This window comes from Streptomyces sp. MAR4 CNX-425, from assembly GCF_048656465.1.
Classification (GTDB): domain Bacteria; phylum Actinomycetota; class Actinomycetes; order Streptomycetales; family Streptomycetaceae; genus Streptomyces.
On sequence record NZ_JBMDLF010000011.1, the window covers coordinates 113,655 to 223,852 of the forward strand.

The 110,198-nt window shown below is 73.8% G+C and carries 106 protein-coding genes (2 of these 106 cut by a window edge); 55 read left to right on the forward strand and 51 right to left on the reverse strand.

Annotated features, from left to right (window positions below):
• Positions 1–712, reverse strand: the 5' portion of a protein-coding gene (locus tag ACHZ99_RS27215; RefSeq protein WP_420307403.1) for a BMP family lipoprotein. Its footprint begins 311 nt before the window's first position; the window shows 712 of its 1,023 coding nt (coding positions 1–712); the start codon lies at positions 710–712; its stop codon lies beyond the left edge, outside the window.
• 100 nt (positions 713–812) lie between these two features.
• Positions 813–2,189 (reverse strand): MFS transporter, encoded by a 1,377-nt coding sequence (locus tag ACHZ99_RS27220; protein WP_420307404.1) that lies wholly within the window; start codon positions 2,187–2,189, stop codon positions 813–815.
• 93 nt (positions 2,190–2,282) lie between these two features.
• On the opposite strand from ACHZ99_RS27220, the gene ACHZ99_RS27225 reads away from it, so the two are divergent.
• Positions 2,283–3,239, forward strand: coding sequence for a LysR family transcriptional regulator (locus ACHZ99_RS27225; protein WP_420307405.1), 957 nt, complete (start codon positions 2,283–2,285; stop codon positions 3,237–3,239).
• 125 nt (positions 3,240–3,364) lie between these two features.
• Here ACHZ99_RS27225 and ACHZ99_RS27230 read toward each other — a convergent pair whose 3' ends face one another.
• A complete protein-coding gene (locus ACHZ99_RS27230) occupies positions 3,365–4,105 on the reverse strand; it encodes an alpha/beta hydrolase (protein WP_420307406.1) in 741 nt (246 codons plus the stop codon).
• Between the two features lie 218 nt (positions 4,106–4,323).
• On the opposite strand from ACHZ99_RS27230, the gene ACHZ99_RS27235 reads away from it, so the two are divergent.
• Together ACHZ99_RS27235 and ACHZ99_RS27240 are read left to right on the forward strand one after the other, a co-directional pair.
• Complete coding sequence (locus tag ACHZ99_RS27235) at positions 4,324–5,466, forward strand: adenosine deaminase (protein ID WP_420307407.1); 1,143 nt, start codon at positions 4,324–4,326, stop codon at positions 5,464–5,466.
• 180 nt (positions 5,467–5,646) lie between these two features.
• Complete coding sequence (locus ACHZ99_RS27240) at positions 5,647–5,913, forward strand: hypothetical protein (protein WP_420307408.1); 267 nt, start codon at positions 5,647–5,649, stop codon at positions 5,911–5,913.
• 80 nt (positions 5,914–5,993) lie between these two features.
• Here the strand turns inward: ACHZ99_RS27240 and ACHZ99_RS27245 are convergent, their stop codons facing one another.
• From ACHZ99_RS27245 to ACHZ99_RS27270, 6 genes are all read right to left on the reverse strand, one after another.
• Complete coding sequence (locus ACHZ99_RS27245) at positions 5,994–6,197, reverse strand: PspC domain-containing protein (RefSeq protein WP_420307409.1); 204 nt, start codon at positions 6,195–6,197, stop codon at positions 5,994–5,996.
• A 91-nt stretch (positions 6,198–6,288) separates the two neighbouring features.
• On the reverse strand, positions 6,289–6,945 hold the full coding sequence (locus tag ACHZ99_RS27250) for a VanZ family protein (protein ID WP_420307410.1): 657 nt from the start codon (positions 6,943–6,945) through the stop codon (positions 6,289–6,291).
• Between the two features lie 78 nt (positions 6,946–7,023).
• Positions 7,024–7,941: a DUF6891 domain-containing protein gene (locus tag ACHZ99_RS27255; protein ID WP_420307411.1), complete on the reverse strand. Its 918-nt coding sequence runs from the start codon at positions 7,939–7,941 to the stop codon at positions 7,024–7,026.
• A gap of 124 nt (positions 7,942–8,065) precedes the next feature.
• Complete coding sequence (locus tag ACHZ99_RS27260; protein ID WP_420307412.1) at positions 8,066–8,668, reverse strand: hypothetical protein; 603 nt, start codon at positions 8,666–8,668, stop codon at positions 8,066–8,068.
• A complete protein-coding gene (locus ACHZ99_RS27265; protein ID WP_420307413.1) occupies positions 8,665–10,215 on the reverse strand; it encodes an ATP-binding protein in 1,551 nt (516 codons plus the stop codon). Before ACHZ99_RS27265 ends, ACHZ99_RS27260 begins: the two co-directional genes overlap by 4 nt.
• Positions 10,212–10,889: a response regulator gene (locus ACHZ99_RS27270; protein ID WP_027756226.1), complete on the reverse strand. Its 678-nt coding sequence runs from the start codon at positions 10,887–10,889 to the stop codon at positions 10,212–10,214. Before ACHZ99_RS27270 ends, ACHZ99_RS27265 begins: the two co-directional genes overlap by 4 nt.
• Before the next feature lie 246 nt (positions 10,890–11,135).
• On the opposite strand from ACHZ99_RS27270, the gene ACHZ99_RS27275 reads away from it, so the two are divergent.
• Complete coding sequence (locus tag ACHZ99_RS27275) at positions 11,136–11,984, forward strand: SigE family RNA polymerase sigma factor (RefSeq protein WP_420307414.1); 849 nt, start codon at positions 11,136–11,138, stop codon at positions 11,982–11,984.
• 344 nt (positions 11,985–12,328) lie between these two features.
• Here the strand turns inward: ACHZ99_RS27275 and ACHZ99_RS27280 are convergent, their stop codons facing one another.
• The 3 genes from ACHZ99_RS27280 to deoC are packed head-to-tail and all read right to left on the reverse strand — an operon-like array spanning position 12,329 to position 15,642.
• Complete coding sequence (locus tag ACHZ99_RS27280) at positions 12,329–13,234, reverse strand: aldehyde dehydrogenase family protein (RefSeq protein WP_420307415.1); 906 nt, start codon at positions 13,232–13,234, stop codon at positions 12,329–12,331.
• On the reverse strand, positions 13,231–14,664 hold the full coding sequence (locus ACHZ99_RS27285) for an aldehyde dehydrogenase family protein (RefSeq protein WP_420307416.1): 1,434 nt from the start codon (positions 14,662–14,664) through the stop codon (positions 13,231–13,233). Before ACHZ99_RS27285 ends, ACHZ99_RS27280 begins: the two co-directional genes overlap by 4 nt.
• Positions 14,665–14,670: 6 nt before the next feature.
• Positions 14,671–15,642 (reverse strand): deoxyribose-phosphate aldolase, encoded by a 972-nt coding sequence (gene deoC, locus ACHZ99_RS27290; RefSeq protein WP_420307554.1) that lies wholly within the window; start codon positions 15,640–15,642, stop codon positions 14,671–14,673.
• 129 nt (positions 15,643–15,771) lie between these two features.
• Between deoC and ACHZ99_RS27295 the strand changes: the two genes are divergently transcribed.
• Complete coding sequence (locus ACHZ99_RS27295) at positions 15,772–16,452, forward strand: PH domain-containing protein (RefSeq protein WP_420307417.1); 681 nt, start codon at positions 15,772–15,774, stop codon at positions 16,450–16,452.
• Between the two features lie 98 nt (positions 16,453–16,550).
• Entirely contained in the window at positions 16,551–16,703 is a 153-nt protein-coding gene (locus ACHZ99_RS27300) for a hypothetical protein (protein ID WP_420307418.1), read from the forward strand.
• Between the two features lie 20 nt (positions 16,704–16,723).
• Here ACHZ99_RS27300 and ACHZ99_RS27305 read toward each other — a convergent pair whose 3' ends face one another.
• The 4 genes from ACHZ99_RS27305 to ACHZ99_RS27320 form a co-directional block, all read right to left on the reverse strand.
• Positions 16,724–17,923, reverse strand: a complete 1,200-nt coding sequence (locus ACHZ99_RS27305) for an NlpC/P60 family protein (RefSeq protein ID WP_420307419.1) — start codon at positions 17,921–17,923, stop codon at positions 16,724–16,726.
• 170 nt (positions 17,924–18,093) lie between these two features.
• Positions 18,094–18,951 carry a TolB family protein gene (locus ACHZ99_RS27310; protein WP_420307420.1) on the reverse strand — a complete coding sequence of 286 codons (858 nt, stop codon included), beginning with the start codon at positions 18,949–18,951 and terminating at the stop codon, positions 18,094–18,096.
• A 355-nt stretch (positions 18,952–19,306) separates the two neighbouring features.
• Positions 19,307–20,956 (reverse strand): phospho-sugar mutase, encoded by a 1,650-nt coding sequence (locus ACHZ99_RS27315; RefSeq protein WP_420307555.1) that lies wholly within the window; start codon positions 20,954–20,956, stop codon positions 19,307–19,309.
• Positions 20,957–21,153: 197 nt separating this feature from the next.
• Complete coding sequence (locus tag ACHZ99_RS27320) at positions 21,154–21,960, reverse strand: purine-nucleoside phosphorylase (RefSeq protein WP_420307421.1); 807 nt, start codon at positions 21,958–21,960, stop codon at positions 21,154–21,156.
• A 176-nt stretch (positions 21,961–22,136) separates the two neighbouring features.
• Here ACHZ99_RS27320 and ACHZ99_RS27325 point away from each other — a divergent pair, with 176 nt between their 5' ends.
• On the forward strand, positions 22,137–23,588 hold the full coding sequence (locus tag ACHZ99_RS27325; protein ID WP_420307422.1) for an NAD(P)H-quinone dehydrogenase: 1,452 nt from the start codon (positions 22,137–22,139) through the stop codon (positions 23,586–23,588).
• Positions 23,589–23,767: 179 nt separating this feature from the next.
• Positions 23,768–24,706 carry a DeoR/GlpR family DNA-binding transcription regulator gene (locus ACHZ99_RS27330; RefSeq protein WP_420307556.1) on the forward strand — a complete coding sequence of 313 codons (939 nt, stop codon included), beginning with the start codon at positions 23,768–23,770 and terminating at the stop codon, positions 24,704–24,706.
• A gap of 601 nt (positions 24,707–25,307) precedes the next feature.
• On the opposite strand, the gene ACHZ99_RS27335 is transcribed toward ACHZ99_RS27330, so the two are convergent.
• On the reverse strand, positions 25,308–25,889 hold the full coding sequence (locus ACHZ99_RS27335) for a TetR/AcrR family transcriptional regulator (protein ID WP_420307423.1): 582 nt from the start codon (positions 25,887–25,889) through the stop codon (positions 25,308–25,310).
• A gap of 117 nt (positions 25,890–26,006) precedes the next feature.
• Between ACHZ99_RS27335 and ACHZ99_RS27340 the strand changes: the two genes are divergently transcribed.
• On the forward strand, positions 26,007–27,434 hold the full coding sequence (locus tag ACHZ99_RS27340; RefSeq protein WP_420307424.1) for an MFS transporter: 1,428 nt from the start codon (positions 26,007–26,009) through the stop codon (positions 27,432–27,434).
• 48 nt (positions 27,435–27,482) lie between these two features.
• Here ACHZ99_RS27340 and ACHZ99_RS27345 read toward each other — a convergent pair whose 3' ends face one another.
• Positions 27,483–29,240: an acetyl/propionyl/methylcrotonyl-CoA carboxylase subunit alpha gene (locus ACHZ99_RS27345; RefSeq protein ID WP_420307425.1), complete on the reverse strand. Its 1,758-nt coding sequence runs from the start codon at positions 29,238–29,240 to the stop codon at positions 27,483–27,485.
• Positions 29,241–29,636: 396 nt separating this feature from the next.
• Here ACHZ99_RS27345 and ACHZ99_RS27350 point away from each other — a divergent pair, with 396 nt between their 5' ends.
• Positions 29,637–30,095 carry a hypothetical protein gene (locus ACHZ99_RS27350; RefSeq protein WP_420307426.1) on the forward strand — a complete coding sequence of 153 codons (459 nt, stop codon included), beginning with the start codon at positions 29,637–29,639 and terminating at the stop codon, positions 30,093–30,095.
• Positions 30,096–30,137: 42 nt separating this feature from the next.
• On the opposite strand, the gene ACHZ99_RS27355 is transcribed toward ACHZ99_RS27350, so the two are convergent.
• Both ACHZ99_RS27355 and ACHZ99_RS27360 read right to left on the reverse strand, forming a co-directional pair.
• Complete coding sequence (locus ACHZ99_RS27355) at positions 30,138–30,833, reverse strand: NAD(P)H-dependent oxidoreductase (protein WP_420307427.1); 696 nt, start codon at positions 30,831–30,833, stop codon at positions 30,138–30,140.
• Positions 30,830–31,891: an LLM class flavin-dependent oxidoreductase gene (locus ACHZ99_RS27360; protein ID WP_420307428.1), complete on the reverse strand. Its 1,062-nt coding sequence runs from the start codon at positions 31,889–31,891 to the stop codon at positions 30,830–30,832. The genes ACHZ99_RS27355 and ACHZ99_RS27360 overlap by 4 nt, the downstream gene beginning before the upstream one ends.
• A gap of 300 nt (positions 31,892–32,191) precedes the next feature.
• On the opposite strand from ACHZ99_RS27360, the gene ACHZ99_RS27365 reads away from it, so the two are divergent.
• Complete coding sequence (locus ACHZ99_RS27365) at positions 32,192–33,091, forward strand: enoyl-CoA hydratase (protein ID WP_420307429.1); 900 nt, start codon at positions 32,192–32,194, stop codon at positions 33,089–33,091.
• Positions 33,092–33,141: 50 nt separating this feature from the next.
• The gene (locus ACHZ99_RS27370) at positions 33,142–33,612 is read left to right on the forward strand and encodes a MarR family winged helix-turn-helix transcriptional regulator (protein ID WP_420307430.1); all 471 of its coding nucleotides are present in this window, start codon (positions 33,142–33,144) and stop codon (positions 33,610–33,612) included.
• A gap of 42 nt (positions 33,613–33,654) precedes the next feature.
• Here ACHZ99_RS27370 and ACHZ99_RS27375 read toward each other — a convergent pair whose 3' ends face one another.
• The 4 genes from ACHZ99_RS27375 to ACHZ99_RS27390 all read right to left on the reverse strand — a co-directional run bounded on the left by ACHZ99_RS27375 (position 33,655) and on the right by ACHZ99_RS27390 (position 36,523).
• Positions 33,655–34,293: a Maf family protein gene (locus ACHZ99_RS27375; protein WP_420307431.1), complete on the reverse strand. Its 639-nt coding sequence runs from the start codon at positions 34,291–34,293 to the stop codon at positions 33,655–33,657.
• A 55-nt stretch (positions 34,294–34,348) separates the two neighbouring features.
• On the reverse strand, positions 34,349–34,495 hold the full coding sequence (gene mmpB / locus ACHZ99_RS27380) for a morphogenic membrane protein MmpB (protein WP_420307432.1): 147 nt from the start codon (positions 34,493–34,495) through the stop codon (positions 34,349–34,351).
• Between the two features lie 182 nt (positions 34,496–34,677).
• Positions 34,678–34,890 carry an acyl-CoA carboxylase epsilon subunit gene (locus tag ACHZ99_RS27385; protein WP_420307433.1) on the reverse strand — a complete coding sequence of 71 codons (213 nt, stop codon included), beginning with the start codon at positions 34,888–34,890 and terminating at the stop codon, positions 34,678–34,680.
• A gap of 25 nt (positions 34,891–34,915) precedes the next feature.
• A complete protein-coding gene (locus ACHZ99_RS27390; RefSeq protein WP_420307434.1) occupies positions 34,916–36,523 on the reverse strand; it encodes an acyl-CoA carboxylase subunit beta in 1,608 nt (535 codons plus the stop codon).
• 213 nt (positions 36,524–36,736) lie between these two features.
• Between ACHZ99_RS27390 and ACHZ99_RS27395 the strand changes: the two genes are divergently transcribed.
• The 4 genes from ACHZ99_RS27395 (at position 36,737) to ACHZ99_RS27410 (ending at position 41,670) form a co-directional block, all read left to right on the forward strand.
• Positions 36,737–37,603 carry a biotin--[acetyl-CoA-carboxylase] ligase gene (locus ACHZ99_RS27395; protein ID WP_420307435.1) on the forward strand — a complete coding sequence of 289 codons (867 nt, stop codon included), beginning with the start codon at positions 36,737–36,739 and terminating at the stop codon, positions 37,601–37,603.
• A gap of 147 nt (positions 37,604–37,750) precedes the next feature.
• Complete coding sequence (locus ACHZ99_RS27400; RefSeq protein ID WP_420307436.1) at positions 37,751–38,878, forward strand: adenylate/guanylate cyclase domain-containing protein; 1,128 nt, start codon at positions 37,751–37,753, stop codon at positions 38,876–38,878.
• Positions 38,879–39,095: 217 nt separating this feature from the next.
• Positions 39,096–40,355, forward strand: a complete 1,260-nt coding sequence (locus tag ACHZ99_RS27405; RefSeq protein WP_420307557.1) for an MFS transporter — start codon at positions 39,096–39,098, stop codon at positions 40,353–40,355.
• A gap of 499 nt (positions 40,356–40,854) precedes the next feature.
• Positions 40,855–41,670, forward strand: coding sequence for a transposase family protein (locus ACHZ99_RS27410; protein ID WP_420307437.1), 816 nt, complete (start codon positions 40,855–40,857; stop codon positions 41,668–41,670).
• 144 nt (positions 41,671–41,814) lie between these two features.
• Here the strand turns inward: ACHZ99_RS27410 and ACHZ99_RS27415 are convergent, their stop codons facing one another.
• Positions 41,815–42,030, reverse strand: coding sequence for a DUF397 domain-containing protein (locus ACHZ99_RS27415; protein ID WP_420307438.1), 216 nt, complete (start codon positions 42,028–42,030; stop codon positions 41,815–41,817).
• A complete protein-coding gene (locus ACHZ99_RS27420) occupies positions 42,020–42,862 on the reverse strand; it encodes a helix-turn-helix domain-containing protein (RefSeq protein ID WP_420307439.1) in 843 nt (280 codons plus the stop codon). The genes ACHZ99_RS27415 and ACHZ99_RS27420 overlap by 11 nt, the downstream gene beginning before the upstream one ends.
• Before the next feature lie 121 nt (positions 42,863–42,983).
• Between ACHZ99_RS27420 and ACHZ99_RS27425 the strand changes: the two genes are divergently transcribed.
• From ACHZ99_RS27425 to ACHZ99_RS27440, 4 genes are all read left to right on the forward strand, one after another.
• A complete protein-coding gene (locus ACHZ99_RS27425; protein ID WP_420307440.1) occupies positions 42,984–43,205 on the forward strand; it encodes a hypothetical protein in 222 nt (73 codons plus the stop codon).
• On the forward strand, positions 43,202–43,666 hold the full coding sequence (locus tag ACHZ99_RS27430) for an ATP-binding protein (protein WP_420307441.1): 465 nt from the start codon (positions 43,202–43,204) through the stop codon (positions 43,664–43,666). Before ACHZ99_RS27425 ends, ACHZ99_RS27430 begins: the two co-directional genes overlap by 4 nt.
• A 207-nt stretch (positions 43,667–43,873) precedes the next feature.
• A complete protein-coding gene (locus tag ACHZ99_RS27435) occupies positions 43,874–44,497 on the forward strand; it encodes a hypothetical protein (protein WP_420307442.1) in 624 nt (207 codons plus the stop codon).
• A 286-nt stretch (positions 44,498–44,783) separates the two neighbouring features.
• Positions 44,784–45,446, forward strand: a complete 663-nt coding sequence (locus ACHZ99_RS27440) for a Uma2 family endonuclease (protein WP_420307443.1) — start codon at positions 44,784–44,786, stop codon at positions 45,444–45,446.
• A gap of 37 nt (positions 45,447–45,483) precedes the next feature.
• On the opposite strand, the gene ACHZ99_RS27445 is transcribed toward ACHZ99_RS27440, so the two are convergent.
• Entirely contained in the window at positions 45,484–46,584 is a 1,101-nt protein-coding gene (locus ACHZ99_RS27445; protein ID WP_420307444.1) for a diguanylate cyclase domain-containing protein, read from the reverse strand.
• Positions 46,585–46,677: 93 nt separating this feature from the next.
• Positions 46,678–47,457, reverse strand: a complete 780-nt coding sequence (locus tag ACHZ99_RS27450) for an enoyl-CoA hydratase/isomerase family protein (RefSeq protein WP_420307445.1) — start codon at positions 47,455–47,457, stop codon at positions 46,678–46,680.
• 199 nt (positions 47,458–47,656) lie between these two features.
• Between ACHZ99_RS27450 and hutH the strand changes: the two genes are divergently transcribed.
• The 4 genes from hutH (at position 47,657) to ACHZ99_RS27470 (ending at position 53,038) form a co-directional block, all read left to right on the forward strand.
• A complete protein-coding gene (hutH, locus tag ACHZ99_RS27455; RefSeq protein ID WP_420307558.1) occupies positions 47,657–49,222 on the forward strand; it encodes a histidine ammonia-lyase in 1,566 nt (521 codons plus the stop codon).
• 177 nt (positions 49,223–49,399) lie between these two features.
• The gene (locus ACHZ99_RS27460; protein ID WP_420307446.1) at positions 49,400–50,677 is read left to right on the forward strand and encodes a L,D-transpeptidase; all 1,278 of its coding nucleotides are present in this window, start codon (positions 49,400–49,402) and stop codon (positions 50,675–50,677) included.
• A 174-nt stretch (positions 50,678–50,851) separates the two neighbouring features.
• A complete protein-coding gene (locus ACHZ99_RS27465; protein WP_420307447.1) occupies positions 50,852–52,306 on the forward strand; it encodes an ABC transporter permease in 1,455 nt (484 codons plus the stop codon).
• A 48-nt stretch (positions 52,307–52,354) separates the two neighbouring features.
• Positions 52,355–53,038, forward strand: coding sequence for an ABC transporter ATP-binding protein (locus tag ACHZ99_RS27470; RefSeq protein WP_420307448.1), 684 nt, complete (start codon positions 52,355–52,357; stop codon positions 53,036–53,038).
• Between the two features lie 142 nt (positions 53,039–53,180).
• Here ACHZ99_RS27470 and ACHZ99_RS27475 read toward each other — a convergent pair whose 3' ends face one another.
• On the reverse strand, positions 53,181–53,864 hold the full coding sequence (locus tag ACHZ99_RS27475) for a hypothetical protein (RefSeq protein ID WP_420307449.1): 684 nt from the start codon (positions 53,862–53,864) through the stop codon (positions 53,181–53,183).
• Positions 53,865–54,068: 204 nt separating this feature from the next.
• On the opposite strand from ACHZ99_RS27475, the gene ACHZ99_RS27480 reads away from it, so the two are divergent.
• Positions 54,069–54,968, forward strand: a complete 900-nt coding sequence (locus ACHZ99_RS27480; RefSeq protein ID WP_420307450.1) for a TIGR03560 family F420-dependent LLM class oxidoreductase — start codon at positions 54,069–54,071, stop codon at positions 54,966–54,968.
• A 30-nt stretch (positions 54,969–54,998) separates the two neighbouring features.
• Here the strand turns inward: ACHZ99_RS27480 and ACHZ99_RS27485 are convergent, their stop codons facing one another.
• On the reverse strand, positions 54,999–55,754 hold the full coding sequence (locus ACHZ99_RS27485; RefSeq protein WP_420307451.1) for a methyltransferase domain-containing protein: 756 nt from the start codon (positions 55,752–55,754) through the stop codon (positions 54,999–55,001).
• A gap of 114 nt (positions 55,755–55,868) precedes the next feature.
• Here ACHZ99_RS27485 and ACHZ99_RS27490 point away from each other — a divergent pair, with 114 nt between their 5' ends.
• From ACHZ99_RS27490 to ACHZ99_RS27500, 3 genes are all read left to right on the forward strand, one after another.
• Positions 55,869–56,825, forward strand: coding sequence for a GlxA family transcriptional regulator (locus ACHZ99_RS27490; protein WP_420307452.1), 957 nt, complete (start codon positions 55,869–55,871; stop codon positions 56,823–56,825).
• A 168-nt stretch (positions 56,826–56,993) separates the two neighbouring features.
• Positions 56,994–57,992: a type I glyceraldehyde-3-phosphate dehydrogenase gene (gap, locus tag ACHZ99_RS27495; RefSeq protein WP_420307453.1), complete on the forward strand. Its 999-nt coding sequence runs from the start codon at positions 56,994–56,996 to the stop codon at positions 57,990–57,992.
• Positions 57,993–58,050: 58 nt separating this feature from the next.
• Positions 58,051–58,914: an alpha/beta fold hydrolase gene (locus ACHZ99_RS27500; RefSeq protein WP_420307454.1), complete on the forward strand. Its 864-nt coding sequence runs from the start codon at positions 58,051–58,053 to the stop codon at positions 58,912–58,914.
• A 23-nt stretch (positions 58,915–58,937) separates the two neighbouring features.
• Here ACHZ99_RS27500 and msrA read toward each other — a convergent pair whose 3' ends face one another.
• Both msrA and ACHZ99_RS27510 read right to left on the reverse strand, forming a co-directional pair.
• Complete coding sequence (gene msrA, locus ACHZ99_RS27505; protein WP_420307455.1) at positions 58,938–59,609, reverse strand: peptide-methionine (S)-S-oxide reductase MsrA; 672 nt, start codon at positions 59,607–59,609, stop codon at positions 58,938–58,940.
• An 88-nt stretch (positions 59,610–59,697) separates the two neighbouring features.
• Complete coding sequence (locus tag ACHZ99_RS27510; protein ID WP_420307456.1) at positions 59,698–60,789, reverse strand: hypothetical protein; 1,092 nt, start codon at positions 60,787–60,789, stop codon at positions 59,698–59,700.
• A gap of 132 nt (positions 60,790–60,921) precedes the next feature.
• On the opposite strand from ACHZ99_RS27510, the gene ACHZ99_RS27515 reads away from it, so the two are divergent.
• Positions 60,922–62,067 (forward strand): cystathionine gamma-synthase, encoded by a 1,146-nt coding sequence (locus ACHZ99_RS27515; protein ID WP_420307457.1) that lies wholly within the window; start codon positions 60,922–60,924, stop codon positions 62,065–62,067.
• A gap of 33 nt (positions 62,068–62,100) precedes the next feature.
• Here the strand turns inward: ACHZ99_RS27515 and ACHZ99_RS27520 are convergent, their stop codons facing one another.
• From ACHZ99_RS27520 to ACHZ99_RS27530, 3 genes are all read right to left on the reverse strand, one after another.
• Positions 62,101–62,355: a hypothetical protein gene (locus ACHZ99_RS27520; RefSeq protein WP_420307458.1), complete on the reverse strand. Its 255-nt coding sequence runs from the start codon at positions 62,353–62,355 to the stop codon at positions 62,101–62,103.
• Positions 62,352–62,831 (reverse strand): sigma factor-like helix-turn-helix DNA-binding protein, encoded by a 480-nt coding sequence (locus tag ACHZ99_RS27525; RefSeq protein WP_420307459.1) that lies wholly within the window; start codon positions 62,829–62,831, stop codon positions 62,352–62,354. The genes ACHZ99_RS27520 and ACHZ99_RS27525 overlap by 4 nt, the downstream gene beginning before the upstream one ends.
• A gap of 80 nt (positions 62,832–62,911) precedes the next feature.
• Positions 62,912–63,451 (reverse strand): MarR family winged helix-turn-helix transcriptional regulator, encoded by a 540-nt coding sequence (locus tag ACHZ99_RS27530; protein WP_420307460.1) that lies wholly within the window; start codon positions 63,449–63,451, stop codon positions 62,912–62,914.
• 212 nt (positions 63,452–63,663) lie between these two features.
• Here ACHZ99_RS27530 and ilvA point away from each other — a divergent pair, with 212 nt between their 5' ends.
• From ilvA to ACHZ99_RS27545, 3 genes are all read left to right on the forward strand, one after another.
• The gene (gene ilvA, locus ACHZ99_RS27535) at positions 63,664–64,887 is read left to right on the forward strand and encodes a threonine ammonia-lyase (RefSeq protein WP_420307461.1); all 1,224 of its coding nucleotides are present in this window, start codon (positions 63,664–63,666) and stop codon (positions 64,885–64,887) included.
• Positions 64,888–65,098: 211 nt separating this feature from the next.
• Positions 65,099–66,121: an ATP-binding cassette domain-containing protein gene (locus ACHZ99_RS27540; protein WP_420307462.1), complete on the forward strand. Its 1,023-nt coding sequence runs from the start codon at positions 65,099–65,101 to the stop codon at positions 66,119–66,121.
• On the forward strand, positions 66,118–66,975 hold the full coding sequence (locus tag ACHZ99_RS27545; protein WP_420307463.1) for an ABC transporter permease: 858 nt from the start codon (positions 66,118–66,120) through the stop codon (positions 66,973–66,975). The genes ACHZ99_RS27540 and ACHZ99_RS27545 overlap by 4 nt, the downstream gene beginning before the upstream one ends.
• A 117-nt stretch (positions 66,976–67,092) precedes the next feature.
• Here the strand turns inward: ACHZ99_RS27545 and greA are convergent, their stop codons facing one another.
• Entirely contained in the window at positions 67,093–67,590 is a 498-nt protein-coding gene (greA, locus tag ACHZ99_RS27550) for a transcription elongation factor GreA (RefSeq protein ID WP_420307464.1), read from the reverse strand.
• A 146-nt stretch (positions 67,591–67,736) separates the two neighbouring features.
• Positions 67,737–68,147 (reverse strand): DUF4307 domain-containing protein, encoded by a 411-nt coding sequence (locus ACHZ99_RS27555; protein ID WP_420307465.1) that lies wholly within the window; start codon positions 68,145–68,147, stop codon positions 67,737–67,739.
• A 113-nt stretch (positions 68,148–68,260) separates the two neighbouring features.
• On the opposite strand from ACHZ99_RS27555, the gene mca reads away from it, so the two are divergent.
• On the forward strand, positions 68,261–69,133 hold the full coding sequence (mca, locus tag ACHZ99_RS27560; RefSeq protein WP_420307466.1) for a mycothiol conjugate amidase Mca: 873 nt from the start codon (positions 68,261–68,263) through the stop codon (positions 69,131–69,133).
• Between the two features lie 4 nt (positions 69,134–69,137).
• Positions 69,138–69,563 carry a hypothetical protein gene (locus ACHZ99_RS27565; protein WP_420307467.1) on the forward strand — a complete coding sequence of 142 codons (426 nt, stop codon included), beginning with the start codon at positions 69,138–69,140 and terminating at the stop codon, positions 69,561–69,563.
• 94 nt (positions 69,564–69,657) lie between these two features.
• Here ACHZ99_RS27565 and ACHZ99_RS27570 read toward each other — a convergent pair whose 3' ends face one another.
• Together ACHZ99_RS27570 and ACHZ99_RS27575 are read right to left on the reverse strand one after the other, a co-directional pair.
• A complete protein-coding gene (locus ACHZ99_RS27570; RefSeq protein WP_420307468.1) occupies positions 69,658–72,999 on the reverse strand; it encodes a tetratricopeptide repeat protein in 3,342 nt (1,113 codons plus the stop codon).
• A 234-nt stretch (positions 73,000–73,233) separates the two neighbouring features.
• Positions 73,234–75,051 carry a phosphoenolpyruvate carboxykinase (GTP) gene (locus ACHZ99_RS27575; protein WP_420307469.1) on the reverse strand — a complete coding sequence of 606 codons (1,818 nt, stop codon included), beginning with the start codon at positions 75,049–75,051 and terminating at the stop codon, positions 73,234–73,236.
• A gap of 254 nt (positions 75,052–75,305) precedes the next feature.
• Between ACHZ99_RS27575 and trhA the strand changes: the two genes are divergently transcribed.
• The 4 genes from trhA (at position 75,306) to ACHZ99_RS27595 (ending at position 78,833) form a co-directional block, all read left to right on the forward strand.
• A complete protein-coding gene (gene trhA, locus ACHZ99_RS27580) occupies positions 75,306–75,995 on the forward strand; it encodes a PAQR family membrane homeostasis protein TrhA (protein ID WP_420307470.1) in 690 nt (229 codons plus the stop codon).
• Between the two features lie 112 nt (positions 75,996–76,107).
• Entirely contained in the window at positions 76,108–76,419 is a 312-nt protein-coding gene (locus ACHZ99_RS27585) for a hypothetical protein (protein ID WP_420307471.1), read from the forward strand.
• Between the two features lie 186 nt (positions 76,420–76,605).
• The gene (locus ACHZ99_RS27590) at positions 76,606–78,177 is read left to right on the forward strand and encodes an MFS transporter (RefSeq protein WP_420307472.1); all 1,572 of its coding nucleotides are present in this window, start codon (positions 76,606–76,608) and stop codon (positions 78,175–78,177) included.
• 5 nt (positions 78,178–78,182) lie between these two features.
• The gene (locus tag ACHZ99_RS27595; protein WP_420307473.1) at positions 78,183–78,833 is read left to right on the forward strand and encodes a TetR/AcrR family transcriptional regulator; all 651 of its coding nucleotides are present in this window, start codon (positions 78,183–78,185) and stop codon (positions 78,831–78,833) included.
• Between the two features lie 23 nt (positions 78,834–78,856).
• Here ACHZ99_RS27595 and ACHZ99_RS27600 read toward each other — a convergent pair whose 3' ends face one another.
• Positions 78,857–80,947 carry a thioredoxin domain-containing protein gene (locus tag ACHZ99_RS27600; RefSeq protein ID WP_420307474.1) on the reverse strand — a complete coding sequence of 697 codons (2,091 nt, stop codon included), beginning with the start codon at positions 80,945–80,947 and terminating at the stop codon, positions 78,857–78,859.
• Between the two features lie 121 nt (positions 80,948–81,068).
• Here ACHZ99_RS27600 and ACHZ99_RS27605 point away from each other — a divergent pair, with 121 nt between their 5' ends.
• The gene (locus ACHZ99_RS27605; RefSeq protein ID WP_420307475.1) at positions 81,069–81,635 is read left to right on the forward strand and encodes a Uma2 family endonuclease; all 567 of its coding nucleotides are present in this window, start codon (positions 81,069–81,071) and stop codon (positions 81,633–81,635) included.
• Positions 81,636–81,716: 81 nt separating this feature from the next.
• On the opposite strand, the gene ACHZ99_RS27610 is transcribed toward ACHZ99_RS27605, so the two are convergent.
• The gene (locus ACHZ99_RS27610) at positions 81,717–82,553 is read right to left on the reverse strand and encodes a helix-turn-helix domain-containing protein (protein ID WP_420307476.1); all 837 of its coding nucleotides are present in this window, start codon (positions 82,551–82,553) and stop codon (positions 81,717–81,719) included.
• Positions 82,554–82,744: 191 nt separating this feature from the next.
• Here ACHZ99_RS27610 and ACHZ99_RS27615 point away from each other — a divergent pair, with 191 nt between their 5' ends.
• Positions 82,745–83,959, forward strand: coding sequence for a CynX/NimT family MFS transporter (locus tag ACHZ99_RS27615; protein WP_420307477.1), 1,215 nt, complete (start codon positions 82,745–82,747; stop codon positions 83,957–83,959).
• Positions 83,960–84,096: 137 nt separating this feature from the next.
• Here ACHZ99_RS27615 and ACHZ99_RS27620 read toward each other — a convergent pair whose 3' ends face one another.
• From ACHZ99_RS27620 to ptsP, 4 genes are all read right to left on the reverse strand, one after another.
• Entirely contained in the window at positions 84,097–85,602 is a 1,506-nt protein-coding gene (locus ACHZ99_RS27620; protein WP_420307478.1) for an MFS transporter, read from the reverse strand.
• A gap of 75 nt (positions 85,603–85,677) precedes the next feature.
• The gene (locus ACHZ99_RS27625; RefSeq protein WP_420307479.1) at positions 85,678–86,193 is read right to left on the reverse strand and encodes a carboxymuconolactone decarboxylase family protein; all 516 of its coding nucleotides are present in this window, start codon (positions 86,191–86,193) and stop codon (positions 85,678–85,680) included.
• Between the two features lie 196 nt (positions 86,194–86,389).
• Positions 86,390–87,286, reverse strand: coding sequence for a sigma-70 family RNA polymerase sigma factor (locus tag ACHZ99_RS27630; protein WP_420307480.1), 897 nt, complete (start codon positions 87,284–87,286; stop codon positions 86,390–86,392).
• A 50-nt stretch (positions 87,287–87,336) separates the two neighbouring features.
• On the reverse strand, positions 87,337–89,043 hold the full coding sequence (ptsP, locus tag ACHZ99_RS27635; protein ID WP_420307481.1) for a phosphoenolpyruvate--protein phosphotransferase: 1,707 nt from the start codon (positions 89,041–89,043) through the stop codon (positions 87,337–87,339).
• Between the two features lie 82 nt (positions 89,044–89,125).
• Here ptsP and ACHZ99_RS27640 point away from each other — a divergent pair, with 82 nt between their 5' ends.
• From ACHZ99_RS27640 to ACHZ99_RS27675, 8 genes are read left to right on the forward strand one after another with little or no spacing between them, the layout of a single operon-like run.
• Positions 89,126–89,536, forward strand: coding sequence for a PTS sugar transporter subunit IIA (locus tag ACHZ99_RS27640; protein WP_420307482.1), 411 nt, complete (start codon positions 89,126–89,128; stop codon positions 89,534–89,536).
• Positions 89,533–90,285: a PTS sugar transporter subunit IIC gene (locus ACHZ99_RS27645; protein ID WP_420307483.1), complete on the forward strand. Its 753-nt coding sequence runs from the start codon at positions 89,533–89,535 to the stop codon at positions 90,283–90,285. Before ACHZ99_RS27640 ends, ACHZ99_RS27645 begins: the two co-directional genes overlap by 4 nt.
• A gap of 12 nt (positions 90,286–90,297) precedes the next feature.
• Positions 90,298–91,209: a PTS system mannose/fructose/sorbose family transporter subunit IID gene (locus ACHZ99_RS27650; RefSeq protein WP_420307484.1), complete on the forward strand. Its 912-nt coding sequence runs from the start codon at positions 90,298–90,300 to the stop codon at positions 91,207–91,209.
• Between the two features lie 55 nt (positions 91,210–91,264).
• Complete coding sequence (gene nagA / locus ACHZ99_RS27655; protein ID WP_420307485.1) at positions 91,265–92,458, forward strand: N-acetylglucosamine-6-phosphate deacetylase; 1,194 nt, start codon at positions 91,265–91,267, stop codon at positions 92,456–92,458.
• Positions 92,455–92,928: a PTS system mannose/fructose/N-acetylgalactosamine-transporter subunit IIB gene (locus tag ACHZ99_RS27660; protein WP_420307486.1), complete on the forward strand. Its 474-nt coding sequence runs from the start codon at positions 92,455–92,457 to the stop codon at positions 92,926–92,928. The genes nagA and ACHZ99_RS27660 overlap by 4 nt, the downstream gene beginning before the upstream one ends.
• A gap of 37 nt (positions 92,929–92,965) precedes the next feature.
• Positions 92,966–93,643 (forward strand): GntR family transcriptional regulator, encoded by a 678-nt coding sequence (locus tag ACHZ99_RS27665; protein WP_420307487.1) that lies wholly within the window; start codon positions 92,966–92,968, stop codon positions 93,641–93,643.
• Positions 93,640–94,437 (forward strand): sulfite exporter TauE/SafE family protein, encoded by a 798-nt coding sequence (locus ACHZ99_RS27670; RefSeq protein ID WP_420307488.1) that lies wholly within the window; start codon positions 93,640–93,642, stop codon positions 94,435–94,437. Before ACHZ99_RS27665 ends, ACHZ99_RS27670 begins: the two co-directional genes overlap by 4 nt.
• A gap of 53 nt (positions 94,438–94,490) precedes the next feature.
• Positions 94,491–94,757 (forward strand): HPr family phosphocarrier protein, encoded by a 267-nt coding sequence (locus tag ACHZ99_RS27675; protein WP_420307489.1) that lies wholly within the window; start codon positions 94,491–94,493, stop codon positions 94,755–94,757.
• Positions 94,758–94,804: 47 nt separating this feature from the next.
• Here the strand turns inward: ACHZ99_RS27675 and ACHZ99_RS27680 are convergent, their stop codons facing one another.
• A complete protein-coding gene (locus tag ACHZ99_RS27680; RefSeq protein WP_420307490.1) occupies positions 94,805–96,016 on the reverse strand; it encodes a pyridoxal phosphate-dependent aminotransferase in 1,212 nt (403 codons plus the stop codon).
• A gap of 108 nt (positions 96,017–96,124) precedes the next feature.
• Here ACHZ99_RS27680 and ACHZ99_RS27685 point away from each other — a divergent pair, with 108 nt between their 5' ends.
• On the forward strand, positions 96,125–98,236 hold the full coding sequence (locus ACHZ99_RS27685; protein ID WP_420307491.1) for a P-loop NTPase fold protein: 2,112 nt from the start codon (positions 96,125–96,127) through the stop codon (positions 98,234–98,236).
• On the opposite strand, the gene ACHZ99_RS27690 is transcribed toward ACHZ99_RS27685, so the two are convergent.
• On the reverse strand, positions 98,169–99,752 hold the full coding sequence (locus tag ACHZ99_RS27690; RefSeq protein ID WP_420307492.1) for an N-acyl-D-amino-acid deacylase family protein: 1,584 nt from the start codon (positions 99,750–99,752) through the stop codon (positions 98,169–98,171). The genes ACHZ99_RS27685 and ACHZ99_RS27690 overlap by 68 nt on opposite strands.
• Positions 99,753–99,774: 22 nt before the next feature.
• Positions 99,775–101,061 carry an alanine racemase gene (locus tag ACHZ99_RS27695; RefSeq protein ID WP_420307493.1) on the reverse strand — a complete coding sequence of 429 codons (1,287 nt, stop codon included), beginning with the start codon at positions 101,059–101,061 and terminating at the stop codon, positions 99,775–99,777.
• Between the two features lie 194 nt (positions 101,062–101,255).
• On the opposite strand from ACHZ99_RS27695, the gene ACHZ99_RS27700 reads away from it, so the two are divergent.
• Positions 101,256–102,005 carry an IclR family transcriptional regulator gene (locus tag ACHZ99_RS27700; RefSeq protein WP_420307494.1) on the forward strand — a complete coding sequence of 250 codons (750 nt, stop codon included), beginning with the start codon at positions 101,256–101,258 and terminating at the stop codon, positions 102,003–102,005.
• A complete protein-coding gene (locus tag ACHZ99_RS27705; RefSeq protein WP_420307495.1) occupies positions 102,002–102,415 on the forward strand; it encodes a RidA family protein in 414 nt (137 codons plus the stop codon). Before ACHZ99_RS27700 ends, ACHZ99_RS27705 begins: the two co-directional genes overlap by 4 nt.
• Positions 102,416–102,420: 5 nt before the next feature.
• Here the strand turns inward: ACHZ99_RS27705 and ACHZ99_RS27710 are convergent, their stop codons facing one another.
• Entirely contained in the window at positions 102,421–103,395 is a 975-nt protein-coding gene (locus ACHZ99_RS27710) for a GlxA family transcriptional regulator (RefSeq protein ID WP_420307496.1), read from the reverse strand.
• 93 nt (positions 103,396–103,488) lie between these two features.
• On the opposite strand from ACHZ99_RS27710, the gene ACHZ99_RS27715 reads away from it, so the two are divergent.
• Positions 103,489–103,692, forward strand: coding sequence for a hypothetical protein (locus ACHZ99_RS27715; RefSeq protein WP_420307497.1), 204 nt, complete (start codon positions 103,489–103,491; stop codon positions 103,690–103,692).
• A gap of 99 nt (positions 103,693–103,791) precedes the next feature.
• Here ACHZ99_RS27715 and ACHZ99_RS27720 read toward each other — a convergent pair whose 3' ends face one another.
• Positions 103,792–105,141, reverse strand: coding sequence for a M14 family metallopeptidase (locus tag ACHZ99_RS27720; RefSeq protein WP_420307498.1), 1,350 nt, complete (start codon positions 105,139–105,141; stop codon positions 103,792–103,794).
• Between the two features lie 186 nt (positions 105,142–105,327).
• Here ACHZ99_RS27720 and ACHZ99_RS27725 point away from each other — a divergent pair, with 186 nt between their 5' ends.
• Positions 105,328–106,647 (forward strand): Nramp family divalent metal transporter, encoded by a 1,320-nt coding sequence (locus ACHZ99_RS27725; protein WP_420307499.1) that lies wholly within the window; start codon positions 105,328–105,330, stop codon positions 106,645–106,647.
• Positions 106,648–106,757: 110 nt separating this feature from the next.
• Here ACHZ99_RS27725 and ACHZ99_RS27730 read toward each other — a convergent pair whose 3' ends face one another.
• Positions 106,758–108,476 carry a chitinase gene (locus ACHZ99_RS27730; protein WP_420307500.1) on the reverse strand — a complete coding sequence of 573 codons (1,719 nt, stop codon included), beginning with the start codon at positions 108,474–108,476 and terminating at the stop codon, positions 106,758–106,760.
• 348 nt (positions 108,477–108,824) lie between these two features.
• On the opposite strand from ACHZ99_RS27730, the gene ACHZ99_RS27735 reads away from it, so the two are divergent.
• Together ACHZ99_RS27735 and cpaB are read left to right on the forward strand one after the other, a co-directional pair.
• The gene (locus tag ACHZ99_RS27735; protein ID WP_420307559.1) at positions 108,825–109,748 is read left to right on the forward strand and encodes a hypothetical protein; all 924 of its coding nucleotides are present in this window, start codon (positions 108,825–108,827) and stop codon (positions 109,746–109,748) included.
• A 10-nt stretch (positions 109,749–109,758) separates the two neighbouring features.
• Positions 109,759–110,198: the 5' portion of a Flp pilus assembly protein CpaB gene (cpaB, locus tag ACHZ99_RS27740; protein WP_420307501.1), read on the forward strand. It continues 274 nt past the right edge of the window; 440 of the gene's 714 nt are visible here — the first part of the coding sequence; the start codon lies at positions 109,759–109,761; its stop codon lies off the right edge, out of view.

The following is a 110,198-nucleotide window of genomic DNA, read 5'->3' on the forward strand; positions in this document are numbered from 1 at the left end:
CGATCGAGCCGGTGCCCGACAGGCCCGCGGCGCTGTAGATGACGTCGGTGCCCTTGTCGAGCATGCCCTCGGCGATGCCCTTGGCGCGCAGCGGGTCCTGGAAGCCCTTGATGTCGCTCTCGTACAGGTACTTCACGTCGATCTTGAGATCCGGGTTGGTGTCCTGGACGCCCTGGACGAAGCCCGCCTCGAACTTCTTGATGAGGTTGTTGTGCACGCCGCCGATGAAGCCGACCTTGTCGGTCTTGGTCTTCAGCGCGGCGGCCACGCCGGCGAGGTACGAGCCCTCGTGCTCGGCGAAGGTGACGCCGGCGACGTTCTTCGCCTGCGACGCCTCGTCTATCACGGCGAAGGTGGTGTCCGGGAAGTCCTTGGCGACCTTGTTGACCGACTTGCCGTACGCGAAGCCGACCCCGATGACCGGGTCGTAGCCCGCCTCGGCGAGGGAGGTGAGCCGCTGCTCGCGGTCGGCCTCGGTCTCGCCCTCGCGGGCGGTCAGCTCCTTGCCGCCGAGGTCGAACTCCTTCCTGGCCTTGTCGTACCCGCGGGCGGCCGACTCGTTGAAGGAGGCGTCGCTGCGGCCGCCGACGTCGAAGGCCAGGCCGACGCCCTTGTCGCTGCTGCCGCTGTCTTCGCTGCTGCACGCAGCACTCGTGAAGGCGAGGGCCGCGGTTGCCACGCCCGCGGCGGCGATCTTGGTTACCCGGCGCAAGAGGACTTCCCCTTCGGTCTTGCGAAGCGCCTCTTTCCGGCGCTGCTTCCGGGGCATCGTAACGCGCGTAGACCAAGCTGAACCTCCGGCAACGAGTCCGTTACCGGATCGTCTCCGCGGCGGTTTCTCCCGCGCCGCGCCCGGCGCCGGTGCGTAGCGGCTGACCTGTGGGTTCGTGGGGTACGGGAGGTACCGGACGGCCCGCGGCGGCCGGGGCGCGGCCCGGTGCCCGGGGCGGGTCGCCGGGCTGGGCGGGGTCCCCCGTACGGGCCGCCGCGGCGGCCAGCCGGGTGGCGTGAAAGGTGATGCCCGTGACGCCGGTGAGGGCGGTGAGGCCGAGGGCGACCACCCCGTGCCAGCCGACCGCGTGGAAGGCGACCGCGCCCGCGGTGGCGCCCGCGCTGTTCCCGACGTAGTACGCCACCTGGTACAGCGCCGTCGCCTGCGCCTTGCCGGTCGTCGCCGCGTGGCTGACGGAGGCGGAGGCGACCGCGTGCCCCGCGAAGAAGCCCGCGGTCAGCAGCACCAGCCCGGCCAGGACGGCGGCCAGCGAGTCGCTCAGCGTCAGCAGCAGCCCGGCGGCGGTGGTGCCGGCGGCGGCGTACAGGGTGCCGCGGCGGCCGAGGCGGGCGACGAGGCGGCCGGCGGCGGCGGAGGAGCCGGTGCCGACGAGGTAGATGACGAAGACCGAGCCGATGAGGCCCGCGGAGAGGCCGAACGGCTCGCCGGCCAGCCGGTAGCCGATCATCGTGTAGACCGAGCCGAAGACCGCCATGAACAGCAGCCCGATCGCGTACAGCCGGCGCATCAGCCCGTCGGCGAGATGGCCGCGCACGGTCCGCGCCACCGCCCGCGGCGCCAGCGGCGCGGCGGTGAAGTGCCGGGCGCGCGGTAGCAGTACGCGGAACGCGACCGCGCAGAGCAGCGACAGCACGGCGACGGTGCCCAGCGCCGCGCGCCAGCCCCACGCCTCCGCCGTCCAGCCGGTGAGGATGCGGCCGGCCATGCCGCCGACGCTGTTGCCCGCGACGAAGAGCCCCACGGCGCCGATCACCGCCCGGCCCCGTACCTCCTCGCCGATGAACGCGATCGCCGACGCCGGAATCCCCGCGATCGCCGCGCCCTGCGCCGTCCGCAGCGCGATGAGCGAACCCAGGTCGGGCGCGAAGGGCATGGCCAGCCCCAGCAGCACGGCCGCGGCCAGCGCCCACGTCATCGTCCGCTGCCGCCCGAAGCGTTCGGAGACCGCGCTGAGCGGCAGCACGGCGAGCGCGAGGGCGGCGGTGGTGGCGGAGACGGTCCAGCTGGCGGCGCCGGGGCTGACGCCGAGGTCGGCGGAGAGGGCGGGCAGCAGGGCCTGGGTGGCGAAGAGGAGGGTGAAGGTGGCGACACCGGCGGCGAACAGGGCCAGGAGCACGCGGCGGTAGCCGGGCTCGCCGGGTGCGTGTTTCGGGAGGGCGCTCACCTGGGCGGGCATGCGTCGAACGTACGGCCGGGTTCGTTCATGCGTCCAATGCGGAAAGCGGCGATAATCGATGCCGTGGTGCATGAGCAGAGGTCACGAGGGTCGATGTCACGGTCCCGTCATCCGGAAGACATCCCGGCGGGGGTCGCGGAGGAGCCGGGCGCGTGGGGCGCGGTGCTCGCGCCCCGGCTCGCGCAGTTCGCGGCCGTCGCCCGCGAAGAGCACGTCACCCGCGCCGCGCGGGCACTCGGCGTCCCGCAGCCGACGCTGAGCCGGGCGATGGTACGGCTCGAAGCCGACCTCGGCGTCGCGCTGTTCGCCCGCCGCGGGCGCGCCCTGTCGCTGACGACGGCGGGCCGCGACCTCCTCGCGTACGCCGAACGCGCGCTGGCGGAGGTGGGCCGGGGCGCGGAGGCCGTACGCGCCGACGCGCACCCGGAGACGGGGAAGGTGGCCTTCGGCTTCCTGCACACGCTCGGCTCCGAGACCGTGCCGGGGCTGCTGCGGGAGTTCCGCAGGGACCACCCGCGGGTGCGCTTCGCGCTGGTGCAGAACTACGGCGAGTGGATGCTGCAACGGCTGCGGGCGGGCGAACTTGACCTGTGCCTGACCTCGCCGGTGCCGGACGCACCGGACCTGGTGGCGCGGCGGCTGGCCGAGCAGCCCATCCGGCTGGTCGTCCCGGACGACCACCGGCTCGCGGGGCGCCGCCGGATCCGGCTCGCGGAGGTGGCGGAGGAGCCGTTCGTCACGCTGGAGCCGGGCTACGGGATGCGGCGGATGACCGAGGAACTGTGCGCGGCGGCGGGGTTCGCGCCGCGGATCGCGTTCGAGGGGGAGGAGGCGGAGACGATCCGCGGGCTGGTGGCGGCGGGACTGGGGGTGGCGCTGCTGCCGCCGCCGGCGGTGCCGCGGCCGGGGGTGGTGGAGCTGCACGTGACGGCGCCGCGGGCGGTGCGGGAGATCGGGGTGGCGTGGGTGGCCGGCCGGCAGGAGACGCCCCCGGTGGCGGCGTTCCGGCGGTTTCTGCTGGGGCGGCGGGGGGAGCTGCTGGCGGGGTGAAGGGTAGGCCGCCCCTCCGACAGCACACCTGCCCGCGCCCGCGCACACCTGCCCGCGCCCGCGCACACCTGCCCGCGCCCGCCTGCCGGTCCCGCCCGCCGCGACAGCCCGCGGCGCGCTGCCCGCTACGCCGGTGCGAACCCCGTCGCCAGCGGCATCCGCAGACCTATCGGCGGCGGTGCCGCGAGCGCGTCGGCGACCGGCCGGCTGTACGGCCGGCCGAAGAGCGAGCCGCGTACGAAGTCGGCGGCCAGGGCGAGCACTTCGGACCGGTGCTGGTGCAGCCCGTGCCCGTCCGAGTGCACCTCGAAGCGGCACACGTCGCGGTTGGCCTTCTTCGCCCGCACCGCCAGCCGGTACGACAGGTCCGGGTCGGTGCGCTCGTCGTCGGTGCCGTGCACGAACAGCACGGTGCGGCCGCTCAGCTGCCGCACGGGCTCCGCGTCCGCCGCCTGCGCGTCGGGCAGCCACGGCGCCAGCGCCGCCACCGAGACGACCGCCTCGTGCCCGGCGGCGCGCAGCGCCGCGCGCCCGCCGACGTCGGTGCCGACCAGCGCCACCGGCACGTCCCCGTACCGCCGTACGACCTCCGTCAGCGCCCACTCGGCGTCGTGCGCGGCGTCCGCCGCGGCGCCGTTCCAGCCGCGGCAGCGGTAGTGCACGGTGTGCGTGACGAGCCCTTCGTCGCGCCCGGCGCGCGCGAGCCGGCGGGCCAGCGACCAGACGGAGGCGGCGGCGAGCCGCGACGGCCGCCGGCTGCTCTCCTCCTCGCCGGCGGGCAGCAGCAGCGCCACCGCCTGCGCGGAGGGCGCCCCGGTGGCGCGGCCGAGCCGGGCGGGGCGGGTCACGCTGGTGTCCTGAGCCATGGCAGCACGATGGCAGATGGCGGCGCCCCTGCCCACCCGTCGGCGCCTCTACACCGTCCGCCGGCAAGGCAGTTGTCCGGCCGCGCGCCGCGGCGGGGGAGGGCGGCGTCGGGCGGCCGGGACCGGCGGGGGCGCACCCCGCCCTGCGGCACCCGCCGCCGGGCGCGGCTCTACGCGCGTAGGATGGCGCAAACCGTGACGCGAAAGGGGCGTGCCGCATGGCGGGTGACAACGGCAGGGGCGAGGGCTCGGCGGGGCGGGGGGCGGTGCCGGACGGGGACCGGATCCGGCGGGCGCCCAAGGTGCTGCTCCACGACCACCTCGACGGCGGGCTCCGCCCCGCCACCATCGTGGACATCGCCCGCGAGACGGGCTACTCGGGCCTGCCCGAGAGCGACTCCGAGCGGCTCGGCGCCTGGTTCCGGGAGGCCGCCGACTCCGGGTCGCTGGAGCGGTACCTGGAGACCTTCGCCCACACCTGCGCCGTGATGCAGACCCGCGACGCGCTGGTGCGGGTCGCCGCCGAGTGCGCCGAGGACCTCGCCGCCGACGGCGTCGTGTACGCCGAAGTGCGCTACGCCCCCGAGCAGCACCTCCAGGGTGGGCTGAGCCTGGAGCAGGTGGTGGAGGCGGTCAACGAGGGCTTCCGCGAGGGCGAGCGGCGCGCCCACGCCGCCGGGCGCCGCATCCGCGTGGGCGCGCTGCTCACCGCCATGCGGCACGCCGCCCGCTCGCTGGAGATCGCCGAACTCGCCAACCGCTACCGCGACCTCGGCGTCGTCGGCTTCGACATCGCCGGGGCCGAGGCCGGTTTCCCGCCCACCCGCCACCTCGACGCCTTCGAGTACCTCAAGCGCGAGAACAACCACTTCACCATCCACGCCGGCGAGGCGTTCGGCCTGCCGTCGATCTGGCAGGCGCTCCAGTGGTGCGGCGCCGACCGGCTCGGCCACGGCGTACGGATCATCGACGACATCCACGTCGCCGACGACGGCACGGTCAAGCTCGGCCGGCTGGCGGCGTACGTGCGCGACAAGCGGATCCCGCTGGAGCTGTGCCCGACGTCCAACCTGCAGACCGGCGCCGCCACCTCCTACGCCGAGCACCCCATCGGGCTGCTGCGCCGGCTGTACTTCCGGGCCACGGTCAACACGGACAACCGGCTCATGAGCGGCACCAGCATGAGCCGCGAGTTCGAGGAACTCGTCCGCACGTTCCACTACACGCTCGACGACATGCAGTGGTTCACCGTCAACGCCATGAAGTCGGCTTTCATCCCTTTCGATGAAAGACTGGCGATGATCAATGAGGTCATCAAGCCCGGATATGCCGGGCTGAAGTCGGAATGGCTCTTTCACTGACCGGCTCTGACCTGTGCTTTCGGGCGCTTGCAGGGTGTTGCGGCGATGGTCCTACGATCCGTTGACAGGGCTGTACGGGCCAATTTCCCGGCCGGCGGCGCGGTCTTTGCCGCGGCGATACCGCGCTGGCTACATTGCTCACTGCCGCTCGATATCCGCAAGGACGAGGACCTGAATTCCATGAAGACCCGCAAGCTCGTCGGTACCGCAATGCTCGGCGCCGCCTTCGCCGTCGCCGGGGCGGGCACCGCCTCCGCCGACACCCCCGGCCCCGCCCTGCCCGGCCCGCTCGGGCAGCTGACCGCCCCGCTGGAGTCCGTCACCGGTTCCCAGCTGGCGAGCAACAACGGCACGCCCGCCGGGGCGGCCGAGACCCAGCAGATGCCGAACCTCGGTCAGCTCGGCGCCCTGACCAGCGTGGTCCCCCTGGCCGGCCTGCCGATCTGACACGACCCGCACGCACCGAACGCCGGGGCCGGCATCCGCGTGGATGCCGGCCCCGGCGCCGTGTCGTGGATGGGCCGTCCTCACCAGGCCGGGCGGTGTGCCTTCGCCTCGTCGGGCATCAGCAGCCACAGCGCCAGGTAGAGCAGGAACTGCGGGCCCGGCAGCAGGCAGGACACCAGGAAGACGCCCCGGACCGTGGTGGGGGTCGTGCCGAAGCGCCGGGCCAGGCCCGCGCACACTCCGGCGATCATCCGGCCGTCGCGAGGTCTCGTCGGCATGGCCATGGCTGCGTCACTCCTCAGGTCGGCGGTCCGCGGCCCGCTCGACGGGGCCGGTGAGTCCACCGTAGGCACGCAAGCCGGACGAAACGTCGCTCTACGGGGCGATCTCGACCCTGGGGATTCTCGGGGTCGGGCCCTGAGCCGCCCCGTCCTCCGCGCCCGCCGCCCCTCCCGCCCGCTCGGCTCCCTGCGCCCGCCCGGCTTCCCCCGCCCGCTCGGCTCCCTCCGCGCCGGCCGCCTGCTCCGCGTGCGCCTTCCCCGCCGCCCGGCCGGCCGTACGCCCCGCAGCCGCCCGGCGGCGCAGCCGCGCCCGGGTGGCCGGGACCACCGCCAGGTGCGCCAGCGCGATCCCGAGGATGTACAGCAGCATCGTGTCCACGTTCGCGACGTGCCCCGGCACCGCCGTCTTCAGCAGCTCCACGACCAGCGCCAGCATCGACCCGGCGAAGACGGTGCGGGCGAACGACCCCGCCACCGAGGCGTGGACCCGCCCGCGCACCAGCGGCAGCAGCACGCCCGCGGGCGCCAGCACCAGCAGCGACTCGACGGTGTGCCGCAGCGCCGACCAGGGGTCGTCGGCGAACTCCGCCCGGATCGTCGCGAGGGGTCGCAGATTCGCCGCGTCGACCCACGGCACGGCGTTGGGGCGGAGCGTAAACCACCAGACTGCGGTCAGATGCAGGACTAGGAGGACAACGCCGGCCACCCGGAATCTCAGGGCGGCCGATCCGCCCGTCGCATGGCGCTGCACGCAGGCAAGGACGCCGCTACCGACCCGTACGGTTCCCGCGCTCCGCCACCGGGGTGAGTTCCGCGCCGGGGACCCCCCTCAGCCGACGAGGCGGCGGCGCCAGTCCAGGCCGGTGACGTCTATCGCCCGGCCCGGGTCGCCGTCCCACGCGGTCCGCAGCCCGGCGGCCGCGAGGGCGGCCACCACCTCCCGGCCGACGGCCGCGGTGGTCTCCGGCGAGTCGTCGAAGCCGCCGTAGTAGAGCGTCAGCACGCCGTCGGCGGCCGCGGACTCCGCGGACGGGTAGGTGAAGTAGACGAAGCCGCGGGCGTCCGGCGCGGCGGCGCCGCCTATCTCCGCGTCGCCGCAGCTGCGGCAGCACGCGAAGTGCTCGCGGGCGGTGACACCGGCGTCGTCGAGGGCGGTGAACGCGCCGGTGAGCCGCTCGGGGTCGGTCTCGCCCCGCCAGCCGGTCTGCTCCTCGACCCGCTCCAGCCACAGGCGGTCGGCCAGCGCCCGCGCCTGCGCGGCCGAGACGGGCCGGCGCTCGCCGGTGACGAGGTAGTCGGCGGCGACCTCGGCCAGCCGGTCGCGGGTGGCGTAACCGGCGGCCAGCATCTCCTTCAGGCGCTGCTCCAGCTCCGTACGGTCGGCGTCGCCGAGGTCGAGCGGCGGCACCTCGGGCTCGGGGGGCACGTCCGCGGGCGTCCACGTCAGCCCGGCCTCCCAGCCGTCGTCCTGCCGGGCCCAGCCGGTCAGGGCCGCGAGCACGGCCCCGGGGTCGTCCGTCGTCGCGCCGAAGTGCCGGTCGGGGCCGCCGTCGCGGTACTCCACCGTGTAGTCGCCGCCGGCGTCGTGCCAGACCTGGGCGAAGGACGCGGGCAGGTCGGGGATCCGCTGGAGGACGAGGAAGTGGTCGTCCGGGCCGCCTATCCGCCGGACCAGCCCGGCCAACTCCCCGGCGGACACCCGCACATGCCGCTCCCCGTCCTCCGTCCGCACCACGATCTGAAGCATGGGCAAACTCTGACACATCCCACTGACAGCGGACCCCGGGAAGCGGAGAGGCACCCGCGAAAGGGACAGGGGCAGAGCGCGGGGCAGGGACAGGGGCAGGGTCGGGGGGCGGGGCAGGGGCGGCTCAGGTCGCGGGCTCGCCGACGGTGTTCTCCGGCGTCCGCACCGTGTCGTCGGTGCAGCGGTACGTGTACGGGCGGTCGCCCTCGTCCGGCCCCGCCAGCACCGCCGCGTGGCCCTCGCCCACCGCGTACGTACACACCAGCTGCGCCAGCATCGGCGAACCGAGCCCCCGCGGGTCCCGGCTGAGCCGCACCGTGCCCGCCGGGTCCCCGGGCTGCCGGTCGGCCACCCGCAGCCCGGAGACGGCGGTGGAGTAGCCGGCCCGCCGCTCGTCCTCGCTCGGGTTCCGCGCCAGCTCGGTCAGCAGCCGCCCGGCCAGCTCCGGGCCCGTCAGGTCGTCGGGGACGCCGCGGGGCACCGGCGCGAGCCGCGTGCCGCACACCAGGTACACCGGCCGCAGCGTCTCGCCGTCGGCCGCGCGCGCCGCGGGCGACGGGCCGCCCGGCGCGCACTCGGCCCTGGTGGGCCCGCCGCCGGCGTCCACGGGCACCGAGGTGGGCCGGATTCCGCACCCGGCGGCGAGCACCGCGGCGGCGCTGGCCGCGACCACCGCCGCCGCGGCCCGTACCGCAGGGACCGGCCGCTTCGAGGGTGCCGCCGTCACTCGTCCTCCTGCTCCCGGGCCGTTGCCTCCGCCGACGAGTCCCGCGGCAGCCGCAGCGTGAACACCGCCCCGCCCGCCGCGTCGTTGGCCGCGGTGATCGTACCGCCGTGGATCCGGGCGTTCTCCACCGCGATGGACAGCCCGAGGCCGCTGCCGTCGGAGCGCGGCCGGGCGGTGTTGGCCTTGTAGAACCGGTCGAAGACGTGCGGCAGCACCTCGGCCGGGATGCCCGGCCCGTTGTCCTTCACCTCGATCAGCAGGTCGCCCGCGCCGGGCGCGTCCGCCGTCGTGTGCACCGACACCCGCACGGGGGAGCCGCCGTGCTTGAGGGCGTTGCCGATGAGGTTGGCGAGGATCACGTCCAGGCGCCGCGGGTCGAGGCGCGCGACGATGCCGCGGTCGGCGTCCAGCTCCACCGCGTCCAGCCAGGCGCGGGCGTCGATGCAGGCGGTGACCTGGTCGGCGACGTCCACGTCGTCGAGGACGAGCCGGGCGGTGCCGGCGTCGAAGCGGGTCACCTCCATCAGGTTCTCCACCAGGTCGTTGAGCCGCCGGGTCTCCTGCACCACCAGCTGCACCGCGGGCGCGATCATCGGGTCGAGGTTCTCCTGCTCCTCCTCCAGCACCTCCGACACCGCGGTCATCGCGGTCAGCGGGGTGCGCAGCTCGTGCGACATGTCGGCCACGAAGCGCCGGCTGGACTTCTCCCGCTCGCTCAGCTCCTCCACCCGCTGCTGGAGCCGCTCCGCGGTCTGGTTGAACGTCCGCGACAGGTCGGCCAGCTCGTCGGTGCCGGTCACCCGCAGCCGGGTGTCGAGCTTGCCCTCGCCGAGCCGCCGCGCCGCCTCCCCGAGCCGCTGCACGGGGCGCAGCACCGTGGACGCGGCGCCCTGCGCGAGCAGCGCGGAGCCGACCAGGGACAGGCCGGTGGCGATGCCCAGCGACCAGGCCAGGGAGTTGAGGTCCCGGCGCTCGGAGTCGAGGGACTTGAACATGTAGCCGGTCCAGTCGGTGCCCGCCACCCGGGCGCCGCCGACGAGATACGGGGTGCCGTCCATCGTCACCCGCTGCCAGTACAGGTGGTACGGCGACTTGCTGTCGTCGCGCCGCTGGCGGACCGCGGACTTCAGCGGCTTCGGCACGTCGCCCAGGCCGAACGACGTGCCGGACCGCTCGACGCACCCGGGAGCGCTCCCCGCGCCGCCGTCGCCGTCCGCGACGAGGATCACGTCGTAGTTCTGCGTGGTGCCCGACAGCCGCCGCGCGACCTTCCCCAGGTCGGCGCAGCCGGCCCGCAGGTCCAGCTCGCCGCTCTCCTCTCCCAGCGCCTCCCGGAAGTCCTCCAGCGACGCGTCCTGGGTGCGGGTGAGCACCGAGTCCCGGTTCAGCCAGTACGCGATGCCGGCCACGGACACCGCCGAGACCAGCGCCACCAGCGCGAACACGATGACCAGCCGCAGTCGCAGGCTGATCCAGCGCAGCAGCCCCGCCGCCCAGCCGCGTACGAGCCCCTGCCGCCCCTGCGCGTCGGAGGGGCCGGGGCTCACGAGGGCGGATCCAGCCGGTAGCCCACGCCGCGGACTGTTTTGATCAGGGTCGGTGCGGACGGTACGTCCTCGACCTTCGCGCGCAGCCGTTGCACGCAGGCGTCGACGAGCCGGGAGTCGCCCAGGTAGTCGTGCTCCCAGACCAGTTGGAGAAGCTGCTGGCGGGACAGCGCCTGGCCGGGCCGGCGGCTCAGCTCCAGCAGCAACCGCAGCTCCGTCGGCGTCAGTTGCAGGTGCTCGCCGTCCTTGGTGACGGTCATCGCCGAGCGGTCGATGACGACGTTCCCGAACGTCGCCGAGTCCGTCGTCTCCCGCTCGCCGCGGCGCAGCACCGCGCGGATGCGGGCGTCCAGCACCCGTCCCTGCACGGGCTTGACCACGTAGTCGTCGGCGCCCGACTCCAGCCCGACGACCACGTCGATGTCGTCGCTGCGCGCGGTGAGCAGGATGATCGGCAGCTGGTCGGTGCGGCGGATGCGGCGGCACACCTCGAAGCCGTCGATGCCCGGCAGCATGACGTCCAGCACGATCAGGTCGGGCCGCTGCTCGCGCAGCAGCTTCAGCCCGTCCTCACCGGTCGCCGCGGCGGTCACGCGGTGGCCCTGGCGGGAGAGGGACATCTCCAGCGCGGTGCGGATGGCGTCGTCGTCCTCGATCAGCAACAGAGAAGGCACGCGGGTCATTCTGGCAGGGCGGGCCGGAAGGGGCGAGTTCGCCGTCATCACGGCCGGTGGGAGCGCTTGCGCGGGGCCGTGGAAAGCGCTGTCGGCAGGGCCGCGGCCGGGGGTTGGCACCCCCTGTTGCACGCCTGTGACAGTCGGCGGACAGCGCCATGAAGTCGGGACGCCAGGATTTTTCACGTCGGGCAAGCCCGGCACAGCAAGCCGACCGAAGCAGACTCCACCGGCGGGGGGCGCGAGATGAACGCACTGCACGACAGCATCACGGGCGCAGCGGTTCAGACGCGACTGCACGCCAAGGGGGGGAGTGCTGAGGGGATGGCTCCCGCCCGCGCCACGCGCGGAGCGGGGGAGTCCGGTGCCGCGAACGCGCGGGGGTGCGGCCGCGGCACCGGGCGTCGTCCTTCGTACATGGTCGCGATCGCGGGCAGCACGGGGACCGGGCAGCCCGCGGACCCGGGGGGGAGCAACGGGGGGAACTCCGGGGGGGACGACGGGGGGAAGGCGTACGGAGAGGTGTCGGGGGAACCGGCCGGCGCGCAGACCGGGGCCGTCGCGGAGGCAGACAGCACCGCGGCGTTCACCGCCTACGTGGCCGAGCGGCGCGCCTCTCTGTACGCCACCGCCTACCACCTGACCGGCGACCGGTTCGAGGCGGAGGACCTGCTGCAGAGCGCGCTGTTCTCCACCTACCGGGCCTGGGACCGGATCAGCGACAAGGCGGCGGTGGGGGGATACCTCCGCCGGACGATGACGAACCTGCACATCAGCGCCTGGCGCCGGCGCAAGCTCGCGGAGTACCCGACCGAGGAACTCCCGGAGGCGGCCGGCGACTCGGACGCCATGCGCGGCACGGAGCTGCGCACGGTGCTCTGGCAGGCGCTGGCGCGGCTGCCCGAGCAGCAGCGCACGATGCTCGTGCTGCGCTACTACGAGGGCAGGACCGACCCGGAGATCGCCGACGTGCTGGGGATCAGCGTGGGGACCGTCAAGAGCAGCATCTGGCGCTCGCTGCGCCGGCTGCGCGACGACGAGGCGCTGAGCTTCGGGCGGGACCGGGAGGAGTCGTTCGAGGAGCTCGTGGCCTGACGGGGCCGATGACCGGGACGGGGGGACCCGGGGCCACGGGAGGGGAAAAACGGGGGAATCGGGGGAAACGGGGGAAAACCGCGAGACCGTACGGGCGTCAGAGGGCACCCGGGGGACTCGGGGGACACGGGGGATACGGGGGACGAAGCGGGGCCGGACGCACGGGGGGTGCGCCCGGCCCTGGTTCGTGTGCGCGGGCGCGCGGGGTTCCGCGCGTACGGCAGGCCGCGCCGCGGCACGGCCGCGAACCCGGTGGGGCGCCGGCGGCACAGGCGCGGTCGTGCGCCGCGCCGTGCCGCCCCCGCCCGTGCTCCCGTGCTTCGGTGCCCCGGACGGCAGGCCCTTCAGTAGGCCGAGCCGCCCACGCCCAGGCTGCCCGTCGGGTGCCAGACCGTCTTCGTCTCCAGGAACGCCGTCAGCCGCCCCGTGCCCGGGTCGGCCGTCCAGTCCGTCCCCTTCGGCCCGGCCGGCGGGCGCAGCACCCGCTTCAGGTTGTCCGCCGCCGCGACCTCCAGCTCCACCGCCAGCTCCGCGTCCGCGCCGGTCAGGTCGACGGCGTTGACGTCCTGGTGCGCGGCGAGCGTCGGCGCGATCTCGGCGGTACGGCCCGACAGCACGTTGACCACCCCGCCCGGCACGTCCGACGTGGCCAGCACCTCCGCCAGCGACAGCGCCGGCAGCGGCCGCTTCTCCGCGGCGACGACCACCGCCGTGTTGCCCGTGGCGATCACCGGGGCGAGCACCGACACCAGCCCCAGCAGCGCGGAGTCCTGCGGGGCGAGGACCGCGACCACGCCCGTCGGCTCCGGCGCGGAGAGGTTGAAGTACGGCCCGGCGACCGGGTTGCCGCCGCCGGCGACCTGGGCGACCTTGTCGGTCCAGCCCGCGTACCAGACCCAGCGGTCGATCGCCGCGTCCACCTGCGCCGCCGACTTCGCCTTCGACAGCCCCTCGGCGTCCGCGACCTCCGCGACGTACTGCTCGCGCCGCCCCTGGAGCATCTCCGCGACCCGGTAGAGCACCTGGCCGCGGTTGTACGCCGTGGCGCCGGACCAGCCGGCGACGGCCTTGCGGGCGGCGACGACCGCGTCGCGGGCGTCCTTGCGGGAGGAGCGGGGCGCGTGGGCGAGCCAGCGGCCCTTCGCGTCGGTCACCTCGTACACCCGCCCGCTCTCCGAGCGGGGGAACTTCCCGCCCACGTACAGCTTGTAGGTCTTGAGGACCGACAGCCTCGCATCCGCCTGTGTCATTGCAGGTATGCCTCCAGCCCGTGCCGGCCGCCCTCGCGGCCGAAGCCCGACTCCTTGTAGCCGCCGAACGGCGAGGCCGGGTCGAACTTGTTGAACGTGTTCGCCCACACCACGCCGGCGCGCAGCTTGTCGGCCACCGCCAGGATCCGCGAGCCCTTCTCGGTCCACACCCCGGCGGACAGCCCGTAGGGGGTGTTGTTGGCCTTCGCCACCGCCTCGGCGGGGGTACGGAACGTCAGCACCGACAGCACCGGGCCGAAGATCTCCTCGCGCGCGACGCGGTGCGCCTGCGTCACGCCGGTGAAGAGCGTGGGCGCGAACCAGTAGCCGCTGCCGGGCAGGTCGCACGGCGCCGTCCAGCGCTCCGCGCCCTCCGCCTCGCCGGCCTCGGCCAGCTCGGTGATGCGGGCGAGCTGCTCGGCGGAGTTGATGGCGCCGATGTCGGTGTTCTTGTCGAGCGGGTCGCCCAGCCGCAGCGTGCCGAGCCGCCGCTTGAGCGAGTCCAGCACCTCGTCGGCCACCGACTCCTGGACGAGCAGCCGGGAGCCGGCGCAGCACACCTGGCCCTGGTTGAAGAAGATGCCGCCGACGATGCCCTCGACGGCCTGGTCGACGGGCGCGTCGTCGAAGACGATGTTGGCGCCCTTGCCGCCCAGCTCCAGCGTGAGCCGCTTGTCCGTGCCGGCGACGGCGCGGGCGATCTCCTTGCCGACGGCCGTCGAGCCGGTGAAGGCGACCTTGTCGACGTCCGGGTGGGCGACGAGCGCCGCGCCGGCGTCCCCGTAGCCGGGGAGGATGTTGACCACGCCGGCCGGCAGCCCGGCCTGGCGGCAGATGTCGGCGAAGAACAGCGCGGACAGCGGGGTGGTCTCGGCGGGCTTCAGCACCACGGTGTTGCCGCAGGCCAGCGCCGGGGCGATCTTCCAGGCCAGCATCAGCAGCGGGAAGTTCCACGGGATGACCTGGCCGGCGACGCCCAGCGGCTTGGGGTCCGCACCGAAGCCGGCGTAGCCGAGCTTGTCGGCCCAGCCGGCGTAGTAGAAGAAGTGCGCGGCGACCAGCGGGAGGTCGGCGTCCCGGGTCTCCCGGATCGGCTTGCCGTTGTCCAGGGTCTCCAGCACCGCCAGCTCGCGCGAGCGCTCCTGGATGATGCGGGCGATACGGAACAGGTACTTGCCCCGCTCCGCGCCGGGCAGCGCGGACCAGGGGGCGAACGCCCGCCGGGCGGCGGCGACCGCCCGGTCCACGTCCGCCTCGCCGGCCTGGGCGACCTCGGAGAGGACCTCCTCGGTCGCCGGGGCGACGGACTTGAAGACCCTGCCGTCGGCGGCCTCGGTGAACTCGCCGTCGACGAACAGGCCGTAGCTGGGCGCGATGTCGACGACCGAGCGGGACTCGGGCGCCGGCGCGTACTCGAAGAGCTTGGTCATCCCGTCTCAGTCCACCGTCACGTAGTCGGGTCCGGAGTAGCGGCCGGTGCGGAGCTTCTGCCGCTGCATGAGCAGGTCGTTCAGCAGGCTGGAGGCGCCGAAGCGGAACCAGCGGTTGTCCAGCCAGTCGTCGCCGGCCGTCTCGTTCACCAGCACCAGGAACTTCACCGCGTCCTTGGCGGTGCGGATGCCGCCGGCGGGCTTCACCCCGACCTGCACGCCGGTGGCGGCGCGGTAGTCCCGGACGGCTTCGAGGAGGACCAGGGTGTTGGCGGGGGTGGCGTTCACGCCGACCTTGCCGGTGGAGGTCTTGATGAAGTCCGCGCCGGCCAGCATGCCCAGCCAGCTCGCCCGCCGGATGTTGTCGTACGTGGACAGCTCGCCGGTCTCGAAGATCACCTTCAGCCGGGCCCGGTCGCCGAGGGTCTCGCGGACCGCGCGGATCTGCTCGTAGACCTCCAGGTAGCGGCCGGCGAGGAAGGCGCCGCGGTCGATGACCATGTCGATCTCGTCCGCGCCCGCGGCCAGCGCCGCGCGGGTGTCGGCGAGCTTCACGTCGAGTCCCGCCCGGCCGGACGGGAAGGCGGTGGCGACCGCGGCCACCTTGACGCCGGAGCCGGCCAGCGCCCCGGCGGCGGTGGCGGCCAGGTCCGCGTACACGCAGACGGCCGCGACCTGCGGTGTCGTCCGGTCGGTGGGGTCGGGGGTACGGGCCTTGGCGCACAGGGAGCGCACCTTGCCGGGGGTGTCGGCGCCCTCCAGCGTCGTCAGGTCGATCATCGAGACCGCCAGGTCCAGGGCGTACGCCTTGGCCGTGGTCTTGATCGAGCGGGTGCCCAGGGCGGCGGCGCGGGCCTCCAGACCGACCGGGTCGACGCCGGGCAGCCCGTGCAGGAAGCGGCGGAGCGCGCCGTCGGAGGCCGTGACGTCCGCGAGGGGCGCCGGCGGGTCCGCGGCTTGCGTGGGTATGCGGGGCATGGTCACCACACGAGCATATCTACCCGCGTAGCGTCCCGGGGAGAGGTCGTACCCACCCGGCGGATCGATGCGGTACCGCAATACCGGCTCGATGTCCGGAATCCGGAGCCGTCCGGCAGAATCGGCGGCATGAGCAAGGACTCCCAGGCCGCACAGCCGAAGTACGCCGACCGCGCCTACCGCTCCGTCGCCGGCATCGCCGCCGGCGTCCTGCTGCTCGCGCTCGGCGGCTGGCTCGGCGGCGACGCGCTGGTCCGCGGCAGCGGGCAGGCGCGGGCGGTGGCGCTGGCCGCGCTGGTCGCGGGGGTGCCGCTGGTGGTGGCGCTGACGCTGCGGCCGGTGGTGTACGCGGGCCAGGAGCGGCTCAAGGTGCGCAACCCGTTCCGGACGATCGTGGTGCCGTGGGCGCGGGTCGAGGAGATCCGCGCGCGCTACTCCAGCGAGGTCGTCACCGCGGACGCCACGTACCAGATGTGGGCCATCCCGGTCTCGCTGCGCGCCCGCAAGAAGGCGAACCGCCGCCGGGACCGCGCGGCGGCCGGCGGCGGGCTGTTCAGCCCGTCCAGCCGCACGGCGCTGTCCGACCCGGCGCTGCGCCGCCCGGACGGCACCGGCGGCGGCGCCCCGGACGCGCCGGTGGACGTCACGCCGTCGGGCGACAAGTCGATCCGCGAGCTGCGCGAGCTGGCGGGCGTGTACGCCGACCGCGAGGGCGCGCAGGGGCCGGTGGCGGTGCGCTGGGCGTACGAGATCCTGGCCCCGGCGATCGCGGGCGGCGTGGCGCTGATCGTCGCCATCGCCGCCGGCTGACCGCCCGGGCGGCGGCCGCGTCGCTCCCGGCGCCGCCCGGATCTCCCCGGATTGCGCCTGCGGCATGACCCGCCGCGGCAGTGGGGGCGGGGTACGGGATGACACGGGCTCGCGTCGACCGAATCGAGGACGGCGAGTACACGCTCTCCTTCACCGGTGCCGAGGGCGGCGTCACGCTCGACTTCCCGTTCACGGCCGGCGACGGCGCCGGCCCGGGCCGCGCTGGACCCGGCCCGCCCGCCCGCGCCTGACGGCGCACGCGGGGGGCGGGTCAGCCCGGGCGGACCGCGCTGTGGACCGGCATGCTGTAGATCGACTCGGTGCGCACCACGGCACCCGGGCGGGGAGCGTGGATCATGCGGCCGCCGCCGGTGTAGAGGCCGACGTGGCTGATGTCGTCGAAGAAGAAGATGAGGTCGCCGGGGCGCAGTTCGGACAGAAGCACCCGGGTGCCGAAGGTGACCTGGTCCCACGTCACCCGGGGGATCTCCACCCCCGCCGCCCGCCACGCCGCCTGGGTCAGCCCCGAGCAGTCCCAGGCGCCGGGCCCGGTGGCGCCCCACACGTACGGCTCGCCCACCTGCCCCTCGGCGAAGGCGATGGCGGCCCCCGCCCCCTCCGACACGGGTCCGTCCGCCGCGGGCGCGGTGGCCTCCCCGGTGATGGTCTCCTCGGCCAGCTCCTGCCGCTGCTCCTCCTGCCGCTCCCGCTCCCGGCGCTGCTCGGCGGCCTCCCGCCGCGCGTGCTCCCGGGCACGGCGCTCGGCCTCGGCGCGCTCCGCGCGCTCCAGCCTGTCGAACTCGGCCCGCTCGCGGTCGCCGAGGTCCGCCTTCAGCTCGCGGGCCTCGGCGAGCTTGTCCTTGAGCACCTTCTCCTCGCGGCGCAGGGACGCCTCGCGGTCCTTCAGCCCGTCGACGGCCGCGGTCGCCGCCTTGCTGCGCTTACGGGCCTCGCGCTGCCGCGCGGCGAACTCGTCCACCGAGTGCTGCTGCCGCGCGGAGAGCCGCCCGAGGAGGTGGCGGTGGTCGGCGTAGCCCTGCGGATCGTCCACGAGCAGCAGAACGGCCGCCTGCGACAGGCCGGTCGCGCCCGTGCGGTACTGGGTGGTGACGTACTGGGTGAGCGTGCGGCGGGCGTCGTTGACCCGCGCCGTGGCCCGGGCGGCCCGGTCGAGCAGCCGGTCGGCCCGCCGCTCCTGCGCGTCGACCGCCTCCCCGGCCGCGTTGACCCGCTGCCCCGCGACGCGCGCCTCCCGGTCGAGCTCCTTCACCCGCTCCCGCACCTCCGCCGCCCGCCGCGCGGCCTCCTCGGCCCGCTCCCGCTGCTCCGCGACGGCGGGCGGTTCGTCCTCGCGCGGCTCGTCCGCGACGGCGACCTGCGTCAGCAACACGGCGGCGACGAGCGCGGAGGCGCCGAGGACGCCGGAGCGCAGCCGGCGACGGGCAGCACGCGGACCTCCCGGGGTGACCAAGGCCGGATCCTCCTCCCGCGAGCGGACGGTCCGAGCGTGCGCGGAGGAGCCGAACACCCCGGATCGCCCACGTATCCAAGAAGGAAAGGTCACCCCCACCCGCTACCCACCCGGACCACGCCCCACGCCCCGCGCTCCGCCGCCGGGCCTGCGACCGGCCTGGGTTCAGCTCACTTGGCGGACCAGTCCGTCAGTGTGCCGGTGCACTCGCTGATCCGGCGGGTTTCGGCGCCGGCCGGATCCGTGACGTAGAGCCCGCACGTGCCGGTCTCCGGCTCGGACGCGAGGTAAGCGATCGCCGTGCCGTCCGGTGAGAAGACAGGTGTACGGGGGTTGACGGCGGCCTCGATGACCTTGTCCTGGCCTGTGGCCACATCGACGGTGTGCAGCCCGTCGTCCCCGCCGTAGACGATCGTGCTGCCGTCGGGCGACCAGTCGGGCGCGGACGCGGCGGTGCCGACGTTGGTCCGCTGAATGACCGTTCGGGTGTCGAGGTCCATGGTGTGGACGTCGACGGGGTCCGGCTCATCAGGAACCTGGCTCTGGCCGCTTACCGTCAGGAATGCGATCTGTCCCCCGTTCGGCGAGACCGCAGGCTCCGAGCCGCCTCCGAGGCGCTCGTAACCGTGGCCGTCACTCTTTATCCAGCCGAGGCCGTTCGGGGAATCGAAGACGATCCGCCGGCCGTTCGGCGTCCAGTCCGGGTGGCCGACGAACGCCTCTTCGCCCCCGCTGTCGAGCGCCGGCAAGATCACCTGTTCGCCGGTGCCGTCCGCGGCGGCGACTCGGAGGTCACGAAGCCAGTAGCAGCTCTCCGGATCGGGAGTGCACGGCTCGGCCCAACTGAAGGCCAGCCGCGTTCCGTCGGGGGAGTAGACGCCTTCGACACCCCGGGTGATCTGGCGCGTGGCCACGCCGGTGTTCGGATCCACTTCGAAGGTACCGCCGTCGTGCATGCGGCCGAGGGACACTAAGAGCGTGCCGCCGAGATCCTCGGACTCGGGTGTTGCGGCCGCTGCCGTGCCCATCAGTGGTAGTGCTGCGAGGGAGAGGAAGAGCGCTGTCGCCTTGCGTGTGAGTCGCACGTAGTGACCTTTCGCCTTGGGCTCCGCAGCGGGACCGCCGCGAGTGGAGTGATGTGAACTCCCGTTCTCTTCAGCGCTGTTGACGCCCCTTCCGTCACATCGGCGTTTTCTGCTCGACCGCGCGTTCATCGCAGAGGGCAGGGCTACGGCTGAAGCACAGAGGAACTGGACAACATCGCGGGCGGAGATCCAGCGCACGCCCTTTGAAGGCACCGGCAGACCCGGGCCTCTCAAGACGGACCACGGCAGCGACTGATCCCGCGCTGGGGCGGTGCCCGGCGCGGCGCCGGGGTGCGGCTCAGAGGCCTGCTGCCGCCGACAGGTCCTCCTTCAGCGCCGCCAGCACCTCCGCCGCCGTCGCGCGGGCACCGGGCAGGCCGCGGCGGCCGTCCGTGACCGGGACCACGGCCTCCAGGTAGCACTTCAGCTTCGGCTCCGTGCCGCTCGGGCGGACGATCACCCGGGCCGCCTCCACGCCCCGGTCCCGGCTGCCCGCGAGGGTGTAGCGGAGGCCGTCCGTCGGGGGGAGGGACTCCGTGCCCGCTGCCAGGTCCTCCGCGTGCGTCACCCGCAGGCCCGCCGCCGATTCCGGCGGGGTTTCGCGGAGGCGGCGCATCGCCGTGGCGATCACGTCCAGGTCCTCGACGCGGACCGAGAGCTGGTCGGTGGCGTGCAGGCCGTACTCCACCGCGATGTCGTCCAGGAGGTCCTGCACCGTGCGGCCCGCCGCCTTCAGCTCCGCCGTCAGCTCGGCGACGAGCAGGGCGGCGGTGATGCCGTCCTTGTCGCGGACGCCGGCGGGGTCGACGCAGTAGCCGAGGGCCTCCTCGTAGGCGTAGCGGAGGCCGTCGACGCGGGCCAGCCACTTGAAGCCGGTCAGGGTCTCCTCGTACGGCAGGCCCGCGGCCCGGGCGATCCGGCCCATGAGGGAGGAGGAGACGATGGACGCGGCGAAGGTGCCGGTCGCGCGCTTGTGGACGAGGTGGGTGGCGAGGAGCGCGCCGACCTCGTCGCCGCGGAGCATGCGCCAGCCGCTGTCGGTCTCCGGGTCGGGTACGGCCACCGCGCAGCGGTCCGCGTCGGGGTCGTTGGCGATGATCACGTCGATGTCGCCGCCGGACGCCGCGCGGGCCGTGGCGTACGCCTCGTCCATCGCCCCCGGCTCCTCCGGGTTCGGGAACGCGACCGTGGGGAAGTCCGGGTCCGGCTCCGCCTGCGCCGCGACCGGCACCGGGGGCGGGAAGCCGGCGCGGGTGAAGGCGGCGGCGAGGGTGGCGCCGCCGACGCCGTGCAGCGCGGTGTGCACCGTACGTACGTCACGGGGGCCGCCCGCCGCGACGACCGTGGCGGCCCGGTCGAGGTACGCCGCCACGACGTCGTCGCCGAGCACCTCCCAGCCGCCCTCCGGGCGGGGCACGTCGGCGAGCGGGCCGACCGCGTCGATGGCGGCGGCGATCGCGGCGTCGGCGGGCGGGACGATCTGCGAGCCGCCGTCCAGGTAGACCTTGTAGCCGTTGTCGCGCGGCGGGTTGTGGCTGGCGGTGACGGTGACCCCGGCGACCGCGCCGAGGTGCCGGATGGCGAAGGCCAGCACCGGCGTCGGCAGCGGGCGGGGCAGGACGGCGGCGCGGAAGCCGGCGCCGGTCATGACGGCGGCGGTGTCCTCGGCGAAGGCGTGGCTCTTGTGCCGGGCGTCGTAGCCGACGACGACCAGGCCGCCGTCCGCGCCCTGCTCCTTCAGGTACGCGGCCAGCCCCGCGGCCGCGCGGATGACGACGGCGCGGTTCATCCGCATCGGCCCCGCGCCCAGCTCGCCGCGCAGGCCCGCGGTGCCGAACTGGAGCGTGCCGGCGAAGCGGTCGGCGAGGTCGGCGAGGGCGGCGGGGTCGCCGGCGCGCAGCAGGGCGTCCAGCTCGGCCCGGGTGTCGGGGTCGGGGTCCTCCGCCAGCCAGGCCCGGGCCCGGGCGGTGAGCGCGGCGGCGTCCGCGGGCGGGGCGGCGGTGGCGTTGGCGGTGTCGTGCGTGGCGGTGGTCGCGGCGTCGTCCGCGGTGGGGTTCCCGGCGGCGTCCGCGGTCAGGTCCGTGGTCACTGGTCGTCCTCTCCTCGGTCCCCGTCCCCGGCCCCCGGGGCGTACCCCTCCAGTCTTCACACTCTCCGCAGCACCTCGGCGAGCAACCCGCCCATCCGGGCCGCCGAGTCCCGCCCCGCCTGGAGGACCTCCTCGTGGCTCAGCGGCTCCCCGGTCATGCCCGCCGCCAGGTTCGTCACCAGCGAGATGCCCAGCACTTCGGCGCCGGCCTCGCGGGCCGCGATGGCCTCCAGGACCGTCGACATGCCGACCAGGTCGGCGCCGAGGCGGCGCAGCATCTCGATCTCGGCCGGTGTCTCGTAGTGCGGGCCGGGCAGCTGGACGTAGACGCCCTCCTCCAGGGTGGGGTCCACGTCCCGGCACAGCGCGCGCAGCCGCGGCGAGTACAGGTCGGTGAGGTCCACGAAGCGGGCGCCGGCGATGGGGGAGGCGGCGGTGAGGTTGAGGTGGTCGCCGATCAGCACCGGCTGGCCGGGCCGCATGCCGTCGCGCAGCCCGCCGCAGCCGTTGGTGAGCACCACGGTCTTGCATCCGGCCGCCACCGCCGTGCGCACCCCGTGTGCGACGGGGGCGACGCCGAGGCCCTCGTAGAGGTGGGTGCGGCCGAGGAAGACCAGCGCCCGTTTGTCGCCGAGCCGGTACGAGCGGAGCCGCCCGGCGTGGCCCTCCACCGTCGGTGGCGGGAAGCCGGGCAGGTCGGTGACGCGCAGCTCGTGCTCGGGCGTGCCCAGCGCGTCCGCGGCGGGCACCCAGCCGGAGCCCATGACGAGCGCGACGTCGTGGGATTCGGCCCCGGTGAGCTCGCGGAGGCGGTCGGCGGCGGCCGCCGCGTCGGGCGCGGCGTGCGGAGTGGATGCGTTCACGCGACGAGCGTAGCCCGTCACCCCCTACGCGCGTAGAAGCGGCCCCCCGCACGGGCCCCGGCCGATCCCGCGCCGATCCCCACACCCATCCCGCGCGCGACCCCTCCCCCTGCGCCCCGGGGCACGTAGGGGCACCCCTGCCCCCGCGCTGCGCCCGCCGGCGGCGGCGATGGACAATGGGGTACGTGAATCGGATCGTGATCATCGGTGGTGGCCCCGGCGGGTACGAGGCGGCGCTCGTCGCCGCGCAGCTCGGCGCGGAGGTGACGGTCGTCGACTGCGACGGCCTGGGCGGCGCGTCGGTCCTCACCGACTGCGTACCGTCGAAGACGCTGATCGCCACCGCGGAGGTGATGACCACCTTCGACTCCTCGTACGAGGAGCTGGGCATCATCGTCGCGGACGACACCCCGCCCGACAAGGTGGCCGCCCGCGTCGTCGGCGTGGACCTGGGCAAGGTCAACAGCCGGGTCAAGCGGCTGGCGCTGGCCCAGTCCGAGGACATCGCCACGAGTGTGACGCGGGCCGGCGGCCGGGTCGTACGCGGCCGGGCGAGCGTCGCGCCGCAGCAGGCCCCGGACGGGTCCCGTACGGTCCGGGTGGCCAGGGCCGCGGCGGGCGAGCCGACGGAGCTGGTCGCGGACGCCGTGCTGGTCGCCACCGGCGGCAGCCCGCGCGAGCTGCCCGACGCGCTGCCCGACGGCGAGCGGATCCTGAACTGGAAGCAGGTCTACGACCTCGACGAGCTGCCCGAGGAGCTGATCGTGGTCGGCTCCGGCGTCACCGGCGCCGAGTTCGCGGGCGCGTACCAGGCGCTCGGCTCCCGTGTCACCCTGGTCTCCAGCCGGGACCGGGTGCTGCCGGGCGAGGACCCGGACGCGGCGGCGGTGCTGGAGGACGTGTTCCGGCGCCGCGGCATGAACGTGATGAGCCGCTCGCGGGCGCAGAGCGCCAAGCGCGTCGGCGACCGGGTCGAGGTGACCCTGAACGACGGCCGCGTGATCACCGGCTCGCACTGCCTGATGGCGGTCGGCGCGGTGCCCAACACCCGGGGGATCGGCCTGGAGGAGGCCGGGGTGCGGCTGACGGACTCCGGGCACATCGGCACCGACAAGGTGTCGCGCACGAGCGCGCCCGGCATCTACGCCGCGGGCGACTGCACCGGCGTCTTCGCGCTCGCCTCGGTGGCGGCGATGCAGGGCCGTATCGCGATGTACCACTTCCTCGGCGAGACCGTCGCGCCGCTGCGGCTGAAGACCGTTTCCGCGAACGTGTTCACGGATCCCGAGATTGCCACGGTGGGGTACCAGCAGTCGGATGTGGACGAGGGGCGCATTGATGCGCGGGCGATGAAGCTGCCGCTGCTGCGCAACCCCCGGGCGAAGATGCAGGGCGTACGCGACGGATTCGTGAAGCTGTTCTGCCGCCCCGGGACCGGGATCGTGGTGGGCGGCGTAGTGGTCGCGCCGCGCGCCAGTGAGCTGATCCACCCCATCTCGATCGCGGTCGACAACAATCTGACCGTCGAACAGATCGCGAAGGCGTTTACCGTCTACCCCTCCCTGTCGGGCTCGATCGCCGAGGTGGCGCGGCAGCTCCAGGCCAGCAAGGCACCGGCCGACGACTAGGCCGCGACGACCAGGGCCCGGACGGCTGCACCGGGCGGCCCAACCGAGCGCCTATACCACCTCCGGATGTCGAAGAGGAGCATTTTCTTCTCATCGACGCAAGCGGCTGAAAGAACACGGTCTCGGGCGTTACTGTCGGTTTCGTGTTCGCTGCAGAACGTCGTCAGTTGATCCTGGAAATGGTGCGGGCCAACGGGGCCGTATCGCTCCGAGAGCTCGCCCGAGTCGTACAGACCTCCGAGGTGACCGTGCGCCGGGACGTACGGGCCCTCGAAGCCGAGGGGCTGCTGGACCGCAGGCACGGAGGTGCCGTCCTGCCGGGCGGTTTCACCCGCGAGTCCGGCTTCCCGCAGAAATCACATCTCGCGACCGCGGAGAAGACCGCGATCGCCGACCTGGCCGCCGGATTCGTCGAGGAGGGCGAGGCCGTCGTCGTCGGGGCCGGTACGACGACGCAGGAGCTGGCCCGCCGGCTCGCGCGCATCCCCGGCCTGACCGTCGTGACCAACTCCCTGCTCGTCGCCCAGGCGCTCGCGCACGCGAACCGGGTCGAGGTCGTCATGACCGGCGGCACGCTGCGCGGCAGCAACTACGCGCTGGTGGGCAGCGGCGCCGAGCAGTCGCTCCAGGGGCTGCGCGTCTCGCGCGCGTTCCTCTCCGGCAGCGGGCTGACCGCGGAGCGGGGGCTGTCCACGTCCAACATGCTGTCGGCGAGCGTCGACCGGGCGCTGGTGCAGGCCGCGGCGGAGGTCGTGGTCCTCGCGGACCACTCCAAGCTCGGCACCGACACCATGTTCCAGACCGTGCCCACCGACGTGATCACGCGGCTGGTCACCGACGAGCCGCCGCCCGCCGACGAGCGCGCCGCCACCGAACTGCAAGCCCTGGCCGACCAGGGGGTGCAGATCGCGGTGGCGGGCCCGGAGCAGCCGGGCGATGAGAGCGGCCCCCAGCCGCGGGGCCGGTACCCCCGGCACGGCGACCGGCGGCGCGGCGACGACAGCGTGCCGCTGCCGGGCCAGCGGCGGACGCCGCAGGCCGCGGCGTCGGCGATGCGCGCGGCGGCGGCGCTGCCGGACCAGGGCCGGGTGGCGGACCTGGCCCCCCGGAGGCGGTAGGCGCTCCGCGCGGGGCGGGGCGTTGGCCGCCGGGGCGAGACACAGGAGCCCGGCGGGAGCGCCCTCGCGGAGCAGGAGCCGAGGTTGGTCGTGGCGCGTCGGTCTGTCGCCGTACGCGGTGGGGCCTCCCGCCTACGGCTGGGGCGCCAGGCCGCAGGCCGGCCGCCCGGCGCCGCCGCCGGCGCGCGGAGCAGGAGCCGGGGCGGTCGCGGCCCGTCGCCGTACGCGGCCGGCGCCGCCCGGCCCGCCCCGGGGCCATTGGCCCGTAACACCCGGTCCGTGACGCCGGCTCCCGGGCTGTAGCTCCGGCCCTCGGGCCGTGGCGCCCGCCCGGGCGCGCCCTCGTGGAGCAGGAGCCGGGGGCGGTTGCGGCCCGTCGGCCTGTTGCCGTACGTGGCCGGCGCCGCCCGGCCCGCCCCGGGGGACCCGGGCCCCCGGTCCGTGACGCTCGGCCCTCAGCCGTGGCGCCCGCCCCGGCGCGCCCTCGGCGGGACCGGAGTGGTCGCGGCCCGTTGCCGTACGCGGTCGGCGCCGCCCGCGCCACACCCGCCCCCCGAGGACCCGGACGCCGGGCCTCCGCGCCCGCACCCGGCACCGCCCGTCAGGGCGTTCGCGCGCGCATGCCGTCCAGCGCCAGGCCGAGCAGCCGGTCGGCGACCCCGGTGTCCTCCGGGTGCTTCACCGACGCCTTCTCGGCCGCGTACGCGATCGCGCTCGTCAGCCGTAGCACGTCGTCCGGGACGATGTCCGCGCGCAGCTCGCCGGACTCCCGCGCGCGGGCCGCCAGCATCTCGACGGTGTCCCGGAGCTGCTTCTTGCAGTCGAGCATCAGGCCCTCGTCCATCAGCGTCGCGGCGACCCCGCGGATCGTCGACGACACGTCCACGTACCGCCGCATCCACGCCTCCAGCGCGCCCATCGGCGTCCGGCCGGGCTCCGCGGACAGCGCCCGGGCCGCGGCGTCGAGCACGTCGACCTGCGTCTGGAACACCTCGCCCATGAGCGCGAAGCGGTCCGGAAAGTGCCGGTACAGCGTGCCGATGCCGACGCCCGCGCGGCGCGCGATCTCCTCCAGCGAGGCGTCCGCGCCGCGCTCGCCGAAGGCCGCGGCGGCCTCGTTGAGCAGGCGTTCGTAGTTGCGGCGCGCGTCCGCGCGCATCGGCCGGCCCTGCGCCGTCGCCATGGCACCACCCTTCGTCGTCCCCGCTTGCAGCCCAGAATGCCATTGCGGAAACGGAGGCACCCTCCGTATAGTGAAGCGGAGCTACCCTCCACTTCATTCTCCGTCGGAGGCACTTCCGTGTCCACATCCCTGCGCACGCCCGCGCACCAGGACGCCCGCGGCTCCGGCCGCACCCGCGGCGCCCGGTCCGGGCTCGCGCTCACCGCGATCGTCGCCACCCAGCTGATGTTCCTGGTCGACGCCACGGTGGTGAACGTCGCACTGCCCGACATCGCGGTCGACCTCGGCTTCTCGCCGACCCGCATGTCCTGGATCCTCAACCTCTACACGCTCGCCTTCGGCGGCCTGCTGCTCCTCGGCAGCCGCATCGGCGACCGCATAGGCCGCCGCCGGGCGCTCGTCACCGGCGTGCTCGCCTTCACCGCCGCCTCCCTCCTCGCCGGCGTCGCGCCCGGCGGCGGCTGGCTGCTCTTCGCCCGTACCGCCCAGGGGGTCTCGGCCGCGCTCGCCGCGCCCAGCACCCTCGCGCTGATCGCCACCACCTTCCCCGAGGGCCGCCAACGCGCCCGCGCGCTCGCCGTCTTCGCCTCGATCAGCGGCGCCGGCTCGGCGCTCGGGCTGGTGCTCGGCGGGGCGCTCACCGACATCGCGTCCTGGCACTGGGTCTTCCTGATCAACCTGCCCGTCGGCCTGGCCATCGCCTGGCTCGCGCCCCGCCACCTGGACGAGACCCCGCGCCAGCGCGGCCCGTTCGACGCCCTCGGCGCGCTGCTCGGCACCCTGGGCATGACCACGCTCGTCTACGCCTTCATCCGCACCGCCGAACAGGGCTGGGGCGACGGGCTCGCCCTCGGCGCCTTCGCCGCCGCGGCGGCGCTGCTCGGCACCTTCCTCGCCGTCGAACTCCGCGTCCGCCGGCCGCTGGTGGTGCTGCGGCTCTTCGCCGACCGCAACCGGTCGGTCTCGTACGCCACGATGCTGATGGTCCCCGCCGGGATGTTCGGCGTCTTCTACTTCACCACGCAGTACCTTCAGCGGTACCTCGACTACAGCCCCTTCCGCGCGGGCCTGGCCTTCCTGGCGCTCACCCTGCCGCTCTTCGCCGCCTCGCGCTTCGCGCCGCGCGCGCAGGCCAGGTTCGGCCCGAAGCGCACCGCCGTGGCCGGGCTGGCGCTCAACACCGCCGGCATCCTGTGGCTCAGCCGGCTCGACGCCGGCGCCGGCTACGCCGACGGGCTGCTGGGGCCGCTGACGCTCATGGGCGTCGGGGTCGGGCTGACCATGATGCAGCTGACCACCCTGATCCTCAGCGGCGTCGAGCCCGCGGACGCGGGGTCGGCCTCCGGGCTGCTCCAGACCATGCAGTACGTCGGCGGCAGCCTGGGCCTGTCCGTGCTCGTCTCCGTCTTCGACGCGGGCCTGCGGCACTCCGCGGGGCACACGTTCTTCGACGGTACGGGCGCCGCGTTCACCGCCGCGGCGGCGTTCTCGGCGGTGGCGCTGCTGCTGATGGCGGGGGCGCGGGGCGTACCGCGCAAGCCGTAGCGCCGCGTCGGGGGCCCGGATTCCCGGGCTCCCGACGCGGGACCCGCGTCAGTCCTTGATCTCGCAGATCACCGCGCCGGACGTGACGGTCGTGCCGATCTCCGCGGCGAGGTCCTTGACCGTGCCGGCGCGGTGCGCGTTGATGGGCTGCTCCATCTTCATCGCCTCCAGCACGATCACGAGGTCCCCCTCCGCGACCTGCTGGCCCTCCTCGACCGCCACCTTCACGATCGTGCCCTGCATCGGCGAGGCCAGCGCGTCGCCCGAGGCCGCCGAGCCGGACTTCTTCGCCGCCCGCCGCTTCGGCTTCGCCCGCCCGGCCGCCGCCGACGCGACCGCGCCCAGCGACGACGGCAGCGAGACCTCCAGGCGCTTGCCGCCGACCTCGACGACCAGCGTCTCGCGGCTCTCCTCCGCCGCCTCGGCGTCCGCGCCGCCGGCGAAGGGGGTGATCTCGTTGACGAACTCCGTTTCGATCCAGCGGGTGTGGACGGAGAACGGTTCGACGGCGGAGTCGGGCGCGAACGCCGGGTCCCGTACGACGGTGCGGTGGAAGGGCAGGGCCGTGGCCATCCCGGCGACCGTGAACTCGTCCAGCGCGCGTGCCGCGCGCTGGAGCGCCTGCTGGCGGGTGGCGCCGGTGACGATCAGCTTGGCCAGCAGCGAGTCCCACGCCGGGCCGATCACACTGCCCGCCTCCACGCCCGCGTCCAGCCGCACCCCCGGACCCGCCGGCGGGTCGAACGCCGTCACGGTGCCGGGTGCGGGCAGGAAGTTGCGCCCGGGGTCCTCGCCGTTGATACGGAACTCCAGCGAGTGACCCCGCACCGGCGGGTCGCCGTAGCCCAGTTCCTCGCCGTCGGCGATACGGAACATCTCCCGCACCAGGTCGATGCCCGTGACCTCCTCGGTCACCGGGTGCTCCACCTGAAGACGGGTGTTGACCTCCAGGAACGAGATCGTGCCGTCCCGGCCGACGAGGAACTCGCAGGTACCCGCACCCTCGTAGCGCGCCTCTTTGAGGATCGCCTTCGACGCGCGGTACAGCTCGGCGTTCTGCTCCGGCGACAAAAACGGCGCCGGCGCCTCCTCCACCAGCTTCTGATGGCGGCGCTGCAACGAGCAGTCCCGGGTGGAGACCACGACGACGTTGCCGTGCTTGTCGGCCAGGCACTGCGTCTCGACGTGCCGGGGGCGGTCGAGGTAGCGCTCGACGAAGCACTCGCCGCGGCCGAACGCGGCGATGGCCTCGCGCACCGCCGACTCGTACAGCTCCGGGACCTCTTCGAGGGTACGGGCCACCTTCAGCCCCCGCCCGCCGCCGCCGAACGCCGCCTTGATGGCGATCGGCAGCCCGTGCTCCTCCGCGAACGCGGTCACCTCCCCGACCCCGCCGACCGGGTCCTTCGTCCCCGCGACCAGCGGCGCCCCGGCACGCTGGGCGATGTGCCGCGCCGACACCTTGTCGCCCAGGTCACGGATCGCCTGCGGCGGCGGCCCGATCCAGACCAGCCCCGCATCACGGACCGCCTGCGCGAACTCGGCGTTCTCCGACAGGAACCCGTACCCGGGGTGGACCGCGTCCGCACCCGAGTCCCGGGCGGCCTGCAACACCTTGCCGATGTCGAGGTAGCTCGTGGCCGGGGTGTCACCGCCCAGCGCGAACGCCTCGTCGGCCACGCGGACGTGCAGCGCGTCCCGGTCCGGCGCGGCGTAGACGGCCACGCTCGCGATCCCGGCATCCCGGCACGCGCGGGCGACCCGGACGGCGATTTCGCCGCGGTTGGCGATGAGCACCTTGCGCACGTTGGCTCCCTTCTCGGAACACCGAGATTTTAGGTAATGGCGACACCTCTGCGCTGCGGGATCCCGGAGGTGAGCTTGCCCACACAGAGGGTGATCCGCGCCGCCGCACTCGGGCGCGAGGCCCTGAGTTCCCAAGGTACGCCGCATCCGGTGCGGCGCGCGCGAATCCGGCATGTGGCCAAGGTCTCGCGCCCGTGGAGCAGATGGGCGGGGCGCACTTTTGTGGAAACCCTACGAAGGCGGGGCGGAATCTTTTCGGTCGTCCCCCCGATCGGGATCTTGCCATGTGTCCCTCGTGTGCCAGTCGGGTGCCGCTCGTGCGCGAGCCCTTGCCGCCCTCGACTACCCATCAGTAGCGTGAACCCGCCTATCGGACCCGGTGAGGGGGTGGCCGCCATGCGCAGAACCGTCGCGGCGGTGGCGGGTGCCGCGCTGCTCGTGGAGGCGGTGGGGCTGACCGTCGTGCACTTCGTCCTGGGCTCGGTCGTCGACCGCCAGGAGATGTCCCTCGCCGGTCTCGACTCGGGCGTCATGTCCGGCTCCACGCGCGCGGCCGGTGTCGGGATCGGGCTCTACCTGCTGTGCTGCGGGGCGGCCTCGCTGCTCGTCGCGGTACGGGACCGGGCCCCCGGGCGCGCCGGGCGGATCCTGCTGGTGAGCTGCGCGGTGCTGCACGCGGTGCTGGCGACGGTGGCGGTGGGGCTGGTGGGCTGGGCGGCGTTCGCGGGGCTGATGGCCGTCTTCGGGCTGATCCTGCTGACGCTGACGGGCGAGGGCGACGCCGTACGGGAGCCCCGTGAGCCCCGTGAGCCCCGGGAGCCCGGGGGCGGCGCGGAGCCGGCACCGGCGGGATGAGCGCTGCCGCTGCCGGGGCGCGCGTGGGTCGTTCCGGCGGCGTCATCCACCCGTGCCCGCTCGCTCCTTCGCCGTCGCACTCCGCGGGCCCGTCATGCGCGTTTTGAGGATGTCCACCACATCGCCGAGCCCGACCTCGACGCGCCCGTAGACACGGGGGTTGAGCAGGGTCGTACCGTCGAAGTCCCCGGCGGAGGCGAAGAACGCGACCGGGATCGTCAACGCCTGGAAGAAGGCGAACAGCGGCCGCAGGGCGTGCTCCAGGACGAGCGCGTGGTGGTCGCCACCGCCCGTCGCGGCGAGCAGGACCGGCTTGTTGGCGAGCGCGTACTGCTCGACCAGGTCGAAGAAGTGCTTGAACATGCCCGGATAGGAGCCGCGGTACACCGGCACGGCCGCGACGAGCAGGTCGGCCTCCTCGACCAGGCGCAGCTGCGCCTCCAGGTCCGCCGGGGCTCGATCGCGTTCGACCGTGGTGGTGAAGTCGGTCCCCAGGCGGTAGACATCGACCTGGGACGTCTCGGTCGGGAGCATGTTTCCGAGCGTGTCCAGGATGACGCTGACGAGCCCCATCGTCTTGGACGGACGGCTCGGGCTGCCGTTGACGACCACGACGCGCAGAACGGGACCGGCCGGGTGTGCGTCAGGTGCGGTGCCGGGGTCGCTGCCGGGGTCGGGGGCGGGGTCGGTGCGGGTGGCGGGGTCGGTGCGGGTGGCGGGGGCGGGCAGGGGCTTCATGCCGCCTCTCCTTCCTGTGCGGCGACCTCGCGGCGCACGACGGGCGCGACCTCGGTGCCGAGGCGCTCGATCGCCTCAAGGTGCTCCTTCTGCGGCATGCCGCAGAAGCCCATCTGGATCAGGGCGCGGTTCAGGCCGTACAGCTCGTGGTAGGTGAGGAGCTTGTCGATCAGCTCCTGGGGGCTGCCGACCAGCAGGCCGGCCGCCGGGGACGACTGCGCGTCGAATGCGGCCCGGGAGAGCGGGAAGCCGGCGCCGCGCTGATGGTTGTTCTCGCTCATCCCTCTGGCGAAGTAGGGGTACATGGTGTCCCGGGCGCTCCGGCTGGTCCGCCCGACGTATCCGTGCGCGTTGATGCTGACGGGCAGCGCGTCCGCGTCGTGCCCCCACTGCGCCGCGGCCGCCCGGTACAGCTCGACCGTCTGCTCGTGGAAGGTCATCGGCCCCAGCAGCAGGGCCAGGGCCAGGGGCAGGCCGAGGCGGCCGGTGCTGACGGCCGATGCGGGCGATCCCCCGCTCCCGACCCAGACGGGGATGGTCCCGGCGTCGGCGCGTGGGGCGATGTCCGCGTCGTGGAGGGGCGGGCGGAAACGCCCCTGCCAGGTCAGCGGATTGCGGTCGCGGATCTTGAGGAGCAGGTCGAGCTTCTCGCGGAACAGGTCCGCGTAGTCCGTCAGGTCGTATCCGAACAGCGGGAAGGACTCGGTGTACGAGCCGCGCCCGGCGATGATCTCGGCGCGGCCGGCGGACAGCAGGTCGATCGTGGCGAACTGCTCCCAGACGCGCACGGGGTCTTCCGAGCTGAGTACGGTGACCGAGCTGGTCAGCTTGATGTTCTCGGTCTTCTCCGCGGCGGCGGCCAGCAGGACGGCCGGCGCCGATCCGACGAAGTCGGAGCGATGGTGCTCACCGACCCCGAACACGTCGAGTCCGACCTGGTCGGCGACCCGGGCCTGCTCGATGGTCTCGCGGACGCGCTGCCGCGGCGAAGGGGGCGTCCCGGTCGCCGCGTCCTCGGTGATCTCGCCGAAGGTCATGATGCCGATCTCGAATGCCATGTCGTCCCTCTTCGTGTCGTGCCGCCGGTGCCATGCGCCGGGCGGCGGTGGTCGTCTCATCCCAGTAACCTGTCTGCGCACGCAGTTATTCCTTGGCAGGGTGAGGAGCTTCTTCCTGACATGTTCCCGGGGGAGGGCGTGCGTCGAGATGGATGTATGAGCTGGTCAGAGCGGTCTTAAGTGGGCGGTTAATCGCCCATGTAATTGCTTGCGCAGGCAGCTTGTCGGGTGGCGGTGGCGGCGGTACGTTGTCGATAAGCCTCGCGGTCAGCGGCGCGTAACCCGGCGAAGGAGAAGAACATGACCCACAGCAGCCTGCCCGGGCCGGTGAAGCTCGGAGAGCGCGTGACCTACGACGTCCCCGCCGAGCGGGTGGCCCGCGCGACGCTCACCCGGTCCGAGCAGGGCAACCTCGCGGACGTCCACCTCTTCTACCAGCTCGACGCCGCATACCGCCGTGCCGCGGCCGACGACTCGATCTCGGTGTTCGTGATCGCCGCCGAGGGCGATGACTTCTCGCTCGGGCACGATGTCGATGCGCTGTTCAGCACCGAGGGGATGGACCAGGTGACGCTGGAGGGCGGCATGGGGCGCGGCGGCGTCGAAGGCGACATGGCCTGGGAGAACGAGGTCTTCCTGGAGCTGCACTGGCGCTGGCGCAACTTTCCCAAGCCGACGGTCGCCGCGGTCCAGGGAAAGGTGTTCGCGGGTGGCTTGATGATCGCGTGGCCCTCCGACCTGATCGTGGCCAGTGCGGACGCGCGCTTCGCCGACCCGGTCACGGCGTTCGGCGTGAACGCCGTCGAGCTGTTCCTGCACCCGTGGGAGCTGGGGGCCCGCCGGGCCAAGGAGCTGCTCTTCACCGGGGACGTCCTCACGGCGCAGGAGGCTCGCCAGCTGGGCATGATCAGCCGGGTCGTCCCCCGGGACGAGCTGGAGTCGGCCGTGCTGGCCCTCGCCGAGCGGATCGCGGCCCGCCCCACCTTCGGGCTGAAGCTGGCCAAGAAGGCCGTGAACCAGACCCTGGACATTCAGGGCCAGTGGAACGCGGTACAGACGGCCTTCAGCCTCCACACCCTCAACCACGCCCACAACCGGGCCACCCACGACGGCTCCTCCATCGACCCGGCGGGCTTCGCGCTGACCTCCGGCATGTGGGAACTGCCGGAGGACTGGGAGCCGCCGAAGGAAGACGGCTGAGCCGGGTCCACGGGCACTCCCGCGGACGCTCCACCGATAGCGTGCTGCGCATGGCGACCGTAGAGCTGCGAGAACTTGAGTACCTGGCCTGGAACGGCTTCCTGGTCACCCACGACCGGATCTGGCGTGAGATCGAGGCCGGGATCGCCCCGCTGAACGTGAGCATGGCCGAGTACAGCGTGCTCGCTCTGCTGGGCGAGGCCGGAAAGAAGGGCATGCGGATGTCGGAGCTCGCGCAGCGGCGCCTGATGTCCACCGGCGGGTTCACCCGGCTCGCCGACCGGCTTGAGCGCCGTGGCCTGATCGAGAGGCGGCCGTCGCCCGGCGACGGCCGCGGCTTCGAGGCCGTCCTCACCCGCGAGGGGCGTGCCCTCCTGCGCAAGGCGTGGCGCCAGCAGTACAGCGACCTGCGCCGGCTCTTCTTCGACCGGCTCGATGACGAGCACCTGCGCAACCTCGCCGACGTCTGGGCGAGGCTCGCTCCGGACGACGACGAAGCGCCGGGCGAGGGTGCCCCGTAGCCCTCCCTCGGGGCGTCCCGCCCGGCGTCCGAACGGCAGGTCCTAGACCCAGAGGTCGGTGATCTGCACGCCCACGTCCGCCAGCAGGCGGCGCAGCAGCGGCAGCGAGAGTCCGACGACGTTGCCGTGGTCGCCGTCGATGCCGTCGATGAACGCCGACGACCGGCCGTCGATGGTGAACGCCCCCGCCACGTGCAGGGGCTCGCCGGTCGCGACGTACGCGGCGATCTCGGCGTCGCTCGGCTCGCCGAACCGCACCACCGTCCCGGCGGTCGCGCTCGCCCGCCGGCCCGACGCCGTGTCGATCAGGCAGTGCCCGGTCTGGAGCACGCCCGACCGGCCGCGCATCGCCTTCCACCGCGCGGTGGCGTCCTCGGCGTCCACGGGCTTGCCCAGCGCCCTGCCGTCCAGCTCCAGCACCGAGTCGCAGCCGACGACCAGCGCGCCCGCGTCCTTCGCGGCGGGCCGCGCGGCGACGGCGGCGGCCTTCGCCTCGGCGAGCACGAGGGCCAGTTCGGCCGGGTTCGCGGCGGTCAGGGCGTCCTCGTCGACGCCGCTGACCTCGACCTCGGGCGCGAGTCCCGCCTGCCGGAGCAGGGCGAGCCGGGCGGGCGACTGCGACGCGAGCACGAGCGTGCGGGCGGGACGGCCGGGGGCGGGGTCGTGGGTCATGCGCGCCATCGTAGATGGACCGGCGAACGGCAACGGCCTTCCAGCGCGGGGGACGGGCGGCGGCTCACGTCGGCAGCACGCCCAGGCCCGCCGCGCCCAGCGCGATCGTCACCACCGCCGCCAGCGCGACGAGCCACCCGGCGCGGCGCAACTGCCGTTCGGCGGCGCGGAACTCGTCGTCGGGTTCGTCTGGAGGGTCGGACCAGAGCATCTTCCGATGGTCCCGGTCCGGGGCCCCGCGCGCCTGAGTACGGGTACTCAGAAACGCCCCGCGCGGGCGTGCACCCGGCCTGGCGGAGCACCTGATCGCCGCCGCCGGTCACGAGACGCCCCCGCGCGGGCGCGTACCCGGCACCGCACACCGGCGCCCGCGACGCCGCCGCGCGCCGCCCGCTACCCCGGCCAGTACGTCGTACGCCACGCCTTCGGCCCCGGCTGCGGCACCCGCCGGGCCGGCACCAGCCGGGCCGGGTCCGCCCACTCGCTGCCCGGCCCGCTCCGCGCGCCCGCCGCGGACGAGGCCGCCCGCGCCTGCACCACCGCCAGCGCCGCCGCCAGCTCCTCCGCCGTCGGGTTGCCCCGGACGACCTTGATCTCCTCGGACATCGGCCCTCCTCGCCCGCTCCGCCGCCTACAGCGGGATGTTCCCGTGCTTCTTCGGCGGCAGCGCCTCCCGCTTGTTGCGCAGCACCCGCAGCCCCTTCGCCACCTGCCGCCGCGTCTCCGACGGCATGATGACGCCGTCCACGTACCCGCGCTCGGCCGCCGCGTACGGGTTCAGCAGCGCGTCCTCGTACTCGCGGATCAGCTCGGCGCGCCGCGTCTCGCGCTCCGGCTCGTCGGCGATGGCCGCGAGCGTGCGGCGGTAGAGGATGTTGACCGCGCCCTGCGCGCCCATGACGGCGATCTGCGCGGTGGGCCAGGCCAGGTTCAGGTCCGCGCCGAGGTGCTTGGAGCCCATGACGTCGTACGCGCCGCCGAACGCCTTGCGGGTGATCACCGTGATCAGCGGCACGGTGGCCTCGGCGTAGGCGTAGATCAGCTTGGCGCCGCGCCGGATGATGCCGTCGTACTCCTGGTCCGTGCCCGGCAGGAAGCCGGGGACGTCGACGAACGTGAGGACCGGCACGTTGAAGGCGTCGCAGGTGCGCACGAAGCGGGCGGCCTTCTCGCTGGCCTTGATGTCCAGGCAGCCGGCGAACTGCATCGGCTGGTTGGCGACGACGCCGACCGGGTGGCCCTCGACCCGGCCGAAGCCGGTGACGATGTTCGGCGCGTACAGCGCCTGGGTCTCCAGGAACTCGCGGTCGTCCAGCACGTGCTCGATGGCGGTGTGCATGTCGTACGGCTGGTTGGCCGAGTCCGGGATGAGGGTGTCCAGCTCGCGGTCCTCGTCGGTGACCGTCGCCTCGCCCTCCTCGGGGAAGGCGGGCGGGTCGCTGAGGTTGTTCGACGGCAGGTACGACAGCAGCGCCTTGACGTAGTCGAAGGCGTCTTTCTCGTCGCCCGCCATGTGGTGCGCGACGCCGGAGGTGGTGTTGTGCGTACGGGCCCCGCCCAGCTCCTCGAAGCCGACGTCCTCGCCGGTGACGGTCTTGATGACGTCGGGCCCGGTGATGAACATGTGCGAGGTGCCGTCGACCATCACGGTGAAGTCCGTGATGGCGGGGGAGTACACCGCGCCGCCCGCGCAGGGGCCGACGATGACGCTGATCTGCGGGACGACGCCGGAGCCGTGGACGTTGCGGCGGAAGATCTCCGCGAAGAGCCCGAGCGCGACGACGCCCTCCTGGATGCGCGCGCCGCCGCCGTCGTTGATGCCGATGATCGGGCAGCCGGTCTTCATGGCGAAGTCCATCGCCTTGACGATCTTCTCGCCGTAGACCTCCCCGAGGGAGCCGCCGAAGACGGTGAAGTCCTGCGAGTACACCACGACGGGGCGGCCGTCGACGGTGCCGTAGCCGGTGACGACGCCGTCGCCGTACGGGCGGTTGGCCTCGATGCCGAAGTTCGTCGAACGGTGCCGCGCGAACTCGTCCAGCTCGGTGAACGACCCCTCGTCCAGCAGCAGGTCGACGCGTTCGCGCGCGGTCAGCTTGCCCTTCGCGTGCTGCTTCTCCACCGCGCGCGCCGAACCGGCGTGCGTGGCCTCCTCGATCCGCCGGCTCAGGTCGGCGAGCCGGCCGGCCGTCGTGTGGATGTCCGCCGTCTCGGGGGGTGGCTCGTGCGCCTCGGCCATCGCGGTGCAGCTCCTGCTCGTCGGGGACGCTCCGGGCGCGGGCACCCGGAGGAGGGGGGACCTACTCCTACGTAGGTTATCGGCGCGGGGGCGCCGCACGGGTGCGGCGTTGACCACACCGGCGGTGTGGCGCGTGTGCCGGGCCCGCCGCGGGTACCGCGCCGCGTGGCGTCGGCGGACGGCGGGGCGGATGTCTGGCCGTAGGGTGGCCGTATGAGTGCAGATCGGGGAAGCCGCTGGTCCGACCTCGACCGCCCGCCGCTGAACGCGGACGCGCTGCGCCGTGCGCTCGTACGGACCGGAGGGCTGTGGACGTCCCTCGACGTCGTCGAGGCCACCGGCTCCACGAACGCCGACCTCGCCGCGCGCGCCCGCGAGGGCGCGGCCGAGGGCGCGGTGCTGGTCGCGGAGGAGCAGACGGCGGGGCGCGGCCGGCTCGACCGGCCGTGGTCGGCGCCGCCGCGCTCCGGCATCTTCCTCTCCGTCCTGCTGCGCCCCGAGACCGTGCCCGTCGGCCGCTGGGGCTGGCTGCCGCTGCTCGCCGGGGTCGCCGTGGCGACCGCGCTGCCGCGCGCCGCGGGCGTGGACACGGCGCTGAAGTGGCCGAACGACGTGCTCGTGACCGTCGACGGCGAGGAGCGCAAGGCCGGCGGCATCCTCGTGGAGCGGGTCGACGCGACGGCCGACGCGGTGGTCCTCGGCATCGGCGTCAACGTCACGCTGCGCGCCGACGAGCTGCCCGTGCCGCAGGCCGGCTCGCTGGCCCTGGCCGGCGCGAAGGTCACCGACCGGGACCCGCTGCTGCGCGCGCTGCTGCGGTCGCTGGAGCGCTGGTACACCGGCTGGCGCGGCGCCGCCGGCGACCCGGCCGGCGCCCGGCTCCAGGAGACGTACGCGGCGGGCTGCGCGACGCTCGGGCGGCAGGTCCGGGCGGAGCTGCCGGGCGGCGCCTCCGTCACGGGGGAGGCCGTCGCGGTGGACGGCGACGGGCGGCTGGTGCTGGCCACGGCGGCGGGGTTGCAGGAGCCGGTGGCCGCGGGGGACGTGGTGCACCTGCGGCCCGCGGCCGAAGCGGAGTGAGCTGGGCCACACTTCCCGTATCGTTGAGGCGGCAGGGTCGGTGGCCGGGGAACGGACGCGGGGAGGGGGCAGCCGGTGAGTGAGGTTGCGGGATCCTCCGGTGCGGAGGATCCGGAAGGCCGGGAACGTGCGGAACATACGGAACGTATGGAAGGTGACGAGGGCACCGTAGGGCCGGAAGGTGCCGTACGACCGGAAAGCCCGGAGGGCGACGAGAGCCCGGAGGGCGACGACGACCCCATCGCGCTCCGCATCGAGCAGCTGATCCTGGGCTCCGACCGCCGCTACACGCCCTTCCAGGCCGCCCGCGCGGCCGGCGTGCCGATGGAGCTGGCGGCCCGCTTCTGGCGCGCCATGGGCTTCGCCGACATCGGCCAGGCCAAGGCGCTCACCGAGGCCGACGTCCTCGCCCTGCGCCGGCTGGCGGGGCTGGTGGAGGCCGGGCTGCTGAGCGAGGGCATGGCCGTGCAGGTGGCGCGCTCCACCGGGCAGACCACGGCCCGGCTGGCCGACTGGCAGATCGACTCCTTCCTCGAAGGGCTCACCGAGCCGCAGGAGGGCATGTCCCGTACGGAGATCGCCTACCCGCTGGTCGAGCTGCTGCTGCCGGAGCTGGAGGAGTTCCTGGTCTACGTGTGGCGCCGCCAGCTCGCCGCCGCCACCGGCCGGGTCGTCCAGGCCCAGGACGACGACGAGATGGTCGCCCGCCGCCTCGCCGTCGGCTTCGCCGACCTGGTCGGCTTCACCCGGCTGACCCGGCGGCTGGAGGAGGAGGAGCTGGGCGAGCTGGTCGAGGCGTTCGAGACGACCGCCGCCGACCTGGTCGCCGCCCACGGCGGCCGGCTCATCAAGACCCTGGGCGACGAGGTGCTGTTCGCCGCCGACGACGTGGGCACGGCGGCGGAGATCGGCGTCCGGCTGATCGAGACGCTGGCGCACGACGAGACGATGCCGGAGCTGCGGGTGGGCATCGCGTTCGGCACGGTGACGACGCGGATGGGCGACGTGTTCGGCACGACGGTGAACCTGGCCTCGCGGCTGACGTCGATCGCGCCGAAGGACACGGTGCTGGTGGACGGCGACGTCGCGGCGGAGCTGATAAGAGAGGGCGAGGCCCCGGAGTCCGAGGCGGAGGCCGCGGCGGCGGAGAAGGCGGCGGCGGAGGGCGGCACGGCGGAGGCCCCGTCGTACCGCTTCGCGCTCCAGCCGATGTGGCAGCGCCCGGTGCGCGGCCTGGGCGTGGTGGAGCCCTGGCTCCTGAGCCGCCGCGGCTGACGGCCGGGGCCGTGGGCGCCTTTCGCGTCGGGTCGGCGCGGGCTAGCCTGGCGCTTCGGCAAGTGATCCACGAGGAGTCCTTCGACATGCCCGGTGTCCCGAGCGCGCGTTGACCCGGAGGCCGTGAGCGGCCCGTCATCGCGTGCTGCCCTCGGTGTTGCGGCACAGCGAGCCCTGTTTCGCCTGCCCGCACCCCAGAGGGATCCTCGTGGCACATCTGTGGAAAGAAGCCGACTTCAGACGCCTGTGGGCCGGCCAGACGGCCTCCCAGCTCGGTGAGCACACCGCTCTCGTGGTTCTGCCGCTGTTCGCGGTGCTGACGCTCGACGCCGGGGCGGGGGAGCTGGGTGCGCTGCGGGCGGTGGGGCAGGCGCCGGTTCTGCTGCTCTCACTGTTCGCCGGGGCGTGGGTGGACGGGTGGCGGACGCGCACGGTGATGGTGCTGACCGACGCCGGCCGGGCCGTGGTGCTCGGCGCCGCGGCGGTGGCCGCCGGCGTCTTCGGCTGGTTCGGGGTGCCGGCGCTGTTCGTGGTCGTGTGCGCGGTCGGGGCGCTGTCGGTGTTCTTCGACGTGGCGTACCAGGCATCTCTCGTACGGCTGGTGGCGCGCGATCAGCTGGTGCAGGGCAACAGCGCGCTGGAGGGCAGCCGGTCCGCGGCGCAGACCGGCGGCCCGGCGCTCGGCGGCGCGCTGGTCTCGCTGCTGTCGGCGCCGGTCGCGGTGGCGTCCGGGGCGGTGTGCTTCGCGCTGTCGTTCCTGTCGATCAGCCGGATACGGGCCGCCGAGGCGCTGCCGGAGCGGCCGGAGCGGCCGGAGCGGCCGGAGCTGCCGGAGCGTACGGTGCCGCTGTGGCGGCGCATCCACGGCGGACTGCGCTTCGTCGTGCGGAACGGTGTCCTGCGGTCGGTGTGCCTGGCGTCGGCGGCGTTCCAGCTGTCGTTCGCGGCGATGCTGACCGTCTACCTGCTGTACCTGCCGCGGGAGCTGCACCTGTCCGGCACGGTCGTGGGGCTGGCGCTCGCGGCGACGGGCCCGGGCGCGCTCGTCGGCGCGCTGCTGGCCGCCCGGCTGCCGCGGCGGTGGGGCTACGGGCCGGTGCTGGTGGGGGCGGCGGTGCTCGGCGACGGGGCGTACCTGTGCGTACCGGCGCTGCGCGGCTCGTCGGCGGCGACGGTGGCCGCGCTGGTGGCGGTCGGCTTCGTGTTCGGCGTGGGCGGGCAGCTGGTGAACGTCACGGTCATGGCGGTCCGGCAGGCGGCCACCCCGGCCGGGATGCAGGGCCGGGTGGCGGCGACGATCACGTTCGTGGGGATGGGGCTGACGCCGTTGGGGTCGCTGCTGGGCGGCTGGCTGGCGGCGGGGTGGGGACTGCGGACGAGCCTGCTGGTGACGGCGGCGGGGATGCTGCTGTCGCCGGCGGTGATGGCGGTGTCGCCGCTGGCCCGGCTGGGGCGGGAGCTGCCGGCGCCACGGTGAGGCGGGGTGTACGAAGCAGGCTCTCCGCCGCCGCGGGGACCAGCCCGTCGAGGAGCCGCCCCGGAACGCTCTGCGGCTCCGCCCCGGCGGCCGGTCGTCCGCCAGCCGCGACACCTCGTCGTCCCGGCCCCGCCACCACGGGCCCCGGCGACCCGCCGCCTTCGCCGCGTCCGCCAGCCGCAGCAGCCGCCGGCCCGACGGCACCGGGCTGAGACAGCAGCGAGGCGCCGGAGGTACCGGCTTGGGCTGCAGCCGATGTGGCAGCGCCCGGTGCGCGGGCTGGGCGTGGTGGAACCGTGACTGCTGAGCCGCCGTGGCTGACGGCCGGAAAGACGTTTTCTGATGGGCAGTCAGGTTTTCTCAGCGAAATGGGCTGTGGGAGGGGGAGTTGAGGCGGTGCCGTGGCGGGAGGGGTGACAGCCCCGGTGGCGGGCAGACGTGAAGCCCCTGGTAAGAACGGGTCTACCAAGATCACGTTCATCGAACCAGAGGCTTCACGTTGGTCACCTATCCTGCCATGCTCGACATCCCGCGCCCGGTGGTGGACCACCTCGCCCGGCTGCTGGCCGCTCACCGCCGCCGGATCGGCACCCCGCGCAGGTCACGGGCGCTTGGCCCGTTCCGCCAGGCCGTGCTGGTGCTGCGCTGGTTCCGGCAGCGAGCCTGCGTGCACTGCCTGGCCGCAGACGCCCGGATCTCCCAGGCCACCGGCTACCGCTACCTCCACGAAGCCATCGACGTCCTGGCCGAGCGCGCCCCCGACCTGCACACCGTCCTCGACCGCTGCCACCGTCAGGGCATGAGCCACATCGTGCTGGACGGCACCCTCATCGGCTGCGACCGGGCCACCGGGGTCCGGGAGAACGGCAACGACCTGTGGTACTCCGGGAAAGCCCGCCGATGCGGCGGCAACCTCCAGTTCCTGGCCTCACCGAGCGGTGACCTGCTGTGGGTTTCCGAGGTGGAACCGGGCAGCACCCCGGATATCACCGCCGCCCGCGCCCACGCCCTGCCCGCCCTGTACAAGGCGGCGGCCGACGGCCTGCCCACCCTGGCCGACCTGGGCTATCAGGGTGCCGGCATCGGCATCCACACCCCCACCTCCATCCACCCCGACCGGCCCGAGCCGCTGTGCGCGGACAACCGCAGCCACGACCGACTGCTACGCGGCCTACGAGCCGTGGGCGAACGTGCCGCCGCCACCCTCAAGCAACGCTGGCGAGCACTCCAGCACATCACGCTCAGCCCGAGCAGAATCGGCACCATCGCCCAAGCCGCCCTCGTCCTCAACAACACATGGAACGAAACTCGCTGAGAAAACCTGAATGGGAGACCTTCAGCGGCTCGCCGGGCCTCATACAGTCCTCACCGGAACCGTCCAGCTGACGGCCTTCAAGAGCGGTGGGTGCCCCAGAGCCCCCGCCGCGGGCGGGGGCCGGTCGGCCGGGGGTGCCGGGGGTCAGGTGGTGGGGAACTCTCCTGCCTTCACGCCCGCTACGAAGGACGCGAACGCGTCGGCGGTGAAGTCCAGGACCGGGCCGCTCGGGTCCTTGGAGTCGCGGACGGGGACCACGCCGCGCGCGGCGACGAGGTTGGCGGCGACCTCGATGCACTGGCCGCCGTTGTCGCTGTAGGAGGACTTGTGCCAACGGGGGGACGGGGATTCAGTCGTCACGGGACGCCTTTCGGAACTGATTGATCATGGCCGCGGAGTCCGCCTGGGAAGGCGCTTCGGCCTGCAACTGATGGTAAGCCGTCAGCAGGGGAACGACACAGGAGTTGTCGCGTTCGAGATGCCCCTGCTGGGCCGACTCGGCGTACGACACCAGCCCGCGGTCCGGCATCGTCAGGATGGAGACCGGCAGATTGAACGGGCGACGCGTCCCCATGCTGAACGGGGCGACCTGGAGCATGGTGTTCGGCAGCTCCGCGAACTCCACCAGCCGGGCCAACTGGGCGTCCCAGACGGCGGGCTCGCCGACGGGGCGGCGCAGGCAGCCCTCGTCCAGCACGACGATGACCAGCGGCGGATGGGCCCTGACAAGCGACTCCTGCCGCTTCGCCACCAGTGCTACGCGCTCGTGCGCCTGCTCGGGGCTGATCGCCCCCCGCCTGACGGCGCTGTCCGCCAGGGTCGTCGCGTAGTCCGGGGTCTGGAGCAGCCCGGGGATGACGCCCACCTCGTACAGCCGGATCTCGGCGGCGTGCCGCTCATAGGCGACGAACTCCGGGAAGCCCTCCAGCAGGCTGCCGTGCTTGATCTCGTGGTACTTGCGCTCGAAGGAGTCCGTCGTGCCTTGCAGGCCGAAGACCTCGTCTGCACTACGCGAGAAGCGGAGAGTTGGAGATTTGCGCCCCACTTCGACCGCCGAGACGTGCACGCTGGAGTACCCCATGCGCTCGCCGAGATCATCCTGGGTCCAGCCGCGCCCATCACGCAGGCTGCGCAGACGTGCCCCGTAGGCCGCCTGGGGTGAGCTGTCGGGGTTCAACTCCTTGCGGTTCACGGGCCTTCACCGGCCTTTCGTTCATTTCTGACGCGGTTGAGCGATCCGCGACACCGGGGCACGCTGAGCGCTCGTAGTAGCCGTGCGGCTACAGAGGGGAGTCATCATGTCCGATAAGCGGATGCCAGTCCAGCGGACCGATGAGGCCGAGAGCGCACTGAACGAACTGCGCGACGCGCTCCGGGAGGCCGGGGTCACCCTGCCGTCCCTGTGGCTGGACCTCACGGCGTATGCCGGCCCGGGGAAGGTGCAGTTGATCGAGCTGGGCCGCTGCAACATCGACACCGCCCGCGCACTGGCCGCCGCCCTGCGGGCCGGCCGGACCGCGGAGGCGGCGCGGTGACCGTACCCGGTGCGACGGGCCCCGCCCCGGCCGGGGCGTGCGCGCCGCCGCTCGCGCAGCAGCGTCAGTTCGCCCGCGGGGCGGCCTCGGTGGCCCGTGCCCGCGACTTCGCCGCGGGTGCGCTCACCGGCACGCCCGGCGCCGGACTCGCCCCCGACGTCCGGGTGTGCGCCTCCGAACTCGCCACGAACGCCGTCCGGTACGGACCGGCCGGCCGGGACTTCCTCGTCCGCGTCCTCACCCGCGGCGACACGGTGCGGCTGGAGGTGCACGATGCCGGTGAAGGCGCCCCCCGCGTGCGTACCCCCGACGCCACCGAGGAGCGCGGGCGCGGCCTGCTGGTCGTCTCGGCCCTCGCCGACGAGTGGGGAGTGTCCGGCCGCGCCGGTCCCGGCAAGGTGGTCTGGGCCTCTTTCAAGGTCCCCCGCGCCGCACCCCGGACGGCGGTGTCCAGCACGTGAGCGGCCTGGACCGCCAGGAAACGCCGGGGCACGACACGTCGCGAAGGTGCACGACCACGACCCCACGGGAGGGCGAGCACGTCGGCGGCGTCCAGGCCCGGTGTGGCCAGGCTCAAGAACCCTCCCCGCCTGGGAATCGTTGACGTCTCCGATCCCGCGATGTGAAGATCATGTCCACTACACCACGGGGACCGTGAGGGGATCAGGTTGGCTGCCGAGCACAGGCCCAAGCCCGCGCTGTCGGCCACGATCGCCGGCGTACTCCTGCTCGCCGGGCTCGCACTCGCCGTCCTCCTCCTGCCCGGTGAGCTGGACAAACAGCGGGCCTACGATGCGGCGCCCAGGTGTCCCACCGCAGAGCCCGCACCTGGCTGCAAGTCACAGACACCGGTCACGCTCACCGACAAGGAACGCCGGAAGGGCAAGGGCCGTCCCCACTACATGCTGTTCTCACGCGACAGCCAGCCGCCGCAGTGGGTTCGGATGGGCGGAGGGAGCCACCCGGTCTACGACAACGCCCAGCCCGGCGACACGGTCACCGCCACCTACTGGGACGGCCACATAGTCGAGGTTGCCTTTCAGGGCCAGCGGGAGGTCTCCGCACAGGAACCGAACCGCAACTTCGCGGGGTTTCTCTTCCTGACCTCGCTCGTGTTCGTTTCCGGCGGCTTCGCCACCTTCGCCGCCGCCCGGCACTTCGGGGGCAGAACAGTGCTGAAACCGGACCTCAAACCCCTGGCATACATGGGCATCGGCGTGGGCACGCTCGTCGGCGGCCTCCTCGTCACCGGCATCATCACCGGCGTCCTGAACGCCCTGCTCACCCGTTGAAGCCCCCTGGGCATCCAGGATGAACACCACTTGTCAAGGGAACAGCGCGCCATCGTTCCGCGTCAGAGCTGTCCCGGCAGGCGGCATCTTCACCACGGGTACATGACGCGCTGGAGGCTGACACGAGGCGGTGTGTCGGTGGCCCGGGGGTACGGCGGTGGCGGCGGCCCCGCCGAGGGCGTGTAGCGGTTGCCGGGTCGCGCACGTGGGCCGTTGGCCAGGGGTCCGACCGGCACCGGTTTTTCCAGTAATCTGAGGGCTGGAGGTGTCCAGCACAGGAGGCGGCATGTCAGTGGATCCGCTCAACGCGCCGGGTGACGGCCTGCCCGAGTTCCTGAGCTGGGACGAGCTTCAGAGACTCCCCGAGGACATCGCGGCCGAGATCGAGCTGTGGGAGGGGAGGGTGATCTGGAACCGGCGCGGGCCGGCGGAGCACCAGCGCTTTGCGCGGCGCATGTGCAATGCTCTTGAAACTTGCGCCCGGCAGGCCATGCGGGGTGACGGGCCTGACGGCGAGCAGCGCTGCTGGCAGGTCGAGGTGGAAACCAACGTGTTCCTCACCCCCGACAAGTCCAGCTTCCTCACCCCGGACTTCCTCGTCCGCCGCTGCCTGCCCCGCGGCGCCGACACGTACGCGAGCGACGTGGTGCTGGTGGGAGAGGTCCTGTCCGGCTCGGACACCCTCAAGCGGAGACATTGGAAGATGGGCCGGTACGCCGACGGCGGCATCCCCTATTACTGGGAGGTCGAACTCGACTCGCCCGGGACCTGGGACATCACCGCGGTGCGGGCGTACGAACTCGCGACGGTGCAGGACGACGGGCTTGCCGTGAAGCCGCTGCGCCCGGCCTTCTACATCGCCGTGGGGGAGTGGGAGCCGGAGGGGCTGGGGATCGTCTTCCCCGAGCCCTTCAGCCTCGACATCACCTGGGACGACCTCGCGTTCTGACGGGGCGCCCCCCGCCGTACGGCCGCCGCCCCGCGCCCTACCTCCCGACCCCCGGCCGCCGGCCCCGGAACGCCCTCCGGCCGCGTCCGCGCGGCGGGTCGTTCGCCAGCCGCGTCACCTCGCCGTCCCGGCCCGCCACCACCGGCCTCGGCGCCCCCGCCGCCTTCGCCGTGTACTGCGCCGCGTCCGCCAGCCGCAGCAGCCGCCCGGCGGACGGCACCGGGCCGATCGGGTCGCCCGTCGACGCCACCCCGCACGCGACGCCCTGTCCCGGCTCCAGCTCCGCCGCCCGGGCGCACAGCTCCGTCGCCGTCCGTACCACGTCGTCGGGCGGCGGGCCCACCGACAGCAGGCAGAATTCGTCGCCGCCCAGCCGGGCGGCCAGCGTGTCCGGCAGTGTCGCCGCGTGCAGGGACAGCAGGGAGCCGAATCGTTCCAGCAGGCGGTCGCCGCCCGCGTGCCCGAACGAGTCGTTGACCTCCTTGAGGCCGTTGACGTCGCAGACGGCCAGGCTGACCACCGTGCCGTCCGCCCGGTACCGCGCCACCGCCTCGTCCAGCCGCAGGTCGAGCGCGCGGCGGTTGGCCAGCCCGGTCAGCGGATCCGTGAACGCCAGCCGGCGGGCCTCCGCCAGCCGCTCGGTCTGCGCGATTCCGGCGGCGACCACCGCGCTCACCGCCGCCGCGCAGGCCGTGTCGTACGCCGTGAAGGCCGCGGCGCCGCGCGGGCGGGCCACGTACAGCTCGCCCCACGCCCGCCCGTGCACCAGCACGGGCACCACCAGGCAGCTGCTCCGGCCCCGCCGCCGCAGCGCGTCCCCGCGCGGGCCGGGGGAGCCCTCGGTGGCGGTCCACGGGCCGCCGGGGTCGGCGGGGCCGGGGAGGTCGCGCGGGTACGACTCGTCCGGCGGGAACTCGTCCTCGCCGGGCGCCCGCTCGCCGTCGTTGACCAGGACCCGCAGCCGCCCGCGTTCCCGCTCCCAGACGGACACGGACGCGAACGACCCGTCCAGCGCGCGCCGCGCCCCCGCCGCCGCCGCGCGCACGGTCTCGCGGAGCGTGGCGGCGTCCGCCAGCGCCCGGGCCAGCTCGACCACGGCGTGCAGCGGTTCGTCGGGGGGCCGGTCGTTGCCCGTCACGGCTCCAGGGTAGGCAATCGATCACGGTTTAAGGTATTTAGACGGATTGACCACTCTGCGTAAAGCGCTCCGAAGTGCCCTTTTGCGCCCTGTCTATGCTCCCGGCCACTCCGGCCTGCGCTTCTCGTTGAACGCCGCCACGCCTTCCTGGCGGTCCGCCGACAGCGCCGTACGGTGCCACGCCGCGTCCTCGATCTCCAGCCCCGCCCGCAGCTCGCGCCCGTAGCCCAGCCGCAGCGCCCGCTTCGCGGCCCGTACGCCCACCGGCGAGTTGCCCGCGATCCGGCGGGCCAGCTCCAGCGCCGTCGTACGGGCCTCGCCCGCCGGCACCAGCCGGTCGACCATGCCCAGGGTGTGCGCCTCGGCCGCCTCCACCCGGCGCGCGGTGAAGATCAGCTCCGCCGCCCGGGCGGAGCCCACCCGGCGCGGCAGCAGCTGCGTGCCGCCGCCGCCCGGCACGACGCCGACGGACACCTCCGGCAGCCCGACCACCGCCGTCTCGTCGGCGACGATGAAGTCGCAGGACAGCGCCAGCTCGTACCCCCCGCCGAGCGCGAAGCCGTGCACCGCGGCGACGACCGGCATCGGCAGCTCCAGCACGCCGGTGTACGCGGCGCGCGAGGTGGGGCGGTGGCGGTGCATGTCGGCGTCGGTGAAGTCGTTGCGCTCCTTGAGGTCCGCGCCGACGCAGAAGGCCCGCTCGTGGCTGGAGGTGAGGACCACGGCCCGGACGGAGGCGTCCGCGGCGAGGCGCGCGGTGGTCTCGGTGAGCGCGCGGGCCAGCTGGGTGGAGACGGCGTTCATGGCCTCCGGCCGGTCGAGGACCAGCTCGGCGACGTACTCGTGCGTGCGGACGGCGATGCCCTCGCCCATGCGAATCGGCCTCCGGCGGGTGGTGACGTTAACGGGCGCTAACCTAGTGTGCGGAGCGCCGCCGCGCCAGGCCCGGCCGGAGGCGTTTTCCCGGCCGGACCGGACGCCGGGCGCTGCCGGGGGTCGCCGGGCGCCGCCGGGTCCGGCGCACCGCCCGTGACAGCTCCGGATTCACTTCGTATGGTTCCTGAATATGAATATGCACCCCCGCCCCGCACCCGTCGTCCTCGGGACCGCCGGCACCACCGCCGACGACGTCCTCGCGGTCGCCCGCCGCGGCGCCCCCGTCGAGCTGTCCGCCCGCGCCCTGGACGCCCTCGCGGCCGCCCGCCGGGTCGTGGACGACCTCGCGGCCAAGCCCGAGCCCGTGTACGGCGTCTCCACCGGCTTCGGCGCCCTCGCCGTCCGGCACATCAGCCCCGACCTGCGCGTGCAGCTCCAGCGCAACATCGTCCGCTCGCACGCGGCCGGCATGGGCCCGCGGGTGGAGCGGGAGGTCGTCCGGGCGCTGATGTTCCTGCGGCTGAAGACGCTGGCCTCCGGCCACACCGGCGTACGGCCCGAGGTGGCCCGCGCCATGGCCGGGATGCTCAACGCCGGCATCACGCCCGTCGTGCACGAGTACGGCTCCCTCGGCTGCTCCGGCGACCTCGCCCCGCTCTCGCACTGCGCGCTGGCGCTCATGGGCGAGGGCGACGCCGAGGGCCCCGACGGCGCCGTGCACCCCGCCGCCGACCTGCTCGCGGCGCACGGCCTCACGCCCGTCACGCTGCGCGAGAAGGAGGGCCTGGCGCTGCTCAACGGCACCGACGGGATGCTCGGCATGCTGCTCATGGCCTGCGCCGACCTCGGCGCGCTCCTCACCGCCGCCGACGTCACCGCCGCGCTGACGCTGGAAGCGCTCCTCGGCACGGAGAAGGTGCTCGCCCCCGAACTGCACGCCGTACGCCCGCACCCCGGACAGGCCGCCAGCGCCGCCAACATGCTCCGGGTGCTCGACGGCTCCGGGCTCACCGGTCACCACCAGACCGGCCACGACGGCCTGCCCGCCGCGCCGCGGGTGCAGGACGCGTACTCGGTACGGTGCGCGCCGCAGGTCGCCGGCGCGGGCCGGGACACCCTCGCGCACGCCCGCGCGGTCGCGGAGCGCGAACTGGCCGCCGCCGTCGACAACCCGGTGGTGATCGACGGCCGCGTCGAGTCCAACGGGAACTTCCACGGCGCCCCCGTCGCGTACGTCCTGGACTTCCTCGCCGTCGCCGCCGCCGACCTCGGCTCCATCGCCGAACGCCGCACCGACCGGCTGCTGGACAAGAACCGCAGCCACGGCCTGCCCGCCTTCCTGGCCGGCGACCCGGGCGTGGACTCGGGCCTGATGATCGCCCAGTACACCCAGGCCGCGCTGGTCAGCGAACTGAAGCGGCTGGCCGTCCCGGCGTCGGCCGACTCCATCCCGTCGTCGGCGATGCAGGAGGACCACGTCTCGATGGGCTGGTCCGCGGCGCGCAAGCTGCGCACCGCGGTCGACCACCTGACGAAGGTGCTGGCCGTCGAGATGTACGCGGCCACCCGCGCCGTCGAGTTGCGCGCCGGGCTCACGCCCGCGCCCGCGACCCGCGCCGTGCTGCGCGCCGTGCGCGACGCGGGGGTTGCGGGGCCCGGGGACGACCGGTTCCTGTCGCCCGATCTGGCCGCCGCGGAGGGTTTCGTACGCTCCGGCCGGCTGGTCGCGGCCGTGGAGTCCGTCACAGGTCCGCTGTCATGAACTGTCGTGATCTGATCGATTCTGCGCTGACCTGCAATGATGTCCCGCGGTCGGGCCGGTCGCGGGGCGGTACTCCCGTCCGCGGGTCAGGGGAGTCGGTGGCGTGTGCCACAGTGGTTACCAGGACGGAACGGAGCAGTGGGGAGCGGGCGTCTTACTCCGTGAGGTAGGGCAATCGTGCCCTTCGCGGTGAAGGGGAGTTACGACGTGAGGGTGTACGGCAAGGGGCGGCGCGGGGTGGCGCTGACCGCGCTGGCGATGAGTGCCGTGCTGGGGCTGTCCGCGTGCGGCGGCGACAGCGAGGCGGACGACTCCGGGGACGACAAGGAACCGGCCGCCGCCGAGCAGCGGAAGAAGGAAGTACCGGACGCCCGAATATCCATAGCGCCCAAGGACGGTGCGGAGAACGTCGGGATCAACTCCGACACGAAGGTCACGGTCAAGGACGGGAAGCTCACCGACGTCGTGCTGACCGCGGCCGGGGCCACGGAGGAGACCGCCGGGTCGATCGCCGACGACGGGAAGTCCTGGAAGCCGGACGCGGCGCTGGAGCGCGGCACGGAGTACACCATCACGGCCAAGGCCGAGGACGCCGACGGCCAGGTGTCCACGTCGAACACCAGCTTCACCACCGTCTCCGCCGAGAACAGCGTCATCGGGTACTTCACCCCGGAGGACGGCAGCGAGGTCGGCGTCGGCATGCCGGTGTCGCTCAACTTCGACAAGCCCGTCGAGGACAAGGCGGCCGTCGAGTCGAAGATCTCGGTCGAGTCCAGCAGCGGGCAGGACGTCGTCGGCCACTGGTTCAACGACACCCGCCTCGACTTCCGCCCCGAGGACTACTGGCAGGCGGGCTCCACCGTCACGATGGACATGGAGCTCGACGGCGTCGAGGCGTCGCCCGGCGTCTACGGCGTGCAGGACCGCGAGATGAGCTTCACCGTGGGCCGCTCGCAGGTCACCACGGTCGACGTGAAGGCCATGACGATGATCGTCGAGCGCAACGGCAAGATGATCAAGAACATCCCGATCTCCGCGGGCTCGCCGGAGACCCCGACGTACAACGGCCAGATGGTGATCTCCGAGAAGCACAAGGAGACCCGGATGGACGGCTCGACGGTCGGCTTCACCGACAAGCAGGGCGAGAGCGAGTACGACATCCCCGACGTGCCGCACGCCATGCGGCTGTCCACCTCCGGCACGTTCATCCACGGCAACTACTGGGGCGGCCAGGGCGTGTTCGGCAGCGCCAACACCAGCCACGGCTGCATCGGCCTGTTCGACAAGCAGGGCGCGGACGACCCGGGCACGGACGGCGCGTGGTTCTACGACCAGTCGCTCATCGGTGACGTCGTGATCGTCAAGAACTCGCCCGACGAGACCATCGCCCCGGACAACGGCCTCAACGGCTGGAACATGGACTGGACCGCGTGGCAGGAGGGCAGCGCCCTCTGACCCGGGGCGCGCGCGAGGCGTAGCAGGGGCGTAGCAGAGGCGCCGCGGGGCCGGGACCCGGACCGTACGAATCCGTACGGCGGTCCCGGCCCCTTCCCGTGCCGCCCTCCCTTTCTCATGGCGCTCTCACCGGCGCCTCAGCCTTTCCCCAACCTGCCGCCCTAGCTTCGCCGCATGTTCCTCACCTACCTGCGGCGCGAGTTGCGCCGGCGCCGGAAGGCCGCCCTGGTCGTCGCCCTGGGCCTCGCGCTCGGGATCGGCCTCGTCATCACTGTCTCGTCCGTGGCCGCCGGCCTGCGCGACGCCCAGGACGAGGTCCTGCACTCCCTCTACGGCGTGGGCACCGACCTCACCGTCACCAAGGAGGCCGACGAGGGCGACGGCGGCCCGCAGAGCTTCCGCATCGGGCCGGGCCCGGACGGCGAGGGCGCCACGGAGACCGACGACCGGCTGATGCCGCTCGGCGGCTTCCAGCACCTCGACGACTCGGTCGTCGGCGACGTCGCGGCCCAGGACGGCGTCGACACCGCGGTGGGGGCGCTCGCGCTCAACGACATCGAGTTCAAGGGCGACTTCCGGCCCGGGAAGATCCAGGGCGGCACCCCCGGCCAGGCGGCCCCCGAACAGGGCGGCGGCGAGGGCGGGGGCGCCGGGCCGCGGATCTCGGGCGGCGGCGCCGACATCGACGTCGACTCCTTCACCGTCACCGGCATCGACGTCACCCGGCAGGACGTCGGCCCGCTGTCGTCCTCGCGGATCAGCGACGGCGTGACGTTCGGCAAGAACGACACAGACGCCCTCAAGGCCGTCGTCGACAGCGCGTACGCCAAGGACGAGGGCCTGAAGACCGGCGACCACGTCACCATCAAGGGCAAGAAGTTCGAGATCGCCGGCATCGCCACCGCCGACACCGGCGCCGCCACCGCGAACGTCTACATCCCGCTGAAGCGCGCCCAGCAGCTCTCCGACGCCGACCTGGAGGGCAAGGTCTCCACCGTCTACGTCAAGGCCGACAGCTCCGAGGACATCCCCGCGGTCAAGGACGCCATCGACGAGAACGTGGCCGGCGCCAGCGTCACCTCCGCCTCCGACCTCGCCGAGCAGGTCTCCGGCAACCTGTCCACCGCCTCCGACCTCGCCACCGACATCGGCAGGTGGCTCTCCGTCGTCGTGCTGATCGCCGCCTTCCTGCTCGCCGGGCTGCTGACGATGTCCGCCGTCGGCCGGCGGGTGCGCGAGTTCGGCACGCTGAAGGCGCTCGGCTGGCGCAGCGGGCGCGTCGTACGGCAGGTGATGGGCGAGGCGTTCGTCAACGGGATCCTCGGCGGCGCGCTCGGCATCGCGCTCGGGGTTGCCGGCGCGTACGCCGTCACGACGGTCGCGCCGACGCTCGACGCCTCGGTGGGCCCCGCCTCGGACGCGCCCGAGGGCGCCGTGCTGCGCGGGCCGCAGAAGATGCTGGACGCGGCCGGTTCCAGCGTGGAGGTGGCGCTCCAGGCGCCGGTGACGCCGCCGGTGATCGCGCTGGCCGTCGCGCTCGCCGTCGCGGGCGGGCTGATCGCCGGCTGCTTCGGCGGCTGGCGGGCGGCGCGGCTGCGCCCGGCGGACGCGCTGCGGCGTGTCGAGTAGCCCCGCCCGCCGTCTCCCACCCACCACCGATCCGTCCAGGAGTTGACCATGTACGTGCTCACCGGCGTCACCAAGCGCTACCGGCGCGGCAGGGAGTCCGTCGACGCCCTCGCCGACGTCGACCTCACCATCGCCGACGGCGACCAGCTCGTCGTCCGCGGCCCCACCGGCGGCGGCAAGTCGACGCTGCTGCAACTGCTCGGCGGCCTCGACCGCCCGACCTCCGGCACCCTCAGCCTCGACGGCACCGACCTCGGCGGGCTGAGCGAGGCCGCGCTGACCCGGGTACGTGCCGCGACCATCGGCTTCGTCTTCCAGAGCTTCAACCTCATCCCCACCCTCAGCGCCCAGGAGAACGTCGAGACCGCCCTCGTGCCGCTCGGCGTCCCGGCGGCCCGGCGCGCCGAACGCGCGGCGGAGGCGCTGGACTCGGTGGGCCTCGCCGAGCGGCGCGCGCACCTGCCCGGCGAGCTGTCCGGCGGCCAGCAGCAGCGCGTGGCCATCGCGCGGGCGCTGGTGAAGCGGCCCAAGGTGCTGCTGGCCGACGAGCCGACCGGCAACCTCGACGAGGACACCCGCGACGACATCGTGGGGCTGCTGGAAGGGCTGTGGAAGGAGCTGGGGCTGACGTACGTGCTGGTCACGCACGACAGCGGGATCGCCCGGCGGGCGCCGCGGCTGGCGGTGATCAGGAAGGGCCGGTTGCAGGTCACCGAGCGGGAGGCGGCGTAGGAGCGGCGGGGACCGGGGACGGGGGATCGGGGACCGGGGGCGCCGGGGGCCGGGGGAGGGGCGCGTACGGGTGCGAGGGCCCCATACGCGCCCCTGTGCGCCCCGGGCCGTACGCCCCGTGTCGCACGGAACGGGCGTCTCCTCAGCGGCGGCGCGGAGAGGCCAGCAGGTACATCCCGCCGTCGCGCTCCGGGTGTTCGGAGACCTGCCACCCGGCAGACTCCAGCGCGCCCGCGCCCCGTACCAGCTCCCTCAGCGCCGGACCGGGCCGCCAGTCGACCCGTACCGCCTCCGGCTGGTGCTCGGCCGCGGCGACCACGTAACCGGCGGTCTCCGGGGTGGCCGGGGGCGCCCCGGCGGCCTCCAGCGCGAGGGCGGCGGCGGACGCGAGGTGCGTACGCTCCCAGGCGCACGGCACGTCGGTGGCGCCGTCGGCGTTGGTGACCCGGCGCAGCTCCGCGAGACCCTCCCACGCGCTGCGCACCTCGCGGGCGCGCGCGGCGGCGTCGGGCGGCGCGGGTCCGCCGCCGGTGCGGGCCGCGAACACCCCGGGCGGGGCGGGATCCTGGCGGCCGCCCTCCGCCCCGGCCACCGCTCCGGACTCCGCCCCGGCCGCCGCCTCGGCTTCGGCGGCGAGCAGGCGCACGCGCAACTCGCGCCCGGCGGGGGTGAGATAGTGCCGGTGCGGCGGGCGCGGATGCCGTACCGCGAAACCGCCGTCCACCAGCCCCTCCAGCACGCGCTCGCTCGCGCGTACCAGGCCGGTCGCGGCGTCGGCCGCCGCCACCGCCCGGCGCCGGGCGGGCGTCAACTTGGCGGTGCTCATGAAACCACGGTACGCAGTCGCCGCCGGTCGCCGCCCCGGGGACCGCCGCGCCGCCGCCGGTGACGTGGCCCCTGACGCCCCCGGGAGGGGCCCCTAAGGGGCCCTTACTCCCCCGGGAGTAAGAAAGTTGACTCCCGTGGACGGACGACCGGCAGGCGCCTTCACGGGCAGGCTGGGGGTGAAGCGACGAGGAGGCCGCCCACCATGCGCATCAGCATCAACGTCACCGACTTCGCCTGGCCCGGCGGCCCCACCGCCCTCGCGCCCGCGCTCGCCGCCGTCGTCGGCGCGGCGGACGCGGCGGGGGTGGACACGGTCTGGGTCGGTGACCACCTGTTGCAGGCCGACCCCACGCGCACCCCCGACGAGCCGGTGCTGGAGGCGTACACCACCCTCGGCTATCTGGCGGCGCGCACCGAGCACGTCCGCATCGGCACCATGATCACCGGCGTCACTTACCGCCCGCCCGCCCTGCTCGTCAAGGCCGTCACGACCCTCGACGTGCTCTCCGGCGGCCGCGCCTGGCTCGGCTTCGGCGCCGGCTACCGGGAGGACGAGGCGTACGCCATGGGCCTGTCCCTGCCGCCCGCCGTCGAGCGGATCGAGCGGCTGGAGGAGACGCTGCGGCTGGCGCAGCAGATGTGGGCGGGGGACACCGGCGCGTTCGACGGGCGGCACTTCACGCTGGACTACCCCGTGTGCAGCCCGCAGCCGGTGCAGCGGCCGCGGCCGGCGGTGCTCGTCGGCGGCGTGGGCGACGGGCCGATGCTGCGGCTGGCGGCGCAGTACGCGGACGCCTGCAACTTCTTCGACGTACCCGACGGCGGCCTCACGCTCCGCCGCGAGCTGGACGTGCTCGCGGACCACTGCTCGGCCGTCGGACGGCCGTCGTGGGAGGTGGAGAAGACGGTCACCGCGCGGATGGACGTGGCGGAGCCGGCGGAGTCGGTCGCGGAGCGGTGCGAGTCCTTCGCGGAGTACGGGATCGAGCACGTCGTGTTCGTCGCGGACGGGCCGTGGACGCCGGAGGCGGTCGAGGCCGTGGGCGAGGCGGTGCCGGTGGTGGCGCAGATCAAGCCGAACAGCGAGGTGGGCGTCTGGTGAGGCGCGCCCACGGGGCCCGGCGCGCGGCGCTCACGGGCGGCGGAAGGTGAGCACCGTCCCGGGCGCCGCCGGCGCCCCCGGGGCCGCGGCGACCCGGCGCTCCAACTCGGCGAAGCCGGCCTCGATGTCGGCCTCCGGCATGTGCTCGAAGACGGAGAACGCCCTCGTACGCAGCCGGGCCAGCGCCTCCGCCCGCGTACCGGCCGGCGGCAGCGCGACCTCCGCCACCGACCCCCACTCCCACCCCGCCGCCTCGAACGTACCGCGCACCGCCGACAGCGGCTCGTAGAGCGCGGCGAGGATCTCCCGGCCGCGCGGGAAGGCGTCGATGTACCACAGGTCGGGCAGCCGGTCGGTGAGTTCGGTGCGCAGCAGCAGCGTGCCGCCGGGGCGCAGCACCCGGTGCAGCTCGCGGGCCGCGGCGGGCCTGTCCCGCACGTGGTGCCAGACGAGGAAGCTCAGGCCGAAGTCGGCCGAGGCGTCCGGCAGCGGCAGCGCCTCGGCCCGCCCGGGGACGTACGCGACCCGCGGGTGCGCGGCGTGCGCGACCGCCTGCGCGCGCATGCGGCGTGACGGCTCGACGCCGGTGACCGGGCCGCCGAACTCGGCGGCCAGCAGCGGCGTGAACCGCCCGGTGCCGGAGCCGAGGTCCAGCCCGCGCAGCGGGCGGGCGGCGGGGAGGCGGGCGGCGAAGGCGCGGGCCCAGGCGGCGCGTTGGGCGTCGGAGAGGGCGCGGCCCGCGGCGTAGCCGCGGTGGAGGCGGTCGTCGTAGTCCACGGGGCGCATGCCCGGTACCTACCCGGCGGCCGGCGGGTGTGACCGCGGGGCGGAGGACCGGCTTCCGGTGCGCCCGGGGCCGGGAGCCGCCCCCCGCCACCCCGCGCTGCGTACGGTGTCCTCGTGTCAGACTCCCGTCTCCGCCGCGCCGCCGTCCTCGTCCTCGAAGGCGCCAAACCGCTCGACGCCGGCATCCCCGCGCAGGTCTTCAGCACCCGCCGCAGCATGCCGTACGAGGTCCGCGTCTGCGGCGCCGCGCCGGGGCTGGTGGCCGGCGGCGACGGGCTCTCCTACCACGTCGCCCACGGCCTGTCCGCGCTCACCTGGGCCGACATCGTCTTCGTCCCCGGCTACCGCTTCCCCGACCGCGACGACCCCCCGCCCGCCGTCACCGCCGCGCTGATCGCCGCCCACCGCCGCGGCGCCCGGCTCGCCGCCATCTCGACCGGCGCCTTCGCCCTCGCCGCCACCGGCCTCCTCGACGGCCGCCGCGCCACGACCCACTGGCACTACACGCGCGCGCTCGCCGCCAAGCACCCGGCGGTCCGGGTCGACGAGAACGTGCTCTTCGTCGACGAGGGCAGCGTGCTGACCTCCGCCGGCGCCGCCTCCGGCATCGACCTGTGCCTGCACATCCTGCGCGGCGACCTCGGCGTGGCCGCGTCCAACCACGCCGCGCGGCGGCTGGTGGCGGCCCCGTACCGCAGCGGCGGCCAGGCGCAGTACGTACCGCGCAGCGTGCCGGAGCCGCTCGGCGAGCGGTTCGCCGCGACCCGGGAGTGGGCGCTGCGCCGGCTGGGCGAGCCGCTGACGCTGGCGGCGCTGGCGCGGCACGCGGGGGTGTCGGCGCGCACCTTCTCGCGGCGCTTCGCGGACGACACCGGCTACACGCCGATGCAGTGGGTCATGCGGGCCCGCGTCGACGTGGCGCGCGAGCTGCTGGAGCGCTCGGAGCAGAGCGTCGAGCAGATCGCGGACCACGTCGGCCTCGGCACCGGCGCGAACCTGCGGCTGCACTTCCAGCGGATCCTGGGCACCACGCCGAGCGAGTACCGGCGCACGTTCGCGAGCGGCGAGTAGCGCGCCTGGCGAGATCCTTGCGGAGTGTGGCACCCACGCTGCTGTCGCCGGCCCACACGAGGGGCGAACCTGCTGGTGAAACACCGGAACACCGGAACACCGGAACACCGGAACACCGGAACACCGGAACACCGGAAACGCCGTCGGAACCGGAAGGCAGGACGCCCCATGACCCGCATCGCCCTCAACGGCTTCGGCCGCATCGGCCGCAACGTGCTGCGCGCGCTGCTGGAGCGCGACAGCACCCTCGACGTCGTCGCCGTCAACGACCTCGCCGACCCCGCCACCCTCGCGCGCCTCCTCTCCTACGACACCACCGCCGGCCGCCTCGGCCGCCCGGTCACCGTCGACGGCGACACCCTCGTCGTCGACGGCCGCCGCATCCGGGTCCTCGCCGAACGCGAGCCGGCGAAGCTGCCGTGGACCGAACTCGGCGTGGACGTCGCACTCGAAGCCACCGGCCGCTTCACCGCGGCGACCGCCGCCCGCGGCCACCTCGACGCGGGCGCCCGCAAGGTCCTCGTCAGCGCCCCCTCCGCCGGCGCGGACGTCACCCTCGCGCCCGGCGTCAACACCGAGGCGTACGACCCGCAGGCCCACACCGTCGTCTCGAACGCCTCCTGCACCACCAACGCGCTCGCCCCGCTGGCCGCCGTCCTGGACGAACTCGCGGGCATCGAGCACGGCTTCATGACCACGGTGCACGCCTACACCCAGGAGCAGAACCTCCAGGACGGCCCCCACCGCGACGCCCGCCGCGCCCGCGCCGCCGCCGTCAACATCGCCCCCACGACGACGGGCGCGGCCAAGGCCATCGGCCTCGTCCTCCCCCGCCTGGACGGCAAGCTGTCCGGCGACTCGATCCGCGTCCCGGTCCCGGTCGGCTCGCTCGTTGAACTCAACACCACGGTCGCCCGCGACGTGACCCGCGAGGACGTCCTCGCCGCCTACCGCACGGCGGCCGAAGGCCGCCTCGCCGGTATCCTCGAATACACCGAAGACCCCCTCGTCTCCTCCGACATCACCGGCAACCCGGCCTCCGCCGTCTTCGACTCGGCCCTCACCCGGGTCGACGGCCGCCACATCAAGGTAGTCGCCTGGTACGACAACGAGTGGGGCTTCTCGCACCGCGTGATCGACACCCTCGAACTCCTCGCCGCCGGCTGACGGCCACCGGGGCCGCGTAGCGTGTGGGGCGGTTGCACAGCCGTCCGGGAGGTTGACCATGCGGTCGAAGGTCCAGTCGTTCCGTACGCCCGGGGGCGTCACCCTCGGCGTCGAGCACTTCGGCGACGCCGAGGCGCCCCCCGTGCTGCTGGCGGGCGGCCCCACGATGCTCTCCTGGCCCGACGCGCTCTGCGAGGCGCTCGCCCGGGGCGGGCGTCACGTCGTGCGCTACGACCTGCGCGACTCCGGCGCGTCGACGACCGTGGACCCGGAGTCACCGGCGTACACGCTGCGCGACCTCGCCGCCGACGCCGCCGCGCTCGCCCGCGGGCTGGACGACCGCCCGGCGCACCTGGCGGGCTTCGGCGTCGGCGGGATGGTCGCCCAGGTCGCCGCCCTCGACCACCCGGACGCCTTCTCCGCCCTCACTCTCGCCGCCACCCGCCCCGTCGCCCCCGGCCCCGTCGACGACGACCTGCCCGACCACGACGGCCCGGCCATGAAGCGCCGCTTCGCCGTCCCGATGCCCGACTGGTCCGACCGCGCCGCCGTGGCGGAGTTCGCCGCCGCCGGCGCCGAGATCCTCGGCGACGACCCCGCCGCGGCCCGCGCGACCGCCGAGCGCGTCTTCGACCGCACGCCGTCCACGGAGCCCGCCGTCCAGCTCGCCAATCAGCTGGGGATGGTGTTCTCCAAGCTCGACTGCGCCCCGCGCTGGCGCGAACGCCTGCCGGAACTCGCGCTCCCGGCGCTCGTCGTCCACGGCCGCCGCAACCGGTTCTTCCCGGTGGGCAACGCCGAGGCCCTCGCGCGCGACATCCCCGGCGCCCGGCTGCTGGTACTCGACGAGGCCGCGACCGCGATCCCGGCCGCGGCCGCCGAGGAGGTCGCCGCCGCGATGCTCACCCTTGAGGATGCGTGACCTGACACGCACGCCCCCGCGATTCAGCCCCCCGCCGGCCCGCCGCCCACCGAACACACCACCCCGGTGCCGCCCGCGCCGCAGTAGCCGTTCGGGTTCTTCGCGTCCGACAGGTACTGCTGGTGGTAGCCCTCCGCCGGGTAGAAGGGGCGGTTGGCCGCCGGGACGATCTCCGTGGTGACGTCGCCGTAGCCCGCCGAGGTCAGCGTCTGCTGGTACGCGGCGCGCGAGGTGGTCGCCGCCGTGGTCTGGGACGGGACGTGGGTGTAGATCGCCGAGCGGTACTGGGTGCCTATGTCGTTGCCCTGGCGGAAGCCCTGCGTGGGGTCGTGGGACTCCCAGAAGACCTTCAGCAGCTTCTCGTACGACACCGCCGCGGGGTCGTACACCACCCGGACCACCTCCGCGTGGGCGGTCTGGCCCGTGCAGACCTCCTCGTACGTCGGGTGCGTCGTGTGCCCGCCCTGGTAGCCCACGAGGGTCGTCCACACCCCCGGCGTCCGCCAGAAGCGGCGCTCCGCGCCCCAGAAGCAGCCCAGCGCGAAGTCGGCGACCTCCAGGCCCTCCGGATACGGGCCCTGAAGCGGGTGGTCCAGCACCGTGTGCCGCTCCGGGACGGGGAAGGCGGGCGCGGGGCGGCCGGGCAGGGCCTCGTCCTTCGTGACGAGCTGGTTCTTGTGGCGGTTCAGGAACATCCCTCCGACCTCCTTCGCGGATCTCCGGGACAAAGCACCCACACGCCCCATACCCGAAACGTACCGCGCCGCTCAGACATTCCCGGCGTCACTTCAACGCCGCACCCCTGCCGCCCTCGTACCCCGCCACGGCCAGCGCCCGGTACGCCGCGTACTCCGCCGCCGGCCGCTCGCTCAGCGACCACGGGAGCGCGCCCACGTAGCCGTCCACGTGCCGCATCTGCTCCAGCGCCTCCTCGTAGCGCTCCGCCCGCACCAGGAAGCACGCCAGCAGGTGCCGTACGTGCGGCAGCATCGGGTGGTCCGCCGCCGCGTGGTGGACCGCGTACTGTGCGCCCTCGATGGCCTCCCTGACCACCTCGCCCTCGTACAGCCCGCGCACCAGGTTCGCCTCCGGCAGGTGCTCCCAGACCGCGAACAGCGGCAGCGCCGGCAGCAGCGTCCCCGGCCCCGCCGAGCCGGCCGCGCGCTGCGCGAAGTCGTACGCCGCCTCCCGCGAGCCGTGCCACTTCTCGCACGCGTACTGGAGCGCCGCGAGATGCGCGCCCATGTGGTCGCCGGCGCGCTGCTCGACGGTGTGCCACAGCTCCTCGAAGTCCGCCTCCCGGTAGTGGGCGCCGCGGGCGATGGCCAGCTCGATGATGTACGGGATCGGGCTGCCCGGCGCGAGCATCGCCGCCTCCGCGCAGATCTTCTTCGCCTCCTCCAGGATCACCGGGAACTCCTCCGCCGCCGACCCGGCCATCCACGCCTGCCGTACCAGGAACTCCGCGTGCACCTCGGCGCCGCCCACGTCCTTCGGCCGCTCCGCCCGCCACGTACGCAGCCACGAGCCGCCCTCGCCCGGCGTCTGCGCCAGCTCGAAGGCCGCCGCGCCCGCCAGGGTCTGCACCCGCTGCCAGCGCAGCTCCCACTCGTCGTCGGTGAGGGCGAGCAGCCGGGAGGCGGGCTGCCAGTCCCCGTCCCGGGGCAGCTCCTCCAGCACCTCGGCGAGCTGCGGGTCGGGGCCGGGGAGCCGGACGTCGAGCTCGTCCACGGGTACGAAGCCGTAGCCGCCGGCCGGGTCGACGGCCCTGGCGTTCGACTGCAGCACCTCCCGGCCGCCCCGGGAGCCCCGCAGCAGGTGCACGGCGACCCACGCGATCATGGCGATGGCTGCGAGTGCGAACAACAGTTCCATTGATGCGTCCTGGCTTCTCTTCAGAGGTGGCGGTCCGGGCGGTTGCACAGCGGTTGCACATACGTGTTATCCCCTCCAGCAAACCAGACCGGCGCGGGCAACGGTCCCTCCCAGGGCTTATCCTCGGGCCGCATGAGCGAGCCCAGCTTCGAGACCGTCGCCATCCACGCGGGCCAGGAGCCCGACCCGGCGACGGGCGCGGTCGTACCGCCGATCCACCAGGTGTCCACGTACAAGCAGGACGGGGTGGGGGGCCTCCGCGGCGGCTACGAGTACAGCCGTTCCGCGAACCCCACCCGCACCGCCCTGGAAGAGAACCTCGCCGCGCTGGAGGGCGGGGCCCGGGGCCTCGCGTTCGCCTCCGGCCTGGCGGCCGAGGACTGCCTGCTGCGCACCGTGCTCGGCCCCGGCGACCACGTGGTCATCCCGGACGACGCGTACGGCGGTTCCTTCCGGCTGTTCGCGCAGGTCGCGGCGCGCTGGGGGGTGCAGTTCTCGGTCGCGCACACCGCCGACCCGGCGGCGGTACGGGCCGCGCTGACCGACCGTACGAAGGCGGTGTGGGTGGAGACCCCCAGCAACCCGCTGCTGGGCATCACCGACATCGCCGCCTCCGCCGCCGTCGCGCACGAGGCGGGCGCGCTGCTCGTCGTCGACAACACGTTCGCCAGCCCCTACCTCCAGCAGCCGCTGGCGCTCGGCGCCGACGTCGTCGTGCACTCCACGACGAAGTACATGGGCGGGCACTCGGACGTCGTCGGCGGCGCGCTCGTCGTGGCCGACCGCGAGCTCGGCGAGCGGCTGGCGTTCCACCAGAACGCGATGGGCGCGGTGGCCGGGCCGTTCGACGCCTGGCTGGTGCTGCGCGGCATCAAGACGCTGGCCGTACGGATGGACCGGCACAGCGCCAACGCGGCGCGCGTCGCGCGCATGCTCGTGCGGCACCCGCGGGTGACGCACGTGTACTACCCGGGCCTTGAGACCCACCCCGGGCACGAGACGGCGGCGAAGCAGATGCGGGACTTCGGCGGCATGGTGTCGTTCCGGGTCGAGGGCGGCGAGGAGGCGGCGGTCGAGGTCTGCAACCGGGCGCGGCTGTTCATCCTCGGGGAGTCACTGGGCGGCGTCGAGTCGCTGATCGAGCACCCGGGGCGGATGACGCACGCCTCGGCGGCGGGGTCGGCGCTGGAGGTGCCGGACGACCTGGTGCGGCTGTCGGTCGGGATCGAGTCGGCGGACGACCTGCTGACGGATCTCGCGCAGGCCCTCGGCGGCTGACGGGACGGTCACGGCCGTCCCGCCGCCCCGGCCTCACCAGCCGCCGAAGTCCGGCGTCGTCCGGGCCGGGTCGTCCACCCACGCGCCGCTCACCGCCGCCCACACCGCCAGCCCCGTCAGCGTCGCGACGAGCAGCAGCCACACCCCGAGCCGCAGCAGCAGCCTGCGGCGCAGCAGCCGCCGGCCGCGCTCGGCGGCCCGCTGCGCGAGCTGCGGCGGCACGGCGGGGTGCGGGCCGTCGAGGAGTTCGCGTACGGCCTGCTCCTTGCGGGCGTTGAGGGAGATCACGACGTCGCCACCTCCGTCCGGGTACGGGCCGGGGCCGGCACGCGTCTGCTGAGCATGGCCGCGGTGGCGCGCAGCAGAATCTGGTGGACCCGCTCGGGCGGCAGCCCGAGCGCGGCGGCGGTCTGCTCCTCGGCGACGCCCTCGGAGATCCGCAGCACGAGCACCAGCCGCTCCTGCGGCGAGAGCCGGTCGAGCAGGCCGCCGGTGGTGCGGCGGTAGCGCCAGGCGGTCTGCGCGTAGCGGGAGACGAGCTGCTGCCGGGCCGCCTCGTACGGGTCCTCGCCGCGCAGCCGGTCCCAGCGGGCGTAGGTACGGGCCAGGGCCCGGGTCAGCAGCCGTTCGGCCCGCGGGGCGTCGTCGGGCGGCTCGGCGGTGAGCAGTTGGGCGGCATGCAGCAGCCGGCCTGCCGCGCCCGCGCAGAAGACCTCGAACTCCAGGGCACGGCGGCGCCGTTGTGCCGAGCGCCGCTGACGCACCGCGCTGCTCCCTTCGCCGCCCTGGGTCCATAGGACGGCAGCGGAGCGCCGGGGTCAAGACTCGGGAGCCGCCGGCGTTCTCAGTCCTCCTCGTCCGGCCCGCCCTCCTGCCGCACCTCCTGCTGTCCGGTGCCGGCCTGGGAGACGGTGGTGTTGAAACGGGTGAGCAGGGTGCAGAACGTGGCGCGCTCCGCGTCCGTCCAGTCGGAGGTCAGCAAGGCGACCAGCTCGCGCCGCGACTCCTGCACCTCGTGCAGGCGGGCCAGGCCGAGCGGTGTCAGCTCCAGCACGACGGCGCGGCCGTCGTCCGGGTGCGTGGCGCGCTTGACCAGCCCGCCGTCGACGAGCGGGGCGACCTGCCGGGTCACGGTCGAGGAGTCGATGCCCATGCCGGCGGCGAGGGCCTTCACGCCCGTGGGGCCGTGCTGCTCAAGACGGTTGAGCAGCAGGTAGGCGGCGCGGTCCATCGAGTTGCGCACCTGCCCGACGCCGGCCAGGCGGGTCTGCTCGGCGCGGCGGGCGAAGACGGCCAGCTGGTGCTGGAGGTCGTTCAGCAGGTCGGGCGCGACGGGGGTGCCGGGTGCGACGGGGGTGTCGGTGGGGGAGGGGGGCGAGGGCATGGACGGTGCTCACTTCGTGAGGACGTTCACTGGCTGCGGATCGGGGTGCCGGATCAGGTGCCGGACCGGTGCTTCGGATCGTGCGTCGGATCGGTGCGTCGGACGGGGATGGACATTCGCATTCGAACTGGACCACAGATTACGCGCCCCCGACCAGGTGCCGTACGGCCTGTGGAAAACCCGCCGCCGTCTCAGCGTGCGAGACTGTGGCCATGAGTGCACCCGCGGCCGGGGCCGTCAGTCTGGACGACGTACGCGACGCACAGCAGATGCTCGCCGGCATCTCCCGGGTCACCGCGCTGGAGGGCAGCAGGTTCCTCTCCCGGCTGGTCTCCGCCCCGGTCCACCTGAAGTGCGAGAACCTGCAACGGACCGGTTCGTTCAAGCTGCGCGGCGCGTACGTGCGCATCGCCGGGCTGGACGAGGAGCGGCGCGCCCGCGGCGTGGTCGCCGCCAGCGCCGGCAACCACGCGCAGGGCGTCGCCCTGGCGGCGTCCCTGCTGAACGTGCGCTCGACGGTCTTCATGCCGGTCGGCGCCCCGCTGCCCAAGGTGGCCGCGACGCTCGACTACGGCGCGGACGTCCGGCTGCACGGGCAGGTCGTCGACGAGACGCTGGAGGCGGCGGAGGCGTACGCCGCGGCGACCGGCGCCGTCCTCATCCACCCCTTCGACCACCCCGACGTGGTGGCGGGGCAGGGCACGGTCGGCCTGGAGGTGCTGGAGCAGTGCCCGGAGGTGTCGACGGTCGTGGTGGGGATCGGCGGCGGCGGGCTCGCGGCCGGGATCGCGGCGGCAATCAAGGCGGTACGGCCCGACGTGCGGATCGTCGGGGTGCAGGCCGAGGACGCGGCCGCGTACCCGCCGTCGCTCGCCGCGGGGCGGCCGGTGGCGCTGGAGTCGTTCGGGACGATGGCGGACGGCATCCAGGTCGGCAAGCCGGGCGACGTCCCGTTCAAAATCATTGGCGAGCACGTGGACGAGGTGCGTACGGTCTCCGAGGACGCGTTGTCCGCCGCGGTCCTGCTGTGCCTGGAGCGGGCGAAGCTGGTCGTCGAGCCGGCCGGGGCGGCGCCGGTCGCCGCGCTGTTGTCCGACCCGGACGCCTTCGGGGGCGGCCCGGTGGTGGCGGTGCTCTCCGGCGGGAACGTCGACCCGCTGCTCATCCAGCGCATCCTGCGGCACGGCATGGCGGCGGCGGGGCGGTACCTCTCGCTGCGGCTGCGCGTGACCGACCGGCCGGGGGTGCTCGCGACGCTGCTGGGGGTGTTGTCAGAGGCGGACGCTAACGTGCTCGACGTGAGCCACGTGCGGACCGATCCGCGCCTCGGGCTCACGGAGGCCGAAGTCGAGCTGCAACTGGAGACGAAGGGGAGGGAGCACTGTGACCGGGTGCTTGAGGCGCTCCGGAAGGCCGGGTACACGGTGACCGCCTGACCCGGGCCCGCCAGCCGGGACCGCCATCCGGGCCCGCCGTCCGTCCACCCGCACGCGACCGCGGCACCACCCGCTCGCGACTTGACGCGATATATCGCGTGTCCTATTCTCCTGCTGTTGCCTGACCGTGCGCCCATGTCTGACATTTGTTGAGAAGTGCCGTCAGACCTCCATCGACCAACCGACCTACTTCCAACCTGGGGAGATCTCTATGCCAGGCGCCATCCACGCCGAAGGGCTGGTCAAGCACTTCGGCGATGTGCGGGCACTGGACGGCGTCGACCTCGACGTCCCCGAAGGCTCCGTTCTCGGACTGCTCGGCCCCAACGGAGCCGGCAAGACCACCGCCGTGCGCGTGCTGACCACGCTGCTGCGGCCCGACGCCGGCCGCGCCGAGGTCGCGGGACTCGACGTCCTCAAGCACCCCAACGAGGTGCGCAGGTCCATAGGTCTGTCCGGCCAGTTCGCCGCGGTCGACGAGTACCTGACCGGCCGGGAGAACCTCCAGATGGTCGGCCAGCTCTACCAGTTGAGCGCGCGCGACGCGAAGGCGCGCGCCGCCGTGCTGCTGGAGCGGTTCAACCTCGCCGACGCCGCGGACCGCACCGCCAAGACGTACTCCGGCGGCATGCGCCGGCGGCTCGACCTGGCCGCCGCGCTCGTCGTCGAGCCGCCCGTGATGTTCATGGACGAGCCGACCACCGGCCTCGACCCGCGCAACCGGCAGGCGCTCTGGGACGTCATCCAGGAGCTGGTCAAGGGCGGTACGACGCTGCTGCTCACCACGCAGTACCTGGAAGAGGCCGACCACCTGGCGCACGACATCTGCGTCATCGACCACGGCCGCGTCATCGCCCGCGGCACCTCCGACGAGCTCAAGGCGCAGACCGGCGGCGAGCGCGTCGAGGTCGTCGTGCACCAGCGCGACGAGATCTTCGCCGCCAGCGAGGTGCTCGGCGCCCTCGGCCAGGGCGAGGTCACGGTCGCGGACCACACCCGCAAGCTCACCGTGCCCGTCAGCGGCGGCGCCCGGCTGCTCGCGGACGTCATCCGGGACCTGGACGAGCGCGGCATCGCCATCGACGACATCGGGCTGCGCCGTCCCACGCTGGACGACGTGTTCATCTCGCTCACCGGCCACGCCGCCGAAGCCGCGGACGGCAACGGGAACGCCAGCGGGAAGGGCGACGGAAAGGCCGCCGACGACGACGCAGCGAAGGAGACCGCACAGTGACCGCCTCGACCGCCCCGGCGCGCCCCGCGCCCGCGGCGCCGCCCGCCCTGGGGGGCGTCGGCCAGTCCGTCCGCGACTCGCTGGTCGTCGCCAAGCGCAACCTGCTCCGCATGTCCCGGATCCCGGAAGTGGTCATCTTCGGGCTGATCCAGCCGATCATGTTCGTGGTGCTGTTCTCGTACGTGTTCGGCGGCTCCATGAACGTCGGCGGCAGCACGGACTCCGAGATCTACCGCGAGTTCCTGATGGCCGGCATCTTCGCCCAGACCGTGACCTTCGCCACCGCCGGCGCCGGCGCCGGTATCGCCGAGGACATGCACAAGGGCCTCATCGACCGCTTCCGGTCGCTGCCGATGGCCCGCGGCGCGGTCCTCACCGGCCGCACCCTCGCCGACCTGGTGCAGACCGCGCTGACGCTGGTGGTGCTGGCCATCGTCGCCGCGCTGGTCGGCTGGCGGATCCACGAGGGCGTGCCGAAGGCGCTGGCCGCGTTCGGCCTGCTGCTCCTGCTCGGGTACGCCTTCACCTGGGTCGGCGCGCTCATCGGGCTGTCGGTGCGTTCGCCCGAGGCCGCCACCTCCGGCGGGCTGGTCTGGCTGTTCCCGGTGACGTTCGTCTCGAACGCCTTCGTGGACTCGGGCAACATGACGGCCTGGCTGCGGCACATCGCCGACTGGAACCCCTTCAGCGCGACCGTGCAGGCGTGCCGCGAGCTGTTCGGCAACCCCGGCGTCGTGCAGTCCGACGCCTGGCCCATGGAGCACCCGGTGCTGGCCTCGCTGATCTACTCGGTCGTCATCATCCTGATCTTCCGCACGCTGGCGGTGCGGAAGTACCGCAACTCCGCGGGGTAGCGCGGGCGCTCCGCCCCGCGGCACCCGCGGCCGCGCACGTCGAAGCCCCCGGTGGGACCGCTGGAATCATGGTCCCGGCCGGGGGCCTCGTGGGGGGCTGCTGCGTCCGACGCGCGGTCAGGCGGCGTAGGGCTTGGCGTCGAGGATGGTCACCATCGCCGACTTGCCGTTGGGAAGCTCGTAGCTCGCTTCCTCGCCGACCTTCTTGCCGTTGACTCCCATGCCCAGCGGGGACTGCGGCGAGTACGTCTCGACATCGCCGCTCGCGTACTCGCGCGAGGCCATCAGGAAGGTCAGGGTGTCGCTCTCGTCGCCGTCGAAGGCGATCGTGACGACCATCCCGGGCTCGACGACGCCGTCGTCCGGCGGCGCCTCGCCGACCTTCGCGTTCTCCAGCAGCTGCTGGAGCTGGCGAACGCGAAGTTCCTGCTTGCCCTGCTCCTCCTTGGCCGCGTGATACCCGCCGTTTTCCCGCAGGTCACCCTCCTCACGAGCCGCCTCGATCTTCTTGGCGATCTCGGTGCGTGCGGGACCCGACAGGTGCTCCAGCTCGGCCTTGAGCTGGTCATACGCCTCCTGGGTCAGCCAGGTGACGTTGTCGCTGGTCTGGGTCACAGGTGCTCCTCGTCGGTGGTGGTTCTGGTGCTGGGGGAACTTCTCATGCGTCTGGGATGCAGCAATCGCCCTACCCAGAAGAATTGCGCCTTCGTGGGTGGGGCGAAACCACGATCGTAACAATTCCGGCAGCGGGACGGCGAGTGTTATCGCCCGTCGGCCGCCTGGCAGCCGACCAGCTCGGCGTTCGCGCCGCGCGTGGTGGTCCGGATCGACACCACGGTGTCGACGCGGTTCTCGGGCTCGTCGACGCGTACGTCGCGGATGCCGGCCTCGGACTTGTCCGCTGCCAGCGAACGCACCGTGCAGACCGCGTCGACGTCCGTCTTCTTGCGGACCTCGATGTGCACCTGCACCTCGTGGTCGGACACGACCTTGAACCGGATCAGCTCACCGGACGCCTGCGAACCGGCCGTCGCGTCGATCGCGCCCCAGGCCACGAAGCCGAGGACGGCCGCGCCGAGCACGCCGCCGAGGATCTTCAGCCGCCGGTCCGCGCGGGCGTCGGCCGAGCGGCCGTAGCGGCCCTCGGGCACCGTCTGGGGCGCACCGGACATGATGATCCCTCCCGGCAGGAGCGGCTGGCTGCGGCTGACGGCGGAATGAATTGTCAGTCCGCTCAGTCACTATAGAAGCCGGCCTAGACGACCTGTTACCGAGGATTGAATCTGTGAGCGATGACCTGCGGCTGATGGCCGTCCACGCACACCCCGACGACGAGTCGAGCAAGGGTGCGGCCACCATGGCCAAGTACGTATCGGAGGGCGTCGAGGTCCTGGTCGCCACCTGCACGGGGGGCGAGCGGGGTTCGATCCTGAACCCCAAGCTCCAGGGCGACGCCTTCATCGAGAAGAACATGCACGAGGTACGGCGCAAGGAGATGGCCGAGGCGCGGGAGATCCTCGGCGTGAAGCAGGCGTGGCTGGGGTTCGTCGACTCCGGGCTGCCGGAGGGCGACCCGCTGCCGCCGCTGCCCGACGGCTGCTTCGCGCTGAAGGAGATCGACGAGGCGGCGGAGCCGCTCGTCCGGCTGATCCGCGAGTTCAAGCCGCAGGTCATCACGACCTACGACGAGAACGGCGGCTATCCGCACCCCGACCACATCATGACCCACAAGATCACGATGGTCGCCTTCGAGGCCGCCGGCGACCCCGCGCGCTACCCGGACGCGGGCGAGCCCTGGCAGCCGCTGAAGGTCTACTACAACCAGGGCTTCAACCGCCCCCGCACGGTCGCGCTGCACGAGGCGATGCTCGCCCGCGGCCTGGAGTCGCCGTACGGGGAGTGGCTGGAGCGGTGGAAGGAGTTCCAGCGGAAGGAGCGTGAGATCACGACGTTCGTGCCGTGCGCCGACTTCTTCGCGATCCGGGACAAGGCGCTGATCGCGCACGCCACGCAGATCGACCCGGACGGGCCGTTCTTCAGGATCCCCATGGAGGTCCAGCAGGAGGTCTGGCCCACCGAGGAGTACGAGCTGGCGAAGTCGCTCGTGGACACTTCCCTCCCCGAGGACGACCTCTTCGCCGGTATCCGCGACAATTGACCGTGTGAACACCACATTGGCTGCCGACCTCGTCCCGCTCGCCGACGAGCTCGACAAGAACAAGGTCACGCCGGGCGTGCTCGGCTTCATCGTCTTCGCGCTGCTCGGCGTCGCGGTGTGGTTCCTGCTGAAGAGCATGAACCGGCACCTGGGCCAGGTCGACTTCAAGGAGAAGACCGACCGCGGCGAGGCCGGTCCGGGCGGCGGGCGCCCGGACGGCGAGGGCCCGGCGGACGGCGGCCCGGGAGACGGGGGCGCCCCGCGCGACGACGCGCCCCGGGACGCTGCCCCGCGCGGGTCCGCTCCGCGCGGTGGCGGCCCCCGGGACGCTGCCCCGCGCGACGGTGCCCCGCGGGACACCCCGCCGCGGGCCCCGGCGCCCGCGGACAGCCAGGAGGACGCCAAGGAGCCCGTCGGCCGCCGCCGCTAGCAGGCGGCCGCCGGGCGGGGCGCCCCGCGGGACGGCCACGGCCGCCGCGCGGCCCGGCCCCGGGCGCTACGGCCCCGGGCGGTACGGGCCCGGGTCAGCCCGCCAGGGCGCCGTCGCCCGCGGGGGCGGCGCCGTCCAGGGGGACGCCCATGACCTCCCGGGCGGGGCGGCTCGGGACCATGCCCAGCCGCCACGCCTGCCAGCCCGTCTCCGGCTCCACGCCCCGCTCCAGCAGCAGCTGGAACGCCTCCGCGTAGTCCTCCAGGGCGGGGTCCACCACCCGGCGGCCCGCCGGGATCGTCCGCAGCTCGTCCAGCAGCTCCGACAGCTCCTGCTGCGCCACCGCCGCGCCCACCACCGAGCCGCCCGGCGACGCGAACGGCAGCAGCGTGCAGCGCAGGAACCGGGCCCACGTGGCGCCGCGCCGGTCGCCTATCCCGGCGAACAGGTCGATCGCCGAGTCCACCAGATCCAGCGCCTGCCCGGCGCGGCCGTTGCCCGCGTCGATCACCGCCAGCTCGATGCACGACCACGCCTCGCCGTGGGCCACTCCGACCCGGCGGAAGTCCTGCCGGGCGTCCTGGAGCAGCTGCCGGGCGAAGCCGCTGTTGCGCAGGGTGCCGGTCTGCTCGGCGCGCAGGTCGCGGGTGACCCGCGCGGAGTGGTGCCGCGCGCAGGCCAGCCCGTACACGTCCCGCATGCGGCTGAACATCGAGCGGGACCGCTCCAGCGCCCGCACCGCCGACTCGCGCTTGCCCGCCCCCTCCTGGGCCTGGCCCAGGTAGTACAGCGTCCACGCCTCGCCGCGCGCGTCCTCGGTCTCCCGGTGCCGGGCGAGGGCCGCCTTGAGCTGCGTCACCGCCGTGTCCGGGTCGGCGTCGACCAGGCGGGCGCGGGCCAGCTGCGTCATCGCCCAGGCCTCGCCGCGGCCGTCGCGGGTGCGCCCGTACTTGTCCAGGGCCTCCTCCAGCTGTATCTCGGCGCCCGGTACGTCGCCCATCCGCAGCCGCACCTGGCCCAGCTGGAAGTGCGCCCACGCCTGGCCGTGCACGCTCTCGCTCTCCCGGTGCAGCGCGAGGGCCTCGTCCAGCAGCGCCAGCGCGTCGCCCAGCTGGGCGCGGTCGCGCAGCACGGCGGCCAGCGCGTGCAGCGTCCAGGCGCGGTCGCCGCGCATGGCCTCGCCCTGCTGCATCCGGAGGGCCTCGCGCAGCTTCGCCTCCGCCTCGCGGAGGCTGCCCTGCTGCTGGAGCGTGATGCCGAGGTCTCGCAGGGCGCGGGCGGCGCCGGCCGAGTGCTGCGCCTCGCGGTAGAGGTCGACCACGGAGGTGAGGGTCGAGCGGGCCTTGTCCAGCTCGCCGAGCTGGCGGGCGGCGACGCCCGTGCGCCACTTCACCGAGCGCATCAGCAGGCCCTGGTCGGCGGCCTTGGTCAGCTCGTTCAGCTCGCCGAGGCGGTACAGGTCGCCGCGCAGCAGGCAGTAGTCCGCGAGGGCGCCCAGCAGGTGCAGCACCGTGCCCTGGTCCACGCCGTCGGCGTGCCGCAGGGCGGCGGTGATGAAGCTCTGCTCGTCGTCCAGCCAGCGCAGCGCGGCGTCCAGCGAGGTGAAGCCGTGCGAGCCGAACCGGTCGGCGCGCGTGGAGGTGCGGCCGTCGACCAGCCGGATCACCGAGTCGGCCAGCTCCGCGTACATGTGGATCAGCCGCTCGTGCGCGGCGGCGCGCACCTCCGGGTCCTCCTCGTCGAGCAGCCGGGCGAAAGCGAAGCGGCGCACCAGGTCGTGCACCCGGTAGCGGGAGCCGCGCACGTGCTCCACGAGCCCGGCGCGGGCCAGCGTCGTCAGCCGCTTGACGGCTTCCTCCTCGCCGACGTCGAGCAGGGCGGCGCAGGCCGCCGCCCCGAGGCTGGCCCGGCCGACGAGCGACAGCCGGCGCAGCAGTGTCCGGGTCGGCTCCGCCAGGTCGCCGTAGCGCAGCCACAGGGCGCGGTCCACCGGGTCCACCGGCCCGTACGCCCCCAGCGCCTCGGCGAGCTCGGCCATGCTGCGCTCGTCCAGCGCCGACCCGGCGATGCGCAGCACCAGCGGCAGCCCGCCGCAGAGCGTCCCGATGCGGTCGGTGGACTGCGCGTCGTACGGATCGGCGGAGCGCTCCGCGCCCTCCGGCCCCTGCGCCAGGGCGCTCAGCAGCTCCTCGACCGCGGCCGGGTCCAGGCCCTCGACCGGCATGTGGTGCACCCAGGCGTCGAGGTCGTCCGGCAGCTCCAGCCGCTGCCGCGAGGTCACCAGCACCAGGCTCTCGGAGCGCTCCGGCACCAGCTGCCGGACCTGTTCGGCGTCGACCGCGTCGTCGAGCACGATGGACACCGGCAGGGACGTCAGGTGCTGGTGGTACAGCTCGACGAGGCGGCGCAGATGTGCGTCGTGGGCCGGGCGGTCGCGGAACATCAGCTGGTCGCGCGGGGCGCCGAGGCGGTTGAGCAGGTGCAGCAGGGCGTCCCGGGTGGGCAGCGGTTCCTCGCCCAGGCTCTCGCCGCGCAGGTCCACGACCACGGCGGCGCGGAACTGCTCGCGCAGCTGGTGGGCGGCGCGGACCGCGAGCGTGGTGCGGCCCGCGCCGGGCGGGCCGTGCAGCACGACGACGGTCGGCTTGGTCTCCGGGTTGGCCCGGCCCTGGTGCACCCACCCGGCGATCTGGGTGAGCTGGGCCTTGCGGCCCACGTACACCCGGGAGGCTTCGGGCAGCTGGCGGTAGGACTGCTCCAGCGTGGCCCGCTGGCGCGCCTCCTGACTGCGGTCCCGGCGCAGCTGGGGCTCGCGGTCCGTACCCCCGCCGGCGGCGGTGCCCGTCCCCGGGCGGTCGGCGGCGGACTCGGGGCGGCCGCTCTTGCGGGTGGCGGCGGAGATCATGCGCTGCTGGTCGAAGAAGGGCCGTACGCCGCGGAGCTCCAGCGCCGTCAGCCACTGCAACCGCAGCTGCTCGGGGCCGCCGGGCTGCCGGGCGGCACCCGAGCGCGTGTTGCCCGAGAGCCAGTGGGCCACGCCGATCTGCGCCAGCCCGGCGACGAAGCCGGCGACGCCGGCGGCGAGCCCGGTCCAGAACGCGGCCGTGGCGCCGAGGCCCTCCTCGGCGGAGACGAGCAGGGCGACGCCGGCCGCGGCCAGCGTCGCGGTCACCGCCGGTCCGACCGACTGCGGGGTGAAGCGCTCGGCCAGCGAACGCCGGCCGGCGGCGGCCTCGTCCAGCGCCCGCAGATACGCCCCGTACTCCTCGCCGGCGTGCTCCGCCATCTCGTCCAGCGCCGCCCGCGCACGGCCGAGCAGCACCACGCCGTCGGTCCGCCCACCGGAGCGGCGCACCTCCTCTTCGACCGCGCGGTCGAGAAGAAGCTCCGCCTCCCTCCGGTGCTTGTCGCGCAGTCGGGACGCTGTTCCCGGCATATGCTCCCCTCCCGTACCCCGTTGCTCAGCCGTGCAGGTGCACAGCCAAGTCTTCCGCGTTTCCCGGGCATTCGGCATCCCCCTGTGGATAACTCGGCCGGATGACGCGGTGAATCGCGGGCTGATAACACCGGGCGGCGGCGCCGGGAACGGAATTGCGGGCGGGGAGAAAAATCGGACCGGCGGGTACGACGCCGTTGTCGTACCCGCCGGTCCGGCCGGTCGCGTACCGGGTCAGCCCAGGCGGTTCAGCAGGGCGCGGTACTCGTCCCACAGCTCCTTCGGGGTGTGGTCGCCGAAGGTCTCCAGGTGCGCGGGGATCAGCGCGGCCTCCTCGCGCCAGACCTCGGGGTCGACGGAGAGCAGGAAGTCGAGCTGGTCGTCGGTGAGTTCGAGCCCGTCGACGTCCAGCGCGCCCTTTGCGGGCAGCACCCCGATGGGGGTCTCGACGCCTTCCGCCTCGCCGTTGAGCCGTTCGACGATCCACTTCAGCACGCGGCTGTTCTCGCCGAACCCGGGCCAGACGAACGATCCGTCCGCGCCCTTGCGGAACCAGTTGACGTAGTAGATCTTCGGCAGCTTCGCGGCGTCGGCGGACGCGCCGACCTTCAGCCAGTGGCCGAAATAGTCGCCCATGTTGTAGCCGCAGAAGGGGAGCATCGCGAACGGGTCGCGGCGCAGCTCGCCGACCTTGCCCTCGGCGGCGGCGGTCTTCTCGGAGGCGACGTTGGCGCCGAGGAAGACGCCGTGCTGCCAGTCGAACGACTCGGTCACCAGCGGCACCGCGGTGGCGCGGCGGCCGCCGAAGAGGATGGCCGAGATGGGCACGCCCTTCGGGTCCTCCCACTCCGGCGCGATCGTCGGGCACTGCGCGGCCGGGACGGTGAAGCGGGCGTTGGGGTGGGCGGCGGGGGTGCCGGACTCCGGGGTCCAGTCGTTGCCGAGCCAGTCGGTGAGGTGCGCCGGGGGCTCGTCGGTCATGCCCTCCCACCAGACGTCGCCGTCGTCGGTGAGGGCGACGTTGGTGAAGACGGAGTTGCCCCACAGGGTCTTCATGGCGTTGGCGTTGGTGTGCTCGCCGGTGCCGGGCGCGACGCCGAAGAAGCCGGCCTCCGGGTTGATGGCGTAGAGCCGGCCGTCCTCGCCGAAGCGCATCCAGGCGATGTCGTCGCCGATGGTCTCGACGGTCCAGCCGCGGGTGGTCGGCTCCAGCATGGCGAGGTTCGTCTTGCCGCACGCCGACGGGAACGCGGCGGCGATGTACTTGACGTCCTCGGCCCCGCCGCGCGGCGGGGTGAGCTTGAGCACGAGCATGTGCTCCGCGAGCCAGCCCTCGTCGCGCGCCATGACGGAGGCGATGCGCAGGGCGTAGCACTTCTTGCCGAGAAGCGCGTTGCCGCCGTAGCCGGAGCCGTACGACCAGATCTCCCGGGTCTCGGGGAAGTGCGAGATGTACTTGGTCGAGCTGCACGGCCACGGCACGTCCCGCTGACCGGGCTCCAGGGGCGCGCCGACGGTGTGGACGGCCTTGACGAAGAAGCCGTCGTCGCCCAGCTCGTCGAGGACCGGGCGGCCCATCCGGGTCATGGTGCGCATCGCGGTGGCGACGTACGCGGAGTCGGTGATCTCGACGCCGAGCGCGGAGAGCGGGGAGCCGAGCGGACCCATGCAGAAGGGGACGACGTACATGGTGCGGCCGCGCATGGCGCCGCGGAAGAGGCCGCCCTCGCCGGAGGTGCCGGTGAAGACCTCGCGCATCTCGGCGGGGTCCATCCAGTGATTGGTCGGACCGGCGTCCTGCTCCTGCTCGGAGCAGATGAACGTACGGTCCTCGACCCGGGCGACGTCGGTCGGGTCGGAGGCGGCGTGGTACGAGCCGGGCCGCTTGACGGGGTCGAGCTCCGTGAACGTGCCCTTGGCGACGAGCTCGGCGCACAGGCGGTCGTACTCCGCCTGGGAGCCGTCGCACCACACGATCTCGTCGGGCTGGGTGAGGTCGGCGATCTCCTGGACCCAGGAGAGGAGTCCTTCGTGTTTGGTCGGGGTGGTCATGAGTGCGGCAGGCTCCAGATTCGAGGGTTTTGGGCGCTTTACTCGCTGATGTCGCTGAAGTCATGTGTATCTGGTTTTCAAGACCGTCACCCCTTGGGGGCCCCGACCCGGGTGCCGCTCATATGAGCCCATCCGGTGTCGGGTGTGCGCTCATTTGATGATGGAGTAGCTCAGACGTCATGTCCAGCCGGCTTCTACGTGAACAGCGCCACTCCCGCGGCGGTAACCTACGGTCGCGTAGGTAGCATGGCCGGATGGGCGCGACGGGCGAGGGAGAGCTGCAACGGGTCGCGAGTGCCGCGGCCGCCGTACTCAAGCCGCGGCTGCGCGGCTGGCTGCACGCGGTGATGTTCCCCGCGGCGCTGTGCGCGGGCGTGGTGCTCACGGCGCTGGCGGAGAGCCCACGCGGCCGGCTGGCCTGCGCCGTCTACACGGTGACCGCGTGTCTGCTCTTCGGCGTCAGCGCGCTGTACCACCGGGGCGACTGGGGCCCGCGGGGCATGGCCGTGCTGCGCCGGCTCGACCACGCCAACATCTTCCTGATCATCGCGGGCACCTACACGCCGTTCACGATCCTGCTCCTGGAGGGCGGCAGGCAGCAGGCGCTGCTGTGGTTCATCTGGGCGGCGGCGATCGCCGGGATCGCGTTCCGGGTGCTGTGGGTCGGCGCGCCGCGCTGGCTGTACACGCCGTGCTACATCGCGATGGGCTGGGCGGCGGTGTTCTTCCTGCCGGACTTCATGCGGGCGGGCGGCATCGCGGTGCTCGTGCTGGTGATCGTGGGCGGCGTGCTGTACAGCGCGGGCGGGGTGATCTACGGGATCAAGCGGCCGAACCCGTCGCCGCGCTGGTTCGGCTTCCACGAGGTCTTCCACTCGCTCACGCTGGCGGCGTTCGCCGTTCACTACGTGGGGATCTCGCTGGTGGCGTACCGCCACGCCTGAGCCTGTCCGGGTGATCCGCCCCGTGTCGACTCCCGGGGATCCCGGGTGGAAAGCCGCGAGGGTGCTGTTATCGGTGCGTACTACCATTCCCCGCTCCTCGTGGAGGCAGTAGATGCGCATCCGTACGCTCGCCCGCTCCCTCGCCGCCGGTGCCCTCGTGATCGGTCTCGCCGGCGTCGGCGCGGCGTCGGCCCAGGCCACCGGGCACCCGAAGCACGACAAGTGCTGCGCCAAGTGGTACAACCAGGAGATCAGCAAGAAGATCAACAAGACCTGGAACAAGACCGAGGTCGAGGTCGAGGTCGAGAACACCTTCAACAACCGCGTGTCGAGCAACAGGTACACGGAGGTCAGCCCCTCGGCGTCGGTGCACTTCGGGCCGATGCAGAGCTACGACCGTGAGGCGATCGTCATCGGGCGCTGAGCCCCGGCCTGCTGCGGCAGGGCGCTCGCGGCACCTCGCGGAGGCACTCTCCACGGATCTCCAGGTCCGGCCCGCACGTTTTCGCCGTGCGGGCCGGACCTTTGCCGTTGCCCGCGCCCCGCGGGTTATCCACAGGGGTTGTCCACAGCCCTGGCCACGTTTTCTGGCAGTTGCTATTTTTTGGGAGTGACTTCCAAAAGGCGCTGGTGGGCTCTCGGCGGGCTCGTCATGTCCGTGCTCGTGCTCGGGTTCGACCTGACGATCCTGAATGTCGCGCTGCCCACGATGGCGGCGGACATCGGGGCCGACACCGGCGAGCTGCAGTGGATCGTCGATGCGTACGCGGTGGTGTTCGCCGCCTGCATGCTGCCCGCGGGGCTGCTCGGGGACCGGTTCGGGCGGCGCCGGATGCTGGTGGCCGGGCTGGTGATCTTCCTGGCCGGCAGCCTCATAGGCCCGTTCGCCTCCAGCCCGGCGGGCGTGATCCTCGCGCGTACGGTCATGGGGCTGGGCGGCGCGCTGATCATGCCGCTGGCGCTCTCGGTCATCCCCACGCTCTTCGGCGACGACGAGCGCACGAAGGCCGTCGGCGCGGTGACCGCCGGCATGGCGGTCGGCATGCCGGCGGGGCCGCTGCTGGGCGGCTGGCTGCTCGACCACTTCTGGTGGGGCTCCATCTTCGTGCTGAACATCCCGCTGGTGGCCGTCGGCATCGCGGCGGCGCTGCTGCTGATACCCGAGACCCGGGACCCCTCGGTGCCGCGCGTCGACCCGGTCAGCACGGCGCTCAGCGTCACCGGCCTCGGCGGGCTGGTCCTCGGCGTCATCGAGGGCCCGACGCGGGGGTGGGGGGACCCGCTGGTGGCGGCGTCGCTGGCCGGCGGCGCGGTGCTGCTCGGCTGGCTGGTGCTGCGGGAGCGGCGCGCGACCCGGCCCATGCTGGACCTGGAGCTGCTGGGCAACCGCGCCTTCCGGTGGAACGCGATCGTGGCCGTGCTCGCGACCTTCGTGATGGCGGGCCTGCTGTTTGTGCTGCCGCAGTATCTCCAGGCGGTGCTGGGGAACGACCCGTTCGGCACCGGGCTGCGGCTGATGCCGCTGATGGCGGGGCTGCTGGTGGTGGCGCGGGCGGCGCCGCCGCTGATGGCCCGGTTCGGCTCCCGGGTCGTGGTCAGCGCCGGGATGGCGATCTTCGCGTTCGCCATGCTGCTCGGCAGCCGTACGGACACCTCCGCCGGATACGGCTACACCGCGGTGTGGCTGACCGTCACCGGCTTCGGCCTCGGGTTCGCCCTGGTGCCGACCATGGACGCCGCCCTCGGCGCCCTGCCCGCGAGCCGCGCGGGCAGCGGCACGGGGCTGCTGACCACGTTGCGGCAGGTCGGCGGCGCCGTCGGGGTCGCCCTGCTGGGCAGCCTGCTGAACGGGGTGTTCACGGACCGGCTGGACACCGCGGGGGTGCCTGAGGCCGCGTCGGAGCAGGCGCGCGAGTCCGTCGTCGCGGCGCACGCGGTCGCCGAGCGGCTGGGCGCCCCGCAGCTCGCGGAGTCGGCGAACTCCGCGTATGTGCACGGCATGGCCCTGGCGCTGCTGGTCTGCGGGATCGCCGCGCTGGCCACGGCGGTCGCCGCCGGCGTGCGGCTGCCCGACAGCGGCCGCACGGAGACCGGAGAGCCGCAAGGTGAGCACCGGGGAAAGGAGGAGCGAACGCAGCACGGCGCCGGAATGGCCCCCACCAAGCGGGGTGCAGGAGAATGAGGAGCATGGCCTCCTCCCGCACCACCTCCGCCCCGCCTGCCGCCGCCATCGGAGCGGCCGCGCTCACCGAGGCCGGGCTCGGACTGCGCGAGCGCAAGAAACTGCGCACCCGGCAGGCGATCCGGCAGGCGGCGTACCGGCTGATCGAGGAGCAGGGGTACGAGACCACCACCGTCGAGCAGATCGCCGAGGCCGCGGAGGTCTCGCCGAGCACCGTCTTCCGGTACTTCGCGACCAAGGAGGACATCATCCTGACCGACGAGTACGACCCGGTGCTGGAGCAGGCCATGCTCAGCCGCCCGGCGGACGAGCCGCCGCTCGTCGCGCTGCGCGAGGCGGTCGTCACGTCGCTGCGGCTGCTGTACGACGAGTTCCGGCCGGAGTTCATGCTGCGGATGCAGCTGGTGCGCGAGGTGCCGGCGCTGCGGGCGCAGATGCACGAGAGCACGGACCAGAACATCGAGCTGCTGTGCGGCGTGCTCTCCGAGCGGACCGGGCGGCCGCGGGACGACTTCGAGCTCCGGGTGGTGGTGGGGGCGATCTTCGGGGCGCTGACCCAGGTGCTGTTCGAGTGGGCCGGGCGGGAGTCGGAGTGGGATCTGGTGGAGACGGTCGACCGGGCGCTGGCGGTGCTGGAGCGCGGCCTCACCCTGTGAACGCCCCCTCCGGGGCCGCGGGGTCAGGGCTGCGGGGGCTCGGCCGGGGTCAGCTGGGCCCGTAGCTCCTCGGGCCCGGTCACCGGGGCGGCGCAGACGAAGCGGCGGCAGACGTAGGCCGCGGCGGCGCCGCCGACGAGGGGCCGGTCGGCCAGGAGCGGGACGTCGTCGGTGCCGGACGGCGGGCCCGCGGCGATCACCGCGCCGGGCGCCGGGGCGAGCAGCGCGGTGCGGTGCAGCTCCGCGCGGCGCGGGTCGTCCGGGCCGCCGACGACCGCCACTTCGCGGGGGCCGTCCAGCGCCGCCTCCGCCGCCGCGAGGCCCCAGCCGACGAAGCGGGGCGCCCGCGGGCCCAGCTTCGCCACGATGCCGAGGGCCTGCTCCGCGGCCTCGCGGTGCCGCTCGCTGCCGGTGTACGCGGCGTAGGAGAGCAGCGCCGCGGCCGACGCCGTCCACCCGGACGGCGTCGGGTTGTCCGTCGGGTCCTGGGGACGCCGGATGAGCCGCTCGGCGTCGTCGGCCGTGTCGAACATCGCGCCGCCCTCGCCCCGGAACCGGTCGAGCACGGTGTCCAGCAGCAGCCCGGCCAGCCGCAGCCACGTGCCCTCGCCGGTGACGGCCGTCAGCGTGAGGAAACCCTCCGCCACGTCGGCGTAGTCCTCCAGCACCCCGGCGCTGTCGCCGGCCGCCCCGCCGCGCGAGGTGCGCACCAGCCGCCCCACCGTGCCCGGGCCGCCGGCGCCGTCCGTCATGTGCACCCGTACGAGCAGGTCGGCCGCGGCCTCCGCGGCGTCCACCAGGTCCGGCCGGTCGAAGTACGCGCCGATCTCGGCGAGGGCGGCGATCGCCAGCCCGTTCCACGCCGTGACCACCTTGTCGTCGCGGAGCGGCCGCGGCCGCTCCGCCCGCGCCGCCGCCAGCCGCTCACGCACGGAGGCGATCCGCCCGGCGTCCACCGGCGCCCCGGTGTCGGGCAGCCGCAGCACGGAGGCGCCCTCCTCGAAGGTCGCCGCCTCCGGCGCCTCGGGCACGCCGTAGTACGCCGCCGCCAGCGCCGCGTCCTCCGCGCCCAGCACCTCGCGCAGCTCGTCGGGGGTCCAGACGTAGTACGCGCCCTCGGCGTGCCCGCCGCCGTCCGGCCGGTCGCTGTCGGCGTCGAGCGCCGAGGCGAAGCCGCCCTCCTCGGTGCGCAGCTCGCGCACCAGGAAGTCCGCGGTCTCCAGCGCCACCCGCCGGGCCTGCTCGCTGCCCGTCGCGCGCCACAGGTGGGCGTAGACGCGGGCCAGCAGGGCGTTGTCGTAGAGCATCTTCTCGAAGTGCGGGACGATCCACTCCGCGTCCACCGAGTAGCGCGCGAAGCCGCCGCCGAGCTGGTCGTAGATGCCGCCGCGGGCCATCGCCTCACAGGTGGCCCGCGTCATCTCCAGCGCCGCCGCCGAGCCGGTGCGGGCGTGGTGGCGCAGCAGGAACTCCAGCACCATCGCCGGCGGGAACTTCGGCGCCCCGCCGAACCCGCCCCGCACCGCGTCGAACTCCTTCGTCAGCTCCAGCAGCGCCGCGTGCACCTCCGCGTCCCCCGGCGGCCCGCCCCCGGGCCCGCCCACGGCCCCGCTCAGCGTCCGCCCCGCGAGATCCGCCGCCACCCGCGCCGCGACCTCCGCGACCTCGCCCCGCCGGTCCGCCCAGGCCGCCGCGACCCCTTGGAGCACCTGCCGGAACGACGGCATGCCGGCCCGTGGCCGCGGCGGGAAGTACGTGCCGAAGTAGAACGGCTCCGCGTCGGGCGTGAGGAACACCGTCATCGGCCACCCGCCCTGCCCGGTGGCGGCCTGCACCGCCTCCATGTACACGGCGTCGACGTCCGGCCGCTCCTCGCGGTCGACCTTGACGCTGACGAACCCCGCGTTCAGCTCGGCGGCGGTGGCCTCGTCGGCGAAGGACTCCCGCGCCATCACGTGGCACCAGTGGCAGGAGGCGTACCCGACGGACAGCAGCACGGGCACGTCGCGCCGTCGCGCCTCGTCGAACGCCTCCGGCCCCCAGGGCCACCAGTCGACCGGATTATCAGCGTGCTGAAGCAGATAAGGCGAGGTCACACCAGCCAGCCGATTCATACCGCCCAGCTTCTCACGCCACCGCAAGCATGCCCGCCCACCGCGTCCGGACCGGGAGGGACAGTACGCTGGACCGGGTAGCACCGGACCTGACGGTCGTCCTCGACCGAGGGAGGTACGCGTGAGCGCGGAGATGGTCGCCCCCGCGTGGATGCACACCCAGATCAGCGCGGAGCAGTACGACTCCTGGTCCGAGGAACAGTGCGCCGGTATCGAGATCGTGGACGGAATGGTCGTCGTGAGTCCCAGCGCCTCCAAGCGGCACAGCCGGCTGGCCCGGATCCTGGCCAACGCACTGGACGCCGCCGCCGGCCCGGACTGGAACGCCGACACGGGTTTCGACGTCCGCCTGCAGGATGTCCCGCTCACCAACCGCCGTCCGGACGTCGTCGTCTACCGGGCGGAAACCATCGACGTCACGCCCACGCGCCCCGAGCACGTGCTCCTGGTCGTCGAGGTCGTGTCCCCCGGCTCCGAAACCACCGACCGGCTCGTGAAGGCGGAGCAGTACGCCAGGTCCGGGATCCCGTTCTACTGGCGCGTCGAACAGGCCGCCACGGGAGTCCCGATCGCCTACACGTACGTGCTCGACCCTGCCGCCAAGGCCTACAGGGACGGCGAGATGTTCACCGGCGAGATCAAGGCCGCCGCACCCTTCTCCGTCACCGTGGACCTGGGCGCCGTCTGACCGTCTGCTCCCTGGGCTGCCAAGGCGGTTTCCCGGGTGAGCTTGCGCGTGTACGGACCCGCCACGTGCAGGGGTCCGCCGTCACGAAATGGACCGCAGCGGGCCGTGGGATCGGTGCCGGAGCTGGTCGATGGCCTGGGCCGTCTGGTCGCACTCGGGGAGGTGGACGATGAGCTGCTGGGCGTCCGTGGGTAGTTCGAGCGTCTCGCGGAGCAGTCGCAGCCGGTGCCCGTCGGGGTGGTTGAGCCTGAGGACGCCGCGGCGCGGCACCACATGGCGGGCGAGGCGGTCGGTGAACTCGGGTCCGGCGGCGGGGATGAGCTCGGAGGTGAGCCATTCGAGGTTTTCGAGCGACGGCGCCTGCCACAGGTCGAAGGTGAGCTCGTCCGCGATGTCGTCCCAGTCGGCGAAGAACGTCCGGGCGCGGGGGTCCGTGAACAGATAGCGGTTGAGGTTCGGCTCGGCGTCGTCGAGCAGTCCGGTGCCGCTGGTGATGGACCGGTAGCCCGCGGTGTGGGCGAGGATGTCGCCGAGCCGGTTGGTCACGACCGCGACGCCGTGTTCGAGAAGGCGGAGGGTCCGCATGACGGACGGCCGTACGTGCCGGGGCGGCGGCACGGGCCTGATCCGGACCGAGCACTCGTCGGCGGCGAGCTTCGCGAGGTAGCGCAGATGGTTGCGCTCCGAGGGGTTGAGGCAGAGTGCGTCGGCGAGCGAGTTGATGACCGCGGGCGAGGGATTGCGGTCGCGGCCTTGCTCGATGCGGGCCAGATACTCGACGCTGATGCCGGCCCGGGAGGCGAGGTCCAAGCGGCGCAGCCCGGGTGATCTGCGGCGGCCGTGTTCCTGCAGACCGAGGGATTCCGGCTGGATGCTGTCACGCCTGGCCCGGATGAAACTCCCCAACGGCGTCCCCATGCCACCAGGGTACGGATGCCGCGCCGTGAGCTGGGACGGCCCGCGCGGACCGGTCTGCTGCGAGGTCCGGGCGCCCCGGCGCTGTCCGCGGATCCCGCCCTGCCCCTCGGGTGAGGCAGAGGGTGGCCCTGCGGGGGCGCGTCTCAGCACGGCCTCGTTGGGCGCCGCCGTGCGGCTTGATGATGACGGCCATGGAGCACAAGGCGACGCGGCGTTCGGGACAGGTGTTGCTGGTGTGGGGGCTGCTCGTGGCAGCGGCCAACCTCCGGGCGAGCCTGACGGGTGTCGGGCCGCTGCTGGACCGCGTGCAGGATGACCTGGGGCTGGCCCCGGCCGTACTCGGCCTGCTGAACACACTGCCGTTGCTGGCGTTCGCCGCACTGTCCCCGATGGTTCCGCGGCTGGCCGCGCGGTGGGGGGACGAGCGGCTCCTCGGCGGTGCGCTCGTCGTGCTGACGCTGGGGATCGCCGTTCGGTGGGTGCCCTCGGCGGTCGGTCTCTTCGCGGGGACCGTGCTCATCGGGGCGGGCATCGCCGTGGGCAACGTGCTGCTGCCAAGCCTCATCAAGCGCGACTTCCCCACCAAGGTGGGGCTGCTGACCAGCGCCTACGCGACGGTCATGGGGGGTGTTGCCGCGGTGGCGTCCGGAGTGGCGGTGCCGATCAGCGAGGTTGCTCCCGGCGGCTGGTACACCGCCCTGGGGTGCTGGGTCCTGATCGCGCTGGTGGCGGTGGTCCTGTGGCTGCCCCGGATGCGTACCGCGCCGGCCGCCCCGCGGGAGGCGCGCGGGCCGCACCGGCTGCCGTGGGAGTCCGGCCTCGCGTGGGCGGTCACGGCGTTCATGGGGTTGCAGTCCTTCGGCTTCTACGTGGTCGTGACGTGGCTGCCCCAGGTCTTCCAGGACAACGGCCTCGGCGCGGCCGCGGCCGGATGGATGCTGTTCCTGTTCCAGGCGGTCGCGGTGCTGACCAGCCTGGCGGTTCCGGGCGCGCTGCACTGGGCACGCGACCAGCGGGCGCTGGCGACGATCTGCTCGGCCGTCCTGCTCCTCGGCTACCTCGGGCTCCTGGCGGCCCCGGAGCTGGCGGTGCTGTGGAGCGTCGTCCTCGGTCTGGGCGGCGGGGCCTGCCTCGTGCTTGCGCTGGCGTTCCTCGGCATGCGGGCCCGGGACGCGGCCGGGGCCGGCGCGCTGTCGGCGATGGCGCAGTCGATCGGCTACCTCCTTGCCGCCGTTGGGCCGGTGGTCTTCGGGCTGCTGCACACCGTCGGTTCCGGCTGGCGGGCGCCGCTGGTGCTGATGTGCGTGGCCGCGGCCGGTCAGACGGTGGTGGCGCTGGTGGCCGGGCGCGGCACGGTGCGGCCGGAGACGTGGGCCGGGCTCCGGTCGCCGGGGGCCGGGTCCTAGGCGGGATCCGGCCTCGCTCCCGCGGCGAACGTGAGGTGTGTGCCGGTGGCTTGCCGCCCGGGTACCGGGCGTTGTGGTCACCGTGGCACGGACAAGGCCGCCACGCTCCGCGACGGCCGGGAGCGGTTCGTGTGCCGTCAGGGGGCGGGCTCGTGGCTTCGTCCCGGGGTCTCGGTGGTGTGCGGCGCGGTGGCCCGGCGGCCGCGGGGCATCAGCACCGCCGTGATCACCAGCGCGGCGAGGCCGCCCACGGCCGCGGCGAGGAACGCGTCGTGGTTGGCCGCCTCCTGGGCGGCCACGACCGCCCGCGGGTCGCCGGCCGCGGCCGCGAGGTCGTCGGACAGCCCGCTGAAGGCGATCGTCGTGATGACGGCGAGGCCGAGCGCGCCGCCCGCCTCCTGGCTGGTGTTGATCAGCCCGGCGCCCACCCCGGCCTCGGCCTCGTTCACGCCGGCGAAGGCCGCGATCTGCAGGGTCACGTAGACCATCCCGCAGCCGAGGCCGAGCAGGACGAACGGGGTCAGCAGGTCCGCGGCGTACGAGCCGCCCGCCGGGGCCCGCCGCATCAGCAGCAGCCCGGTGACGGCGAGGGCGAGGCCGGTCATGAGCACTGTCCGCGCCGCCAGTTTCGCGAGCAGTCCGGAGGCCACCGCGGCGCCCGCGGCGACGGCCACCGCCAGCGGCAGATACGCGAAACCGGCCGTGAGCGGCGAGTAGCCGTAGACCTGCTGCATGAAGATGCTCGCGAAGAAGAACAGGGCCGAGAAGGTGCCGAAGACCAGCACGGCCGCGATGTTCGCGGTGCGTATCGTCTTCTTCCGTACGAAGCCGAGGGGCATGATCGGTGCCGCCGCGCGGGACTCGATGGCGACGAACGCCGCCAAAAGCGCGGCGGCCCCGGCCAGGCCGCCGAGGGTGCGGCCGGTCGCCCAGCCGGCCCGGGTGGCCTCGCCGAGCGTGAAGATGAGCAGCAGCAGCCCGGAGGTGAGCGTCAGCGCCCCGAAGATGTCGAACGGGCGGTGGCGCTCCTGCGCCGCGCCCCGGCTCTCCGGGACGATCCGCGGCGCGGTCAGGGCGGCGGCCACGCCGACGGGCACGTTCAGATAGAAGATCCACTCCCACCCGGGCCCGTCGGCGAGAAGGCCGCCGAGGATCACGCCGGCGATCGAGGCGATGCCCGCCAGCGAACCCCACACGCCGAGTGCCTTGTTGCGCTGCGGGCCCTCCGGGAAGGTGCTCGTCAGCAGCGACAGCGCGGACGGGGCGATCAGCGCGGAGCCGAGCCCCTGGGCGGCGCGCGCGGCGATGAGCATGGAGCCGTCGACCGCGAGGCCCGCGGCGAGCGAGGCCAGCGCGAAGACGGCGAAGCCCGCCCGGAGCAGCCGGCGTCGGCCGAATCTGTCCCCCAGCCGCCCGCCGAGCAGCAGGAATCCGCCGAGCACCGTCGCGTAGGCGGTGACGATGTACTCCTGGCTGACGTCGGACATGTCCAGGGCCTCGCGGATGGAGGGCAGGGCCAGGTTCACGATCGACACGTCGAGGAAGACCATGAACTGGCCCAGGCAGAGGAACGCGAGGACGGCGCCGGGCCGGGCGGCGGGCCCCGCCGCGCCGGGAGGCGGGGAGGGAGTTGCGGACGTCATGGCAGTCGTGTTCCTTCGCATGGGTACGTGTCTTCGGCGGGTCGGTCCGGCGTCGTCCTGGGCCGTGCTCGGGTGTCAGCCGGCCTGCGCCGGGCGCCACTGCTCGGTCGGCGGGACGCCGGGCCGCGGCTTGCCGATCAGCGCCAGCGGGATGAAGAAGTTGACCTGCCCGATCGCCATGGCGAGCGTGGCCAGCGCGGTGGGGTCGTAGTGCTGGGCCGCCCGCGCGTACAGCTCGTCGGGGACGCGTTCCCCGTGCGGGCCGGGCGTGAGGACGGCCTCCACCAGTTCCAGCGCCACGCGCTCGGCCGCGGTGAAGCAGGGGGCGTCGGCCCAGGAGGCGACGGCGGTGATCTTCTCCTCCGGCACCTCCGCGCGGCGCAGGTTGGCGGTGTGCAGGGTGGTCAGGTAGGTGTTGCCGACGAGTTGCCCGGCGCGGAGGTGGACCAGCCCGACGGTGCCGCGGGGGACGGCTCCGTTGCCGACGATCTTGAACAGGGCGGCGCTGACGTCGCCGAGTTCGGGGACCAGCTGCTGCGGGTCGGGGAGGCGGGAGACGGGGGTTTCGGGGGTCTGCTCGGTCGCGTGCACGACGGGTCCCTTCGCTGGTGGCGGGCTGTTCGCGCCCGCCTGATCGGCTCGTTCACCGCACTGACGACGGGCGCGGGGCGAAGGTGACCGGCCCGGCCGGGTTTTCTCCGCGGGTTTCCGCGCGTACGCGGTCGGCCCCTTCCGGCGACGCGGCGTCGCCGGAAGGGGCCGGGGGGGAGCAGGTAGGGGGAAGGGGTCAGTCCGCGGCGGGGCCGAGGTCGAGCCGGGCCAGCCGCTCGGGGTCGGAGAGGATGTCGAGGGCGGCGATCCTGCCGTCCGTGACGGTGAAGCTCATGACGGAGAACAGCGTCCCGTCGACGGTGTTGACCAGCCCGGCCAGGCCGTTGACCAGGGCGGGGTGCGTGGTGGTGGCCGTCGCCATGCGCCGGAACGTCTCCGCCTGACCCGCCACGGCCTCGGCGCCCCGGACGACCCGCAGCCCTCCGTTGAGGACCCCGCCGTCCGCGCGCAGCACCACGTCGGGATCGAGGAGGGACAGCAGCCCGTCGAAGTCGCCGCCGCGCGCGGCGGTCAGGAAGGCGTCCACCACCCGCCGCTGGCCGGCCGGGTCCGGGTCCGGCGGCGGGGCCGCGCCCCGGACCCGCTGCCGCGCCCGGCTCGCGAGCTTCTTCGCCGTGGCGGGCGTACGGTCGACGATCGGCGCGATCTGCTCGAAGGGCAGCCCGAACAGGTCGTGCAGGACGAACGCGAGCCGCTCGGCCGGGCTGAGCGACTCCAGCACCACCAGCAGCGCGAGGCCGACCGAGTCGGCCAGCAGCGCCTGCTGCTCGGGGTCGGCCCCGTCCGCGTGGTCCTCCCGGCTGACCACCGGGTCGGGCAGCCGCGCCTCCAGCGGCTCCTCGCCCCGGCGCCGGCGCGCCCGGAGCATGTCGAGGCAGACCCGGCCGACCACGGTGGTCAGCCAGCCGCCGAGGTTGCCGATCTCCCGGTCCTCGGACCGGGCCAGCCGCAGCCACGCCTCCTGGATGGCGTCGTCCGCCTCGGTCAGCGAGCCGAGCATGCGGTACGCGACCGCCTTGAGGTGCGGGCGGTGCTCCTCGAACCGAGCGGCGAGAAAGTCGGCGGGGTCCACGGTGGCGCCCTCCTTCCACGAGCGGTGTCGTGCCTTTGACGTTCCGGAACTCACGAAGGTGACCGCGGCTCACCGGGGGATACGGGCCCGTGGCCGGAGAGGACCGCCCCGGCGGCGCGGCGGGCGTCGTCGGCGGTTTCGGCGGCCCGGGCGGCCCGGGCGGCCTCTTCGCAGCGGGCGAGGGGGTGCCGGGCGAGTTCGGCCCGTACGTGCGGGATGGCCGGGGCGCTCATGGACAGGCTGGTGACGCCGAGGCCGACCAGGACGCAGGCGAGCAGCGGGTCGGCCGCCGCCTCGCCGCACACGCCGCAGCCCTTGCCCGCGTCCCGCGCGGCCGTCGCGGACAGCGCGACGAGGTCGAGCAGCGCCGGCTGCCACGGGTCCTGCAGCCGGGCGAGGGCGCCCGCCTGCCGGTCGGCGGCGAAGGCGTACTGCGCCAGGTCGTTGGTGCCCAGGGAGAGGAAGTCGGCCTCCCGCAGGATCGACCGGGCGCGCAGCGCCGCGGCGGGTATCTCCACCATGGCGCCGGCCTTCGCGCGCAGCCCGGTCTGCGCGCAGGCGTCGGCGAACGCCCTGGCGTCGGCGCGGTCGGCGACCATCGGGGCCATCACGTCGAGGGCGACGGGCAGGCCCTCGGCGGCCTCGCCCAGGGCGGTCAACTGGGCGCGCAGCACCTCCGGGTGGTCCAGGAGGGCGCGCAGGCCGCGGACGCCGAGGGCGGGGTTGGGCTCGGCGGCGGGGGTGAGGAAGTCCAGCGGCTTGTCGGCGCCCGCGTCGAGGACCCGTACCACCACGCGGCTGTCGGGGAACGCCGCCAGCACCTCGCGGTACGCGCGGACCTGCGTCTCCCGCGACGGCGCCCGCCGGCTGTCGTCGAGGAACAGGAATTCCGTACGGAACAGGCCCACGCCCTCCGCCCCCGCGGCCAGCGCCGCCGGCACGTCCGCCGGGCCGCCGACGTTGGCCAGCAGCGGCACCCGGTGCCCGTCGCGGGTGGCGCCGGGGCCGGTGGCCGCCGCCGCGGCCGCCGCGGTCCGGGCCGCCGCGGCGGTCAGTTCGGCGCGGCGCGCGGGCTCCGGGTCGACGTACACCTCGCCGGTCGAGCCGTCGACGGCGACGACGGTGCCCTCGGCGAGTGCGCCGGCGCCGGGCAGCGCCACCACGGCGGGCACGCCGAGCGCGCGGGCGAGGATGGCGCTGTGGCTGGTCGGCCCGCCCTGTTCGGTGACGAAGCCGAGGACGAGCGCGGGGTCGAGCAGGGCGGTGTCGGCCGGGGCCAGGTCGCGGGCGATCAGGACGTACGGCTCGTCGCTGTCCGGTACGCCGGGCATCGGCACGCCCAGCAGCCGGGCGACGATCCGGTCGCGTACGTCGTCGAGGTCGGCGACCCGCCCGGCCAGGTACTCCCCGGCGCCGGCGAGCAGTTCGCGGTACGCCCCGAAGGCGTCGTACACCGCGCGCTCCGCGCCGCTGCCCGACGTGATGCGCTGCTCGACGTCGTCGAGCAGCGCGGGGTCGCGGGCCATCATTGCCTGGGCGTCGAGTACTGCCCGCGCCTCGCCGCCGCCGCGCTCACCGCGCGCGGTCAGGTCGTCGGCGACGGCTTCCACGGCGGGCCGGATCCGTGCCAGCTCCCGCGGCACCTCCCGCCGGCCGACGTGGACCGCCGGCGGTTCCCCGACCCCGGCGCCCATCCGGCGGACTCCGCCGATCGCCAGCCCCGGGCTCACCCCGAGGCCCCGCATCGTCTTCTCCATCTCGCCCCTCGTCTCCCGCGCTGCTGAATCTCTGCTGTTCGACCCCTTGTACGAGGCAATTTGCATATCGTATACAGGATCCATGTCTGGAGTAATCTTGCTCACGCACGGTCCGCTGGGGGAAGCCCTCGTCGGGACCGGCCGGATGATCGCGGGCGATGCGGGCGCGCCCGTCGCGATCGGCTTCACCCCCGCCATGAGCCCCGACCGACTCCGCGAGGAGCTCGCCGCGGCCGCCGCGGCCCTCTCCGGCGACGAGCACCTGCTGGTGGCCGACCTGCCGGGCGGCACGCCGGCCCGGGTGGCCGCGGCGTACGCCGCCGAAGCCGGACACCACGTCGTCACCGGCGTCAACCTGCCCATGCTCCTGGAGATCCTGCTGGCCGACCCCGCCGCCACGGCCGCCGAGCTGGCCGAACGCGCCGTTCAGGCGGGCCGGGACGGCGTCCTCGACCTGGGCGCCGCCCTGCGAAGAGAAGGAGGGGCCTCATGAGCCTGCAGATGTCGTTGCTGGTCGCCGTGATCGTCGGCCTCGCGTACCTGGCGCGGCGCATCGCCGGCGACCCCCAGCTCGAACGGCCGATCGTGCTGGGGCCGATCCTCGGTCTGCTGCTCGGCGACCTGGACACCGGGCTCGTCGTCGGCGGCACCATGGAGCTGATCTTCATCGGCGCCGCGCCCTTCGGCGGCACCGCCCCGCCGAACGTCGCGATCGGTACCGCCGTGGGCGTCTCCATCGCCATCGAGACCGGTCAGGGCGTGGAGTCCGTGCTGGTGGCGGCGGTGCCGGCCGCGGTGCTCGGCACCTTCTTCGAGCTGTTCGCCAAGGGCAGTTCCTCGTTCCTCGTGCACTACATCGACCGTGCCGCCGAGGCGGACGACGGCCGGCGGATCTTCGCCACCATGTGGTGCTCCAACGCCATCCACTTCCTCAGCTACGCGGTGCCGACCTTCATGGCCGTCCACTTCGGCGCGCCGGCGGTCGAGTCGGTGGTCGACGCCCTGGACGGCAGGGTCAACGACGGGCTGCTGACGGCCGCCGCCATCCTTCCGGCGGTGGGCTTCGGGATCCTGCTCTCCGTCCTGTTCACGAAGACCCTCTTCCCGGTCTTCCTCATCGGGTTCGCGCTCGCCGCCTACACCGAGTTCACCGTCCTCGGCGTCGCTCTCCTCGCCACCGCCCTGGTGCTCGTGCTGCAGCGCTCCCGCGCCACGGCATCCCCGCCCACCCCCGTCGCCTGAGAGGCCAGCCCCATGGCACCCACACCCCCGAACGGCACCCCCGACCCCGCCGATTCGCCCGATCTCACCAAGTCCGCCGCCGACGAGAGCCCGGCCACCGCGGCGGTGCCCACCGACGCCGAGGCCAAGCGGGAGATACGCCAGCTCGCCGTCCGGTCGGTCGTCCTCCAGTCCGGCTTCAACTACGAGCGGTTCCAGAACGTCGGCATGTGGTGGGCCCTGCGCCCCCTGCTGGAGAAGCTCTACCGGCCCGGCCCCGAGCGCGCCGCCGCGTACAAGCGCCACCTGATGTACTTCAACACCCACCCGTTCGTCGTCGGGCCGATCCTCGGCATCGTCGCCGGCATGGAGCGCCGGCGCGCGGCGGGGGAGAAGAACCTCGACGACGAGGCGATGAACTCCGTCAAGGTCGGCATGATGGCCCCGCTGGCCGGCATGGGCGACTCGATCGTCTTCGGTACGATCCGGCCCATCCTGTCCGGGGTGTGCGCCACCCTGGCCGTGCAGGGCAACATCGCCGGGCCCATCCTGTTCTTCACCGTGATGCTGGCGATCCAGGTCCTCCTGCGCGCCTACGGCACCTCGATCGGCTACCGGCAGGGCATCGCCTTCCTGGAGAAGCTGGACCCGCGCCAGATCGACCGCGTGAAGGAGAGCGCGACGATCGTCGGCCTCGCCGTCGTGGGGGCGCTGGTCGCGACCCTCATCGAGATCGACACGCCGCTGAAGTACACCAAGGACGAGGCCGTCATCAACGTCCAGACCCAGCTCGACACCATCCTGCCCGCGCTGCTGCCCCTGCTCGCCGCGCTGGGCGTGTTCTTCGCCATCCGCCGCCGCATCCCCGCCACGTGGGTGCTCGTGGGCACCACCGTCGTCGGGCTCGTCGGCGGCTACCTCGGGGTGATCGGAGCGGCGCAGTGACCCCGCCCACCGCCCGCGCGGCCGCCCGCCGCCCGGCCCGTACCGCGGAGCCCGGGTGGACGTGACCGCCGCGGCCGGCGCCCCGGCCCGCCCGCTCGCCGTGCTCGGCGGCCACGTCGTCGCCGACGACCACGCCGTACGCCCCCGTGACCTGCTCCTGATCGACGGGCGCATCCGTACGCTCCCGGCCGGCCGCAGGCCGCCCGCCGGGGTGGAGACGCTGGACGCGACCGGGTGCGTGGTCGCCCCCGGGTTCATCGACACCCACGTGCACGGCGCCCTCGGACACAACTTCATGGACGCCACCGGGCTCGCGGCGATCAGCGGCCACCTGCTGCGCCACGGCGTCACCGCCTGCCTGGCCGCCACGGCGACCACCGACCCGGCCCGGCAGCGCAGTTCGCTGGCCGCGCTCGCCGCCGCTACCGGCCGGCTCGCGCCCGGCGGGGCGGAGCTCCTCGGCGTCCACCTGGAGGGGCCGTTCCTCAGCCCCGCCCACGCCGGCGTGCACCGCCGCGCACACCTGCGGAACCCCACCCCGGCCGAGATATCCGGCCTGCTGGACGCCGCGGCCGGCCGCCTGCGGGTGGTCACGCTCGCCCCCGAACTGCCCGGCGGCGCCGAGGCGGTGACGCAGCTCGCCGAGGCCGGCGTGACCGTCTCGCTCGGCCACTCCGGCGCCACCGACGCCGACGTGCGCGAGGCCGTCCGGCTCGGCGTCACCCGGGCGACGCACCTGTTCAACGGCATGCCGCCGATGCACCACCGGGAGCCCGGCCCGGTGCCCGCGCTGCTCACCGACCCGCGGGTCCGCGTCGAACTCGTCGCCGACGGCCGCCACGTCGCCGACCGGATGCTGCAACTGGCCGTCGCGGCCGCGGGGCCGGACCGCGCCATGCTCGTCAGCGACGGCGCCGACGTCTCCGGCCTCGCCGACGGCGCGTACACGCGGTGGGAGGGCACCCGCGTCAGCCTCCGCGGTACGCACGTCAGCCGCGCCGGCGGCGGGGTGGCGGGCAGCGGCGCGGGCATCGACGCGGGCGTCCGGCGGCTGGTGCACCACTGCGGCGTACCGGCGGGCGAGGCCCTGCACATGGCGTCCGCCGTGCCCGCGGCCTCGCTGGGCCTGACCGACCGCGGCACCACCGCGGACGGCGCCGTCGCCGACCTCGTCGTACTCGACCGGCTCCGGGTACGCCACACCCTCGTGTCCGGAGCACTCGCCTACTCGGAGGAGAACCACCCATGACCGTCAAGTTGATCAGGGTCGACGACCGCCTCATCCACGGCCAGGTCGCCGTCGGCTGGACCAGGTCGCTCGGCGTGGACCACATCGTCGTCGCCGACGACAAGGTGGCCGGCGACGCCATGCAGAAGACGCTGATGAAGATGGCCGCGCCCACCGGGGTCGGGGTGACGTTCACGCCGGTGCCGGACGCCCCCGCCCGGGTGGCGGAGCTGGCCGGGCAGGCGGTGCTCGTCCTGGTCCGCGGGCCGGTCGAGCTGGCCGCGGTGCGCGCCGCGGGGCTGCCGATGACGTCGGTGAACGTCGGCAACGTCCACTCGGGGCCGGGCCGTACGAAGCTCACCCGCGAGGTGTACGCCAGTCCGGAGGAGCTGGAGATCTGGCGGGGACTGGCCGCGGACGGTATCGAACTGAAGGCGCAGTGGCTGCCGGACCAGGGCGTCACCGACCTCCGGTCAGTGATCGGACAATGACACGACACCCGGCCATCGAGGAGAAGAACCCGTATTTATGAGCGAGTTGGAGCAGGCGCCGAAGAAGGTCGACAGGCCCAAGCCGCTGCGCGTGAGCGTGGCCGAAGCGATTGAGGACATGATCATTCACGGGGTACTCCAACCCGGCGCACGACTGGGGGAAGAGCCGCTCGCCCAGCAGCTCGGCGTGAGCCGGCTGCCGGTCAGAGAGGCGCTGCAACGACTGGCCGCCGACGGCTTCGTGGACCTCCGCCAGGGGCGCAGCGCGGTGGTGCACACGCCGGTCGCCGACGAGGTCGACGACATCTTCGCGGTCCGGCGGGTGCTGGAGGCCGAGGGCGCCCGGCAGGCCGCCGTCCGTATCACCGACGAGGACGTCGACCGGCTGCGCGGGATCTGCGATCTCGGCAACCGGGAGGTGACCGGCGGCGCGGACAAGGCGACGCTGGTGGAGCTCAACCGGACGTTCCACGGCACCGTCACGGCCATCGCCGGAAACAAGGTGCTCGCTGGCATGCTCACCAGCCTGGAGAAGAAGATCGCCTGGTGCTTCTCCGAGGTCGTGATCGAACGCGCGCCGGCGTCCTGGCGCGAGCACGCGGACATCGTGGCGGCCCTGGCCGACCGCGACGCGGGCGAGGCCGAACGCCGGATGCACGCGCACCTGAGCAAGACCCGAGCCCTGCTCGACGCCCGCTTCGGAAGCCCTCGGTGAACGGTGAGCACTGGCTGCTGGTGGCGCTGGCCGGCCTCGTGGCGGGAGCGGTCAACGCGGTGGCGGGGGGCGGTTCGATGCTCTCGTTCCCCGCCCTGGTGGCCGCCGGAATGCAGCCGTTGCAGGCCAACGTGACCAACGCGGTGGGCCTGCTGAGCGGATACTTCGGCGGCAGCGTCGCCTACCGGGAGGAGCTGAAGGAGACCCGCGGCGCCGTCCGGCGGTACGCGGCCGCCGCCGTGCTCGGCGCGGTCTGCGGCACCTGCCTGTTGCTGCTGCTGCCGGCCGAGGTCTTCGAGGCCGTGGTGCCGGGCCTCATCGTGGCCGGATGCCTCCTGGTGGTGGTCCAGCCCCGGCTCACCGAGGCCGTGTCGCGGCGCCGCGACATGAACAGGAACAAGAACAAGAGCAGGAACAAGAGCGGAGACAGGGACGAGGACGGCGCACCGGCCGCCCTGGCCCTCCCCTGCCTGTTCGGGGCGGGCGCGTACGGCGCCTACTTCGGGGCGGGGCTCGGCGTCATCCTGTTCGCGACGCTCGCGCTGCTCCAGCATGAGGTGCAGCAGGCCAACGCGCTGAAGGCGCTCCTGTCCCTGGCGGTCAACCTGGTCGCCGCCGTTCTCTTCGCCTTCTTCGCCCCCGTCGACTGGGGGGTCGCGGCCGTGCTCGCGGTCACGAGCCTCGTCGGCGGCGTGGCGGGCGGCAGGTTCGCCCGGCGGCTGTCCGACCGCAACCTCAGACTCGCCGTGCTGCTCGCCGGCATCGGCGGCGCCGTCTGGCTCGTCACCTCCTGACGCGCGGCCACCGCCGCCCCCTCCCGCACGATCCGGAAAGTGAAGGAAAGAACATGCCCAGCATCACCACCAGCGTGGGCGCAGGCGTCGGCCTGCACGCCCGCCCGGCCGCCACCTTCGTGCAGGCGGCCGCCCGGACCGGCCTGAAGATCGGGATCTCCCGGCCGGACCAGCCGCCGGTGCCGGCCGACAGCCTGCTGCGGGTGCTGACGCTCGGCATCCGTACGGGCGAGCCCGTCCTGCTGACCTGCGACGAGGACGGCCCGGCCGCGGACGCCGCGCTGGCGTCGCTCGCCGAGCTGCTGCGCACCGCCGAGTAGGGCGCGCCCGCCGCCGGGCCGCCCCGGGCGGCCCGGCGGGCGACGGCTTACCGCTGGCGGTAGCCGTCGAGGAAGGTGCCGATGCGGGTGATCGCGTCCGCCAGGCCGTCCTTTTCGAGGAGGGTGACGATGCGGAAGTGGTCGGGCCGCGGCCAGTTGAAGCCGGTGCCCTGGACCAGCAGGATGTTCTCCGCGCGCAGCAGGTCGAGGACGAAGCGGGCGTCGTCCTCGATCTTGTGGACCTTCGGGTCGAGGCGGGGGAAGGCGTACAGGGCGCCCTTGGGCTTGACGCAGGTGACGCCCGGGATCTGGGTGAGCAGCTCGTAGGCGGTGTCGCGCTGCACCAGCAGGCGGCCGCCCGGCAGGATCAGGTCCTTGATCGACTGCCGGCCGCCGAGCGCGGTGGCGACGATGTGCTGGGCCGGGACGTTGGCGCACAGGCGCATGTTCGCCAGGATCGTCAGGCCCTCCAGATAGCTGCGGGCGTCCTGCTTCGGGCCGCAGACGGCCAGCCAGCCGCTGCGGTAGCCGGCCACGCGGTACGCCTTGGAGAGCCCGTTGAAGGTGAGGACCAGCAGGTCGGGGGCGTAGGTGGCGGTGGGGGCGTGGGTGGCGTCGTCGTAGAGGATCTTGTCGTAGATCTCGTCCGAACAGAGCACCAGGCCGTGCCGGCGGGCGATGTCGGCCAGGCCGCGCATCATCTCGGCGTCGTAGACGGCGCCGGTGGGGTTGTTCGGGTTGATGACGACCAGGGCGCGGGTGCGGTCCGTGATGCGGCGCTCGATGTCGTCCAGGTCCGGCATCCAGTCCGCCTGCTCGTCGCAGCGGTAGTGCACGGGGGTGCCGCCGGCCAGGGAGACCGAGGCCGTCCACAGCGGGTAGTCGGGGGCCGGGATCAGGACCTCGTCGCCGTCGTTGAGGAGGGCCTGCATGGACATCTGGATCAGCTCGGAGACGCCGTTGCCCAGGAAGATGTCCTCGACGTCGAGGTCGATGCCCTGGGTCTGGTAGTGCTGCATCACGGCGCGGCGGGCGGGCAGGATGCCCTTCGAGTCCCCGTAGCCGTGGGCGGTGCCCGCCGTACGGAGCAGGTCCTCCAGGATCTCCGGCGGGCACTCGAAGCCGAACGGTGCCGGATTGCCGATGTTCAGCTTGAGGATCTGGTGACCCGCCGCCTCGCGCCGCATCGCCTCTTCGAGCACGGGGCCCCGGATGTCGTAGCAGACGTTGGCGAGCTTCGTTGACTGGATCACCTGCATGCGGCCACTGTACGGGCCGGTCCCCGGGCCCGCCTCCGGAAATCGTGCGAGGCCGGTCACACGGCGGACCGCCCTCCGGGCCGCCCCCGGAGCTGCCACAATGCCCTGATGGCCGCCCAACCACCCACCGGCGGGGCCGCGTTCGCCCCCGTCGCCGGCGCCGCGCTCGCGCTCGTCAACGACGAACCCGTGACCGCGCCCGGCGACGACGTCCTCGGCAGCGGCCGCGCCGCGACGCAGCTCGCCCAGCTGCTCTGCGCCTCCCGCGCCTCGACGCCGTTCACCCTCGCCGTCGACGCCGGCTGGGGCATGGGAAAGTCCAGCCTGATGCGGCTGGTGGACGCCAGGCTGCGGGCCGAGCCGGACGTGGACACGGTCTGGTACAACGCCTGGACCTCCACCGGCGCCGACGCCCTCGAAGGGCTCGTGAAGTCGGTGCTGGTGCGCTTCGAGCGCCGTACCCTCAAGCGCGCGCTGTCCCGGGTCACCCGGGGACGCACGGTGGTGCGCGGGGCACGCGCCGTCACCACGGCGCTCGGCGGCGCGCTCGGCGCGGCGGGGCTCGTCGACGAGCTGTGGACCAGCTGGGACGCGGGCCCGGAGTCGCGCAACGCCATGCGCGAGGAGATCCAGAGCATGGCCCAGGACTGGGCCGGGCGCCGGCCCCGGCGGCTGCTGGTCGTCTTCATCGACGACCTCGACCGCTGCCACGACGAGACGGTCCTCGCCGTCTGCGAGGCGCTCAAGGTCTACCTCGACGTGCCCGGCCTCGTCTTCGTCGTCGGCTGCGACCGCTCCGCGCTCGGCCCCAGCGGGCTGCTGCGCGACCTGTCGCCGGCGGGGTCGGCGTTCATGGAGAAGATCTTCCAGACCAGCTACCGCATCCCCGTCGCGGACAACGAGGGCGTCGGCCGCTACGTCGAGTGGTGCGCGCGGACCGCGGGCATCGAGGGCATGCTCGACGACGGGCTGAAGAACGTGCTGGTGGAGCGGTCGGGGCGGAACCCGCGGCGGATCAAGCGGCTGGTGAACGGGTTCGTGCTGGAGGCCACGCTGAACCCGGTGTGGTCGGGCTTCCCGCGGGAGTCGGTCATCAGGACCCTGCTGCTGCAGTACTTCTACCCGGAGTTCTACCGGATGATGACCGGAGCCGCGGGCGCCCCCGGCGAGGACGTGGTGCAGGAGTTCACGACGTACCGCCGGGTGCGCCGCACGCTGCTCTCGCCGGTGCCGCCGGCCGAGCAGGAGGCGGCGCCGGAGTTCGCCTCGTACACGCAGGTCGGCGACTTCTTCGCGCAGTACGACCTGTACCCGCCGGCGCCCGGGCAGGACGGGGCGGCGGCCCTGGAGCAACTGGAGCGGCGGCTGCCGATCGGCTTCCCGGAGCACGCGGACGACCAGGAGTTCACGACGCTGCTGGGGGAGCTGCTGCGGGTGCCGGACGCGGAGCGGCTGCTGGTGCTGCTGCGCGAGGGCGCGCCGACGGCGGTGGAGGAGCCGGACTACGAGCCGCCGGTGCCGCTCCCGTACCAGGACGGGACCGGCGCGGTGCCGAGGGCCCGGGGGGCGGCCCCGCGCGGTGGGCCGCAGGGAACCCCGGCCCCGTACGCAAGCCCGCCGCCGTACCCCGGGTCCGGGACGCCGGGCGCGGCCCCGCAGCAGTTCGTCCCGCCGGCCCAGTCCCAGCCCCTGCCCCAGGCCGTGCCGCCCCAGGGGGCCTACCCCGGCTCCGGCCCCCCGGGCGACGGCGACTACGGCGGCGACCACGCCTGGCCGCCGCCGTCGCTCGCGCTGAACGGCATGCGGATCCTGTGGGTCGACGACGAGCCCGAGAACAACACGGACCACGTCCGCCGGCTGCGCCGCGAGGGCGCCCGGGTCACGACCGTACGCGACCGCGCGGAGGCCGAGCGGGAGATGGCCGTCGCCCGGCCCGATCTGCTGATCTCCGACATCACCCGCGGCAGCGACCGGTCCGCCGGCCTGGACGACCTGCGGCACTGGCGCGACTCCGGCGCGTACACCGGCTCCGCCGTGTTCTTCGCCAGCCGGGTCACCCCCGAGCGCCGGGACGCCGCAGCCGAGATGGGCGCACCGGTCCTCGCTGGCGGAGACCTGCTGCTGCAGTACGTCGAGGAGATGGCCCCGTCCCTCAGGGCCGCCCGCGCCGCCGAATCGTCCGCCCCGGCACCGCCCCCGTCCGACGGCCCTCCCGGATGACGTACTCCCCGCCCACCAGCACGTACGGCACCCCCACCGGACCCCGCCGCGGGTCCTCGTACGTCGCCCCCGCCGCCACCGTCGCCGGGTCGAACAGCACCAGGTCCGCCACGTAGCCCTCCCGCACCAGCCCCCGGTCCGCCAGCCGCAGCCGGGCCGCGGGCCGGGCGGTGAGGTGGTGCACGCACTCCTCCAGCGTCAGCACGCCCAGCTCGCGCACGTAGTGCCCGAGGTAGTGCGGGAAGGTGCCGTACGCCCGCGGGTGCGGCTTCGCGCCGTGCAGGATGCCGTCGCTGCCGCCGGTGTGTGCCGGGTGGGTCATGATCGCCCGGACGTTCTCCTCGTGTCCGACGTGCTGGAGGATCGTCGTCGCCAGCCGGTCGTCCAGCAGCAGCCGGCGGGCGGTGTCGAAGTCCGGCAGCCGCCGCCCGACCCACTCCGCGAGGGCCGGGTCGTCCACGCCGGAGACCTCGATCGTCGACCAGTCCATCGGCACCCCGTGCGAGCCGTCCGAGCCCTCGACGTCCAGCGCGTGCCGGATGCGCGCCGCCGTGTCCGCGTCCCGCAGCCGCGTCAGCGTCGCCTCCGGGCCGCCGGCCGCGGCCCAGCTCGGCAGGAGCGCCGCCAGCGTGGTGCACCCGGCCAGGTAGGGGTACGTGTCCAGGGTGACGTCGACGCCGTCGGCGAGCGCGCGGTCCAGCAGGGCGGTCAGCTCGGCGGCGCGGCCGGTGTTGACGTCGAAGTTGAGGGTGGCGTGCGCGAGGTGCAGCGCGCAGCCGGCGTCGCGGGCGAGGCCGAGCATCTCGGCGTACGCGCCGAGGGCGCCGGCGCCGTACGAGCGGTGGTGCGGGCAGTAGTAGCCGTCGTACGCGGCGACGACCCGGCACAGCTCCGTCAGCTCGGCGGTCGGGGCGTACATCCCCGGGGTGTACGTCAGCCCCGACGACATGCCCACCGCGCCCTGCTCCAGGCCCTCCGCGACGAGCCGCTTCATGTGCGCCAGCTCGCCGTCCTTGGCCGGCCGGTCCTCCCAGCCCACCGCCAGCGCCCGCACCGTGCCCTGCGGGACGAGGTACGCGGCGTTGACGGCGAGGCCGTCGCCGTCGGGGCCGCGGTCGAGGCGGTCGAGGTACTCGCCGACGGTGCGCCAGTCGAACGCCACCGCGTCGTCGCCGGGCCCGCCGCCGTTCCAGCCGGCGATCTGGCGGCGCAGCGGGCCGAGGACGCGGTCGTCCACGGGCGCGTACGACAGCCCGTCCTGGCCGATGACCTCCAGCGTCACTCCCTGGGCGGCCTTCGCGGTGTGGTCGGGGTCGCGCAGCAGGGCGAGGTCGGAGTGGGCGTGCATGTCGACGAAGCCGGGGGCGAGGACGAGGCCGCCGGCGTCGAGGACGGTCCGGCCGGTGAGCCGTGGGCCGATCGCGGCGATCCGGCCGTCCGCCAGCCCGACGTCGCCGCGGTGGCCGGGCGCCCCCGAGCCGTCGACGACGAGGGCGCCGCGGATCACCAGCTCCATGTCCTGCGCTCCCGTCCGCCGGTCAGAAGAAGGTCCGTACGTACTCCGTGACCGTACCGTCCGCCTCGGCCAGCGGGATCAGCTGCCACTTGTCGAAGATCGTGCACGGGTGCGACAGCGCCAGCGCCACCCAGTCCCCGACCTCCAGCTCCGCGCCCTCGGCGACGTCCAGCCAGGCGTGCTGGTCGGAGAGCTTGCGCACCGTGATCCCCGTCGCCGCCCGCTCCGCGCCCACCGCCCCGCCGGCCGGGTCGTAGCCGCGGACCGCCATCGGCACCGGCAGGTCCAGGTCGTACGCGGCGTCCCGCTTGCCCGCGTTGACGAACGCCTGCCCCGGCTCCGGCCGCGAGACCACCTGCGTCCACAGCCGGAACGCCGGCGTCAGCGACCCCTCGCCCGGCACCCGGTTGAACGGCGTCACCCGGCTGTAGTGCCCGTCGTCGTGGCTGATGTACGCGCCCGAGCGCAGCAGCTTGAGCAGGGGCCGCGACAGCTCCGGCGCCGCCGCGAAGCCGTCCGCGACGGCGTCGAACCACGCGCTGCCCCCGGCGCTGACCACGATCTCGCCGGTGTCCGCGAAGAGCCCGGCGGCGTCCAGCTCCGCCGTCAGCGCCAGCAGCCGCCCCATCCAGCCGCGCACCACCGCGGCGTCCGCGCCGGGCGCCTCCGCCTCGTACCCCGCGACCCCGACCAGGCGCAGCGTCCCCGCCCGCGCCGCCGCCTCGGCGACCGCCCGGCACTCCGCCTCCGTACGCGCCCCGGTGCGCGCGCCGGGGCCGGCGCCCAGCTCGACGGTCACCTCCACCGGGCGGGCGGCCCCGGCCGCCCGCAGCGCCGCGTCCATCAGCTCGACGCCGCGCACGGAGTCGACGTAGCAGACGAGCCGGAAGTCCGGGTCGGCGGCCAGCTCGGCGGCGAGCCAGCGCAGCGCGGCGGCGTCGACCAGCTCGTTGGCGAGGAAGATCCGCCGGGCGCCGTACGCGCGTGCCACCCGCGCCTGGTGCGGGACCGCGACCGTGATGCCCCAGGCGCCCTGGTCGAGCTGGCGGGCGAAGAGCTGCGGGGCCATCGTCGTCTTGCCGTGCGGCGCGAAGGCGAGGCTGTGCGCGGCGGCGAAGCGGGCGAGGGCGCCGAGGTTGTGCTTCAGGGCGGGGGCGGAGAGCGCGAGCACGGGGGTGGTGAAGCCGCCGGTGAACAGCGACCGGCGCTCGGCGGCGAGCGCGCCGACGGTCGTGCCGGCGGCGTCGGGCGGCAGGCCCTTGAAGCGGTGGTCGATACGTTCTTCCGCGAGCTCGGCCAGCGCTTCCATGAAGCCCTCCAGCAGGTTGGTTGCGTATGGTGCAACGTGCGTTGCGTATATCGACACCGCTGTCTAACATCCGGGCCAACGGCCGGTCAACGGTGGACGGGCAGGTCGGGGCGGTGCGAAGCGGGACAGCGCGACGGCACCGCGGCACGACAGCACCACGGCACCACGGCACCACGGAACGGCGGGAGGTCGCGATGAGCCAGTCGGTCGGCCGCGCGCTCGCCATCCTGCCGATGCTCGCCGACGGCCCCGCCGGCCTGGAGCAGGTCGCCACCGGGCTCGGCGTGCACAAGACCACCGCCATGCGGCTGCTGCGCACCCTCCACGCACACGGCCTGGTCTACCGCCAGGACGACCAGCGCTACCGCCTCGGCGCCCGGCTCTTCGCCCTCGCCCAGGCGGCGGCCGAGAGCCTGGACGTACGCGAGATCGCCCACCCGCACCTGGTCCGGCTCGGCGAGGCGACCGGGCACACCGTGCACCTCGCCGTCTACGAGGACCGCGAGGTGATGTACATCGACAAGGTCGACAGCCGCTACCCGGTGCGCATGTACTCGCGCATCGGCCGGCCCGTCGCGATCACCGTCGCGGCCGTGGCCAAGCTGCTGCTGGCCGACCTGCCGGAGCCGGAGCGGCGCGCGGTCGCCGAGCGGCTCGACTACCCCATGTACACCCCCCGTTCGACGCCCGACGCCCGGGCCCTGCTCGACGAGCTGGCCACCGTGCGCGAGCAGGGGTGGGCCACCGACTTCGGCGGCCACGAGGAGTCCATCAACTGCATCGGCGCCCCCATCCGCGGGGCCGACGGCCGGACCGCGGCCGCCTGCTCCCTGTCGGCGCCGAACGTCGTCGTCACCGCGGACGAGCTGATGGCCCTCCTCCCGCAGCTGCGCCGCACGGCGGCAGCGATCAGCGACGACTACTCCGGAAGAGTGCCCTCATGAGCGACAAGGCCCAGAAGACCGCCGTCACCCCCGCCAACCACGTACCGCCGCCGGCCCGCTTCTCCGCGGGCGTGCGCAAGGGCAACATCCTCCAGGTCGCCGGGCAGGTGGGCTTCCTGCCGGCCGAGGAGGGCAAGGCGCCGACCCCGGCGGGCCCGACGCTGCGCGCGCAGACCGAGCAGACGCTGTCCAACGTCAAGGCGGTGCTGGAGGAGGGCGGCGCGTCCTGGGAGGACGCGGTGATGATCCGCGTGTACCTCACCGACACCGCCCACTTCGCCGAGTTCAACCAGATCTACGACGCCTACTTCGCGGAGCTGGAGCAGCCGCCGGCGGCGCGTACGACCGTGTACGTCGGGCTGCCCGCCGGGCTGCTCGTGGAGATCGACTGCCTGGCCGTGCTCGGCTGAGGCGCTCAGCCCGCCGCGACGGCGGCCGGGCCGCGGAACGTCCGCCGGTAGGCGTTCGGGGTGGTGTCCAACCGGCGCAGGAAGTGGTGGCGCAGGGTGGCCGCGTTGCCGAAGCCGGCGCGGGAGGCGATGGCGTCCACCGTGTCGTCGGTCTCCTCCAGCAGCTGCTGGGCCAGCAGGATCCGCTGGCCCAGCAGCCACTGGTACGGCGTCGTCCCGGTCTCCTGCTGGAAGCGGCGGGCGAACGTGCGCGGCGCCAGGTGCGCCCGCGCGGCGAGCTGCTCCACCGTGGCGTCCTCGTCCAGGTGCTCCTGGAGCCAGGCCAGCACCCGGGCGATGGCGTCGTCGTCGCACGTGCCGCGCACCGGCCGGTCGATGTACTGCGCCTGGCCGCCGTCGCGGTGCGGCGGTACGACCATGCGGCGGGCGATCGCGTTGGCGACCTTGCTGCCCTGCTCCTCGCGCACCAGGGCGAGGCAGGCGTCGATGGCGGAGGCGGTGCCGGCGGAGGTGAGCACCGGGCCGTCGGCGACGTAGAGCACGTCCGGCTCGACCAGCGCCCGCGGGTACTCGCGCTTCAGGTGGTCGGCGAACAGCCAGTGCGTCGTGCAGCGGCGGCCGTCCAGCAGCCCGGCCTGGGCGAGCAGGAACCCGCCGGTGCACACGCTCAGCACCTTCGTGCCGCGCGCCACCGCCTCGCGCAGCGCGTGCAGCAGCTCGGGCGGGAAGTCGCGGTACGCGAACTTCTGCCCGGCCGGCACCGCGATCAGGTCGGCGCCGGCGAAGCGCTCCAGGCCGTTCGGCACGTCGACGGGCAGGCCGGGGTGGATGGTGACGCGGCCGGGGCGCGGCGCGGCGTACGAGAAGTCGTAGACCGGCAGCCCTTCCTCGCTGCGGTCCATGCCGAAGACCTCGCAGATGACGCCCAGCTCGAAGGCGTTGACCTCGTCGGTGAGCAGACAGACGACTTTGGAGAGCATGCGGCAAGTATGACACCGCGATGGCAGTAATTCGAAGTCCTCTGGCAGAGCTGCCACTGTTTGTGTGTGCAAGGATCCGGGATCGTAGAGGACATGAACGCGATCCTGGACTACACCGTCGGAACCCTGGTCCTGCTCCTCGTCGCCGCGGTCCTGATCGGCCCGGCCCTGTACTTCGACCGGCGCGACCGCGTCGTCGACCGCCGGCTCAAGGCCGCCGAGCGCGGCGAGACCCCGGCACCCGCCGGGAACCTGTCCGTACGCGAGGCGATGCACGGCTACGGCCGCGCGGCCTGAACCACCCGGTGCCGCGGCCGGCGCGCGCCCCCGCGCGGGGGCGGGGGCGCGCCCGCGGCGTCGGCCGCGGGTACGTGCGTCGGCCGCGGATACGCGGCGTCAGCCGCAGTATTCAGCCTCCTTGCCGATCGAGCGGTACATGCAGTCGGCGTTCTCCAGCAGTTGCAGCACCGCGTCCCGGTTGCGGCTGGTCTCCCGCTCGATGACCTCGTCGGGCGGGTAGAACCCGCCGCCGCCCGCCGACCTCGGGTACATCTCGAACGTGTAGCTGAAGATCTTCTGGTCGCCCCAGAGGTAGTCGTTGATCGTCCCGTCCGTGATGTACAGGTCGCTCGACTGCTGCGGCGTGTAGCCGTTGCTCGCGGCCATCTTCTCCCCGACCGCGGCGAACGCGTCGTGGTCGTCGCGCGTCAGCCCGGGCGCGGTGTCGTCGTACGTGTACCCGTACGGCCACAGCACCAGCTCGCTGTACGTGTGGAAGTCGATCCCCGCGGTGATCTGCTGCTCGCCGCCGACGACCCGGCTGCGCGCGAAGTCGGCGACGATCCCGACCTCCGGGGCCGACTCGGGGGCGCTGCCGCGGTAGGTGCTGGAGTACGGGCTGCCGGACGAGCCGCCGCAGCAGCCCCAGCGGTAGTCCCAGTTGCGGTTCAGGTCCGTGCCGACCGCGGAGGAGCCCGGGTTGGGCTGGCGGTTCTTGCGCCAGCTGCGGTACGAGCCGGCGGCGATGTCGTACTCGCCGCCGTCCGGGTTGAGGTCCGGCACGATCCAGATCTCCCGGCCGTCGACGGCGTCGGTGATCCGCTGGTCGGTGCCGTAGTCGTCCGCGAACTCGCCGAGCAGGTACAGCGCCATCTCGACGGTGAGGTGCTCGCGGGCGTGCTGGTGGTGGGTGAAGAGCACCTCGGGCTCGTCCTCGTCGGCGCTCACGTTGTCGCTGATCTTGAGCGCGACGATGTCGCGGCCCTCGTGGGAGGTGCCGATGACCCGCTTGCTGATCAGCTCCGGACGCTGGGCGATCCGCCGGTCGATCTCGGCGGTCATCTCCGCGTAGTTGTGGTAGCCGGAGTCGGCCGGCGGGAAGTCGAGCGGGGTGGGGGAGCGGTCCGCGAGCCGGTCGGGCGGGCCGGGGAGCCGCTTGAGCCGGTAGCCGAGCGCGCGGAGCCGCTCGGCCCGGGCGCCGTCGGCGGAGACGACCACGGAGTGGTCGCGTACCTCGTCGACGGAGACGCCGGTGGCGGCGAGGCGGGTACGGGCCTCGCGGCCGGACTGGCCGGCAACCTCGTACTGGTGGATCCGGTCCGGCTGCCCGGCCTGCTCGCGCTGGTGTGCCTGTGCCGTGGTCTCCGCCGGTTCGGCGGCGGGTTCCGCGCCGGCGGCGCTGAGGGTGCCGGCGGCGGCGAGGGAGAGCACCGCGGTCAGGGTCACCGACCGTATGCGTAGTCGCATGCCTGCTCCTGGATGTGGAGGGTGTGTGGAGGGTGCGGCATGGTGCGCGTCAATGGTTGTGACTCTGGCATGGCCGGGTCAAGAGGCAGCGGTGCGTCCGCGCGCGTACGCCCCCTTGTGCGGCCGTGCGCGGACCCCTTTCAATGCCGGGGATCGCAGGGGGGACGAGCTGCGAAGGAGCCGCTGATGGCTGACCGCACCGAGCCTGCGTCCGCACCACCCGAGATGAGAAAGGCGAAGTGGCGGTACATCGGCCCCGGGATCGTCGTGGCCGCCACCGGAGTCGGCGCCGGCGACCTGGTGGCCACGCTGCTCGCCGGCAGCAAGTTCGGCTACACCCTGCTCTGGGCCGCCGTGGTGGGGTGCGTCGTCAAGGTGGCCCTCGCCGAGGCCGTCGGCCGCTGGCACCTGGCCACCGGCCGCACCCTGTTCGAGGGCTGGCGCACCCTCGGCGGCTGGACCTCCGGGTACTTCGCGGTCTACGTCGTCGTCTGGGGCTTCGTCTACGGCGCCACCGCCATGTCGTCCTCCGCGCTGCCGCTGGTCGCGCTCTTCCCGGACGGCCCGGACCTGAAGACGTGGGGCATCCTCACCGGCCTCGCGGGGCTGGCCTTCGTCTGGTTCAACCGCTACGCGGTCGTCGAGAAGGTCATGACCGTCCTCGTCGGCGTGATGTTCGTGGTCGTCGTCTACGTCGCGATCCGCGTCGGCCCCAATGCCGGGGACGCCTTCGCGGGGCTGTGGCCCACGCTGCCCGACGACTCGCTGCTGTACACCCTGGGCCTGGTCGGCGGCGTCGGCGGCACGATCACCATGGCCGCGTACGGCTACTGGGTCAACGCCAAGGGCTGGACGGACGTCGGCTGGCTGAAGGTGATGCGGCTGGACAACCGGGTCGCCTACGTCACCACCGGCGTCTTCGTCGTCGCCATGCTGTTCGTCGGCGCCGAGCTGCTGCACGCCACGGGCATCGCGCTGGAGTCGGGGAGCGGCGGCCTGGTGGACCTCGGCGACGTCCTGGAGGAGCGCTACGGCGCGGCCACCGCGAACCTCTTCCTCGTCGGCTTCTTCGCCACCTCGTTCACCTCGCTCGTCGGCGTCTGGCACGGCGTCAGCCTGCTCTTCGCGGACTTCGTGGCGAACGTGCGCGGCGGGCTCGGCCGGCTCGGCGGGCGCGGTCCGACCGCCGGCGACGGCGGCGGCGCGCGGGAGACCGCCGCGGGCGGGCGCGAGCGGTCGCTGCCGTTCCGGGCGTACCTGCTGTGGCTGACGTTCCCGCCGATGACGCTGCTCTGGCTCGACCGGCCGTTCGCCATCGTCATCACGTACGGCGTGCTGGGCGCCGCCTTCCTGCCGTTCCTGGCGCTGACCCTGCTGTGGCTGCTCAACACCGGCCGCACCCCGCGGCAGTGGCGCAACGGCGTGCTCAGCAACGTCCTGCTGACCGTCTCCGGACTGCTGTTCCTCGTGGTGTGCGTCCAGGAGATCCGGGACCTGCCCTGGTGACCGGCCCCCGGCGCCGCTGAAAGGGCCCGCCCGCCCAGGTGACCTGGACGGGCGGGCCGGGGCCGTCGGCGCGGCCGGCAGTGCGGGAGGCGGCCGGCCGCGGACGGCGGTCAGGGCAGGGCGTGCACGTGCGGCCCCACCGCGCTGGACCAGGAGTTGCCGGCGGTGGCGTCCCAGTTGGTCGACCACGTCATCGCGCCGCGCAGGTCCGGGTACGTCCGCGGGGGCTTGAACGAGCCGCAGTTCGTCCCGCGGGTCAGGCAGTCGAGCGCGTTGTTGACGACGGCCGGGGAGGTGTAGCCGCCGCCCGCCGCGCGCGTCGACGCCGGCAGGCCGAGGCCGACCTGTGAGGGCGCGAGCCCGCCTTCGAGCTGGATGCAGGCCAGGGCGGTGAGGAAGTTGATCGTGCCCTGCGCGTACACCCCGCCGTCACAGCCGAGCATCGTCCCGCTGTTGTAGTACTGCATGTTGACGACGGTGAGGATGTCCTTGATGTTCAGCGCCGTCTGGAAGTACGAGCCGGCCGTCGACTGCATGTCGATGGTCTGCGGCGCCATCGTGATGACGAGGTCCGGGCCCGCCAGCTGCGACAGCCGGCGCAGGGCCTCCGTCATGTACGTGGGGTTCAGGCCGTTCTCCAGGTCGATGTCGACGCCGTCGAAGCCGTACTCCTGCATCAGGGCGTAGACGCTGTCGGCGAAGTTCGCCGCCGCGGCCGACGAGCCGACGGAGACCCGGCCCTTCTCACCGCCGACCGAGATGATCACGGACTTGCCGTCCTGCTGCTTGGCGGCGATGTCCTGCTTGAACTGCGGGACGGTGTAGCCGCCGAGGCCGGCCGAGTCGAGGTTGAAGGTCACCGCGCCGGGCGTGGTGGTGGCGTCGGCGAAGGCGACCGCGATGATGTCGTACTGGTTCTGGACCTCGCGGATCGTCTGCACCGTCGCGCCGTTGTCGAAGTTCTGCCAGTAGCCGGTGACCGCGTGCTTCGGCACCTGGCCGCCGCCGCCGTCGTCCGGGGTGGTGGTGGCGGTGACGGGCGCGGACCGCGGCGACTCGCCGGCGGCGTTGGTCGCGGTCACCCGGAACTCGTACGCCGTCGAGGGCGTCAGCCCGGTGACGGTCGCGGAGGCGCCGGACGTGCTGAGGACCTTGGTGCCGTCGCGGTAGACCTGGTAGCCCGTCGCCTCGGCCACCGGGGACCAGCCCAGTGAGACCGAGCGGGCGGCGGTGCCGGTCACTTCGAGGCCGGTGGGCGTGGCGGGGATGGTGCCGGGGTCGCCGCCGGGGCCGGTGAGGCTGACGTCGTCGGCGTGGTAGGCGGGCTGGCCGTACCAGCCGTGGGTGTAGATCGTCACCGAGGTGGTGTCCGGCCCGGTGGTGAAGCTGGTCGTCAGCTGGCTGTACGACGACGCCCCGGCGGTCCAGGTGGACACGTCGGTGGTGCCGGTGCCGCTGGCGCCGAGGTAGGTGTACGAGCCCTGCACCCACGCGCTCAGCTCGTACGCGGAGTCGGGCCGCACCGCGACCGTCTGGGTGCAGCGGGCGTTGTCCTGCCCGGCCGGGGTGGCGCGCAGCGCCCCGGTGCCGGAGCGCACCGGGCTGGTGACGGTGGTGGGGGCGGTGCCGGAGCAGGTCCAGCCGCTCAGGCCGGACTCGAAGCCGGGGTTCTGGACGAGGTTGGCCGCGGCGCCGGTGGCCGCCGGGGTGCCGAGGAGCGTGGCGAGGAGGCCGCCGGCGGCGGCGACGGCCAGCCGGCGGAAGGCGGTGCGGGCGGATCGGGCGGTGCGGGGACTGCGGAGCGGGCGGGGTCTGCGGGCTCGGAACACGGGGGCCTCCGTAACCGGTGGGGAGCGCGTGGGGAGCGCGTGAGGAGCGGGACCGTGCGGGTAGTGGCGGGCCGGGACGTACGGGGCAGGGGTGGTGCCGGTCGGTGCAGGGTGTGCGCCGCACAACTTGGTCCAGACCAATGCGGGTGTCAAGTCCTCCCGTAGCAGAGACGCGCCCCGCGGCGCCGCCCCGGGGCGCCGTCCGCCCGCCCCGCGGCGCCCCAACCCTCTTTGCAGAAAAGGTGTTTTCGCAGTCCACGTGGCGGTTATGGTGCTCAGAGCGTGTCTGAGACCGGTGGGGGGACGCCCGACGTGCCAACAGCCATCGCAGTCACCGGCCCCGACCTCGTGCTCCCCGCCCCCGGCCGGCACGGGCCGCTCGGCCGGCAGGGCCCGCCCGGCCTCCCCGACCCCACGGTCCTGGCGCTGCGCCACCCGCGGGAGCAGCCCCTGGAGGAGGCGCTGGCCGAGGTGTCGGCCGTGCTGGAGCAGCACGGCTTCCTCGTCGTGCTCCACCCCGCCGCCGCACCCGCCGCCGTGGTCCGCCGGCTGCACACCGTGCGGTCCGTGCTGGAGAGCGACCGGATGGCGCTCATCCCGCTGCCCTTACCGCCGCTCGCCGTCGCCGTCATCGCCCGCCAGCTGCTCCAGCTCGCCACCGCCGACCTCGGCGCCGGCGTGCTCGCCACCGCCGCCCGGCTGCTCACCCACTACGTCCACGCCGGCGCCGTGCTCGGCAGCGTCGCCAAGCTGGACCGGGTGCCGGTGACCCTCGGCGCGCACGCCCGCTCCTGGGTGCCCGGCGCGCAGTTCGCCGTGCTCGCCGCGCCCCGTCCGCTGCTGGTACGGATCGGCCGCGACCCCGTGCCGCCCGGCCCGGACTTCGCCACCGGGCTCGTGCACGCCTCCGGGCGGCTCGACGCCGCCTGGGTCACCGGCGAACTGGCCGCCGCCTGGCGGGTGCAGACGCGGGAGCCGGCGCCGCTGCCCGCGGCGTCCGCGCCCTGGTGGGCGACGGAGAAGGTGTGCGAGTTCGCCGCCGGGATCACCGACCCGCTGGTGCTGAGCCGGCTGGTGGCGTCGGTGCAGCGGGCGCGCTGCTCGTGGTGCGGGCTGGAGATCATCGGCGACCGGTGCCTGCTCTGCGCCACCCCGGTGCCGCCGGGCCCGGCCGCCCCGTCACCGGCGCCGCCCCGGTTCGTACCCGCTCCGCCCGGGCCGGCTCCGGCCGCCGGCGCGGCGATACCGTCACCCTCCGAGAACACCCGTTGAGGTCCCGTCGATGAACTCACGCCAGCGTCGCGGCATCATCCTCGTCCTGCTGTCGGTCCTCGTCGCACTCGGCGCGTTCGCCGGCGTGCTGGCGTTCGTCAGCGACGTGGAGTCCAAGGTCGGCGACGAGGCCACCGCGTACCGGCTCACCACCGACGTCGAGGCGTACGAGCCGCTGGCGCCGGACCAGTACGAGAAGACCACCATGCCGAAGCGGTGGCTGCCCGACACCGCGGTCACCGACCCGGACGAACTGGACGGCAAGGTCGCGCTCACGCCGCTCACGGAAGGCTCGCTGCTCCAGCGCGACATGGTCAGCGGCCGGCCCGAACTGGAGCCCGGGCAGCAGGAGATCGCCATCATGATCGACGCCTCCACGGGCGTCGCCGGGAAGATCACCCCGGGCGCCCGGGTCAACATCTTCGCCACCTTCGACGCCCGCAGCGACGG

Excerpts from the sequence above, each read along its gene's own strand:
- ACHZ99_RS27220 (WP_420307404.1), bottom strand. The coding sequence starts at position 2,189 with ATGCCCGCCCAGGTGAGCGCCCTCCCGAAACACGCACCCGGCGAGCCC.
- ACHZ99_RS27225 (WP_420307405.1), top strand. The coding sequence starts at position 2,283 with ATGTCACGGTCCCGTCATCCGGAAGACATCCCGGCGGGGGTCGCGGAG.
- ACHZ99_RS27230 (WP_420307406.1), bottom strand. The coding sequence starts at position 4,105 with ATGGCTCAGGACACCAGCGTGACCCGCCCCGCCCGGCTCGGCCGCGCC.
- ACHZ99_RS27235 (WP_420307407.1), top strand. The coding sequence starts at position 4,324 with ATGGCGGGTGACAACGGCAGGGGCGAGGGCTCGGCGGGGCGGGGGGCG.
- ACHZ99_RS27240 (WP_420307408.1), top strand. The coding sequence starts at position 5,647 with ATGAAGACCCGCAAGCTCGTCGGTACCGCAATGCTCGGCGCCGCCTTC.
- ACHZ99_RS27245 (WP_420307409.1), bottom strand. The coding sequence starts at position 6,197 with ATGGCCATGCCGACGAGACCTCGCGACGGCCGGATGATCGCCGGAGTG.
- ACHZ99_RS27255 (WP_420307411.1), bottom strand. The coding sequence starts at position 7,941 with ATGCTTCAGATCGTGGTGCGGACGGAGGACGGGGAGCGGCATGTGCGG.
- ACHZ99_RS27275 (WP_420307414.1), top strand. The coding sequence starts at position 11,136 with ATGAACGCACTGCACGACAGCATCACGGGCGCAGCGGTTCAGACGCGA.
- ACHZ99_RS27280 (WP_420307415.1), bottom strand. The coding sequence starts at position 13,234 with ATGACACAGGCGGATGCGAGGCTGTCGGTCCTCAAGACCTACAAGCTG.
- ACHZ99_RS27285 (WP_420307416.1), bottom strand. The coding sequence starts at position 14,664 with ATGACCAAGCTCTTCGAGTACGCGCCGGCGCCCGAGTCCCGCTCGGTC.
- deoC (WP_420307554.1), bottom strand. The coding sequence starts at position 15,642 with ATGCCCCGCATACCCACGCAAGCCGCGGACCCGCCGGCGCCCCTCGCG.
- ACHZ99_RS27295 (WP_420307417.1), top strand. The coding sequence starts at position 15,772 with ATGAGCAAGGACTCCCAGGCCGCACAGCCGAAGTACGCCGACCGCGCC.
- ACHZ99_RS27300 (WP_420307418.1), top strand. The coding sequence starts at position 16,551 with ATGACACGGGCTCGCGTCGACCGAATCGAGGACGGCGAGTACACGCTC.
- ACHZ99_RS27310 (WP_420307420.1), bottom strand. The coding sequence starts at position 18,951 with ATGGGCACGGCAGCGGCCGCAACACCCGAGTCCGAGGATCTCGGCGGC.
- ACHZ99_RS27325 (WP_420307422.1), top strand. The coding sequence starts at position 22,137 with ATGGGGTACGTGAATCGGATCGTGATCATCGGTGGTGGCCCCGGCGGG.
- ACHZ99_RS27330 (WP_420307556.1), top strand. The coding sequence starts at position 23,768 with ATGGTGCGGGCCAACGGGGCCGTATCGCTCCGAGAGCTCGCCCGAGTC.
- ACHZ99_RS27335 (WP_420307423.1), bottom strand. The coding sequence starts at position 25,889 with ATGGCGACGGCGCAGGGCCGGCCGATGCGCGCGGACGCGCGCCGCAAC.
- ACHZ99_RS27350 (WP_420307426.1), top strand. The coding sequence starts at position 29,637 with ATGCGCAGAACCGTCGCGGCGGTGGCGGGTGCCGCGCTGCTCGTGGAG.
- ACHZ99_RS27355 (WP_420307427.1), bottom strand. The coding sequence starts at position 30,833 with ATGAAGCCCCTGCCCGCCCCCGCCACCCGCACCGACCCCGCCACCCGC.
- ACHZ99_RS27360 (WP_420307428.1), bottom strand. The coding sequence starts at position 31,891 with ATGGCATTCGAGATCGGCATCATGACCTTCGGCGAGATCACCGAGGAC.
- ACHZ99_RS27365 (WP_420307429.1), top strand. The coding sequence starts at position 32,192 with ATGACCCACAGCAGCCTGCCCGGGCCGGTGAAGCTCGGAGAGCGCGTG.
- ACHZ99_RS27370 (WP_420307430.1), top strand. The coding sequence starts at position 33,142 with ATGGCGACCGTAGAGCTGCGAGAACTTGAGTACCTGGCCTGGAACGGC.
- ACHZ99_RS27375 (WP_420307431.1), bottom strand. The coding sequence starts at position 34,293 with ATGGCGCGCATGACCCACGACCCCGCCCCCGGCCGTCCCGCCCGCACG.
- mmpB (WP_420307432.1), bottom strand. The coding sequence starts at position 34,495 with ATGCTCTGGTCCGACCCTCCAGACGAACCCGACGACGAGTTCCGCGCC.
- ACHZ99_RS27385 (WP_420307433.1), bottom strand. The coding sequence starts at position 34,890 with ATGTCCGAGGAGATCAAGGTCGTCCGGGGCAACCCGACGGCGGAGGAG.
- ACHZ99_RS27390 (WP_420307434.1), bottom strand. The coding sequence starts at position 36,523 with ATGGCCGAGGCGCACGAGCCACCCCCCGAGACGGCGGACATCCACACG.
- ACHZ99_RS27395 (WP_420307435.1), top strand. The coding sequence starts at position 36,737 with ATGAGTGCAGATCGGGGAAGCCGCTGGTCCGACCTCGACCGCCCGCCG.
- ACHZ99_RS27400 (WP_420307436.1), top strand. The coding sequence starts at position 37,751 with ATGGAAGGTGACGAGGGCACCGTAGGGCCGGAAGGTGCCGTACGACCG.
- ACHZ99_RS27425 (WP_420307440.1), top strand. The coding sequence starts at position 42,984 with ATGCCAGTCCAGCGGACCGATGAGGCCGAGAGCGCACTGAACGAACTG.
- ACHZ99_RS27440 (WP_420307443.1), top strand. The coding sequence starts at position 44,784 with ATGTCAGTGGATCCGCTCAACGCGCCGGGTGACGGCCTGCCCGAGTTC.
- ACHZ99_RS27450 (WP_420307445.1), bottom strand. The coding sequence starts at position 47,457 with ATGGGCGAGGGCATCGCCGTCCGCACGCACGAGTACGTCGCCGAGCTG.
- hutH (WP_420307558.1), top strand. The coding sequence starts at position 47,657 with ATGCACCCCCGCCCCGCACCCGTCGTCCTCGGGACCGCCGGCACCACC.
- ACHZ99_RS27465 (WP_420307447.1), top strand. The coding sequence starts at position 50,852 with ATGTTCCTCACCTACCTGCGGCGCGAGTTGCGCCGGCGCCGGAAGGCC.
- ACHZ99_RS27470 (WP_420307448.1), top strand. The coding sequence starts at position 52,355 with ATGTACGTGCTCACCGGCGTCACCAAGCGCTACCGGCGCGGCAGGGAG.
- ACHZ99_RS27475 (WP_420307449.1), bottom strand. The coding sequence starts at position 53,864 with ATGAGCACCGCCAAGTTGACGCCCGCCCGGCGCCGGGCGGTGGCGGCG.
- ACHZ99_RS27480 (WP_420307450.1), top strand. The coding sequence starts at position 54,069 with ATGCGCATCAGCATCAACGTCACCGACTTCGCCTGGCCCGGCGGCCCC.
- ACHZ99_RS27485 (WP_420307451.1), bottom strand. The coding sequence starts at position 55,754 with ATGCGCCCCGTGGACTACGACGACCGCCTCCACCGCGGCTACGCCGCG.
- gap (WP_420307453.1), top strand. The coding sequence starts at position 56,994 with ATGACCCGCATCGCCCTCAACGGCTTCGGCCGCATCGGCCGCAACGTG.
- ACHZ99_RS27500 (WP_420307454.1), top strand. The coding sequence starts at position 58,051 with ATGCGGTCGAAGGTCCAGTCGTTCCGTACGCCCGGGGGCGTCACCCTC.
- msrA (WP_420307455.1), bottom strand. The coding sequence starts at position 59,609 with ATGTTCCTGAACCGCCACAAGAACCAGCTCGTCACGAAGGACGAGGCC.
- ACHZ99_RS27510 (WP_420307456.1), bottom strand. The coding sequence starts at position 60,789 with ATGGAACTGTTGTTCGCACTCGCAGCCATCGCCATGATCGCGTGGGTC.
- ACHZ99_RS27515 (WP_420307457.1), top strand. The coding sequence starts at position 60,922 with ATGAGCGAGCCCAGCTTCGAGACCGTCGCCATCCACGCGGGCCAGGAG.
- ACHZ99_RS27530 (WP_420307460.1), bottom strand. The coding sequence starts at position 63,451 with ATGCCCTCGCCCCCCTCCCCCACCGACACCCCCGTCGCACCCGGCACC.
- ilvA (WP_420307461.1), top strand. The coding sequence starts at position 63,664 with ATGAGTGCACCCGCGGCCGGGGCCGTCAGTCTGGACGACGTACGCGAC.
- ACHZ99_RS27540 (WP_420307462.1), top strand. The coding sequence starts at position 65,099 with ATGCCAGGCGCCATCCACGCCGAAGGGCTGGTCAAGCACTTCGGCGAT.
- ACHZ99_RS27555 (WP_420307465.1), bottom strand. The coding sequence starts at position 68,147 with ATGTCCGGTGCGCCCCAGACGGTGCCCGAGGGCCGCTACGGCCGCTCG.
- ACHZ99_RS27570 (WP_420307468.1), bottom strand. The coding sequence starts at position 72,999 with ATGCCGGGAACAGCGTCCCGACTGCGCGACAAGCACCGGAGGGAGGCG.
- ACHZ99_RS27575 (WP_420307469.1), bottom strand. The coding sequence starts at position 75,051 with ATGACCACCCCGACCAAACACGAAGGACTCCTCTCCTGGGTCCAGGAG.
- trhA (WP_420307470.1), top strand. The coding sequence starts at position 75,306 with ATGGGCGCGACGGGCGAGGGAGAGCTGCAACGGGTCGCGAGTGCCGCG.
- ACHZ99_RS27585 (WP_420307471.1), top strand. The coding sequence starts at position 76,108 with ATGCGCATCCGTACGCTCGCCCGCTCCCTCGCCGCCGGTGCCCTCGTG.
- ACHZ99_RS27595 (WP_420307473.1), top strand. The coding sequence starts at position 78,183 with ATGGCCTCCTCCCGCACCACCTCCGCCCCGCCTGCCGCCGCCATCGGA.
- ACHZ99_RS27600 (WP_420307474.1), bottom strand. The coding sequence starts at position 80,947 with ATGAATCGGCTGGCTGGTGTGACCTCGCCTTATCTGCTTCAGCACGCT.
- ACHZ99_RS27610 (WP_420307476.1), bottom strand. The coding sequence starts at position 82,553 with ATGGGGACGCCGTTGGGGAGTTTCATCCGGGCCAGGCGTGACAGCATC.
- ACHZ99_RS27615 (WP_420307477.1), top strand. The coding sequence starts at position 82,745 with ATGGAGCACAAGGCGACGCGGCGTTCGGGACAGGTGTTGCTGGTGTGG.
- ACHZ99_RS27620 (WP_420307478.1), bottom strand. The coding sequence starts at position 85,602 with ATGACGTCCGCAACTCCCTCCCCGCCTCCCGGCGCGGCGGGGCCCGCC.
- ptsP (WP_420307481.1), bottom strand. The coding sequence starts at position 89,043 with ATGGAGAAGACGATGCGGGGCCTCGGGGTGAGCCCGGGGCTGGCGATC.
- ACHZ99_RS27640 (WP_420307482.1), top strand. The coding sequence starts at position 89,126 with ATGTCTGGAGTAATCTTGCTCACGCACGGTCCGCTGGGGGAAGCCCTC.
- ACHZ99_RS27645 (WP_420307483.1), top strand. The coding sequence starts at position 89,533 with ATGAGCCTGCAGATGTCGTTGCTGGTCGCCGTGATCGTCGGCCTCGCG.
- ACHZ99_RS27650 (WP_420307484.1), top strand. The coding sequence starts at position 90,298 with ATGGCACCCACACCCCCGAACGGCACCCCCGACCCCGCCGATTCGCCC.
- ACHZ99_RS27660 (WP_420307486.1), top strand. The coding sequence starts at position 92,455 with ATGACCGTCAAGTTGATCAGGGTCGACGACCGCCTCATCCACGGCCAG.
- ACHZ99_RS27665 (WP_420307487.1), top strand. The coding sequence starts at position 92,966 with ATGAGCGAGTTGGAGCAGGCGCCGAAGAAGGTCGACAGGCCCAAGCCG.
- ACHZ99_RS27675 (WP_420307489.1), top strand. The coding sequence starts at position 94,491 with ATGCCCAGCATCACCACCAGCGTGGGCGCAGGCGTCGGCCTGCACGCC.
- ACHZ99_RS27680 (WP_420307490.1), bottom strand. The coding sequence starts at position 96,016 with ATGCAGGTGATCCAGTCAACGAAGCTCGCCAACGTCTGCTACGACATC.
- ACHZ99_RS27685 (WP_420307491.1), top strand. The coding sequence starts at position 96,125 with ATGGCCGCCCAACCACCCACCGGCGGGGCCGCGTTCGCCCCCGTCGCC.
- ACHZ99_RS27690 (WP_420307492.1), bottom strand. The coding sequence starts at position 99,752 with ATGGAGCTGGTGATCCGCGGCGCCCTCGTCGTCGACGGCTCGGGGGCG.
- ACHZ99_RS27695 (WP_420307493.1), bottom strand. The coding sequence starts at position 101,061 with ATGGAAGCGCTGGCCGAGCTCGCGGAAGAACGTATCGACCACCGCTTC.
- ACHZ99_RS27700 (WP_420307494.1), top strand. The coding sequence starts at position 101,256 with ATGAGCCAGTCGGTCGGCCGCGCGCTCGCCATCCTGCCGATGCTCGCC.
- ACHZ99_RS27705 (WP_420307495.1), top strand. The coding sequence starts at position 102,002 with ATGAGCGACAAGGCCCAGAAGACCGCCGTCACCCCCGCCAACCACGTA.
- ACHZ99_RS27710 (WP_420307496.1), bottom strand. The coding sequence starts at position 103,395 with ATGCTCTCCAAAGTCGTCTGTCTGCTCACCGACGAGGTCAACGCCTTC.
- ACHZ99_RS27715 (WP_420307497.1), top strand. The coding sequence starts at position 103,489 with ATGAACGCGATCCTGGACTACACCGTCGGAACCCTGGTCCTGCTCCTC.
- ACHZ99_RS27720 (WP_420307498.1), bottom strand. The coding sequence starts at position 105,141 with ATGCGACTACGCATACGGTCGGTGACCCTGACCGCGGTGCTCTCCCTC.
- ACHZ99_RS27725 (WP_420307499.1), top strand. The coding sequence starts at position 105,328 with ATGGCTGACCGCACCGAGCCTGCGTCCGCACCACCCGAGATGAGAAAG.